The 111,688-nt window shown below is 65.9% G+C and carries 110 protein-coding genes and 1 riboswitch (2 of these 111 only partly in view); of the genes, 62 read left to right on the plus strand and 48 right to left on the minus strand.

What is annotated here, in order from left to right; genetic code table 11:
* Window positions 1-28, minus strand: partial view of a hypothetical protein gene (locus tag ACQR1E_RS11740; RefSeq protein WP_315738812.1) — the 5' end (the start) only. Its footprint begins 407 nt before the window's first position; only the first 28 of its 435 coding nucleotides appear in the window; its start codon is at window positions 26-28; its stop codon lies beyond the left edge, outside the window.
* A gap of 108 nt (window positions 29-136) precedes the next feature.
* Between ACQR1E_RS11740 and ACQR1E_RS11745 the strand changes: the two genes are divergently transcribed.
* A complete protein-coding gene (locus tag ACQR1E_RS11745) occupies window positions 137-667 on the plus strand; it encodes a hypothetical protein (RefSeq protein ID WP_434897062.1) in 531 nt (176 codons plus the stop codon).
* 89 nt (window positions 668-756) lie between these two features.
* On the plus strand, window positions 757-1,344 hold the full coding sequence (locus tag ACQR1E_RS11750; protein ID WP_434897063.1) for a YdcF family protein: 588 nt from the start codon (window positions 757-759) through the stop codon (window positions 1,342-1,344).
* 321 nt (window positions 1,345-1,665) lie between these two features.
* On the opposite strand, the gene ACQR1E_RS11755 is transcribed toward ACQR1E_RS11750, so the two are convergent.
* The 4 genes from ACQR1E_RS11755 to ACQR1E_RS11770 form a co-directional block, all read right to left on the minus strand.
* Window positions 1,666-2,583 (minus strand): ATP-grasp domain-containing protein, encoded by a 918-nt coding sequence (locus ACQR1E_RS11755; protein WP_434897064.1) that lies wholly within the window; start codon window positions 2,581-2,583, stop codon window positions 1,666-1,668.
* A 21-nt stretch (window positions 2,584-2,604) separates the two neighbouring features.
* Complete coding sequence (locus ACQR1E_RS11760; protein WP_434897065.1) at window positions 2,605-2,952, minus strand: hypothetical protein; 348 nt, start codon at window positions 2,950-2,952, stop codon at window positions 2,605-2,607.
* Window positions 2,953-3,296: 344 nt separating this feature from the next.
* Window positions 3,297-3,722 carry a universal stress protein gene (locus ACQR1E_RS11765; RefSeq protein ID WP_315712676.1) on the minus strand — a complete coding sequence of 142 codons (426 nt, stop codon included), beginning with the start codon at window positions 3,720-3,722 and terminating at the stop codon, window positions 3,297-3,299.
* Window positions 3,723-3,773: 51 nt separating this feature from the next.
* The gene (locus ACQR1E_RS11770) at window positions 3,774-4,316 is read right to left on the minus strand and encodes a SixA phosphatase family protein (protein ID WP_315753157.1); all 543 of its coding nucleotides are present in this window, start codon (window positions 4,314-4,316) and stop codon (window positions 3,774-3,776) included.
* Between the two features lie 105 nt (window positions 4,317-4,421).
* Here ACQR1E_RS11770 and ACQR1E_RS11775 point away from each other — a divergent pair, with 105 nt between their 5' ends.
* The 10 genes from ACQR1E_RS11775 to ACQR1E_RS11820 all read left to right on the plus strand — a co-directional run bounded on the left by ACQR1E_RS11775 (window position 4,422) and on the right by ACQR1E_RS11820 (window position 19,525).
* Window positions 4,422-5,849: an NAD(P)/FAD-dependent oxidoreductase gene (locus ACQR1E_RS11775; RefSeq protein WP_434897066.1), complete on the plus strand. Its 1,428-nt coding sequence runs from the start codon at window positions 4,422-4,424 to the stop codon at window positions 5,847-5,849.
* Window positions 5,850-5,946: 97 nt separating this feature from the next.
* Window positions 5,947-6,450 carry a peptide-methionine (R)-S-oxide reductase MsrB gene (gene msrB, locus ACQR1E_RS11780; RefSeq protein WP_434897067.1) on the plus strand — a complete coding sequence of 168 codons (504 nt, stop codon included), beginning with the start codon at window positions 5,947-5,949 and terminating at the stop codon, window positions 6,448-6,450.
* Between the two features lie 295 nt (window positions 6,451-6,745).
* On the plus strand, window positions 6,746-8,548 hold the full coding sequence (locus ACQR1E_RS11785) for a flagellar hook-basal body complex protein (protein WP_315712671.1): 1,803 nt from the start codon (window positions 6,746-6,748) through the stop codon (window positions 8,546-8,548).
* A gap of 44 nt (window positions 8,549-8,592) precedes the next feature.
* Window positions 8,593-10,455 (plus strand): flagellar hook-associated protein FlgK, encoded by a 1,863-nt coding sequence (gene flgK, locus ACQR1E_RS11790; protein WP_315712670.1) that lies wholly within the window; start codon window positions 8,593-8,595, stop codon window positions 10,453-10,455.
* 15 nt (window positions 10,456-10,470) lie between these two features.
* Entirely contained in the window at window positions 10,471-12,342 is a 1,872-nt protein-coding gene (locus ACQR1E_RS11795; protein WP_434897068.1) for a flagellar protein, read from the plus strand.
* 92 nt (window positions 12,343-12,434) lie between these two features.
* Window positions 12,435-13,241 carry a hypothetical protein gene (locus ACQR1E_RS11800; protein WP_316169648.1) on the plus strand — a complete coding sequence of 269 codons (807 nt, stop codon included), beginning with the start codon at window positions 12,435-12,437 and terminating at the stop codon, window positions 13,239-13,241.
* Between the two features lie 11 nt (window positions 13,242-13,252).
* Window positions 13,253-14,881 (plus strand): hypothetical protein, encoded by a 1,629-nt coding sequence (locus ACQR1E_RS11805; protein ID WP_434897069.1) that lies wholly within the window; start codon window positions 13,253-13,255, stop codon window positions 14,879-14,881.
* Window positions 14,882-14,933: 52 nt separating this feature from the next.
* Window positions 14,934-16,124, plus strand: coding sequence for an ATP-grasp domain-containing protein (locus ACQR1E_RS11810; RefSeq protein ID WP_434897137.1), 1,191 nt, complete (start codon window positions 14,934-14,936; stop codon window positions 16,122-16,124).
* A 68-nt stretch (window positions 16,125-16,192) separates the two neighbouring features.
* Window positions 16,193-17,629 (plus strand): pyridoxal phosphate-dependent decarboxylase family protein, encoded by a 1,437-nt coding sequence (locus ACQR1E_RS11815; RefSeq protein ID WP_434897138.1) that lies wholly within the window; start codon window positions 16,193-16,195, stop codon window positions 17,627-17,629.
* 345 nt (window positions 17,630-17,974) lie between these two features.
* Window positions 17,975-19,525 (plus strand): flagellin, encoded by a 1,551-nt coding sequence (locus ACQR1E_RS11820; RefSeq protein WP_315715995.1) that lies wholly within the window; start codon window positions 17,975-17,977, stop codon window positions 19,523-19,525.
* 182 nt (window positions 19,526-19,707) lie between these two features.
* Here the strand turns inward: ACQR1E_RS11820 and flbT are convergent, their stop codons facing one another.
* Window positions 19,708-20,133, minus strand: a complete 426-nt coding sequence (flbT, locus tag ACQR1E_RS11825) for a flagellar biosynthesis repressor FlbT (RefSeq protein WP_315715996.1) — start codon at window positions 20,131-20,133, stop codon at window positions 19,708-19,710.
* 389 nt (window positions 20,134-20,522) lie between these two features.
* Here flbT and ACQR1E_RS11830 point away from each other — a divergent pair, with 389 nt between their 5' ends.
* The 4 genes from ACQR1E_RS11830 to ACQR1E_RS11845 all read left to right on the plus strand — a co-directional run bounded on the left by ACQR1E_RS11830 (window position 20,523) and on the right by ACQR1E_RS11845 (window position 24,921).
* Window positions 20,523-22,070: a flagellin gene (locus ACQR1E_RS11830; protein ID WP_434897070.1), complete on the plus strand. Its 1,548-nt coding sequence runs from the start codon at window positions 20,523-20,525 to the stop codon at window positions 22,068-22,070.
* A 227-nt stretch (window positions 22,071-22,297) separates the two neighbouring features.
* Window positions 22,298-23,869, plus strand: a complete 1,572-nt coding sequence (locus ACQR1E_RS11835) for a flagellin (RefSeq protein WP_315715998.1) — start codon at window positions 22,298-22,300, stop codon at window positions 23,867-23,869.
* Window positions 23,870-24,240: 371 nt separating this feature from the next.
* The gene (flaF, locus tag ACQR1E_RS11840; protein ID WP_434897071.1) at window positions 24,241-24,606 is read left to right on the plus strand and encodes a flagellar biosynthesis regulator FlaF; all 366 of its coding nucleotides are present in this window, start codon (window positions 24,241-24,243) and stop codon (window positions 24,604-24,606) included.
* A gap of 156 nt (window positions 24,607-24,762) precedes the next feature.
* Window positions 24,763-24,921 carry a hypothetical protein gene (locus ACQR1E_RS11845; protein WP_315716000.1) on the plus strand — a complete coding sequence of 53 codons (159 nt, stop codon included), beginning with the start codon at window positions 24,763-24,765 and terminating at the stop codon, window positions 24,919-24,921.
* A 90-nt stretch (window positions 24,922-25,011) separates the two neighbouring features.
* On the opposite strand, the gene ACQR1E_RS11850 is transcribed toward ACQR1E_RS11845, so the two are convergent.
* The 4 genes from ACQR1E_RS11850 to ACQR1E_RS11865 form a co-directional block, all read right to left on the minus strand.
* Window positions 25,012-25,398, minus strand: a complete 387-nt coding sequence (locus ACQR1E_RS11850) for a hypothetical protein (protein ID WP_315716001.1) — start codon at window positions 25,396-25,398, stop codon at window positions 25,012-25,014.
* A gap of 206 nt (window positions 25,399-25,604) precedes the next feature.
* Window positions 25,605-26,090, minus strand: coding sequence for a hypothetical protein (locus ACQR1E_RS11855; protein ID WP_434897072.1), 486 nt, complete (start codon window positions 26,088-26,090; stop codon window positions 25,605-25,607).
* A gap of 56 nt (window positions 26,091-26,146) precedes the next feature.
* On the minus strand, window positions 26,147-26,533 hold the full coding sequence (gene flgJ, locus ACQR1E_RS11860) for a flagellar assembly peptidoglycan hydrolase FlgJ (protein ID WP_315716003.1): 387 nt from the start codon (window positions 26,531-26,533) through the stop codon (window positions 26,147-26,149).
* The gene (locus ACQR1E_RS11865; protein WP_315828149.1) at window positions 26,533-27,657 is read right to left on the minus strand and encodes a flagellar basal body P-ring protein FlgI; all 1,125 of its coding nucleotides are present in this window, start codon (window positions 27,655-27,657) and stop codon (window positions 26,533-26,535) included. Before ACQR1E_RS11865 ends, flgJ begins: the two co-directional genes overlap by 1 nt.
* Window positions 27,658-27,926: 269 nt before the next feature.
* Between ACQR1E_RS11865 and ACQR1E_RS11870 the strand changes: the two genes are divergently transcribed.
* Window positions 27,927-28,340, plus strand: coding sequence for a flagellar assembly protein FliX (locus ACQR1E_RS11870; RefSeq protein ID WP_315738785.1), 414 nt, complete (start codon window positions 27,927-27,929; stop codon window positions 28,338-28,340).
* Window positions 28,341-28,354: 14 nt separating this feature from the next.
* Here ACQR1E_RS11870 and ACQR1E_RS11875 read toward each other — a convergent pair whose 3' ends face one another.
* Window positions 28,355-28,729 (minus strand): winged helix-turn-helix transcriptional regulator, encoded by a 375-nt coding sequence (locus ACQR1E_RS11875; RefSeq protein WP_315716006.1) that lies wholly within the window; start codon window positions 28,727-28,729, stop codon window positions 28,355-28,357.
* Window positions 28,730-28,873: 144 nt separating this feature from the next.
* Here ACQR1E_RS11875 and ACQR1E_RS11880 point away from each other — a divergent pair, with 144 nt between their 5' ends.
* From ACQR1E_RS11880 to ACQR1E_RS11900, 5 genes are all read left to right on the plus strand, one after another.
* On the plus strand, window positions 28,874-29,485 hold the full coding sequence (locus ACQR1E_RS11880) for an NAD(P)-dependent oxidoreductase (RefSeq protein WP_434897073.1): 612 nt from the start codon (window positions 28,874-28,876) through the stop codon (window positions 29,483-29,485).
* A 228-nt stretch (window positions 29,486-29,713) separates the two neighbouring features.
* Window positions 29,714-30,079: an RNA polymerase-binding protein DksA gene (gene dksA / locus ACQR1E_RS11885; RefSeq protein WP_170323279.1), complete on the plus strand. Its 366-nt coding sequence runs from the start codon at window positions 29,714-29,716 to the stop codon at window positions 30,077-30,079.
* Between the two features lie 229 nt (window positions 30,080-30,308).
* Window positions 30,309-32,405 (plus strand): sensor histidine kinase, encoded by a 2,097-nt coding sequence (locus tag ACQR1E_RS11890; RefSeq protein WP_434897074.1) that lies wholly within the window; start codon window positions 30,309-30,311, stop codon window positions 32,403-32,405.
* Window positions 32,406-32,411: 6 nt separating this feature from the next.
* On the plus strand, window positions 32,412-32,588 hold the full coding sequence (locus ACQR1E_RS11895; protein WP_434897075.1) for a hypothetical protein: 177 nt from the start codon (window positions 32,412-32,414) through the stop codon (window positions 32,586-32,588).
* A gap of 142 nt (window positions 32,589-32,730) precedes the next feature.
* Complete coding sequence (locus ACQR1E_RS11900) at window positions 32,731-33,522, plus strand: 2-keto-4-pentenoate hydratase (protein WP_434862506.1); 792 nt, start codon at window positions 32,731-32,733, stop codon at window positions 33,520-33,522.
* A gap of 356 nt (window positions 33,523-33,878) precedes the next feature.
* On the opposite strand, the gene flgH is transcribed toward ACQR1E_RS11900, so the two are convergent.
* Genes flgH through flgF form a run of 4 tightly spaced genes read right to left on the minus strand, consistent with a single transcriptional unit; the run spans window position 33,879 to window position 37,326 of the window.
* Window positions 33,879-34,658, minus strand: coding sequence for a flagellar basal body L-ring protein FlgH (flgH, locus tag ACQR1E_RS11905; RefSeq protein WP_315716010.1), 780 nt, complete (start codon window positions 34,656-34,658; stop codon window positions 33,879-33,881).
* A gap of 5 nt (window positions 34,659-34,663) precedes the next feature.
* Entirely contained in the window at window positions 34,664-35,728 is a 1,065-nt protein-coding gene (gene flgA, locus ACQR1E_RS11910) for a flagellar basal body P-ring formation chaperone FlgA (RefSeq protein WP_434897076.1), read from the minus strand.
* A gap of 22 nt (window positions 35,729-35,750) precedes the next feature.
* Entirely contained in the window at window positions 35,751-36,539 is a 789-nt protein-coding gene (gene flgG / locus ACQR1E_RS11915; protein ID WP_315716012.1) for a flagellar basal-body rod protein FlgG, read from the minus strand.
* A 22-nt stretch (window positions 36,540-36,561) separates the two neighbouring features.
* On the minus strand, window positions 36,562-37,326 hold the full coding sequence (flgF, locus tag ACQR1E_RS11920; RefSeq protein WP_315753140.1) for a flagellar basal-body rod protein FlgF: 765 nt from the start codon (window positions 37,324-37,326) through the stop codon (window positions 36,562-36,564).
* 377 nt (window positions 37,327-37,703) lie between these two features.
* Between flgF and fliL the strand changes: the two genes are divergently transcribed.
* From fliL to ACQR1E_RS11945, 5 genes are all read left to right on the plus strand, one after another.
* Window positions 37,704-38,198: a flagellar basal body-associated protein FliL gene (gene fliL, locus ACQR1E_RS11925; protein WP_315716014.1), complete on the plus strand. Its 495-nt coding sequence runs from the start codon at window positions 37,704-37,706 to the stop codon at window positions 38,196-38,198.
* A gap of 20 nt (window positions 38,199-38,218) precedes the next feature.
* The gene (gene fliM / locus ACQR1E_RS11930) at window positions 38,219-39,421 is read left to right on the plus strand and encodes a flagellar motor switch protein FliM (protein WP_315716015.1); all 1,203 of its coding nucleotides are present in this window, start codon (window positions 38,219-38,221) and stop codon (window positions 39,419-39,421) included.
* Window positions 39,418-39,897: a DUF6468 domain-containing protein gene (locus ACQR1E_RS11935; RefSeq protein WP_315716016.1), complete on the plus strand. Its 480-nt coding sequence runs from the start codon at window positions 39,418-39,420 to the stop codon at window positions 39,895-39,897. Before fliM ends, ACQR1E_RS11935 begins: the two co-directional genes overlap by 4 nt.
* On the plus strand, window positions 39,894-40,664 hold the full coding sequence (locus tag ACQR1E_RS11940; protein ID WP_315716017.1) for a flagellar protein FlbB: 771 nt from the start codon (window positions 39,894-39,896) through the stop codon (window positions 40,662-40,664). The genes ACQR1E_RS11935 and ACQR1E_RS11940 overlap by 4 nt, the downstream gene beginning before the upstream one ends.
* A gap of 103 nt (window positions 40,665-40,767) precedes the next feature.
* Window positions 40,768-44,517, plus strand: a complete 3,750-nt coding sequence (locus ACQR1E_RS11945) for a tetratricopeptide repeat protein (protein ID WP_316167107.1) — start codon at window positions 40,768-40,770, stop codon at window positions 44,515-44,517.
* 145 nt (window positions 44,518-44,662) lie between these two features.
* Here ACQR1E_RS11945 and ACQR1E_RS11950 read toward each other — a convergent pair whose 3' ends face one another.
* Entirely contained in the window at window positions 44,663-45,070 is a 408-nt protein-coding gene (locus ACQR1E_RS11950) for a MerR family transcriptional regulator (RefSeq protein WP_315753137.1), read from the minus strand.
* A 66-nt stretch (window positions 45,071-45,136) separates the two neighbouring features.
* Here ACQR1E_RS11950 and ACQR1E_RS11955 point away from each other — a divergent pair, with 66 nt between their 5' ends.
* A complete protein-coding gene (locus ACQR1E_RS11955) occupies window positions 45,137-45,799 on the plus strand; it encodes a cation transporter (protein WP_434897077.1) in 663 nt (220 codons plus the stop codon).
* A 64-nt stretch (window positions 45,800-45,863) separates the two neighbouring features.
* On the opposite strand, the gene fliP is transcribed toward ACQR1E_RS11955, so the two are convergent.
* Both fliP and ACQR1E_RS11965 read right to left on the minus strand, forming a co-directional pair.
* Window positions 45,864-46,616: a flagellar type III secretion system pore protein FliP gene (gene fliP / locus ACQR1E_RS11960; RefSeq protein ID WP_434897078.1), complete on the minus strand. Its 753-nt coding sequence runs from the start codon at window positions 46,614-46,616 to the stop codon at window positions 45,864-45,866.
* Complete coding sequence (locus ACQR1E_RS11965; RefSeq protein WP_434897079.1) at window positions 46,613-47,680, minus strand: flagellar biosynthetic protein FliO; 1,068 nt, start codon at window positions 47,678-47,680, stop codon at window positions 46,613-46,615. Before ACQR1E_RS11965 ends, fliP begins: the two co-directional genes overlap by 4 nt.
* A gap of 356 nt (window positions 47,681-48,036) precedes the next feature.
* On the opposite strand from ACQR1E_RS11965, the gene flgB reads away from it, so the two are divergent.
* The 11 genes from flgB to ACQR1E_RS12020 all read left to right on the plus strand — a co-directional run bounded on the left by flgB (window position 48,037) and on the right by ACQR1E_RS12020 (window position 57,366).
* Window positions 48,037-48,444 (plus strand): flagellar basal body rod protein FlgB, encoded by a 408-nt coding sequence (gene flgB, locus ACQR1E_RS11970; RefSeq protein WP_315716022.1) that lies wholly within the window; start codon window positions 48,037-48,039, stop codon window positions 48,442-48,444.
* Window positions 48,445-48,473: 29 nt separating this feature from the next.
* Entirely contained in the window at window positions 48,474-48,899 is a 426-nt protein-coding gene (flgC, locus tag ACQR1E_RS11975) for a flagellar basal body rod protein FlgC (RefSeq protein WP_315716023.1), read from the plus strand.
* A gap of 16 nt (window positions 48,900-48,915) precedes the next feature.
* Complete coding sequence (gene fliE / locus ACQR1E_RS11980; protein ID WP_315716024.1) at window positions 48,916-49,272, plus strand: flagellar hook-basal body complex protein FliE; 357 nt, start codon at window positions 48,916-48,918, stop codon at window positions 49,270-49,272.
* A 126-nt stretch (window positions 49,273-49,398) separates the two neighbouring features.
* A complete protein-coding gene (gene fliQ, locus ACQR1E_RS11985) occupies window positions 49,399-49,662 on the plus strand; it encodes a flagellar biosynthesis protein FliQ (RefSeq protein WP_008965881.1) in 264 nt (87 codons plus the stop codon).
* Between the two features lie 233 nt (window positions 49,663-49,895).
* On the plus strand, window positions 49,896-50,663 hold the full coding sequence (gene fliR, locus ACQR1E_RS11990; RefSeq protein ID WP_315716025.1) for a flagellar biosynthetic protein FliR: 768 nt from the start codon (window positions 49,896-49,898) through the stop codon (window positions 50,661-50,663).
* A gap of 12 nt (window positions 50,664-50,675) precedes the next feature.
* A complete protein-coding gene (gene flhB / locus ACQR1E_RS11995; protein WP_315753133.1) occupies window positions 50,676-51,755 on the plus strand; it encodes a flagellar biosynthesis protein FlhB in 1,080 nt (359 codons plus the stop codon).
* Between the two features lie 155 nt (window positions 51,756-51,910).
* Window positions 51,911-54,478, plus strand: coding sequence for a cell cycle histidine kinase CckA (gene cckA / locus ACQR1E_RS12000; RefSeq protein ID WP_434862504.1), 2,568 nt, complete (start codon window positions 51,911-51,913; stop codon window positions 54,476-54,478).
* 167 nt (window positions 54,479-54,645) lie between these two features.
* Window positions 54,646-55,617 carry a Tim44 domain-containing protein gene (locus tag ACQR1E_RS12005; RefSeq protein WP_434897139.1) on the plus strand — a complete coding sequence of 324 codons (972 nt, stop codon included), beginning with the start codon at window positions 54,646-54,648 and terminating at the stop codon, window positions 55,615-55,617.
* Between the two features lie 218 nt (window positions 55,618-55,835).
* The gene (locus tag ACQR1E_RS12010) at window positions 55,836-56,540 is read left to right on the plus strand and encodes a glutathione S-transferase (protein WP_315753131.1); all 705 of its coding nucleotides are present in this window, start codon (window positions 55,836-55,838) and stop codon (window positions 56,538-56,540) included.
* Window positions 56,541-56,599: 59 nt separating this feature from the next.
* On the plus strand, window positions 56,600-56,926 hold the full coding sequence (locus tag ACQR1E_RS12015) for an ArsR/SmtB family transcription factor (protein ID WP_316167101.1): 327 nt from the start codon (window positions 56,600-56,602) through the stop codon (window positions 56,924-56,926).
* Window positions 56,926-57,366 (plus strand): SRPBCC family protein, encoded by a 441-nt coding sequence (locus ACQR1E_RS12020; protein WP_316187261.1) that lies wholly within the window; start codon window positions 56,926-56,928, stop codon window positions 57,364-57,366. Before ACQR1E_RS12015 ends, ACQR1E_RS12020 begins: the two co-directional genes overlap by 1 nt.
* Window positions 57,367-57,408: 42 nt before the next feature.
* On the opposite strand, the gene ACQR1E_RS12025 is transcribed toward ACQR1E_RS12020, so the two are convergent.
* From ACQR1E_RS12025 to ACQR1E_RS12040, 4 genes are all read right to left on the minus strand, one after another.
* Entirely contained in the window at window positions 57,409-57,633 is a 225-nt protein-coding gene (locus ACQR1E_RS12025; protein WP_315716033.1) for a hypothetical protein, read from the minus strand.
* A 163-nt stretch (window positions 57,634-57,796) separates the two neighbouring features.
* A complete protein-coding gene (locus ACQR1E_RS12030; RefSeq protein WP_315716034.1) occupies window positions 57,797-58,276 on the minus strand; it encodes a hypothetical protein in 480 nt (159 codons plus the stop codon).
* 143 nt (window positions 58,277-58,419) lie between these two features.
* Window positions 58,420-58,752: a hypothetical protein gene (locus ACQR1E_RS12035; protein WP_316187262.1), complete on the minus strand. Its 333-nt coding sequence runs from the start codon at window positions 58,750-58,752 to the stop codon at window positions 58,420-58,422.
* 103 nt (window positions 58,753-58,855) lie between these two features.
* The gene (locus tag ACQR1E_RS12040) at window positions 58,856-59,539 is read right to left on the minus strand and encodes an alpha/beta fold hydrolase (protein ID WP_315753127.1); all 684 of its coding nucleotides are present in this window, start codon (window positions 59,537-59,539) and stop codon (window positions 58,856-58,858) included.
* A gap of 116 nt (window positions 59,540-59,655) precedes the next feature.
* Between ACQR1E_RS12040 and ACQR1E_RS12045 the strand changes: the two genes are divergently transcribed.
* Complete coding sequence (locus ACQR1E_RS12045) at window positions 59,656-61,311, plus strand: fumarate hydratase (RefSeq protein WP_315828134.1); 1,656 nt, start codon at window positions 59,656-59,658, stop codon at window positions 61,309-61,311.
* A gap of 418 nt (window positions 61,312-61,729) precedes the next feature.
* Window positions 61,730-62,410: a DUF429 domain-containing protein gene (locus ACQR1E_RS12050; protein ID WP_316225723.1), complete on the plus strand. Its 681-nt coding sequence runs from the start codon at window positions 61,730-61,732 to the stop codon at window positions 62,408-62,410.
* A 1,191-nt stretch (window positions 62,411-63,601) separates the two neighbouring features.
* Here the strand turns inward: ACQR1E_RS12050 and ACQR1E_RS12055 are convergent.
* From ACQR1E_RS12055 to ACQR1E_RS12070, 4 genes are all read right to left on the minus strand, one after another.
* On the minus strand, window positions 63,602-63,898 hold the full coding sequence (locus ACQR1E_RS12055; protein ID WP_315753123.1) for a hypothetical protein: 297 nt from the start codon (window positions 63,896-63,898) through the stop codon (window positions 63,602-63,604).
* A 120-nt stretch (window positions 63,899-64,018) separates the two neighbouring features.
* Window positions 64,019-64,570, minus strand: a complete 552-nt coding sequence (locus ACQR1E_RS12060; protein WP_315753122.1) for a septation protein IspZ — start codon at window positions 64,568-64,570, stop codon at window positions 64,019-64,021.
* A gap of 25 nt (window positions 64,571-64,595) precedes the next feature.
* On the minus strand, window positions 64,596-65,180 hold the full coding sequence (locus ACQR1E_RS12065; protein ID WP_315828219.1) for a hypothetical protein: 585 nt from the start codon (window positions 65,178-65,180) through the stop codon (window positions 64,596-64,598).
* Between the two features lie 116 nt (window positions 65,181-65,296).
* Window positions 65,297-66,724, minus strand: coding sequence for a carotenoid oxygenase family protein (locus ACQR1E_RS12070; RefSeq protein WP_434897080.1), 1,428 nt, complete (start codon window positions 66,722-66,724; stop codon window positions 65,297-65,299).
* 136 nt (window positions 66,725-66,860) lie between these two features.
* On the opposite strand from ACQR1E_RS12070, the gene ACQR1E_RS12075 reads away from it, so the two are divergent.
* Together ACQR1E_RS12075 and ACQR1E_RS12080 are read left to right on the plus strand one after the other, a co-directional pair.
* Window positions 66,861-67,577 carry a TetR/AcrR family transcriptional regulator gene (locus ACQR1E_RS12075; RefSeq protein WP_315716048.1) on the plus strand — a complete coding sequence of 239 codons (717 nt, stop codon included), beginning with the start codon at window positions 66,861-66,863 and terminating at the stop codon, window positions 67,575-67,577.
* Between the two features lie 45 nt (window positions 67,578-67,622).
* Complete coding sequence (locus ACQR1E_RS12080) at window positions 67,623-67,928, plus strand: hypothetical protein (RefSeq protein ID WP_315716049.1); 306 nt, start codon at window positions 67,623-67,625, stop codon at window positions 67,926-67,928.
* On the opposite strand, the gene ACQR1E_RS12085 is transcribed toward ACQR1E_RS12080, so the two are convergent.
* Window positions 67,925-68,548 carry a hypothetical protein gene (locus ACQR1E_RS12085; RefSeq protein WP_434897081.1) on the minus strand — a complete coding sequence of 208 codons (624 nt, stop codon included), beginning with the start codon at window positions 68,546-68,548 and terminating at the stop codon, window positions 67,925-67,927. The two genes, ACQR1E_RS12080 and ACQR1E_RS12085, sit on opposite strands and share 4 nt — an antisense overlap.
* Window positions 68,549-68,694: 146 nt before the next feature.
* On the opposite strand from ACQR1E_RS12085, the gene ACQR1E_RS12090 reads away from it, so the two are divergent.
* On the plus strand, window positions 68,695-69,360 hold the full coding sequence (locus ACQR1E_RS12090) for an SET domain-containing protein (RefSeq protein ID WP_434842008.1): 666 nt from the start codon (window positions 68,695-68,697) through the stop codon (window positions 69,358-69,360).
* Between the two features lie 25 nt (window positions 69,361-69,385).
* Here ACQR1E_RS12090 and ACQR1E_RS12095 read toward each other — a convergent pair whose 3' ends face one another.
* From ACQR1E_RS12095 to ACQR1E_RS12105, 3 genes are all read right to left on the minus strand, one after another.
* On the minus strand, window positions 69,386-70,003 hold the full coding sequence (locus tag ACQR1E_RS12095) for a class I SAM-dependent methyltransferase (RefSeq protein WP_316194703.1): 618 nt from the start codon (window positions 70,001-70,003) through the stop codon (window positions 69,386-69,388).
* A 120-nt stretch (window positions 70,004-70,123) separates the two neighbouring features.
* Window positions 70,124-70,522 (minus strand): hypothetical protein, encoded by a 399-nt coding sequence (locus ACQR1E_RS12100; protein WP_316194704.1) that lies wholly within the window; start codon window positions 70,520-70,522, stop codon window positions 70,124-70,126.
* A gap of 27 nt (window positions 70,523-70,549) precedes the next feature.
* The gene (locus tag ACQR1E_RS12105) at window positions 70,550-70,774 is read right to left on the minus strand and encodes a hypothetical protein (protein ID WP_315716053.1); all 225 of its coding nucleotides are present in this window, start codon (window positions 70,772-70,774) and stop codon (window positions 70,550-70,552) included.
* Between the two features lie 100 nt (window positions 70,775-70,874).
* Between ACQR1E_RS12105 and ACQR1E_RS12110 the strand changes: the two genes are divergently transcribed.
* Together ACQR1E_RS12110 and ACQR1E_RS12115 are read left to right on the plus strand one after the other, a co-directional pair.
* Entirely contained in the window at window positions 70,875-71,693 is an 819-nt protein-coding gene (locus tag ACQR1E_RS12110; protein ID WP_315716054.1) for a helix-turn-helix domain-containing protein, read from the plus strand.
* 66 nt (window positions 71,694-71,759) lie between these two features.
* Complete coding sequence (locus tag ACQR1E_RS12115) at window positions 71,760-72,425, plus strand: DsbA family oxidoreductase (RefSeq protein WP_315716055.1); 666 nt, start codon at window positions 71,760-71,762, stop codon at window positions 72,423-72,425.
* Here ACQR1E_RS12115 and ACQR1E_RS12120 read toward each other — a convergent pair.
* The 3 genes from ACQR1E_RS12120 to ACQR1E_RS12130 form a co-directional block, all read right to left on the minus strand.
* Window positions 72,403-73,638, minus strand: a complete 1,236-nt coding sequence (locus tag ACQR1E_RS12120) for a GNAT family N-acetyltransferase (RefSeq protein WP_316194705.1) — start codon at window positions 73,636-73,638, stop codon at window positions 72,403-72,405. The genes ACQR1E_RS12115 and ACQR1E_RS12120 overlap by 23 nt on opposite strands.
* A 137-nt stretch (window positions 73,639-73,775) precedes the next feature.
* Window positions 73,776-74,822: an HD-GYP domain-containing protein gene (locus ACQR1E_RS12125; RefSeq protein ID WP_315716057.1), complete on the minus strand. Its 1,047-nt coding sequence runs from the start codon at window positions 74,820-74,822 to the stop codon at window positions 73,776-73,778.
* A 208-nt stretch (window positions 74,823-75,030) separates the two neighbouring features.
* On the minus strand, window positions 75,031-75,453 hold the full coding sequence (locus ACQR1E_RS12130; protein WP_315828226.1) for a hypothetical protein: 423 nt from the start codon (window positions 75,451-75,453) through the stop codon (window positions 75,031-75,033).
* Between the two features lie 222 nt (window positions 75,454-75,675).
* Between ACQR1E_RS12130 and ACQR1E_RS12135 the strand changes: the two genes are divergently transcribed.
* Together ACQR1E_RS12135 and ACQR1E_RS12140 are read left to right on the plus strand one after the other, a co-directional pair.
* Window positions 75,676-77,187, plus strand: coding sequence for a caspase family protein (locus ACQR1E_RS12135; protein WP_316194706.1), 1,512 nt, complete (start codon window positions 75,676-75,678; stop codon window positions 77,185-77,187).
* A gap of 228 nt (window positions 77,188-77,415) precedes the next feature.
* Window positions 77,416-79,440, plus strand: a complete 2,025-nt coding sequence (locus ACQR1E_RS12140) for a pyrroloquinoline quinone-dependent dehydrogenase (RefSeq protein WP_316171167.1) — start codon at window positions 77,416-77,418, stop codon at window positions 79,438-79,440.
* A gap of 15 nt (window positions 79,441-79,455) precedes the next feature.
* Here the strand turns inward: ACQR1E_RS12140 and ACQR1E_RS12145 are convergent, their stop codons facing one another.
* Together ACQR1E_RS12145 and ACQR1E_RS12150 are read right to left on the minus strand one after the other, a co-directional pair.
* The gene (locus ACQR1E_RS12145) at window positions 79,456-79,707 is read right to left on the minus strand and encodes a PilZ domain-containing protein (protein WP_315716061.1); all 252 of its coding nucleotides are present in this window, start codon (window positions 79,705-79,707) and stop codon (window positions 79,456-79,458) included.
* 144 nt (window positions 79,708-79,851) lie between these two features.
* Window positions 79,852-80,310, minus strand: a complete 459-nt coding sequence (locus tag ACQR1E_RS12150; protein WP_434897082.1) for a PaaI family thioesterase — start codon at window positions 80,308-80,310, stop codon at window positions 79,852-79,854.
* A gap of 260 nt (window positions 80,311-80,570) precedes the next feature.
* Here ACQR1E_RS12150 and ACQR1E_RS12155 point away from each other — a divergent pair, with 260 nt between their 5' ends.
* Both ACQR1E_RS12155 and ACQR1E_RS12160 read left to right on the plus strand, forming a co-directional pair.
* Window positions 80,571-80,867 (plus strand): hypothetical protein, encoded by a 297-nt coding sequence (locus ACQR1E_RS12155; protein ID WP_315716062.1) that lies wholly within the window; start codon window positions 80,571-80,573, stop codon window positions 80,865-80,867.
* Between the two features lie 120 nt (window positions 80,868-80,987).
* A complete protein-coding gene (locus ACQR1E_RS12160) occupies window positions 80,988-81,233 on the plus strand; it encodes a hypothetical protein (RefSeq protein WP_315716063.1) in 246 nt (81 codons plus the stop codon).
* Between the two features lie 338 nt (window positions 81,234-81,571).
* Here the strand turns inward: ACQR1E_RS12160 and ACQR1E_RS12165 are convergent, their stop codons facing one another.
* Both ACQR1E_RS12165 and ACQR1E_RS12170 read right to left on the minus strand, forming a co-directional pair.
* Complete coding sequence (locus ACQR1E_RS12165) at window positions 81,572-81,811, minus strand: DUF6894 family protein (RefSeq protein WP_012045383.1); 240 nt, start codon at window positions 81,809-81,811, stop codon at window positions 81,572-81,574.
* 1,227 nt (window positions 81,812-83,038) lie between these two features.
* On the minus strand, window positions 83,039-83,332 hold the full coding sequence (locus ACQR1E_RS12170; protein WP_315716194.1) for a hypothetical protein: 294 nt from the start codon (window positions 83,330-83,332) through the stop codon (window positions 83,039-83,041).
* Window positions 83,333-83,915: 583 nt separating this feature from the next.
* Here ACQR1E_RS12170 and recA point away from each other — a divergent pair.
* On the plus strand, window positions 83,916-85,010 hold the full coding sequence (recA, locus tag ACQR1E_RS12175; protein WP_315828231.1) for a recombinase RecA: 1,095 nt from the start codon (window positions 83,916-83,918) through the stop codon (window positions 85,008-85,010).
* Between the two features lie 110 nt (window positions 85,011-85,120).
* Window positions 85,121-86,386, plus strand: a complete 1,266-nt coding sequence (locus ACQR1E_RS12180; protein WP_434897083.1) for a DUF1835 domain-containing protein — start codon at window positions 85,121-85,123, stop codon at window positions 86,384-86,386.
* Here the strand turns inward: ACQR1E_RS12180 and gcvP are convergent.
* The 3 genes from gcvP to gcvT all read right to left on the minus strand — a co-directional run bounded on the left by gcvP (window position 86,365) and on the right by gcvT (window position 90,910).
* Window positions 86,365-89,238, minus strand: coding sequence for an aminomethyl-transferring glycine dehydrogenase (gcvP, locus tag ACQR1E_RS12185; protein WP_434897084.1), 2,874 nt, complete (start codon window positions 89,236-89,238; stop codon window positions 86,365-86,367). The genes ACQR1E_RS12180 and gcvP overlap by 22 nt on opposite strands.
* Before the next feature lie 148 nt (window positions 89,239-89,386).
* Window positions 89,387-89,752 carry a glycine cleavage system protein GcvH gene (gene gcvH / locus ACQR1E_RS12190; RefSeq protein WP_315716067.1) on the minus strand — a complete coding sequence of 122 codons (366 nt, stop codon included), beginning with the start codon at window positions 89,750-89,752 and terminating at the stop codon, window positions 89,387-89,389.
* A 9-nt stretch (window positions 89,753-89,761) separates the two neighbouring features.
* On the minus strand, window positions 89,762-90,910 hold the full coding sequence (gene gcvT / locus ACQR1E_RS12195) for a glycine cleavage system aminomethyltransferase GcvT (RefSeq protein ID WP_316202787.1): 1,149 nt from the start codon (window positions 90,908-90,910) through the stop codon (window positions 89,762-89,764).
* Between the two features lie 145 nt (window positions 90,911-91,055).
* A riboswitch (glycine riboswitch) is annotated at window positions 91,056-91,166 on the minus strand.
* 181 nt (window positions 91,167-91,347) lie between these two features.
* Here gcvT and alaS point away from each other — a divergent pair.
* The 5 genes from alaS (at window position 91,348) to ACQR1E_RS12220 (ending at window position 99,700) form a co-directional block, all read left to right on the plus strand.
* Window positions 91,348-94,059: an alanine--tRNA ligase gene (gene alaS, locus ACQR1E_RS12200; RefSeq protein ID WP_316188184.1), complete on the plus strand. Its 2,712-nt coding sequence runs from the start codon at window positions 91,348-91,350 to the stop codon at window positions 94,057-94,059.
* 2 nt (window positions 94,060-94,061) lie between these two features.
* Window positions 94,062-95,291: a cyclic nucleotide-gated ion channel gene (locus tag ACQR1E_RS12205; protein ID WP_315828235.1), complete on the plus strand. Its 1,230-nt coding sequence runs from the start codon at window positions 94,062-94,064 to the stop codon at window positions 95,289-95,291.
* A 521-nt stretch (window positions 95,292-95,812) separates the two neighbouring features.
* Window positions 95,813-95,944, plus strand: a complete 132-nt coding sequence (locus ACQR1E_RS12210; protein WP_316171163.1) for a hypothetical protein — start codon at window positions 95,813-95,815, stop codon at window positions 95,942-95,944.
* A 1,010-nt stretch (window positions 95,945-96,954) separates the two neighbouring features.
* A complete protein-coding gene (locus tag ACQR1E_RS12215; protein WP_315828237.1) occupies window positions 96,955-98,304 on the plus strand; it encodes a carbohydrate porin in 1,350 nt (449 codons plus the stop codon).
* 196 nt (window positions 98,305-98,500) lie between these two features.
* On the plus strand, window positions 98,501-99,700 hold the full coding sequence (locus ACQR1E_RS12220) for an adenylate/guanylate cyclase domain-containing protein (protein WP_315753104.1): 1,200 nt from the start codon (window positions 98,501-98,503) through the stop codon (window positions 99,698-99,700).
* 34 nt (window positions 99,701-99,734) lie between these two features.
* Here the strand turns inward: ACQR1E_RS12220 and ACQR1E_RS12225 are convergent, their stop codons facing one another.
* From ACQR1E_RS12225 to ACQR1E_RS12250, 6 genes are all read right to left on the minus strand, one after another.
* Window positions 99,735-100,127 carry a hypothetical protein gene (locus tag ACQR1E_RS12225; RefSeq protein ID WP_315716076.1) on the minus strand — a complete coding sequence of 131 codons (393 nt, stop codon included), beginning with the start codon at window positions 100,125-100,127 and terminating at the stop codon, window positions 99,735-99,737.
* Complete coding sequence (locus tag ACQR1E_RS12230) at window positions 100,112-100,429, minus strand: DUF3303 domain-containing protein (protein WP_315753102.1); 318 nt, start codon at window positions 100,427-100,429, stop codon at window positions 100,112-100,114. The genes ACQR1E_RS12225 and ACQR1E_RS12230 overlap by 16 nt, the downstream gene beginning before the upstream one ends.
* Before the next feature lie 90 nt (window positions 100,430-100,519).
* Complete coding sequence (locus tag ACQR1E_RS12235; protein WP_316187493.1) at window positions 100,520-102,184, minus strand: caspase family protein; 1,665 nt, start codon at window positions 102,182-102,184, stop codon at window positions 100,520-100,522.
* An 85-nt stretch (window positions 102,185-102,269) separates the two neighbouring features.
* Entirely contained in the window at window positions 102,270-103,688 is a 1,419-nt protein-coding gene (locus ACQR1E_RS12240; RefSeq protein ID WP_315753100.1) for a TolC family outer membrane protein, read from the minus strand.
* Window positions 103,689-103,936: 248 nt separating this feature from the next.
* Window positions 103,937-104,716 (minus strand): enoyl-CoA hydratase, encoded by a 780-nt coding sequence (locus tag ACQR1E_RS12245; protein WP_315716080.1) that lies wholly within the window; start codon window positions 104,714-104,716, stop codon window positions 103,937-103,939.
* Between the two features lie 83 nt (window positions 104,717-104,799).
* On the minus strand, window positions 104,800-105,189 hold the full coding sequence (locus ACQR1E_RS12250; RefSeq protein ID WP_315753098.1) for a hypothetical protein: 390 nt from the start codon (window positions 105,187-105,189) through the stop codon (window positions 104,800-104,802).
* Window positions 105,190-105,513: 324 nt separating this feature from the next.
* Between ACQR1E_RS12250 and ACQR1E_RS12255 the strand changes: the two genes are divergently transcribed.
* The gene (locus tag ACQR1E_RS12255; RefSeq protein WP_315716082.1) at window positions 105,514-106,059 is read left to right on the plus strand and encodes a sigma-70 family RNA polymerase sigma factor; all 546 of its coding nucleotides are present in this window, start codon (window positions 105,514-105,516) and stop codon (window positions 106,057-106,059) included.
* Window positions 106,060-106,061: 2 nt separating this feature from the next.
* On the plus strand, window positions 106,062-106,700 hold the full coding sequence (locus ACQR1E_RS12260) for a DUF1109 domain-containing protein (protein WP_316171160.1): 639 nt from the start codon (window positions 106,062-106,064) through the stop codon (window positions 106,698-106,700).
* Between the two features lie 12 nt (window positions 106,701-106,712).
* Here the strand turns inward: ACQR1E_RS12260 and ACQR1E_RS12265 are convergent, their stop codons facing one another.
* The gene (locus tag ACQR1E_RS12265) at window positions 106,713-107,822 is read right to left on the minus strand and encodes a DUF2336 domain-containing protein (protein ID WP_316167060.1); all 1,110 of its coding nucleotides are present in this window, start codon (window positions 107,820-107,822) and stop codon (window positions 106,713-106,715) included.
* Complete coding sequence (locus ACQR1E_RS12270) at window positions 107,819-108,982, minus strand: GGDEF domain-containing protein (protein ID WP_434897085.1); 1,164 nt, start codon at window positions 108,980-108,982, stop codon at window positions 107,819-107,821. Before ACQR1E_RS12270 ends, ACQR1E_RS12265 begins: the two co-directional genes overlap by 4 nt.
* Before the next feature lie 322 nt (window positions 108,983-109,304).
* On the opposite strand from ACQR1E_RS12270, the gene ACQR1E_RS12275 reads away from it, so the two are divergent.
* The 3 genes from ACQR1E_RS12275 to ACQR1E_RS12285 all read left to right on the plus strand — a co-directional run.
* Complete coding sequence (locus ACQR1E_RS12275; RefSeq protein ID WP_008961196.1) at window positions 109,305-109,874, plus strand: sigma-70 family RNA polymerase sigma factor; 570 nt, start codon at window positions 109,305-109,307, stop codon at window positions 109,872-109,874.
* Window positions 109,871-110,713: a hypothetical protein gene (locus ACQR1E_RS12280; RefSeq protein WP_315716086.1), complete on the plus strand. Its 843-nt coding sequence runs from the start codon at window positions 109,871-109,873 to the stop codon at window positions 110,711-110,713. Before ACQR1E_RS12275 ends, ACQR1E_RS12280 begins: the two co-directional genes overlap by 4 nt.
* Window positions 110,714-110,788: 75 nt before the next feature.
* On the plus strand, window positions 110,789-111,688 hold the 5' portion of the coding sequence (locus ACQR1E_RS12285) for a S8 family serine peptidase (protein WP_434897140.1). It continues 702 nt past the right edge of the window; only the first 900 of its 1,602 coding nucleotides appear in the window; the start codon lies at window positions 110,789-110,791; its stop codon lies beyond the right edge, outside the window.

The raw sequence follows: 111,688 nt of genomic DNA on the forward strand, positions 1-111,688 counted from the left end.
GGCGCGGAAAATAGATCGTTTCGCTCATGCTCCGTTTGTAGGATAAGGCGCGCGCCACACGCAACAGGACCGATCCATTTCCCAGGACATCACCACAGAAGGCCATGACGCGATCCGCTACGCCTACAAGGCGTCGTTGATCGGGGCCGCGCAGCAGTTCGAGCTCACGGGGCAGGGCCTGTCGTGGCGGTTCGCCGGCCGCACCGGCCTGTGGCCGTATGCCGACATCGCCGCGATCCGGCTGTCCTACCGGCCGGTGTCGATGCAGGCGAAGCGTTTTCGGGCCGACATCACCCATCGCGATGGCCGCAGGCTGAGCATCATCTCGACTTCCTGGCAGACGGCGGCGCTGATGGCGCCGCAGAGCGAGGCCTATCGTGCTTTCGTCCTCGGCCTGCATGCGCGGCTCACCTCGAGCGGCAGCAACGCGCGGCTGACCGCGGGCCTCGGCCGCTTCACCTACGGCGCGGCGCTCGCCGCGGTTGCGCTGTTCGCCGTGGCGATGGCCGGGCTTCTGGTGCGCGCGTTCGTCATCGCCGAATGGTCGGGCGCGTTGTTCCTGATCGGCTTCGCCGCGCTGTTCGCCTGGTATGTCGGCGGCTTCATCACCCGCAACAGGCCGCGCAGCTACACGTTCACGGAGATTCCGGCCGCGCTGCTGCCGTGATCACGCAACCTCATCACCGGTCACCGAATGTGATCATGCAGATTTCGCGCGCCATGCCAGACTGAGCGAGTCGCTTTCGGAGAGGACCGATGCAGGATCGCGCGCTGCGCAGACCGGATGACGCCGAGATCGCCGCGGTCAACGCGCGGCATTTCGCCGATACGCCGCTGCGGCCGGCCGATCTCCTGTTCGTGTTCGGGACCCGCGTCGACGAGGAGCTGCGTGCCGAGACGGCGGTGAAGCTGTGGCAGCAGGGCTACTTCCGCCACGCCATGGTCAGCGGCGGAATCACGCCGGGCGCTGATCTCTCGGAGTGTACGCTGATCAAGGCCGCCATGGTGAGGCGCGGCATTCCGGCCGAGCGCATCCTTGAAGAGCACCACGCCAAGAATACCGGCGAGAACGTCGCGCTCGCGCTGCCGGTGATCGACGCCGCGCTCGGCCTCGCCAATGTCGGCAGCGTGATCTGCCTCGGCAACAGCTGGACCGCGCGGCGCTACGCGATGACCCTGCAGCGATACTGGCCCGAGGTGGAGAAGATGCTGCTCACGGTCGACGGCTTCGGCATCCCGCGCCATCTCTGGCACACCCATCCCGAATTCCGCCGTCGCGTGCTCAGCGAATGGGACAAGATCGCGCCGTACAAGGCGAAGGGCTTCATCGCGGAGTGGCCGTGACGGGGGCATTGCCCGAAAAGGCTACGCGCACCCTCATTATCGTTGGCCTGGTCACGTCGGCCCGCGGTTCGCTCTGCTCTCCATGAGCGGCTGAATTCGCGGCGGACACTCACCCGTGCGGTCCTGCGCTTGGGCAGAGGCGGCCATCGACCAACAGACAATCAACGCCAACTCCATCGAGAATGACCCCAGAGGGAATAGAGGTCCAGACGACTTGCCGCCTACACTAAAGCCAAGGTCGATGCGGTCCTTCTCCATGCGGATCGAACGATGGACTAGCAATTAGTAAGAAATAAAGCAAAGTCGCCTGCGGAAGTGTTCTTATTGAAGTAGCAATTGGCAAAACCTGTTTCCTGTGTCTAGGCCGCCAAAAGTATCCAAGAACAAGAATTGCCCGGAAGGATTGATTTCCAAGAAGTATATTCGGCCATCCGGTGTTTCTCTCAAATCAACGGAGCCGCTATTCAATCCCAGGGTTCTTCTCAGAAGCGTAATCTGATTGCATAGTTCATTTGGTAAAGTCGTTTTGATTACCTGATAATCTTGATCGAGGCGCCAATCATAGTGAGCTTTGGGATTTCGAATCTTAATTTCCGCAGCGAAGATATCATCTTCTATGATCGTTACTCTAAATTCGCGGCCCCTGGCTAAGTACTCCTGGAAAATAACTGGAGCATATTGAAGTCGCCATAAATCGCTCATGTCTGCGTCCGTGAGCGGTCGGGTGTCTGTCATCATCAGCGTGGTTCCGCCGAACGTCTTGTAAATGACCTGATCATGTTTGGCTCGGAATGCGGTCGCCTCTTTCGGCGAATTTGTTATTAATGTGTTGGGAACGAGTAGCCCACATTCTTGCGCGACCTGAAGTTGATAAGGTTTGTAGCAAGCGATGATCTCTGCCTGTGGCGAGTTGTATATGGGGATTCTGCTTGCATGAATTGCTCCCCAAAGTGCCTCGCGGCTCTCGCGGGCAGCAAAGCGATACTCCTCAGTCTCTACAACATCCTTGGATGGTTGAGGGGGACTCGCCCGACGCCACCAAATGGAATGATAGTGACGCAACTGCTTGTCATTCAAAGAGATGAGGTTTTGTTCTGAACTATCATGCACAAGTGCAAATGAGCCCGGAAAGCTTCCAGTATCTAAAATGTCAGCTACGGCATTGTGCCGCTTTAATAAGGACTGGATTGCTACAGCGTGCAGGTCGTCCTCGAAAGACAGAATCAGAACTTTTTTCATTTTGCTAATCACGGGGGCCGCCTAGAGTGGAATATCGATTACGCCGCCGGTGCCACCATCATTATGAATATCGTCTGTAATGGTGGGCGTGTCGGGATCGCCATCGCTTTCTTGGTCTGAAGCGCAATCGTCGACCACACCATTGTGCATCGTCTCGGTCCCGACAAGAGTCGAGCCGCCCGTATGAAGAGTGCTAGTGGTATCGGTGCCAGTCACACTCTTCTTCAATTTGTCCAGATCAACTCCGAGACTTTTTGCCCATTTCTCCTCGAGCATTTGTTTTATCGCGATAGTCTCGCTCGGCTCCTGCAATTCGTGTGCTCTGCTAGGACGGGTAAGAGCAAACAAGACAAGGTGCTTTTCAGTCATTTTCCTCTCCGTGTCCTGAACGTGGACGAGAACTGACAGGATCGTCGGCGAACAATTTCATCATCAACGTGTGATCAAACTAGCCGAGAATATCATGATGTTGCAATTTAAGATAGAGTCGACGCGCGGGGTTCATGCTGTCGCCGAAATTCTGCGTAGCGCGGCTTCGTCCAATTTGGCTCATTGCGGCGTTTGCTGCGGCTTCACGAATACGATCGCTATCGGAGATAGAGCCGACATCGACGAAGGGCCACGACCACGCGCCTTTTCCCGGATTTCAGCCTTCGTCCTGAGGGACCCCCGGAGGCGGGCGTCTCGAACTCCGGATGCGATCCGCCCGCGCCTCACGGCCTCACCACCAGCACCGAGCACTTCGCATAGCGCACCACGTGCCCCGCGTTGCTGCCGAGGAAGTAGGTGCGCATCGCCGGGCGGTGCGAGGTCATCACGATCAGGTCGGCGTTGACCTTGGCCGCCTCCTCGAGGATCTCGTGATAGATGCCGCCCTGGCGTACCGTGTAACTGATGCGCTCGGCCGGGATGCCGGATTCGCGCGCCACGATCGACAGCGCTTCCTCGGCGGTCTCGCGCTGCTGCGCATCGAAATCGGCCGGGACGTATTCGGCGAGCATCACCGGCGTCATCGGCATCACGTTGAGCAGATGCACGGTGCCGCTCCAGGTCTGCGCCAGCGTGGCCGCGGTGGCGATGGCCGGCTTGGCGAGGTCGGTGTCAGCCAGATCGATCGGCACCAGAATCGAGTTGAACATCGAAGGTCCTCCTCTGTCCGCCGGCATTACGCGCCGGACCCGACCTGCCTGTCAATCGACCGAGCCGTGCTTGAGCAGCTTGGGCGTGACGAACCTCAGGAGATGGCCGCGGGTGAAGCTGATGTCGCCCCAATCGTCGGTGTCGAAATCGAGCACCGCGAGTCCCGCGGTCGGCATGTTGCGCATCAGCTCGTGGCGGGCCTCGGAATCGCCCTCGCCGGTCAGTGCCAGCGCCAGCTCGTGCATGCCGGGATTGTGCCCGACGAGCAGGAGCTGCTTCGGATCACGCGCTGCCGCGAGGCGGATGTGATGCAGCATCTGCATCGGCTCGGCGCCGTAGAGCTCGGGAACGGTCTCGACCTGCGGGGGCGGGACGCGGTCCTTCATCGCCGCAAGCGCGAGATCCCAGGTCTGCTGCGCCCGAACCGCGGTCGAGACCAGCACCAGCTCCGGCACCGGCGGGTGGCTGGCGATGAAATCGCCGATCATGGCGGCATCCTGGTGCCCGCGCTCGTCGAGACGGCGGTCCTGGTCGCGGCCGGTCGGCGCGTCAGTCTCGGTCTTGGCGTGGCGCAGCAGCATCAATCGGCGCATGGAATTCCGTCTCGAATCGTTCAGGCTGGGTCAGCCTGTACCACGTCTCTTTATCGCCATTAAAAGCGTCATGACGTCCGGCGCAGGGTTCGCTAAGAAAACGCCATGAACGAGACTTCCACAAGCATGAACGATGACGCGGATGCCGCAGGTGCACACGGCCGCACCAGGCTGAATTTCGACCTCGATGTCGACGTCTGCGTCGTCGGGGCGGGATTGGCCGGCTTGACGGTGGCGTTGTGCGCGGCCCGGCAGGGGGCGAGCGTCGCGGTGCTGGAAGGCCGCCAGGTCGGATGGAACGCATCCGGTCACATGATCGGCACGGTCATGCCCGGGTTCGACCTGCCGCTGCCGGATCTGATCGAGCGCGTCGGGCTCGCGCATGCCCGGGCGCTATGGGCGTTGTCCTGGTCCGGTGCCGAGTTCATCCGCGCCCAGGCCACCGCGGCGATGCCGGGCATCGGGCTCAGCGAAGGCGCGCTCGAAGTCTCCAATGTCGACGCCGGCGACGCCTTGATCCGCCGCCTCCAGATGCTGCATGAGGACTTCGACACCGAGGTCGAGGGCTGGCAGGTCGAGCGCGTCAGGACCGAGCTCAAGACCGACCGCTACTTCCATGGCGTCCATTACCCCAAGGCGTTCCAGCTCGACGGCCGCAGGTACGTTCACGCGCTGGCGCGGCTCGCGCACCGGGCCGGGGCAAGGATCTTCGAGGACACGCCGGTGGTCAGCATCGACGCGTCGGGCGTGCGCAAGCGCATCGTGACGCCGTCGGCGCGGATGCGCGCCTCGCACATCGTGCTCGCCGGCAACATCCATCTCGGCGCGCCGCTGCAGAAGCTGTCCGATACGCTGTTGCCGGTGTGGCGCTACGGCGGCGTCACCGCGCCGCTCGGCGAGCGGCTGGCTGATGCGATCGCCTTCCGGGGCTCGGTCAGCGACACCGACGGCATCGATCATTTCCGCGTCGTCGACGGCGACCGGCTGATGTGGGCGAGCCCGGAGACGACCTGGGACGCCCGGCCCAGCGGATTTGCCGCGGCGCTGCAGCGCCGGATCCGCACGGTGTTCCCGCAACTCGGCCGCGTCGAGATCGCCGAGACCTTCGGCGGCGTCACCGGCCAGACCGTGCACGGCATGCCGCAGATCGGCCAGCTCCGCAAAGGCCTGTGGGTTGCGAGCGGCTTCGGCCGGCAGGGGCTCAACACCTCGGCGATGGCCGGGCAGTTGATCGCGCAGGCGATCCTCGCCGGCGACGACCGCTGGAAGCTGTTCTCGCCGTTCGAATTGGTCTGGGCCGGCGGCGTCAGCGGCCGGGTCGCCGGCCATGTCGTCAATCTCTGGATCCGCGGCCGCGCCGCCGCGGCCGGGACGCTGGCGCGGCACCGCGAGCGCGTCCGCGCGCAGGAGCGTGTGCGCGAGATCAGGGCGGCCGAAGCGCGGCGCCGGGCGGCCGAACGGCCCGGCTCGCGGCTGCCGCTGCGGCCACAGCCGTCCGATTTGAACCGCCGTCCCGACGCCGGGGAGGGCTGACACCTCGCAAGAAAGTGAGCCGTCGCGCCCGCGCCCGACGTAACTTCGCGGGATCCCGTCCGTAGATCCGGTAACCCATCGCCGCACGGAGACGTCCATGATCGACCGCCGCATGATGTTCACCACCGCCGCCGGACTGTTCGGCTTCGCCGCCCTGCGCTGCCTCGGCGGTTCCGCGCCGGCCCGCGCCGCCGAGAAGTTCGAGATCGAGAAGACCGAGGCCGAGTGGCGCGCGCAATTGACGCCGCAGCAATACGAGATCCTGCGCGAGGAGGGCACCGAGCGGCCCTGGACCAGCCCGCTGCTGAAGGAGCATCGCAAGGGCACCTTCGCCTGCGCCGGCTGCGACCTGCCGCTGTTCTCCTCCGACACCAAGTTCGACAGCGGCACCGGCTGGCCGAGCTTCTTCAAGCCGCTCGACAATGCCGTGGCGACCCGCCAGGACAAGACCTACGGCATGGTCCGCACCGAGGTGCATTGCCGCCGCTGCGGCGGCCATCTCGGCCACGTGTTCGACGACGGCCCCAAGCCGACCGGCCTGCGCTACTGCATGGACGGGCTCTCGCTCACGTTCCACCCGGCAAATCCGTCGTCGACCTGACAGGAATTTGCGCCCGGATATTCCGGCTCGTCCGTTCAAGGCTCGATGGGGGTCTTCAGGACGCGCCGGTAGCCGTGACGAGCGGCCGCGCCGGAGCGCGATTTGGCGCGTCCGGCCCGGCAAGAACTGCCGGCTCGGCAATTGTTCACCAGTTTTGACGCCGGTTTTTTTACGTTGTTGTTTTACAACGCGCTGATTTCAAAGCATTTTCTCATCTGGCACAGCGATTGCGACAGCTCTCCACGAAACGCGGTGCGGGCCGACCCGCCACCGGCATCACAGTGGAGAGATTGGTATGGGTATCTTCGACGCGATGAACACTTCGGTGAGCGGTCTGTCCGCTCAATCATTCGCGCTGCAGAATATTTCCGGTAACATCGCGAACGCGTCGACCGTCGGCTACAAGGGCATCGGCACCAGCTTCGAAGACCTCATTCCCAACGCGACCAACCCGACGCGCCAGAACGCCGGCGGCGTCACCGCCTTCGCCAAGGCCACCATCACCACCCAGGGCACCGTCTCGACGTCCTCGGTCGCCACCAACATGGCGATCAACGGCGACGGCTTCTTCAACGTGCAGAAGGCCTCCTCGGTCGTCGACAACGTGCCGGTCTTCACCGGCGTCACCAACTACACCCGCCGCGGCGACTTCCAGCTCAACGCCAACGGCAACCTGATCAACGGCGCCGGCTATTACCTGATGGGCGTCGCGGTCGATCCGAAGACCGGCAACGCCACCGGCAACGTGCCGACCGTGCTGCAATTCGCCAACAATTTCGTGCCGGCGCAGGCGACCACCGCAATCCAGTACGCCGCCAACCTGCCGACGCAGCCGAAGACCGCCGCGAGCGGCAACGCTGCGACCGGCACGCTGGTCGCGGCCGGCGGCCTCAACTCGGCCGACCTCTCCAACGTGCCGCTGCCGGTCGGCACCAATTTCTACGCCGACTCCACCGTCACCGGCGCCACCGCCGTGAACAAGGTGCCGGCGCAGATCACGACCTCGACATTGTTGAGCGGCGCCAGCGGCGACTCGATCTCGAGCAATTTCACCACCGGCGACACCATCACCATGACAGGCAGCGCCGGCGACGTCGTCACCTTCACCTTCGTCGCCTCCGGCGCCTCGGGTACCCAGATCAATGTCGGCGACTCCGTCGGCACGCTGCTGGCGAAGATCGCGGCCGTCACCGGCGTGCAGCCGACCATCACCGCCGGCAAGATCACGCTGCATTCCGGCAGCGGCGAGGACTGGAACTTGAGCAGTGCCTCGCCGGGTTTCACCGCGCTCGGCCTCACGTCACCCGTGGCGCTGACGCGCACGGCGAGTCCCGGCACCGGCATCGTGATCGGCAACGATCTCACCAACTTCAACAACGAGACGATCTCGGGCGGCGCGGTCACGGCCTACAACTCGTCGGGCACGCCGGTGAACGTGCAGCTGCGCTGGGGCAAGGTCGACAGCTCGACGCTCGGCACGGGCCACAAGGACACCTGGAACCTGTTCTACCAGACCAACTCCAGCGCCACTGGCTCGACCGTGGCCTGGCAGAACGTCGGCACCAATTTCACGTTCGCCTCCGACGGCTCGCTGGTGTCGCCGACGACCTCCAACATCTCCATTCCCAACGTCGTGGTCGACGGCACCACGCTCGGCACCGTCAGCCTCAACATCTCCTCGGGCGCGCTGACGCAATATGCGAGCACGATCGGCTCGGCGACGATCAACCAGATCAATCAGAACGGCTTCGCCGCCGGCCAGCTGCAGTCGGTCGCCGTCAACAACAGCGGCGTCGTCACCGGCACCTTCTCCAACGGCCAGACCATCAACCTGGCGCAGGTCACGCTGTCGCATTTCAACGGCACCAACTACCTGAAGGCGCTCGACGGCGGCGCCTACGAGGCGACCGACCAGTCCGGCCAGGCCATCATCGGCGCGACCGGCAAGATCTCGGGCGGCTCGCTGGAAGGCTCCAACACCGACATCGCCGACGAGTTCACCAAGCTGATCGTGACCCAGCAGGCCTATTCGGCCAACACCAAGGTGATCACGACGGCCAATTCGATGGTGCAGGATCTTCTGAACGTGCTGCGCTGATCGCGCTGAGACGTGGCAGTTGAGTTGACATAAGGCTACCGAACATGGGTTTGAGTTCTGCCCTCGCCACCGCGATGTCCGGCCTGCGCTCGACGCAGGCCGCGCTCTCGATCATCTCATCGAACGTCGCCAACGCGAACACGCCCGGCTACGTCGCGCAGAACCCGAACCAGATCGAGGTCGCCAGCGGCGGCTTCGGCTCGACGGTGACGACGACGGGCGTCAACCGTCAGCTCGACTTGTTCGTCCAGAACCAGCTCCGCACCGAGACCTCGGGTGGGACCTATGCCAATCAGATGGCCAACATCCTGAGCCAGCTGCAGACCGTGTACGGTACGCCCGGCGGCAGCGGCACGCTCGAGACGGCGCTGAACAATTTCACCACGGCGCTGCAGTCGCTGTCGAACAATCCGAGCAACCAGTCGGCGCAGTCGGTGGCGCTGTCGGCGGCGCAGGGCGTGGCGCTGCAGCTCAACGCGACCACCAAGGGCATCCAGACCCTGCGCACCAATGTCGAGCAGGACATCGGCAATTCGGTCACGCAGGCCAACGCGGCGATCAAGCAGATCGCGACGCTCAACACGCAGCTGCAGGGCCTCGACAGCTCCGACCCGCTGGCGGCGACCCTGCAGGACCAGCGCGACAACGCGATCAACACGCTTGCCAAATATGTCGACATCCGCGTCGTGTCCGACCCGACCAACGGCACGAGCATATTCACCAATTCGGGCATCCAGCTGGTCGGCGCGGGCCTCAGCTCCGAGTTCACCTTCTCGTCGCCGGGGACGCTCGACGCCACCTCGCTCTACAACAGCGATCCGACCAAGACCGGCGTCGGGCAGCTCAACATCAAGCTGTCGAACGGCGTGTCGCTCGACGTCGTGTCGAACAATCTCCTGAACTCGGGTCAGATCGCGGCCGACCTCAAGCTGCGCGACCAGACCCTGGTGCAGGCGCAGACCCAGGTCGACCAGCTCGCGGCGACGATGGCCTCGGCGCTGTCCGACAAGACCACGGCGGGTACCGCGGTGGCGGGACCTCCGGCCGGCTTCGACGTCTCGACCAGCGGGCTGCTGGCGGGCAACACCATCAACCTGACCTACACGGATTCGAGCAACGTCCAGCGCCAGGTCAAGATCGTCAACGTCAACGATCCCGCGGCGCTGCCGCTGAAGAACGCCTCCGGCGCCAACCCGTCCTATGTCGGCGTCGACTTCTCGCTCGGCATGGCCTCGGTGGTGTCGCAGCTCAACAGCGCGCTCGGTGGCGCGCATCTGCAGTTTTCCAATCCCTCCGGCACCACGCTGCGGATCACCGATGACGGCACCAGCCAGGCGGCGGTCAAGGCGGCCTCGGCCACCACCACGGTGCAGACGCTCGCCAGCGGCAACGCCCAACTGCCGGTTTTCACTGACGGCGGCGCGCTCTACACCGGCGCAATCACCTCGACCGGCTCGCAGATGACGGGGCTCGCGGGAAGGCTCAACGTCAACCCGGCATTGCTGAACGATCCGACCAAGCTGTCGACCTACTCGACCTCGCCGCAGACCGCGGCCGGCGACGCGACGCGACCGGACTTCCTGTTCGCGCAGCTCACCTCGGCGACCTTCAGCTACTCGCCAACCACCGGCCTCGGCTCGGCGGCGCAGCCATTCCAGGGCACGGTGTCCGGCTATCTGCAGCAGTTCGTCAGCCAGCAGGGCAGTGCCTCGACGCTGGCGACCCAGCTCAGCCAGGGCCAGGCCGTCGTGGTCAGCACGCTGAAGGAGAAGTTCCAGGGCACGGCGGGGGTCAACATGGACAGCGAGATGTCCAACCTGATCCAGGTCCAGAACACCTATGCGGCCAACGCCCATATCATGTCGGTCGTGCAAAGCATGATGCAGAGCCTGCTCCAGGCATTTTAGTGAGGCGCGTGTAAGATGTCGATCAGCAGTGTCAACTACGGAAATTCTCTGCTCGGCCTGTCCGTGCGGAACATCTCGAACCAGCTCGCGGACCTTTCCACGCAGCTCTCGAGCGGCGTCAAGGCGAACAACTACGCCGGCATGGGCCCCGACGAGGGCTTCGCGATCGCGGCGCGGGCGCAGCTCTCGAACATCTCGGCCTTCACGCTGACGATGACCCACGTCAATACCGTGATCGGCGCGGTCAATACCTCGCTGCAGTCGCTGTCCAAGATTCATGACCAGGTCCAGAGTGGCGCCTCGGCGACGCCGCAGAACCTGACCAGCACCGGCCAGACCACGGGACAATTGACGGCGCTGTCCAACCTGTCGGCCATCACCGGCATCCTCAACACCCAGGTCGGCGATCGCTACATCTTCTCCGGCAGCGCCACCGACCGGCCGGCGATCGCATCGGCCGACGACATCCTGAACGGCACCACGACGCAGGCCGGCCTGAAGCAGGTCATCGCCGAGCGGCAGCAGGCCGATCTCGGGCTCAACGGTCTCGGGCGTCTGAACCTGTCGGCGTCGGCCACGATGCCGATCACGCTGGCGGAGGACGTCGCCGGCTCTCCGTTCGGCTTCAAGCTGAGCGGCGTCACCTCGTCGCTGACCAATGCCACGGTGACCGGACCGTCCGGCTCGCCCGCGGGCATCTCGGTCGATCTCACCGCCGGCAATCCGAATGCGGGCGACCAGATCAGCTTCACCTTCAAGCTGCCCGACGGCACCTCGGAATCGATCAAGCTGACGGCGTCCACCACGACGCCGGCGCCGACCAATACGTTCGCCATCGGCGCGACGCCGGCGGCCACCTCCGCCAATCTCAATGCGGCGCTCAACACGGCGCTGTCGACGCTGGCCAATACCTCGCTGACCGCCGCCTCGGCGGTCGTCGCCGGTGACAACTTCTTCAACACGGCGAGCGCCGTGTCGGGAACGGTGGTCAACAACAAGCTCGCAACGCCGGCGCCGATCACGGGAGCGACGCTGCTGTCGGGCGGGGCGGGCTCCGACTCGATCGCGACCAGCTTTGCGACCGGCGACACCATCACCGTCAACGGGCAGACGCTGACCTTCGTCGCCTCCGGCGCCAGCGGCAACAACCAGATCAATGTCGGCGACAGCGTGCAGACGCTGCTGTCGAAGATCGATACGCTCAGCGGCACGTCGACGCCGTCGACGGTCAGCGGCGGCGTGATCACCTTGCGCACCAACGACGCCGCCGGCTTCTCGGTGTCGAGCTCGAACGCGGGTGCGTTCGGGGCGCTCGGCTTCTCCGGCACCGTGACGGCGCCGACACCGCCGTTGCGCGTCTCCGGCTCGCCGCTGGGATCGGCGACCAGCCTCGTCAACGGTTCGGCCAACACCGTCGCCTGGTACACCGGCAACAGCGGTCCCGGCTCGGCGCGGTCGAGCGCGAGCATCCGGATCGACACGGCGCAGAGCATTCAGTTCGGCGTCCAGGGCAACGAGTTCGCGATCCGCAACCTCGTGCAGCAGACCGCGGTCTATGCCGCCGTCAACACGCCGCCAGCGGGAGCAAATGCTCCGCAGCAGATCGGTGCGCTCAGCCAGCGCATCGCCGCCAACCTGACGCCGCAGCTCGGCCAGCAGGCGATCTCGGATATCCAGACCGAGTTCGCCAACGCCCAGACCACGATGAAGGACGCCACGGCGCGCCAGACCCAGGCCAAGGCGGCGATGCAGGCCATGGTCGACCAGACCGAGGGCATCTCGCAGCAGGAGGTGGCGAGCCAGATCCTGCAGCTGCAGACCAACCTCCAGGCGTCCTACCAGACGACGGCGATGCTGGCCCAGCTGACGCTGGTGAAATATCTGTAGCGCCCCGGGGGCGGCGGTTAGGTTTTCGTTAACCACGTCTCTTTAGCTTTTGTTCAGATCTGGGGCGAGAGCCTCTTTGTCTGGAGGCGGACGTGAGTGACGGAACCGACGAGCGCATTCATCTGGTGGTCGCGACACCATGCTTCGGCGGCCAGGTGTCGAGCATCTATGCGAGCTCGATCTTCGCCCTGCAGCGCGAGTTGCGCGCCGCGTCCAACGTCGACCTCACCGTCCACATGCGCGACGGCGATGCGCTGATCACCCGTGCCAGGGCCAATCTCGTCACCCTGTTCCTCAACGATCCCTCGGCCACGCATCTGCTCTTCGTCGATGCCGACATCGGCTTCACGCCGAAGCAGGTGTTCCGGCTGATCGCGTCCGGCGGCGACATGGTCGCCGGCGTCTATCCGGTCAAGAAGGTCAACTGGAACAAGGCGCGCCGCGCCATCAATTCCAACCGCATGGACGTGCCGGCGGCATCGCTCGACTACGTGCTGGAGATCGACAATCCGGACCACGTTGCGGTGGTCAACGGCTTCACCCGCGTGCGCTATGCCGGCACCGGCTTCCTGATGGTCCGCCGCCGCGTCATCGAGACGATGATCGCGCATCCGGCCTACGCCCCGCTGCAGTTCTTCCGCGAGCATTCGCAGGATGCGCTGGCCGGCAGTCCGAACCGCTTCGCGCTGTTCGAATGCATGATCGACCCGGCGACCGGGACCTATCTCAGCGAGGATTTCGCGTTCTGCAAGCGATGGACCGATCTCGGCGGCGAGATCTGGGCCGATCTCGACAGCCGGCTCGATCACGTCGGTCCGTCCGTGTTTCACGGCAATGTCGCCTCGCAATTCGCGTCGGCGGTGGCGGTTCCCACCGCCGCCGCGGCCGACGCAGCCTGACGATCCGCGCGATGACCCCGGCGGTAACCCGGTCGCAGATATTCCAGTCATCCCGGATCGACCGGCGCGAGCAGGGCGCCGCGACCGGACTGCGCGATCTCTTTGCCTTGCTCGGCGATCTCCTGATCGATGGCGGCGATACCCGCCTGGCGCTCGATCGCCCCTGGGGCCGCAACGTCTATGGCTGCGGTCCGTCGCCCGAACCCGATGTGCTGTGCTTCGCATCGAGCACGGCTTCGCCGATTTCAGAACGCGCCTATGCGCGCGTCGAGCTGGCGCGCGAGCAGCTGATGCATGCGGCGATCTCGCTCGGCCTCGACGCCGCGCTCGACCGGCGCACCGAGGAGATGCGCTGCGAATTGCGCGGATATCTCGGCCTTGCCGACGAGATCGACATCGTCTTCTCGCCGTCCGGCACCGACTCGCAACTGCATGCGCTGGCGCTGGTGCGGGCGGTGCTGGGCGAGGCCGTCACGAGCATCGTCGTCGGCAGCGACCAGACCGGAAGCGGCACCGCCGCGAGCGCCCGGGGACACCATTTCAGCACGCGGACTGCGAACGGTCTGGCGGTGCGGACGAACACGCCGATCGAGGGGCTCTCGGGCGACGCCGTGTCGCTGCCGCTGCTCGACGGCGCATCGATGCAGCCGCGCGTTGATATCGATGCCGAGGTGCTCGACAGCGTCGAGGCGCTGGTGCGAAGGGGCCGTGGCGTCCTGCTGCAGGTCATGGATTCCTCCAAGCTCGGCTGGCGCGCGCCGGACATGGCCTGCCTGGACGAGGTGGCGCGGCGCTGGCCGGGGCGCGTGCAGGTTGTCGTCGATGCCTGCCAGATGCGGCTCGGCGCGGCGCGGCTGCGCGATCATCTCGAACGCGGCCATCTGGTGCTCGTCACGGGCTCGAAGTTCTTCGGCGGCCCCGCCTTCAGCGGCGCGCTGCTGGTGCCCGCGGCCGCATCGGCTGCGCTGCGCCGCGGACATCCGATCGCGCCCGGCCTGTTCGACTATGTCAATCGCAGCGATTGGCCGCTCGCCTGGACGGATCTGCGCGCGCGCACGGCGCCGCGCGCCAATATCGGCCAATGGCTGCGCTGGGAGGCCGCGCTGGAGGAGATCGCCGCGTATCACGCCGTGCCCGAGACGTTCCGCCGGATGGCGATCCGGCAGCTCGGCGAGGCCATCGAAAGCCTGCTGATGCTGTCGCCGGTGCTGCGTCCGATCGCCGCCCGCGCGCCTGCGCCGGATGGGAGCGATGGCGAGTTCGGCTTTCCCACCATCTTCCCGTTCGCGCTCCAGCGTGACGGCGGCCCGCTCGGCCTCGGTGAGACGCAGGCGGTGTATCGCGCGCTGCAGCGCGATCTCGGCAGCCGCTTCACTGGACGCGCAGCCGAGATTGCCGCGCGCCAGTGCCTGATCGGCCAGCCGGTGCGGATCGAACGCGCGGGCGAGGCGCAGTCGGCCGCGCTGCGGCTGTGCATCGGCGCGCGCCAGGTGACAGACGCATGGTGCGACGACGTCACCGCGGCCCGGGTCAATCTCGAATCCGACATCGACCGCGTCGCCGACATCGTTGCCAAAACAGAGCTGCTCGTATCGGATCTGAGCAGCCAGGATCTCAGGGACATCTGCAATGCCGACTGATTTGCTCGCGCTGGCCGACGCCACCGACGCAGGATGTGCCGACCGGATCGGCATGGCCAAGCTCGCCAAGGCCGCCTTCGACGGCCAGGACCTGAAACCGATGTGGGCCGCCTTGCTCGCCAAGCTGCTCGACGGCCGCGCGGAGCCGGGCGAGGGGCTCGATCTCGCGCTGATCGCGCAGCTCATCGGCGAGAAATCGTCCGGGCTCGCGATCCAGCACGACGTTCTGCAGTCGCAGCAGCTCTACCGCGTTGCCTGCAACAGCGCGACGCCGCGGCTGCGCGTGCTCGCGCTCGCGGCGGCCACCGACATGGGCAGCAACACGCCGATCGAATTCCTGCTCGAGGACACCGACTTCGAGCTGCTGCTGCTCTATGTCGTTCCGGGCGCGGACCTGCTGGCGCCTTTGCCCGCTCATGACGTCGCCATCGTCATCGCGTCCGATTCCGAGGATTGTCAGCACGCGCTGCGCGAGATCGATGCCGTCGCGGCGCGCTGGCCGCGTCCGCTGCTGAATCCGCCGGAGCGGATCTGGCATCTCGATCGCGACAAGCTGCATGCGCGGCTCGCCGGCATCGACGGGCTCACCATTCCGGCGACCATTCCCGTCGACCGCGAGCGCCTGATCGGGATCGCCGACGAGCGCGAATGGATCACGGACGTCGACCACTCGCTCGCCTTCCCGGTCATCGTGCGGCCGCGCGGCTCGCATGCCGGCGTCGGCCTGGAGAAGGTCGACGAGCCGCTCGAGCTGTCGCTCTATCTCGACGAGCGCAGCGAGCAGGAGTTCTTCGTCTCGCGCTTCGTCGACTATGCCAGCGAGGACGGTCAGTTCCGCAAGTACCGCATCGTGTTCGTCGACGGCACGGCCTACGCCTGCCACATGGCGATCGCGCGACGCTGGGACATCTGGTACCTCAACGCCAACATGGCCGGCAGCGAGAGCAAGCGCCTCGAAGAGGCGACCTTCATGCAGACCTTCGACATCGGCTTCGGCCGCCGTCATCGCAGCGTGCTCGATGCGATCGCCGCGCGCGTCGGTCTCGACTATTTCATCATCGACTGCGCCGAGACCAGGGACGGCACGCTGCTGGTGTTCGAGGCCGACAATACGGCCGTCGTCCACAACATGGATTCGCCGGAGGTCTTCCCCTACAAGCCGCCGCAGATGCAGAAGATCTTCGCGGCCTTCGCGGCCATGATCGAGAAGCGCGCCACGTCGCGGGCGGAGCAGGCGGCGTGACCGTCGGGCTGCGCATCGATCCTGCGTCGCGGACGGCGGAGACGCTCGATCCGCAACATTGGGACGAGATGCGCGCGCTCGGTCATCGCATGCTCGATGACATGATCGACTATGTCGCCGATATCCGCGACCGGCCGGTGTGGCAGCCGATGTCGCCGGCGACACGGCAGAGCTTCCGCAGCGCGCTGCCGCATGCGCCGACCGATCTCGTCGAGGTCTATCGCGATTTCAGCGAGCTCGTCGTTCCCTACGCGACCGGCAACGTGCATCCTGGATTCATGGGCTGGGTGCATGGCGGCGGCACCGTGGTCGGCATGCTCGCCGAGATGCTGGCTGCCGGATTGAACGCCAATCTCGGCGGCCGCGACCACGCGCCGATCGAGGTCGAGCGGCAGGTCGTCGACTGGACGCGCCAGTTGTTCGGCTTTCCGGCAAGCGCCAGCGGCATCTTCGTCACCGGCACCTCGATGGCCAACCTGATGGCGGTGCTGGTCGCTCGCCGCAACGCGCTCGGCGCGTCGGTTCGCTCGGCGGGTCTCGGTGAGGAGGGGCGGCGCTTGCGCGCCTACACGTCGAAGGCGGCGCATGGCTGCATCGCCAAGGCGATGGACATCTGCGGACTGGGCAGCGACGCGCTCGGCTGCATCGCGGTGGATGCCGCACATCGCATCGACGTCGGCGAGCTGCGGACCGCGATCGCGCGCGATCGCGCCGCGGGACTGCATCCGTTTCTCGTCGTCGCCTCGGCGGGCACCGTCGATATCGGCGCCATCGACGACCTCGCTGATATTTCCGAGCTCTGCCGTGCCGAGGGGCTCTGGTTTCACGTCGACGGCGCCTTCGGTGCGCTTGCGATGCTGTCAGCGGAGCTCGCACCGAAGCTCGCCGGCATCGAACAGGCGGATTCGATTGCGCTGGATTTTCACAAATGGGGGCAGGTGCCCTACGATGCGGGCTTCCTGCTGGTGCGCGATGGCACCAAGCATCGCGACGCCTTCGCCTCGCCGGCCGCCTATCTGCGCCGGGAAACCCGTGGTCTCGCGGCGGGCGCCGAGTGGCCCTGCGATCTCGGTCCTGATCTGTCGCGCGGCTTCCGGGCGCTGAAGACATGGTTCACGCTGAGGACGTTCGGCGCGGATGCGCTCGGCGCCGTGATCGCGCGAAGCTGCGAGCTCGCGCGCCATCTGGAGGCGCGGGTGCGCGCCGAGCCCGAGCTCGAGCTGTTGGCGCCGGTCAATCTCAACATCGTCTGCTTCCGTTATCGTGCCGACGATGCCGATGCGCTCAACGGCGAGATCGTCGCCGACATCCACGAATCCGGCCTCGCCGCGCCGTCGACCACGATGCTCGACGGACGGCTGGCGATCCGTGCCGCGATCGTCAATCATCGTACCGGGACGAGCGACATCGACCGGCTGATTGCGGCGGTCCTCATGTTCGGCCGCCAGCGCGCGGCCGGTCTCACGCCGTTGATCGAGGTCGATGCGCCGCCGCTGGCGCTCTGAGCGCAAACCGCATCTCGGCGTCGTCCGCTGGTCGATGACGACCGCCGGCAGAATGTCGCGGCGCGTCGAAACCTTTCCAAAGGTGGTTGACGCGTTGTGAACGACGGGCGCGTTTGTTGAATCAACGAGCCTTTTCAAAGGGCGTTCTTGCGCGATGACGCGGCAATGAGCCGCGCCGATGAGCCTGTTCCGCTGATTGAGGCGGCTGCGCACCACAACCCTTCAGCGTTTGTTAGCCACTGCCATTCACCGTGACGCCCGTCGTCCGGGGTCGTTCAAATCGACCTGGGCTGCACCCTGATCTCGAAGGGATCGGGGTTTATTTCACACCAGAAGGGTATGAAAATGTCAGGTATCGTCCTCTCGGCGTCGGTGCGCCAGAATTTGCTGTCGCTCCAGTCGACAGCTCAGCTCCTCGCCACCACCCAGAACAATCTCTCCACGGGCAAGAAGGTCAACTCGGCGCTCGACAATCCGACCAACTTCTTCACCGCCCAGGGTCTCGACAACCGCGCTTCCGACATCTCCAATCTGCTCGACGGCATCGGCAACGGCGTGCAGGTGCTGCAGGCCGCCAACACCGGCATCACCTCGCTGCAGAAGCTCGTCGACAGCGCCAAGTCGATCGCCAACCAGGTTCTGCAGAGCGCGGTGGGCTACTCCACCAAGTCGAGCGTGACCTCGGCGGCTCTGACCGGTGCGACCGCCACCGACCTGCTCGGCTCCAGCTCGACGGCTGTGACCGGCTCGGTCGTGAACAACGACAATACCTCGAGCGCGGTGGCGATCACCGGTTCGACCAAGCTGTCGGGCACGGCGGGCACCGCGTCGAACAACCTCGCCTCCGGCATCACCTCGGGTGAGACGCTGGTCGTCAACGGCACCACCTTCACCTTCATCACCGGCACGTCCTCGACGGGCACCAACATCGGCATCGGCGACAGCGTCAGCAACCTGCTGTCGGCGATCCAGACCCAGACCGGCGTGACCGCGTCGATCACCGCGGGTGCGATCACCCTGACGCCGCCGGCGGCGGGATTGACGCTCTCGGGCAGCACCGGCACCTTGGGCAAGCTCGGGCTGACTGCCGTCGGCGACGGCTTGTCAGGTCAGACCTTGACGGTCGGCGCCACAGGAGGTGGCACGGCGACAAGCATCACGTTCGGTCTAGGGACAGGACAGGTCAAGTCGCTGAACGATCTCAACGCGAAGCTCGCAGCCAACAACCTGCAGGCATCGATCGATTCGTCGACCGGCAAGATCACCCTCAGCACGACCAACGACGCGGCGTCCGCCACGATCGGCGCGATCGGCGGTACGTCGGCTGCATCCAGCCAGGCCTTCAACGGTCTGACGGCGGCGGCTCCGGTGGCGGATGTGACCGCGCAGACGCAGCGCGCGAGCCTGGTCTCGCAGTACAACAACGTGCTGGCGCAGATCAATACGACCGCGAGCGATGCGTCGTTCAACGGTGTCAACCTGCTGAACGGCGATACGCTGAAGCTGACCTTCAACGAAAACGGCAAGTCGACGCTGTCGATCACCGGCGTGACCTTCAACTCCGCGGGGCTCGGGCTGACGACCCTGACCTCGGGCACCGACTTCCTCGACAACAACTCGGCGAACAAGGTCATCGGCGTGCTCACCACCGCCAGCTCCACGCTGCGCAACGAGGCCTCGACGCTGGGTTCGAACCTGTCGGTGGTGCAGGTTCGTCAGGACTTCAACAAGAACCTGATCAACGTGCTGCAGACCGGCTCGTCGAATCTGACGCTGGCCGACACCAACGAGGAAGCGGCCAACAGCCAGGCGCTGTCGACCCGCCAGTCGATCGCGGTGTCCGCGCTGTCGCTCGCCAACCAGTCGCAGGCGAGCGTGCTGCAGCTGCTGCGCTGATCCGCAAGCATCGCATCTCGACAACGAAGGCGGCGGGGGAAACCCCGCCGCTTTTCATTGGAGGGGACGAGGAGGGGGGCCGACGGTGCGGATGGCGTATTGCGACGAGCCCGTCAGGACAAAAAAGCCGGCCCGCCATGGGCGGGGCCGGGCCTTCGATATACGATGTGTTCGGCGGAGGCTCAGGCCGCCGAGCTCACCGGCTTGTCCTGCTGTTCAGCTTCGGCCTGCTCGATCAGCTTCTTCTCGTAGGCGACGAGCTTCTTGGCTTCCTTCAGCGCCTGGTAGAGATCGCCGTTGAGGATATGGCCGTTGATCGCCTCGATGATCGGCCAGGCGCTCGGCACCGTCGTGATGATGTCGCGCAGCAGGTTGAAATAGGTGCCGTGATCCGCGTCTGCGCCCGGCGAGATGTACATCAGCTGGACCGCAAGATAGACGAGCTTGGCCGGCGTGTCGGCCGTCTCCGGCGTCAGGATGTCCTTCTCGCGCAGGATCGGAATGTTCTCGCCGTCGATCAAGAGGCGCGCGCGCTGGTCGGTGTTGGTGATCACGCAGGAGCCGATGATGATGCGCTCATGCGGCTTCAGTTCGACTTTTAGGGCCATTCTCGTTCTCCGTTGCCGCGGCGGCGCGGCGCCCAACCTGCTGCGTCGAGGCCGGTGACCAGTCCGGCTGCCAGTCTAAATCGCGCGGGGAGTCTGCGCGCTCGATCGGTCGGCGCGCAGCAATCCTTTCCGATCATGGTTAACGGACGGTAAACGGCCGCGCACGCCCGGCGAATATGCGGTGTTTTCAAGGTGATCCGCGGCAGAAATCACCTCCGCGCGGCCGTGCCGTTGCCGCGCATCGGGGACCGCGAGCGGTCGTGACTTCACTGTTTGTTAGCCGCTCGCATTTACCTTAACGCCCGTCGCCCGGTGGTGCAGTCACCGACGGGCTTCGCCTTGATCCTGAATGGATCGGGCAGTTTGTTTCACACCAGAAGGGTATGAAAATGTCAGGTATTGTTCTCTCGGCGTCGGTGCGTCAGAATCTGCTCTCGCTTCAGTCGACGGCTCAGCTCCTCGCCACCACCCAGAACAACCTCTCCACGGGCAAGAAGGTCAACTCGGCGCTCGACAATCCGACCAACTTCTTCACCGCCCAGGGTCTCGACAACCGCGCTTCCGACATCTCCAATCTGCTCGACGGCATCGGCAACGGCGTGCAGGTGCTGCAGGCCGCGAACACCGGCATCACCTCGCTGCAGAAGCTCGTCGATAGCGCCAAGTCGATCGCCAACCAGGTGCTGCAGAGCTCCGTGGGCTATTCCACCAAGTCAAGCGTCACCTCGGCGGCTCTGACCGGCGCGACCGCCACTGACCTGCTCGGTTCCAGCTCGACGGCTGTGACCGGCTCGGTTGTGAACAACGACAACACCTCGAGCGCGGTGGCGATCACCGGCTCGACCAAGCTGTCGGGCACGGCGGGCACCGCGTCGAACAACCTCGCCACCGGCATCACCTCGGGTGAGACGCTGGTCGTCAACGGCACCACCTTCACCTTCGTCACCGGCACGTCCTCGACGGGCACCAGCATCGGCATCGGCGACAGCGTCAGCAACCTGCTGTCGGCGATCCAGACCCAGACCGGCGTCACCGCGTCGATCACGGCGGGTGCGATCACCTTGACGCCGCCGGCGGCGGGATTGACGCTCTCGGGCAGCACCGGCACCTTGGGCAAGCTCGGGCTGACTGCTGTCGGCGACGGCTTGTCAGGTCAGACCTTGACGATCGGCGCGACAGGGGGAGGCACGGCGACGAGTGTCACGTTCGGTCTAGGGACAGGGCAGGTCAAGTCGCTGAACGATCTCAACACCAAGCTCGCGGCCAACAACCTGCAAGCCTCGATCGATACCACCGGCAAGATCTCGATCACCACGACCAACGACGCGGCTTCGGCCACGATCGGTGCGATCGGCGGTACGTCGGCTGCATCCAGCCAGGCCTTCAACGGTCTGACCGCGGCGGCTCCGGTGGCGGATGCGACCGCGCAGACGCAGCGCGCGAGCTTGGTCTCGCAGTACAACAACGTGCTGGCGCAGATCAACACCACCGCGGCCGACGCCTCGTTCAACGGTGTCAACCTGCTGAACGGCGATACGCTGAAGCTGACCTTCAACGAGAACGGCAAGTCAACGCTCTCGATCACCGGTGTGACCTTCAACACTGGCGGTCTTGGCCTGTCGAACCTCACCTCGGGCACCGACTTCCTCGACAACAACTCGGCGAACAAGGTGATCACCCTGTTGAACTCGGCGAGCTCGACGCTGCGGTCGGAAGCCTCCACGCTGGGTTCGAACCTGTCGGTGGTGCAGATCCGTCAGGACTTCAACAAGAACCTGATCAACGTGCTGCAGACCGGCTCGTCGAACCTGACGCTGGCCGACACCAACGAGGAAGCGGCCAACAGCCAGGCGCTGTCGACCCGTCAGTCGATCGCGGTGTCCGCGCTGTCGCTCGCCAACCAGTCGCAGGCGAGCGTGCTGCAGCTGCTGCGCTGATCCACAAGCATCGCATCTCGACGACCAAGGCGGCGGGGGAAACCCCGCCGCTTTTTTTCGCCTGGTTTGGCCGTCCGGCCCGTATCAATACTGGTCTGAAACCGGACACGAGTGGAGCCAAGGATCGCAACCAGTCGTTAAGCAAGAAATTTAAAGTGCCATTAACCATGTTTTAAAAGTGGGTGGACTAGAACCCCCTGGTGAATAACTAGGAAGGTTTCACACACATGTCCGGTATCGTTCTCTCGGCTTCGGTTCGCCAAAACCTGCTGGCGCTGCAAAACACCGCATCGCTGCTGGCCACGACTCAAAACAACCTGGCCACCGGCAACAAGGTCAACACGGCGCTCGATAACCCCACCGAATTCTTCACCTCGCAATCGCTCAACAACCGCGCGAGCGACATTGCGAATCTGCTCGACAGCATCGGCAACGGTGTCCAGGTTCTCCAGGCTGCGAATACCGGTCTCACCTCACTTCAGAAGCTTGTCGACAGCGCCAAATCGATCGCAAGCCAAGTGCTTCAGGCGCCGACGGGATACACCACCAAGTCGAGCGTGACCTCCGCGGTCATCTCAGGGGCGACGGCGAACAACCTGCTCGGCAGCTCCTCAAACAATTTCGTGACCGGCAGCACGGTCAACAACGACAACCTCAGCTCGGCCGTTGCGATCACCGGATCCACCAGGCTGTCGGGTACGGCGAGCTCGACCTCGAACGACCTGGCGAGCAGCGTCACCACCGGCGATACGCTCGTGGTCAACGGTGTCGTGTTCACCTTCGTGGCCGGCTCGGTCTCGGCCGGTACCAATATCGGCGTCGGCGACACCGTCAGCAACCTCCTGGCTGCCATCGATTCGGTGACCGGAGCCACCGCAACGCCGTCCACGGTGGCAGCGGGCAAGATCCAGCTGGCGACAGGCACGGCGCAGGATCTGACAGTATCGGGCACGGCCCTGGCCAAGCTCGGATTGACCGCCGGCACGACCACACGAAATCCGCCAGCCTTGACAGGACAGACGTTGACAATTGCCTCGACAGGGGGCGGCGTCGCGACGAACATAACGTTCGGCACAGGTGCTTCGCAGATCTCGACGCTGGCACAGCTCAATACGGCGCTCGCGGCCAACAACCTGCAGGCCAGCCTGAGCACGACGGGCCAGCTTACGATCCTCACCACCAACGAAGCGGCATCGTCGACGATCGGCGCGGTCGCCGGCTCTTCGACCGCGGCCAGCATGGCCTTCAACGGCGTGACGGCCTCGACCCCGGTGGCCGACACCAACTCTCAGACGACGCGTGCCGGCCTGATCGCGCAGTACAACAACGTCCTGGCGCAGATCAACACCACGGCGCAAGACGCCTCGTTCAACGGCATCAACCTGCTCAACGGCGACACGCTCAAGTTGGTGTTCAACGAGACCGGACGGTCCACGCTGAACATCACCGGCGTGACCTTCAACAGCACCGGTCTCGGCCTGTCGGCGCTGGTGGTCGGAAGCGACTTCCTCGACAGCAACTCGGCCAACAAGGTGCTCACGACCTTGAACAGTGCATCGACCGCGATCCGCTCTGAAGCGTCGTCGCTCGGTTCGAACCTCTCGATCGTGCAGATCCGTCAGGACTTCAACAAGAACCTGATCAACGTGCTGCAGACCGGCTCGTCGAACTTGACCTTGGCCGACACCAACGAAGAGGCTGCCAACAGCCAGGCGCTGTCGACCCGTCAGTCGATCGCGGTCTCCGCGCTCGCGCTGGCCAATCAGTCGCAGGCGAGCGTGCTGCAGCTCCTGCGCTGACGCGCGAACGTACCGGAATAACATCTCATCGAAGCGGCGGGCCATGCCCGCCGCTTCTGCGTTAGGCTATGCCGAGCGTGCCGGCACTGGTCTTCGTTCGATGTCGGGGCAGTGAGTCAGCTCTGTGAGAACGCCGTTGTTCGTGTAGTTCGCGCCGCCCGGGCGGGATGAACAACGTACGAGCTTCGTCCGGACATTTTGAATCACCGCGTTCGCAAGAAATTAAGAGGTGCACCAAACAAAGCGATTTGTGGTGCTCCGTGACGCTACGAAACAAATTCCGCTAACGGCCGCTAACCATATTTTAAAGGCACACAAAGTACAAAACCTGAGCAGTTTGGTCGTGTCCCTGCGTCAGTCCGGAGTAGTTGATGTCATATGCCGCTCAAGCCTATGCCCGCACGTCGCAGACGACGGCATCACCACGGGAGATCGAAGCTCAGGCTCTTTTGAAAGCGGCACGGCAGCTGCAGGAAGTCCAGGCCAATTGGAACGGCCCTGATCGCAACATGTACAAGGCTCTGCTCTTCAATCGTCGCTTGTGGACGATCTTCATGAGCGCGATGGAGGCGGACGACAATCCGAATCCGCTCGACATCCGCCAGAACATCGCAAATATCGGCGTGTTCGTGATGAAGCAGACGATCGAGATGCAGATGGACCCGGATCCGGCGAAGCTCAAGTCGCTGATCGAAATCAACTGCCACATCGCCGCGGGGTTGTCCGGGCGGAGCTGACCGTCGGGGGCAGGGCGGGAGGCGCGTCGTCGTGACCGATATCGCCAGCATCCTGTCTGCGTCCTACAAGTCGAACCTGCGCAGTACGGCGCGAAGCAACAGCAGATACGTGGCCGTCTATCCGACGCTCTATATCGGGCGGCTGGAGCGGAAGACATGCCAACGGGAAGTCGTTCCCGGTCTCATGCGTTCAGGATCGGCGATTCGAAGTTCACGCCGGCCGGCAACGGCAAGGCCCAGATCAAGAACGTGGTCACCGACGCCGCCTCGGGCCAGACCTATCTCGACACCGCCTACGCGATACGGAGCCGTTGATCCGGCAAAGCTGCGCGGCTCGATACGGCAACGCCGCCCGGTGGGGCGGCGTGCGGGCGGCGGAATGAAGCGGCCCGGTTCCGCGGGGGCTCAGGCAGTGCGATCGGTCGCCACGACGCGCGGCACGTCCGCCCTCTGCATATCCTTCTGCAGGTCGAGCGTGTTGAAGTAGGCCCGGCGGCGCAGCACGGCCTCATCTGGATATTGGGTCACGACCTGGTCGGTCTTGCGGTTGACCACCTGGAACACCAGAGCGGCAGCGGCGCGATCGTAATAGGCTTGGCGTGACACGGACAGATCGTTTGCGATGTTGACCGGGATGTCGTTGCGCACGGGGACGCCGGGCTCGGCCGCGGTCACGGTCTGGCTGGGAGGAAGGTCCGTCGGAACAGCGCTCACCACCGCCTGGCTCGACGGCGGAATTATCGGAACGGACGCAGGCGTCCCTACCGGTCTTACGCTGAAATCGGAACTCATGGCAGCCTCCTCATGGCCATCGAGTCAATTCCCAACCCATCCCGCTTGCAACTATGCCGATGACCAATCAACGTTATGTTAGGAAATAGGATGAACACCGCGTTGTGATTCGCGCCGGCCTTTTAAGCTTATCCGAGCGTTAAACGGCGGCGGCCGCGCGGCCCTCGAGGCGGCGCGGCGATGCAGATGGGGGCTGGCGGTAAGGCTCAGAGCGTCCGGCTGACGGCGAGCGGGGTGAGGTGCCGTGCGCCCGGGGCGGCGCGGCGGCCGCCGGCGGTATAGGTGCTGGGGATGTTCTTGCGCTGAACCTCGGCATTGACGCCGCGCACGATCTTTTCCGAGATCGCGTGCGCCGTCGCCAGCACGGTCAGGTTCACCTGCAGCATGGCGCGAAAGGTGTCGTGGTGACGATGCAGGGTGGCGAGCAGCTCCGGCGCGGTCTGCTTCATGAAATTCTGGCTCTCTTTGAGGCGGCCCACGGTCGTGACGTAGTGGCGGGACAGCTCGGTCTTCTTGGGGCCGAACGCCATGCCTTCGCGCAGCTTGCCGGCGCGGACCAGTTCGGTCTCCTGCTCGATGACCGCGATCAGCTCGCTCATGACGCTCACCATCTCGTCGGCGAGCGCGCGTGCCTCTGCGGCGCTGGTGGCGGCCGTGTAGGTCGTCTTCTTCGCTTGTCCCTGTGCGGTCATTTCATAACTCCCTTCGGCGTGAGCGTTTGCCGCCCACGCGCTCGTCACGCGAACATCTACGCTTTGCCGTTGGCGCCGGAGCTGCTGCCGGCCTGTTGCAGGATGAGAGTGCGGAAGACGTCGTTTGAGATGCCGACGCCGCCGGCCTTGGCGAAGTTCTTGGAATATTGCTCCGTCAGCATCGAGCGCCAGACGCCGGTGCCCGGCGTGTCGCCGAACGGACCTTCGCCCTTCACGCCGCTGGTCATCTGCGAGAACATGCTGTTGAGGAACATGGCTTCGAAGTCGGTTGCAGTCGCCTTGGCCCTGGCCTGTGCCTTGGGCGAGACCTTGGTCAGAGCCGCCGCGAGATCGAGATCGGTGCGCGGCGCGGTGACGGCCGCGGCCGTCGGCATGCTGAGAGCGACGCGGCCATGATAGGAGTCGATGAAGGACGTCGCCATCACATCACCTCGATGTCGGCTTCGATCGCGCCGGCCGCCTTGATGGCCTGCAGGATGCTGATCAGGTCGCGGGGGCCGATGCCGAGGCCGTTGAGGCCGTCGACCAGTTGCTGCAATGACACGCCGTCCCTGACGACCGCGAACTTCTTGCCTTCCTCGGTGACGCCGACGCTGGTGCGCGGCGTGACCACGGTGCGGCCGCGCGACAGCGGATTGGGCTGGCTGACCTGCGGACTTTCGGAGATCGTGACGGTGAGGTTGCCCTGGGCCACGGCGACGGTCGCCACACGCACGTCGCGACCCATCACGATGATGCCGGAGCGCTCGTCGATGACGATCTTGGCGGCGAGATCCGGGTCGACCTGCAACTGCTCGATCTCGGTCAGCAAGGCGACGACGTTGCCCTTGAACTCCGGCGGGATGCTCAGCTGTACCGTCGACGGATCGATCGGCTCGGCAGTCTTGACGCCGAGGAAGTCATTGACCGCGGCCGCGATGCGCTTGGCGGTCGTGAAGTCGGCGTTGCGCAGCGCAAGCCGCACGTTCGGCAGCCGGTTCAGCGCGAACTCGATCTCGCGCTCGATGATGGCGCCGTTGGCGATGCGGCCGACCGTCGGGACGCCGCGCACGATCTTGGCGGCCTCGCCCTCGGCCTGGAAACCGGAGATCGCGAGCGAGCCCTGCGCCACCGCATAGACGTTGCCGTCGGCGCCGAGCAGCGGGGTGACGAGCAGGGTGCCGCCCTGCAGGTTCTTGGCGTCGCCGAGCGCGGAGACCGTCACGTCCATGCGCGTGCCTTGCGTGGCGAATGGCGGCAGGTTTCCGGTGACCATGACAGCGGCGACGTTGCCGGTGCGGATGGTGGCGCCGCGGATGTTGACGCCCATGCGCTCGAGCATCGCCTGCAGCGACTGCTTGGTGAACGGAATGTTGTTCAGCGTATCGCCGGTGCCGTTGAGGCCGACCACGAGGCCGTAGCCGATCAGCTGGTTCTGGCGCACGCCCTCGATATTGGCGAGATCCTTGATCCGCGAGGTCGCATTCGCAGACATGACGGTAGATGCCAGCGCCAGCACCGCGGCGCAGGCGACCTGAAACAGGCGCGTAGTTCGGACGCGTCGCATCCTATGCTCCCCTCGAACTCTTCAAGTGATCACTCGGCCACTCCCATGACCGCATGATCGGCATTAACTATGCGAGGGCCGTGCCACAGCGATGCTCCGGGCTAACTCATTGAAAGAGTGTGAAATCGACTCGAAGCTTTGTCGCGGTCCAGGGTTACTCCGGGGGAACGAAGCTGCCGCCCCGGCAGAATTTGCCGGGCCGTTTACGCACCGTTAACCACGGCGGAGCCAATCTCCCGCTCGACACGCGAAGCTTGCGGGAGCCATCGATGCGCATCTACGGACCGAACGGCACGACCCTGGGCTCGTCGACCAGCTCCACGCGGAAGACCTCGTCCAGCGGCTTCAAGCTGCCTGACGTCGGCACCACGCAGGACACGCGCGCGACCCTCGCGCCGAAGCAGACGGCGAACATCGATGCGCTGCTGGCGCTGCAGGGCATCGAGGAGGAGCCGGCGGAGCGCCGCAAGCGCTCGGTCCAGCGCGGCAAGCGCGCGCTCGACGTGCTCGATGATCTCAAGCTGACGCTGCTGTCCGGCAAGCTCGACACTGCGATGGCGCTGCGGCTTCGCGATGCCGCGGCCGACCTGAAGCAGACCTCGGGCGACCCGGGACTGGATGCGATCCTCTCCGAGATCGAACTGCGCGTCGAGGTCGAGCTCGCCAAGGCCGGGCGGAGCTGAGACGCTTCGCGCGTTCAAGCCGCCTTCGACGGCTGTTGCGCGTCGTAGCGCCGCTGCGCGGCGGTGACCTCCTTGAGATGACGCTCGGCCCAGTCGCGCAGCGGATCGACCGCGGCGGCGAGCGTCAGCCCGAGCGGCGTGATCGAATATTCGACGGTGACCGGGACGGTCGCGATCGCGCGCCGCCGCACCAGGCCGTCGCGCTCCAGGCTCTTCAGCACCTGGGACAGCATCTTCTGCGAAATCCCTTCGATCGACCGCCGCAACTGATTGAAGCGCAAGGGTTCGTTGCGCAGCAGGATCAGGATCAGCACGGCCCATTTGTCGCCGACGCGGTCCAGGATCTGTCGCGTTGGGCAGTCGGCCGAATAGACGTTCGCGGCTCTCATCGGTTACTCCGGCGTGACCAGGTGATCTTAAAGTGCGCTCTTAACACCAGCATTCGTTCCGCTATCTAGTCACTATCGGATACCGAGGCGACTTCGTCCAGACCTCGGATCCGACCTCGTGATCTCGAACATAGGAGTTTCCCCATGAAGATCGCCGTCGCCGGCGCCTCCGGCCGTGCCGGGTCCCGCATCACCGCCGAGCTGGCCAGCCGCGGCCACCAGGTCACCGGCATTGCCCGCAACCCGGACAAGATCGAGAAGCACGCCAACGTCACGGCGGTGCGGGGGGACGCCAACGACCGCGCCGCGCTGGCGAAACTCTGGGCCAGCCATGACGTCGCGATCAGCGCGATCCATTTCTCGGCCAGCGATGTCGAGACCCTGATCGGGGCGGCCAAGGACTCCGGCGTATCGCGTTACCTCGTGGTCGGCGGCGCCGGCTCGCTCGAGGTCGCGCCGGGTGTGCGGCTGGTGACGACGCCCGGCTTTCCGGCCGCCTACAAGGCCGAAGCGGAGAAGGGCGCCGCGTTCCTCGACCGCCTGCGCCAGGAGAAGGAGCTCGATTGGACCTTCCTGTCGCCCTCTGCGATGATCGATTTCGGCCCCCGGACGGGCAAGTTCCGGCTCGGAACGGATCAGCTGCTGGTCGATGCCGACGGCAAGAGCTTCGTCACCTTCGAGGACTTCGCGGTCGCGATGGCCGACGAAATCGAGCGTCCAGCCCACCGGCGGGCCCGTTTCACGGTCGGTTACTGAGGCCGTCCACGGCGTCCCGCCGGCTGGGGCCGAATTTGCCTGTGCAACGGCCCGAACGGCGGGGCGCCCGTGCCGATGGAAATATTGTCTGTCACATGAGGCCGCTATATAACGCGGCCGCGAACGGGCGTATTCCGTCCGCCGGTGCCGAAACCGGCGCCAGCACGTACAGATGGGCTGACCTTGGAAAAGTTGAAGAACTACAAACCTTCCGAAAAAGAGCCTTTCATGAACGAACGCCAGCGCGACTATTTCCGCGCCAAGCTGCTGGCATGGAAGGAGGAGATCCTGCGCGAATCGAAGCTCACCCTGCAGGCTCTGCAGGAGGAGAACGTGAACCATCCGGACCTCGCCGACCGCGCGTCGTCGGAGACCGATCGGGCGATCGAGCTTCGCGCCCGTGACCGCCAGCGCAAGCTGATCTCCAAGATCGACGCGGCGCTCCAGCGCATCGAGGACAACACCTACGGTTATTGCGAGGAGACCGGCGAGCCGATTTCGCTGAAGCGGCTCGAGGCCCGTCCCATTGCGACGCTGTCGGTGGAGGCGCAGGAACGCCACGAGAAGCGTGAAAAGGTCTATCGCGACGAGTAGGTCGCGACATTGACCTGAACGAGCGGGGATTGCGGCCGCTTGCCTGGTGCGGCCGCAGCGTCTGTTGCTGAGACGGCGCCGGTGTGCGCGAGGTCGACTCGTCACCTGAGCGGTCTGCGGGCCGGCAATGCCGGCACGACCGCGAGCGCTGTTGGTTTTCCAAGCGTCCGGAACTTTTTCGCGTCTGCTGAATTATCGGCCGTTCCATCTCGGAACGCCGCGGGGAATCATGGGCGAGCCGGACATAGCCAGGGGCGCGCTGGCAACGATGCAGCGTTCCTATGGCGCCTTGAGCATCAAGGGGCGCCTCCTTCTTCTGGCCGGCATTCTGTTCCTGCCCTGCGTCGGGCTGATCGCCTATGTCATCGTATCGATGGCGCAATCCGCCGACGCCTCGATCCGGCGCGGCCTGTCCTATGCCGCGCAGACGATCTCCGGTGCCGTCGACGCCGAATTGCGGCGCTACATCGCGCTCGCCGAGGTGCTGGGCAAGTCTCCGGATCTCAGTGCCGCCGATCTCAGCAACTTCGAGGCGGAGGCGCGCCGCGTCGGTGCGGTCAGCGGCGAAGGCTGGATCATCGTGTCGGACGCGAGCGGCCGCATCCTGCTCAACACCGGGGCGACGCCGGGCAAGCCGCTCGGCGAGCGCGCGCCCGAAGGCTGGGGCTCGCAGGAGCGCGCTTTTCAGTCCGGAAGGCCGTCGATCTCCGACATCTTCACCGGTCCCAATTCCGGCGCGTGGGTGGCGACCGTCGATGTCCCCGTCTTCAAGGACGGCAAGCCGTTCCGCTGCCTTTCGATTGCCATGCCAGCCGCGAACTACACCCGGCTGCTGGCCCAGCAGCAGCTGCCGGCCGACTGGCTGGTCGGCATCATGGACGGCCAGGGCCGCTACATTTCGCGCATCCCGAAGAACGCCACCTCGACCGGGCAGCCGGCGTCGGCCGGATGGCGGGCGACTGCCAAGGCTGAGGGGATCGCGGAGTTTCCGTCGATCGAGGGCGATCGGATCATCAACGCCAATGCGCGTCCCCAACTGAGCGACTGGACTGTCGGGGTCGGCATCAAGCAGGCGGCTTTCGCCCAGGCGATCTCCTCGACGGTGCAGACCGCAACCATCGTGGCGACGACGATCTGTGCCCTGGCGCTGCTGCTGGCGGCCGGCATCGGACGAAGCATCGCCCGGCCGCTCGAAAGCATCGCCGTCAAGCGCGCCATCCCCGGCGAGGCCGCGCCCTCCGATCCCCCGGAGGTCCGGGCGCTCAACGCCCGACTAGCTGCGGCCGAAAAGGCGCAGGCGGAGAGTGCACGCGTCATCCAGGAGAATTTCGGGATGCTCGCCCAAGCCAGGGACGATGCGTCGCGCACGGCCGGGCAGCTCAAACTCGCCGCGAAATACGGACGGCTTGGCACCTTTACCTGGGACGGCAGATCCGGCGCCAGCCACTGGTCCGATGAGATCGAAGAGCTCTATGGGCTTGCGCCGGGCACGTTCCACGGGACCTATGACGCCTGGCTGGCGCTGGTGCATCCCGAGGACCAGGCGCGTGCCGACCGGGACAACAAGCAGGCGCTGACAACCGGGGAGCTCGATTCGGAATGGCGGGTGCCGCTGCCCGACGGCTCGATCCGCTGGATCGAGGCGCGCGCCCGCATGTTGGGCGGCGAGGGCGGCGGCGATCCGTACATGATCGGCGTCAACATCGACGTCACGGCCGCGAAGGAAGCCGACCGCAAGCGCGAGCTGCTCGTGCATGAGCTGGCCCATCGCGTCAAGAACAGCCTTGCCGTGGTGCAATCGCTGGCGCATCAGCTGCTGCCGCGGCACGACGCCAAGGTCCGCGATTTCACGTCACGCCTGCATGCGCTGGCGACGGCGCACACGAGCCTTGCCGAGAACGACTGGCAGGGCGCCGATCTCGCCGCCCTCATCAGGAGTCAGGTCGCGCCGTTCGCCAGCACACCGGATCAACTCGCCACCAGCGGCCCCGCCATCCTGGTTCCGGTCGAGCTGACGACGCAGCTGGCTCTCGTCATCCACGAGATGGCCTGCAACGCCAGCAAATATGGCGCGCTCACCACGCCCGACGGCCACGTCGATGTCAGCTGGTCGTTGGCGCAGGACGCGCTGCATGTTCGCTGGCAGGAAAGCGGTGGCCCGCCGGCAACGGAGCCGCCAGTGGTCGGCTTCGGCAGCCGGCTGCTGACCCGCACGGTCAGGCATCTGCAGCGGACGTTTGCCGAGAGCGGGCTGACCTGCCAGTTCGAGCTGCCCTGGCTCAAGACGCCTGGCGAGAGTTCGGTGGCCGCAACGGAGGCGAGCTGAGCGCCGGTGCGCGAAACGCTGCGCGGCTGGTCCCGACATGGCCTCGCCCGAAGTCCAAGCGAGGCGGGCGTCGACAAGGCGCGGCGTCTGCGCGGCTGGAGTTCGCGCTCCAACGAGGACGCGATCGTCGCCGCTGCGGAAAGTCTGCTCGAACTCGGCATCGTGAAACGTGAAATCGGTTGAACGAGCCGCTTGCGCTGCGGCCGCGCCGTCTCAAATTGTTGATGAAGCTGAGATGGGAGCCCAAAACTCGTTTATAAACAATCCGTTCACCATAGATCCTGCGATGCCGGTTCGGACCGCGGGCCAAGGGAGTTGAAGGGCCATGGGAGCAGACGAGATACTTTCCGCTGCGCGACTGATCGTAGATGCCCGCAAGCAACGGGCGCCCTTGGGGGCTCTGCCGCCTCAGCTTCAGCCGAAGGATGAAGCTGCCGGCTATGAGATCCAGCGCGAAGTCCATTGGCTGCTCGCCGAACAGGCCGATGACTTCGCCGGCTACAAGATCGGCTGCACCAGCAAGGTGATGCAGGACTATCTTGGCATTCCGCATCCCTGTTCCGGCGGAGTGTTCGCGTCCGGTATTCACCAGACAGGTGTCGAACTGCGCACGGCCGACTTCGTCCGCGTGGGCGTCGAATGCGAGATCGCCGTGCGGCTCAAGCACGACCTGCTGCCGTTGGACGCGCCGTTCACCATGGATCGTGTCGTCGAGGCGATCGGCGACTGTCACGCGGCGATCGAGATCGTCGACGACCGTTATGTGCAATGGCAGACGCTGGGCGCGCCGACGCTCGTCGCCGACGATTTCTTTGCTGCCGGCTGTGTCCTCGGCCCGGCGCTCCCACGCGCTGCCGTAGCGGACTTGGCCGCGGTGCAGGGCCGTGCCATCGTCAACGGCACCTTGGTCGGCGAGGGCACTGGCGCGGATGTGCTGGGACATCCTGTCCATGCGCTGGCCTGGCTTGCCAATCATCTCGCCGCCAGTGGTGACGGGCTCGAGGCCGGGCAGCTCGTCCTGACCGGCAGCCTGGTCAAGACGATCTGGCTCAAGGCCGGCGACCGGGTAAGGATGGAGCTGGACGGCCTCGGTGTGGTCGAGGCGACGTTCGGGTGAGCCGAGGTAGGGCCGGAACGTCTTGAGCTGGGGTCCGTCAGCTCGGGTGTGACAGCTAAAACGAACGCGGCCTCCGGCAGGGGAGCTACCGGAGGCCGCGTATACATCACCCGCCGCGCCTAGGTTCGCATTGGGCAATGTGGGAGCTCGTTTTCAGAGAAGGGCGGCGGCTGCGGGGGTCATGCGCCGTGACCCATATCGCGCTCGGCCATCCCTTGTCCGCCCCTCCCGCGGGGAGGGATTTCGGTCGTGTGTCCTGGTCCTCGTTTCGATTTGCGCCTTGCGAGGTCATAGCATGGGCGGCTTCCCGAGCGACCGGGCGGCGCTCCGCCCGGTCATTGATGCTGAGGTTTGCCTCAGAACGGCAGCAGGATATCCATCACCTGCTGGCCGTAGCGCGGCTGCTGGACGTCGGAGATCTGGCCGCGGCCGCCGTAGGAGATGCGGGCCTGGGCGATCTTGGTGGAGTCGATGGTGTTGTCGCTCTGGATGTCCTCGGGCCGCACGATGCCGGCCACGATCAGCTCGCGGATCTCGTAGTTGACCCGGATCTCCTGCTTGCCTTCGACGACGAGGTTGCCGTTCGGCAGCACCTGCGTCACGACCGCGGCGACGCTGGTGGTCAAGGACTCCGACCGCTGGATCGTGCCCTTGCCGTCCGAGGACGAGGTGCCGTCGGCAGTCAGGATGCGGCCGGGCAGCACCTTCTGCGCCTGCACGCCGAGCGTCTTCGCGCCGATGAAGTCGGTGATGCCCGAATCCTCCTTGTTGGTGCGGCTACGCTGGGTCTCGTTGGCGAAATTGGCCTTGTCGGAGATGCTGACCGTGACGGTCAGGAGGTCGCCGACCTGACGGGCGCGCTGGTCCTTGAAGAAGGCGCGCGAGCCGTTGCGCCACAGCGAGTTCGGCGCGTAGGACACGGTTTCAGGCTTCGGCATCGGCATCTGCACCGGCTTGTAGCCCGGCTGCGTGGTCGGATTGTCGATCTCCGTCAGCTTCGGCCGCTCGCCAATCTGGCTGAGACGGTCGATCGAGGAGCATCCGCCGGCGATCGACAGCACCGCGAAGGAAACCGAGATCAGCGCGACCCGGCGCAGGCTCGAGACGCCCCGATCATCAAACTTGAACTTCGACATGAAACTTACTCGGCTTTCGGGGTGGCGGAGGTGGGAAGGCGGCTGGCGACGGCGACGGGTGCGGCGATGTCGGCTTCGGAGGTCTGCGCCGGCTTGGCGACGGCGATGTCGACGGAGACCTGCCCGCGACCCGAAACGCGACCGGTCACGGTGCGCTTGGACTGCAGATTGAGCACGCTGACGACGTCGCCTTCGGTGCCCGACTCCAGCGCCTTGCCGCGCGTGGTGAGATAGATGCCGGCGGTCTGGAAGATCAGCGTGACCGCCTGGTCGCGCTGCACGAGGTCGGGCTTGGCGAGGTCAGTGGTCTTCAGCGCCTGGCCCGCGCGCGCCGGGCGGCGCATCTGCATGCCCACTGCGAGCTCGCGCGTGGCGGGGTCGCCGCCGCCGAGCTCGGCGCGCGGCCGCCGCTCGGTCTGCAGGTCGCCTGAGCGGATCATCTCGTTGCGGTCGATGTTGCGAGTCAGCACCACGGCCTCGACGGTTTCGATCGCCGTGCCGGTGTAGCGCAGCTTGGTCGGGCTCGCGCCATTGGCATGGCCGAGCTCCAAGGTGATGTCGAAGCGGCCGCTGCGCGGGTCGAACCGGACGCTGGTCGGCGCCAGCGTGCCCGACGTCGAGGCCTCGAATTTGAGGTCCTGCACCGGCTGGTCGAAGCTGATGCTGAGGTTGGCGGCATCGCCAAGTCCGTTGCGGTGATCGAGCGCCTGGGCCACCGTCGTGCTGATCTCCTTGGCGTCGACGGCTCGCGCCAGCCGCGTGACCTCGACCTCCTTGATGTCGCGGACCTCGACGCCGATCACCTGGTGGGTGCGCAGGGTCGCGATCACCTGCGCGGCCGGCAGCACGCCGGTCGTGCCGAGGTCGGGCGCGCGGTAGACGGCGATGTTGGCCGCGACGCCCGCATTATCGATCAGGTCGCCGACGCGAACGATGTCGCCGGTGACGTTCACGGTGGAGCGCAGCACGGGCGCCTTGATCTGGTCGTCGGCCTCGCCGGCCAGCGCCGATAGCGCAGTCGAGGCGAGCAGGGCGGCCGCAAGCAGGAAGGGACGGACGGTACGGGTCATGACGGTGATCTCCCTTCGAACCTCAGCGGAACAGCGCAGTGGTCGACTGCAGCATCTGGTCCGCGGCCGAGATGACCTTGGCGTTCATCTCGTAGGCGCGCTGCGCGGCGATCAGCTCGCTCATCTCGCTGACGACGTCGACATTGGCCTGCTCCAGGCTGCCCTGGGTGATGCTGCCGAGACCGTCCTGGTTGGCGACGCCGTCCTGCGGCGGCCCGGAGGAGGGGGTGTCGGTGAACTGGTTGTTGCCGACCGGCTGCAGGCCGGCCTTGTTGATGAAGCGGGTGACCTGGAGCTGGCCGATGATGTTCGAGGTGGTCGAGCCCGGCAGCGTCACCGAGACCTGGCCCTGCGCGTTGACGGTGATGCCCGAGGCGTTCTGCGGGATCGTGATGGTCGGCTGCACCGGGTTGCCCTGGGCGGTAACGATGCGGCCCTGATTGTCCATCTGGAAGGTGCCGTCGCGGGTGTACTGGAAGGTGCCGTCGGGCATCAGCACCTTGAAGAAGCCCTCGCCCGAGATCGCGAGGTCGAGATCGTTGCCGGTCTGCGACAGCGTGCCCTGCGTCATCGAGCGCGGCGTGCCGACGGTCTTGACGCCGCCGCCGATGTCGATGCCGACGGGCAGGATCGTGCCCTGGTCCGACGACTGCGCACCGACGCGGCGCATGTGCTCGTAGATCAGGTCCTGGAACGCCACCGTCTGCTTCTTGAAGCCGGTGGTGCGCAGGTTGGCGATGTTGTTGGAGATCACCTGAACGTTGAGTTCCTGTGCCGCCATTCCGGTCGCAGCGGTGTGAAGCGCCTGCATGTCACGTCTCCTTCAAGATCTGTCAGGCCGGAACGTCGGCGAGTTTCTCGATCGCGTTCTTGCGCAGGTCGCTCTGGACCTGGAGCATGTTGGCGACCTGGGTGTAGGCGCGCATCACTTCGACCATCTTGCTCATCTCGCCGACCGCGCTGACGTTCGACTTCTCGATGTAGCCCTGCTGCACGGTCGACTTGGTGTCCTGCTGCGGGATGGCGCCGCCGGCGGCGGCGTAGAGGTTGTTGCCCTGCTTCTGCGCGGCCTGCGGATCGGCGAAGTTGACAATGCGCAGCTTGCCGCGGATCGAGTCGGTGCGGTTGACGCCCTCGACCACCGTCACGGTGCCGTCGGGCGAGATGTTGATGTCGTGGTCGGTCGGCTGAAACACGATCGGACCGCCGGTGCCGAGCACGAGGTCACCGGCGGCGGTGACGAGCTGGCCGAGATTGTTCATGTGCAGATTGCCGTCGCGGGTGTAGCGCTCGCCGGCCGCGGTCTGCACCGTCAGGAAGCCGTCGCCCGTGACGGCGACGTCGAGCGCGTTGCCGGTGCGCTGCATCGAGCCCTGCGAGAAGTCGCGATAGGTGCCGCGGTCCTGGACATAGGACACCCTGCGGGCGGCGCCCGGAAAATTGTCTTCATGCGCGCCGGAGGAGAGATACTCCTCGAACAGCTGCTGATCGGCCTTGAAGCCGTTGGTGTTGACGTTGGCGACGTTGTTGGCAACGACGTCGAGTTGCCGCTCCAGCACCATCTGTCGCGACAATCCGATGAGAAGCGCGTTCTCCACCGGTCGATCTCCCCTCTTAACGAATCCCGTTCGCGGCACCTCTCCCAAGGCGGTCTCGACCGGGTCTTCAACGAACCGTTCAGCTCTCCCAAGCCGGCGGGTTCGCAAGGGGTACAGCGAAAGCCGTGCCACTATGAAAATCGTATTCTTATCAATGAATTAGAGTTTCGATGGCGTCCGAAACGCCCGGCAATAACGTCTCGCTAACCATAATTGCCCGGCAAGATTTTCCCACCGCCTCGGCAAAAGAAAGCTTCCGTTAACCATTGTTACCGTAGCGTTCACTCAACAAAGCGCAGATGCGCTGGGAGCGTTGGTTTCGCGTCATTAAGCTTTCTGGCGGCATCGGCTCGATTTTCCGGAAGGATCCGAAAGCTATGGCCGAGAACGACGCCGGAGCAGGCGAAGGCGAGGAGCAAGCAGGCTCGCCGAAGAGCAAGCTCAAGCTGATCATCATGGTCGTCGGCGCGCTGGCGCTGCTCGGCGTCGGTGGTGCGGCCTATTTCTTCTTCTTCAGCCACAAGAACGACGAGCATCACGCCGAGGCGGCGCCGCCGCCGAAGCCGCCGGCCTTCGTCGAGGTGCCGGACCTTCTCGTCAACCTGGTCGGCAATCCCGGTGACCGCGTCCAATATCTGAAAGTGAAGATCGTGCTCGAGGTGAAGGAGGAGAAGCAGGTCGAGTCGATCAAGCCGACGCTGCCGCGCGTCACCGACATCTTCCAGACGTACTTGCGCGAGCTCCGGCCGAGCGACCTCAACGGCTCGGCGGGCCTGTTCCGGCTCAAGGAGGAGCTCACCAAGCGGGTCAACGTCGCGCTGGCGCCCAACCAGGTCAACGCGGTGTTGTTCAAGGAAATCGTGGTCCAGTAAGGCAAAGAAGCTCAACGATCATGGCGGGCAACGATCAAGTCGACCAGGATGCGATAGCCGCGCAATGGGAAGCCTCGCTCGACTCGGAGGATCCCACAGAGGCCGCGGAAGCCGCAGCAGCCAATGAACTCACCGAATCGATGGCCCTGCAATGGGCCGCGATGGTCGAGGACGGCAGCCGCGATTTCGGCGCCACCAAGAACGGCGGCGAGCGGGTGCTGTCGCAGGAGGAGATCGACAATCTCCTCGGCTTCACCGCCGGCGAGGTCAGTCTCGACGACCATTCCGGCATTCGCGCGATCATCGATTCGGCGATGGTCTCCTACGAGCGTCTGCCGATGCTCGAAATCGTCTTCGACCGCCTGGTGCGGCTGATGACGACGTCCTTGCGCAACTTCACCTCCGACAACGTCGAGGTCTCGCTCGATCGCATCACCTCGGTGCGCTTCGGCGACTACATGAACTCGATCCCGCTGCCCGCCGTGCTCAGCGTGTTCAAGGCGGAGGAGTGGGAGAATTTCGGGCTCGCCACCGTCGACTCGACCCTGATCTATTCGATCATCGACGTGCTGCTCGGCGGCCGCCGCGGCAACACCCAGCTCCGCGTCGAGGGTCGCCCCTACACGACGATCGAGACCAACCTGGTCAAGCGCCTGATCGAGGTGGTGCTGAGCGATGCCGAGCAGGCGTTCCGGCCGCTGTCGCCGGTGCGCTTTACCATCGACCGGCTCGAGACCAATCCGCGTTTCGCCGCGATCAGCCGGCCCGCCAATGCCGCGATCCTGGTGAAGCTGCGGATCGACATGGAAGACCGCGGCGGCAACATCGAGCTGCTGCTGCCCTACGCGACGATCGAGCCGATCCGGCCGGTGCTGTTGCAGATGTTCATGGGTGAGAAGTTCGGCCGCGATCCCGTCTGGGAAGGCCACTTCGCCACCGAGATCGCCAAGGCCGAGATCGCCGTCGACGCCGTGCTCTACGAGGCCGACGTGCCGCTGAAGCAGCTCATGAAGCTGAAGGTCGGCGACACCCTGCCGCTCGACATCCGTCCCGATGCGCTGGTCGCGGTCCGCTGCGGCAGCACCATGCTGACGGAAGGACGGATGGGCCGGGTCGGCGACCGCGTCGCGATCCGTGTCACCAAGAATTTGCGCAAGCCGAATACGACGCTTGCGATGTTCGAAGGCGCAGAAGGCCAGAACAAGTTGATGGAGGCCCAATGAACCACTCCCTCGGATTGATCATCGAAAGCCTGGTGGCGGTCTTATTGGTGCTGACCATCGGCTATTGCATGCTGCTGAATTCCAGGCTTAAGCGGCTGAAGGCGGACGAGCATTCGCTCAAGGCCGTGATCGCGGAGCTGATCACCGCGACCGAGATCGCCGAGCGGGCGATCGGCGGCCTCAAGCTCGCGGTGCGCGACGTCAACGACAATCTCGGCAATCAGCTCGCCGCCGCGACGCAGATGTCCGACCAGTTGCGCAAGCAGCTCGCCGAGAGCGACGGCGTGGTGCGCCGGCTGTCGCGCATCGCCAGCGCCGCGCGACCCATCACCTCGCCTGAAGCCGCGCCGGAGCCGGCGCCTGCGCCTGTGCCGGCGATCACGACCGAGCCGGTGCGCGTCTCCGGTGCCAAGGCGGTTGCCGCCGCGGCCCAGGCATTCTCCGAACGTCGAAGGACTGGTGGCCTTGCCGCATGAATGCGTTTCGTAACATCCGCGTCATTCCCGTCGTCCTGATCGCGGTGGCCTGCCTTGCGGTCCTGAAGGTGGCCGGTCTCGTGATCGATGGCGGCTACGTTTTCGACTATGACCCTCACCCGACCAAGCGGTCCTGGGCCCAGGAGAACCTGGGCTATCCGGGCCGCGAGGACAACGACATCGTCACCGGCTCCACGCACGGCGCGCCGAAGGAGAAGAAGGAGGAGGCGCCCAAGCCCGCCGCTCCCGACACCAAGCCCGAGGGCGTGGTGATCAAGCCCGAGGAGAACCAGCAGCAGGTGTCGCCGGCGGAGAAGGCGATCCTCGAGCGGCTGCAGTCGCGTCGCCAGGAGCTCGACGCGCGCGCGCGCGAGATCGACATCCGCGAGAGCCTGTTGCGCGCCGCCGAGCAGCGCATCCAGTCCAAGACCGAGGAGATGAAGGCGATCGAGGGCCGCATTTCCGGCGCGCAGGCCGCCAAGACCGAGGCCGACAACGCCCGCTTCAAGAGCATCGTCACGATGTACGAGGGCATGAAGCCGAAGGATGCCGCCAAGGTGTTCGACCGGCTCGAGATGTCGGTGCTGATCGAGATCGCCTCGCAGATCGCCCCGCGCAAGATGTCGGACATTCTCGGTCTGATGACGCCGGAGGCCGCCGAGCGGCTCACCGTCGAGCTCGCGCGCCGGGCCGGCGCCGACAGGCCCGAGACCAGCGCCGAGCTGCCGAAGATCGAGGGCAAGATCGTGCCTGTGAAGAGCAATTGAGCCGCATGTTTAATGCGCCCTTAAACGCCGGCACCTAGATTTCCGGCGTGGCGGGGCAGGCGTATCCGTCAAGTTGCGGATGTCGAACCGGAAGCTTGTGACCATGGCGCGCACGACTCCCATTGGATTGCGGTCGAAGGCCCGCGCACGGGCGCGCGCCGGCCTTGCCCTGCTGTCGGCCATCGTCATCGGTCTGGTGCTGTCCACGGTCGCGGCAGGCGCTGCGCCGGTGCCGGGCGAGGCGAGCCTGTCGGCTCAGGACGGCTATGCGCGGCTGGTGCTGAAATTCGCCGAGGACGTCAGCGCCGACGTCACCACCGCCGGCTCGATTCTGCTGATCAGGTTCGATCGCGCCGCCACCGTGCCGATCGACCGCTGGGTGGATGCGGCGCCCGACTATATCTCATCGGCCCGCGGCGACCCCGACGGCTCGGCGCTGCGGTTGTCGCTGTCGCGCAAGGTCCGCGTCAACACCATGACCGCGGGCGAACGCGTCTTCATCGACCTGTTGCCCGACAGCTGGACCGGCCCGCCGCCGCCGCTGCCGGCCGAGGTCGTGCGCGAGCTCGCCGAGCGCGCGCGCGCCGCCGAGAAGGCGCTGCGGCTGCAGCGCGCCGAGGCGGAATCGAAGAAGCGGCCGCCGATCCGCGTCCGCGCGCTGGTGCAGCCGACCTTCGTGCGCTTCGTGTTCGAGATCCCCGACGGTGTCGGCATCTCCTCGGTGCTCAACGACCAGAAGCTGTCGCTGTTCTTCACCGCGCCGCTGTCCTTCGATCTCGCCGACGCCAAGCTCGTCGCGCCGCCGAACGTCGCCGCGATCAACCAGCGCATCGACGGCAGCAGGACCGTCGTCGAGCTCGGCCTGGTCGGCGAGGTCGACGTTCGCGCCTTCCGCGAGGAGAAGAACTACAACATCGACGTCGCCTATCAGCAGCCGGACAAGAAGGTTTCCGCAGTCTCCTCGGACACGCTGCCGGGCGCCAAGGCGGCCGCGGCCGACAAACCCAACGGCAGCAAACCCAATGGCGACAAGCCCAAGCAGGCTGCGCAGCCCGAGATCGTGCCGCCGACCTCCGACACCATCGCCAAGGAGATGAAGGCGGAGACCAAGCCGGCGCCTGCGGTCGCGGCGCCGGCCACCGAGCCCGCAGCCCAGCCGGCGCCGTCGGCAGCGGCTGTTGCCGCGCCCGCCGCCGCGAAGGCCGAAGCCGCGCCCGAGGCCGCCAAGCCTGAAGCTGCTGCGCCCGAAGCCGTCAAATCCGAAGCCGCCAAATCCGAACCAGCGAAGCCCGAGGCGATGAAGCCGGAGGCCGGCAAAGCCGAAGCCGCCAAGCCCGTCGAGACCAAGTCTGCCGAAACCAAGCCTGCCGAAACCAAGCCGGCCGAGAAGGCAGCCAATGGAGCCGCCACCCTGGAGGCCCTGCGCGACAGTGAGGGCCTGCGGCTCACCTTCGGCTTCGGCCAGGTCACGCCGGCGGCGCTGTTCCGCCGCGGCGATACGGTATGGATGGTGTTCGATTCGACCAAGCCCGTCGACGTCGAGCCCATCCGCGCCAAGGGCGGCGCCATCATCGGCGAGGTCAACAGGATGTCGCTCGATAACGGGCAGGCCATCCGGATCCGGCTCAACCGCCCGCAGATGCATTCGCTCGGCAGCGATGACGGCGGGCGCAGCTGGATGCTGTCTTTCGCCGACAAGGGCCAGGCCAATCAGCAGCCGCTGATGGTGATGCGCAACGTCACCGATCCCGCGCTTGCCAATGTGATGGTGCCGCTCGCCAATCCCGGAGCCGGCATGCTGCACCGGGTGACCGACCCGGATGCCGGCGACACGCTGCTGGTCGTGACGGCGCCGCCGCCGATCCGCGGCTTCATCAAGCGCCAGGATTTCGTCGATCTGTCGCTGCTCGATTCCATCCACGGCATCGCGGTTCGTCCGAATTCGGATGACGTCGCCGTCGAGATCGCGCCCGACAAGGTGATCCTGGGCCGGCCGGGCGGGCTGACGCTGTCGTCGATCGGCTTCTCGCCGGAGCGGGCGCCGACCGCTGTCAGGCCGATGTTCGACATCGACGAATGGCAGCAGAACCAGACCCAGCCGTTCGTGCCGCGCGAGGATCTCCTGATCAAGGCCGCGGCCAACGCCGAGCCGGAGCGGCGGGCGCAGGCGCGGCTGGCGCTGGCGCGCTTCTACATGGCGCGAGCGATGTACCCGGAGGCGCGCGGTGTCACCAATCTGATGATCTCCGACGCCGACCCGCGCACCGACGAGACCGCCATGCTGATGATCCATGCGGTGGCGAGCATCCTGATGGGCCGGCCGGACCAGGGGCTCAAGGATCTCGCCACGCCGTCGATCGGGAACAATTTCGACTCCCAGATGTGGAAGGGCCTCGCCTTCGCCCGGCAGGGCAAGTTCGCGGACGCGCGCGAGAAGCTGAAGAACGTCGAGTTCGCCATCGCCTCGCTGCCGCTCGATCTGCAGCGCGTCGTGATCGCTGACGCGATGAAGTCGGCGCTCGAGATCAAGGATTTCGCTGGCGCCGCGAAGCGGCGCGCCGAGCTCGACGTGATCGGCGTGCCCGCGGACATGAAGCCCGACATCGCCGTGCTGCGCGGCCGACTCGCCGAGGCGATGGCGCAGGAGAAGGACGCGCTCGACGACTATCGCTTCGCCGTCAATTCCGACGACCGCATGGCGGCCGCGGAGGCCAAGCTGCTCGAGATCAAGCTTCTGCAGAAGCGCGGCGAGATCAAGCCGCCCGACGCGTTGAAGGAGCTGGAGACCTTGCAGGCGATCTGGCGCGGCGACGCCATCGAGGTGCAGACGTTGCAGATGATGGCGCAGCTCTACGAGGAGGCCGGGCGCTACGCGGACTCGCTCGAGGCCGCGCGCCAGGCCACCCGCCTGATGCCCAACTCCGACTTGGCGCGGCAGGCCCAGGATGCAGCCTCCCGCCTGTTCTCGCAGTTGTTCCTGAGCGGCAAGGCCGACGAGCTTCCGCCGGTCGATGCGCTCAGCATCTTCTACGGGTTTCGCGAGCTGACTCCGATCGGCCGCCGCGGCGACGAGATGATCCGCAAGCTCGCCGACCGCCTGGTCGGCATCGATCTGCTCGACCAGGCCGCCGAGCTTTTGCAATACCAAGTCGACCACCGCCTCGAAGGTGCGGCGCGCGCCCAGGTCGCCGCGCGTCTCGCCATGGTCTACCTCACCAACCGCAAGCCGGACCGCGCCATCGAGGCGCTGCGCACCACCCGCATCGCCGATCTCGCGGGCGAGCTGCGCCAGCAGCGGCTGCTCTTGGAGGCGCGCGCCAACAGTGACATCGGTCGTTACGACCTCGGGCTGGACATCATCAGCAACATCGGCGGCCGCGAGGCGATCCGGCTGCGCTCCGACATCTACTGGGCGTCGCGGCGCTGGCGCGAGGCGTCCGAGCAGATCGAGCTCTACTACGGCGATCGCTGGCGCGATTTCCGCCCGCTCAATCCGGCGGAGCGCGGCGACATCCTGCGCGCCGTGGTCGGCTATGCGCTCGCCGACGACGCCATCGGCCTCGCCCGCTTCCGCGAGAAATATGCGCCGCTGATGACCGGCGAGGCGGACAAGATCGCGTTCGACGTCGCCAGCAAGCCGGCGAGCGGCTCCAGCGCCGAATTCGCGCAGATCGCGAAGATGGCCGCGAGCGTCGACACGCTCGACGGCTTCCTCCGCGACATGCGCGCGCGTTTCCCGGATGCCACCGGCAAAGGACCGGACGGCGGCAAGGACGCCGCGAAGGCCCCGTCGGAAGCGACCGGCGCCTTGCCGCGCATCCAGGGCGTCAAGCAGGCGATCGCCGGCCGTTGATTTCGGCGCCACACGCAGTGCCGGAGAGCCACCAGATGAGCCGACCAGGCTGAAGCCGAGCTCATCGCGATGCTGTCCGCAATCCGCCCGACGCGCGTCCAGACGAAAGGTCGAGACTGCCTTGCGACGCCATTGTCTTGTTCGCTCAGTCAGAGCGACGCGGCGCAAGCGCTTCGATGATGCGGCAGTCGGCAACGGTGCCGTGCTTGCAGCGCCCGATGACATCGGCAAGCTCGTCGCGCAGCGCCACGAGGTCCGCGATCTTGCGTTCGATCTCTGCCAGGTGTTGGCCGGCGATGACGTCGACCGCGTCGCACGAGCGGTCTCGCTGATCGGCGAGGTCCAGCAGGTCACGGACCTGGTCGATGGAGAAGCCCAAGTCGCGGGCACGCCGGATGAAGCTCAGTCGCCCCAGTTGGTCGTTGTCATAGGCTCGGTAATTGCCCTCGGTTCTCGCCGGAAGAGGTAGCAGACCGATCCGCTCATAATAGCGGATCGTTTCGACTTTGGTGCCGGTCCGCTTCGCGAGGTCGCCGATGGTCAGTCGTGACATGGCTTGACCCTATAGTGGCTACAGGGTCCATATAGGACGTCGCATCATCTTGTAAGAGGCGACGATATGCCTGGTTGTCATGACGACTGCTGTTCCTCTTCCCCTCCGAGGGAACTGGACAGCCCCCGCTGGCGTCGTGCGCTCTGGATTGCGCTGGCTATCAACGGAGCCATGTTTTTGACGGAGATCGCAGCAGGCGTGGCGGCCGGGTCGGCCTCGCTGCAGGCGGACGCGATCGACTTCCTCGGTGATACGGCCAACTATGCGATCAGCCTCGGAGTGGCGGGACTGGCGCTGAGCTGGCGAGCGCGCGCCGCCCTTCTGAAGGGCTGGTCGCTCGTCCTGCTTGGCGTCCTTGTCCTTGCCTCCACTGTCTGGCACGCAATGACCGGCACCCTCCCGGAGGCGAAGGCGATGGGGATCGTCGGCATGCTCGCCCTTGTCGCCAATGCGGGCGTGGCCCTCATGCTCTACCGCTTCCGGATCGGCGACGCGAATATGAGGTCGGTCTGGATCTGCTCCCGGAACGATGCGATCGGCAACGTCGCCGTACTCGCGGCCGCAGCCGGTGTGTTCGGCACCGGCACGGCATGGCCGGATCTCATTGTGGCGGCGATCATGGCCGCGCTTGGTTCGAGCGGTGGCTGGCACATCATACAGCGAGCTCGCATCGAGTTGTGCGGCTCTCCCACATCGCGCCCCGTCGCGAGCCCAATCCGGGCGAACTGATCGAGGGCACGTGTCAATGGAAAGTCACGACCGACTGGCTTTCGCTCACACCGAGAGGTGAAACCTACCCGCCGTAGCTCTGCACCAGGCTGCCGGCCACCAGCGACCAGCCGTCGACCAGCACGAAGAAGATCAGCTTGAACGGCAGCGACACCACGACCGGCGGCAGCATCATCATGCCCATCGACATCAAGACCGACGCGACCACGAGGTCGATGATCAGGAAGGGCAGGAACAGCAGGAAACCGATCTCGAAGGCGCGCTTGAGCTCGGAGATCATGAAAGCCGGCACCAGGATGCGCAGCGACAGGTCGTCGGGCGTCGCCGGCGGCGGCTCGCCGGAGAGGTCCATGAACAGCTTCAGGTCCTTCTCGCGCACGTTCTTCTGCATGAAGCCGCGCAGCGGCACCGAGGCGCGCTGCAGCGCGTCCTCGACGCCGATCTGGTTCTCCACCAGGGGCCGGATGCCGTCATCATAGGATTTCTGCAGCACCGGGCCCATCACGAACGCCGTGAGGAACATCGCGAGCGCGATGATGACCGAGTTGGGCGGCGCGGTCGCTGTGCCCATCGCCGTGCGCAGCAGCGACAGCACGACGACGATGCGCGTGAACGACGTCATCATGATCAGGATCGACGGCGCGATCGACAACACCGTGAGCAGCGCGATCAGTTGGACCGCGCGTTCGGTGACGCCGCCACCGCCGGCGCCGAGATTGATGCTGATGTCCTGCGCAGCAGCACGTCCCGCCAGTAAACCGCCGGCAGTCAGAACAGCGGTGAAGACAACTCTACGCGGGGGAAGCAGCGATCTCACTGAGACGACTTCGGACGTCCGAGCAGCGAGGCCATCTCGTCCTCCAGATTCTCGAAGCTGGTCTTGACCGGCGCGGCCTGCGCCGCAGGCGGCTCGTTGCGCGCGGCCGCCCGGAGCGCCGGGGGACCCGAGGCCGGAGCAGCCGACGGATCGGCTGATGGACGCCGCAGCGCGGCCTCGAGCCGTTGCGCCATCTCGGCCAGATTGGCTTCGGCGCTCGAATCGGCCGCTGCGGGCGGCGGGGCAGCCGGGGGCGGGGGCGGCGGCATCTGGGCCACCGGCGGCAGCGGCGGCGCCGCCGCGCGCTCGACGCGCTCGGCTGCGCGCTCAGCGCTCCGCACCGGCGGCAGCCGGGGCCCCTCGGAAGGGCGCTGCGCCTCGGCCTGACGCTGCGGCTCGGCGGGGCGCAACGGGCGCGGCATCACTGGTTCACCGCGGGCCACCCGCTCGGGGCGCGGCTCCAGGCGGGCTTCGTCTCCGCCGCGCGGTTCTCCACGGACGTCCGCCCGGAGGTCCTGGCGGGGGTCGGGACGGCGCGGAGGAAGCGGTGGTTCCGGCGGAAATGCCGGTGCTGGCTCACGCCGCTCTGCGGCAGTCGGCGCCGTGCGGCGAACCTCATCGATGAACGACGGCCGAATCGGGCGCTGCGGCGACTCCGGCATCTGCAACTCGGCATGCTCGGCGGCCTCGGTCTTCGGCTCGTTGTCGGCCCAGGATGGCGCATCCGGCAGCGGCGCGATGCGAGCCGCCGGCGGCTCGGCACTGATGCCCGGCCGCTGTGGCAATTGCTCGCGCGCCGGCATGGCCCGCACGATATTGGATTCGACCACGATGTCGGTCGGCCCGCCGATCATCAGAAGATGCTCTATGTTATCACGGCGCACGAGCACGAGACGGCGGCGGCCATCGACGGCGGCGGCATCGATCACGGCAAGCCGGGGCATGCGGCCGCGATTCGGGTTGGTCCCGAGACGATTGCCCGCGAATCGACGGACCAGCCAAGCGGCGAGGCCGATCAGCGCCAGCACCGCCACGAATGCAAAAAAGAACGTCAGTGCCTGCATCTCTGTCCCCGGCAAATACCGCGTCCTTTCGAAGTCTTTCGTCTGTCCAACGCATCGCCGGCAGCGAACGGAGCTTCAGAACCGGAACCAACCTGTTAACGCATGACGGCAGGAACTGCCGCTCCGCCTCTTAATAACCCATGAATCGGCCGGGCCAAAACGACTTCTTGGCGAGCCGCGCCGTCCCGGAATGATGCATCGGTCGGCTGGGACCCCGGCACTTTCCTAAGAATTCGTCAAGACACCGGGATAGTCCCGGTGGGCATCGCACCCTTTCTTAACTCCCTGTTAACCATATGCACGGCAATTTCTACCTACCCAAACCGTCCGGTAGTCGGACACAACCGAGCAGCGCCATGTCCATCAACGATCTCCCCGTGTTGTCGGCGTTGCGGACCAAGATGCAATGGCATCAGGAGCGCCAGCGCGTGCTGTCCGAGAACGTGTCCAATTCGGATACGCCAAACTTCAAGCCGAAGGATCTGGTTGAGCCGAAGTTCGATTCAACCGGCCAGGCGGTCGGCGGCTTTGCGCCGCTGTCGCTGACCCGGACCAGCACCGCGCACATCGCCCCGTCGTCGGGCGAGAGCGCGAGCTTCGACCAGAACCGCAAGGTCGGATTTCAGACGAGGCCCGCCGGCAACGCGGTGAGCCTCGAAGAGGAGATGCTGAAGGTCTCCGCCAACCAGATGGACTACGCCGCGGCGACCTCGTTGTACGGCAAGAGCCTGCATCTGTTGAAGACGGCGATCGGCAAGGGCTGAGCTCGGGTTAAGGACAGAGACCGACAAGCATGGCAAACGACTCCAGCGATTTCCTCCGCTCGATGAGCATCGCGACCTCCGGCCTGCGTGCGCAGGCGGGACGTATGCGCGTCATTTCCGAGAACATCGCCAATGCCGATTCGACCGCTGCCAAGGCGGGCGGCGATCCGTATCGCCGCAAGGTCCCGACATTCACCTCGGCACTCGATCGTGCGCTCGACGCCAAGGTGGTGGCACTCGGCAAGGTGGTGCCCGATCAATCGTCGTTCCGCGTCAAATACGACCCCAGTAACCCGGCCGCGGACGCGTCCGGCAATGTCAAGTACCCCAACGTCAATCCGCTCATCGAGATGACCGACATGCGTGATGCGCAGCGGTCCTACGAGGCGAATTTGAACATCATCGGCGCCACGCGCCGCATGATCCAGCGCACGCTCGACATTCTGAAGACCTAGGACAGGAACGAAAGTCATGGCCTCCCCAATCTCCGCAGCGAATGCCTACGCGAATTCCGCGCGCGTGCTCGACACCGGCGGCTCGAGCGGTGCCTTCGGCAGCCTTGGGCGCGTGCGCGACGTGCTCGGTAGCGGCAACGGCGCCGACAAGGGTGGTCCGTCATTCAGCGCGGTGCTGAAGGACGCGATCGGCAGCGTGATGGAGGCCGGACGCAAGTCCGACAGTCAGGCGGTCGCGATGGCCGCGGGCAAGGCAAACGTCATGGATGTCGTCACGGCGGTCGCCGAGACCGACGTCGCGGTGTCGACGCTGGTGTCGGTGCGCGACCGCGTGATCCAGGCCTATGAAGACGTGATGAAGATGACGATCTAGGCGCAGCTCGTGACGCTTCAGGCCGCCACGTGCCTGATGCGCCCAGGGGATTTGCCGTCTGCCGCGACTGCGCGCGATGAGGCGGGTGCCGGACCGGAGCCGATCGACAGTGAGGAACGACAGGACATGACGGGAGCTGAAACGCTCGATGTGGCGCGCGATGCGATCTGGACCATCGTGCTGGTGTCGTCGCCGCTGATGGTGGTCGGCCTCGTGGTTGGCGTGGTCGTCTCGCTGTTCCAGGCGCTGACGCAGATCCAGGAGCAGACGCTGGTGTTCGTGCCGAAGATCATCGCGATCTTCGTGACGCTGCTGCTGGCGCTGCCGTTCATGGCCGATGCGCTGCATTCGCACATGATGCGGATCTCGTCGCGAATCATCGGCGGATGAGGCAATGTCCGGGGCGGCAGGGCAGGCCTGCGTGAGGGCGCTGCGAGCGGTCGTAAGGAGCAGTGCGGGGGGCGCTGCTGCTTTCAGGCGCGCGCGGGCAGCCTTTCGGGCAAGCTCTTCGCAGGCTGCCTCTTCGCAGGTTGCCTCGTCGGAGGCTGTCTCTTCGGAGGCTGTCTCTTCAAAGACCGTCGTGCCGCACCAGCATGCGGTCGAAAGGGCCGTGACGGCGGACGATGCGCATCGATATATCCTTCCTTCCGGCGCTGGCCGCCGTGTTCATGCTGGCCTTCGCGCGCGTCGGCGCCATGGTGATGCTGTTGCCGGGCCTCGGCGAGGTCAACATCCCCGTCCGCATCAAGCTCGCGACCGCGCTGCTGCTCACGATGATCGTGCTGCCGCTGCATCGTCAGGCCTATCAGGTCGACCTGCAGGCGTTGTCGCCGCTCTTGGTGATGATGGTGCACGAGATCGTGATCGGCATCGTGCTCGGCGCGACGGCGCGGGTGACGCTGTCGGCGCTGCAGGTCGCGGGCTCCGTGATCGCGCAGCAGATGGGACTCGGCTTCGTCACCGCGGTGGATCCGACGCAGGGACAGCAGGGCGTCCTGATCGGCAACTTCCTCACCATGCTCGGCGTGACCCTGCTGTTCTCGACCGACAGCCATCATCTGGTGATCGCCGCACTCAGCGACAGCTACAAGATCTTCGCGCCGGGCGAATTGATCCCGAGCGGCGACGTCGCCTCGCTGGCGACCAAGGCGTTTGCCGCGGCGTTCAAGATCGGTCTGCAATTATCGGCGCCGTTCCTGGTGTTCGGCCTGGTCTTCAACATCGGGCTCGGCGTCTTGGCGCGGCTGATGCCGCAGATGCAGGTCTATTTCGTCGGCGCGCCGCTCTCGATCCTGATCGGCTTCCTGATCTTCGCGCTGGTCCTGACCGCGATGATGGGAACGTTTCTCGGCTATTTCGAAGGCGTCATGCACGAGATGATGCCGCGGTGAGGGGGCCGATCGATGTCCGATGAGGCCGATTCCGAAGACAAAACAGAAGACCCGACGCAAAAACGGCTGGACCAGGCGCTCGAACGCGGCGACGTCGTCAAGAGCCAGGAGCTCAACACCTGGTTCGTGATCGCCTCCGCGACCTTGGTGATGTCGACCTTCTCGGGCTCGATCGGCACCGCGGTGCTGGTGCCGATGCGCAACCTGATCGCCAATTCCTGGATGATCCACACCGACGGCGCCGGCCTGCTGGCGCTGGCGCGCAGCCTGTCGTTCGCCGTGATCGCGGCGATCGGCGTGCCGATCCTGATGGTGATGCTGGCGGCGATCGCCGGCAACATGATGCAGCATCGCCTGGTCTGGTCCGGCGAGCCGATGAAGCCGAGCCTGAGCAAGATCTCGCCCTTGGCCGGCGCCAAGCGCCTGTTCGGCAAGCAGGCTGCGGCCAATTTCGCCAAGGGCCTCTTCAAGCTCGTGCTGCTTGGCACGGTCATGGTCATGATCCTGTGGCCGGAGCGGCTGCGCCTCGAATCGCTGCTGCATATGGACGTCAGCGAGCTGCTCGGCGTCACGATCTCGCTGACGACGCATCTGATGGGCTCGGTGGTCGCGCTGCTCGCCCTGGTCGCGATCGGCGACTACCTGTTCCAGTATCGGCAATGGTACGAGCGCCAGAAGATGTCGGTGCAGGAGATGAAGGAGGAGTTCAAGCAGTCGGAAGGCGACCCGCACGTCAAGGGACGCATCCGGCAGATCCGCCAGCAGCGCATGAAGAAGCGCATGATGGCCGCGGTTCCCAAGGCCTCCGTGATCATCACCAACCCGACCCACTACTCGGTCGCGCTGTCCTACGAGCGCGGCATGTCGGCGCCGGTCTGCGTCGCCAAGGGCGTCGACAACATCGCCTTCAAGATCCGGGAGGTGGCCAAGGCGCACGACATCCCGATCGTCGAGAACGTGCCGCTGGCGCGCGCGCTCTATGCCACCGTCGAGATCGACGAGGAGATCCCGGTGGAACATTATCATGCCGTCGCTGAGATCATCGGCTACGTGATGGGGCTGCGGCGCAACCTCTCGGGGCGCCCGCGATGACAACCGATTCGGTCCATGGACGGACCGCAAAATACGGATAAATCATGGAATATCGGCTTGACGGGCTTGCGCTTGACCCGTCGATTCAGGCAGGTGGAAGGGGGAGCCGCGCGAACGGGCTGGGGCTCCCAGCCGACAGGTCGCGTCCCCGAGCCATGAGCGCCGATTCCGACAACGATGGGTTACAGGATCAGGTGAGCCTGCCGGAGCGGCCGCGCCGCAGCGGCAGCATTCTGCTGATCCTGCTGGTGGCGTTCGGCCTCGTCGCGGTCGCGATCGCGCTGATGACGATCGGCCGCGCCCAGGCGCAGCCCTATATTCTCGGCCTGCTGTCGCTGCTCGCCACCGTCGGCCTGTTCAATCTGTTCGCGTTCGCCGCCGGCATCGTCCGCTTCGCCGACAAGTCGACCGACGATCCGGTGTTGGGCGCGATCGCCGATCACGCCTTCGATGGCCTCGCAGTGACCGATCCGCGCGGCCATGTCGTCTACGCCAACGCCGCCTATCTCAACATGACGGGAGCGGCGACCGCGCAGGAGGCGCGTCCCGTCGAGCGTGTCTTCATCGGCAATCCCGATGTCTCCGAAGCGGTGTTCCGCCTGCTCAAGGCGGCGCGCGAGGGCAAGCGGCAGCAGGAAGAGGTACGCATCACCGCGGCCGAAGGCGCGCAGGGGCGCTGGCTTCGCATGCGCGTTCGCCCGCTCGGCCAGACCAAGCGCCACGCCCGCTACGCGGTGTGGTCGATCGCCGACATCACGCGGGATCGCGAGCGCCAGGAGGACGTGTTTCAGGAGCTGCAGCATGCGATCGAATATCTCGACCATGCGCCGTGCGGCTTCTTCTCGGTCAATCCGGAAGGCAGCCTCGTCTACGTCAATGCCACGCTCGCCAACTGGCTCGACTACGATCTCGCCGAGATCGGCTCGGGCGGCCTGAAGCTCGCCGACGTCGTCTCCGGCGACGGCGCGTCGCTGCTGACCTCGATCGTGGCGGTGCCCGGCGAGGTCCGCACCGAGGTGTTCGACATCGACCTGAAGATGCGCGGCGGCAAGACCATGCCGGCGCGGCTCTACCACAAGCTCGCCTTCGGCGCCGACGGCAAGCCGGGCGCCTCGCGCACCCTGGTCATCAGCCGCGCCCGCGACGAGCGCTCCGATCCGGAGCGCGCCGCCGAGGTGCGCTTCATGCGCTTCTTCGACCATACGCCGATGGCAATCGCCACCGTCGACCGCGGCGGCGCCGTGGTCAGGGCCAATGCGCGCTACGCCAAGCTGGCGCAGAGCGTCAGCGGCGACGTGGCCGCGGCGAAATCGATCTTCCGCACCGTCAGCCAGCGCGACCGGCACCTCCTGATCGCCGCGATCAACCAGGCCTCGGAAGGGCAGGCGGACATTCCGCCGGTCGAGGTGATGCTGGAGGGCGCAAAGGAGCGCTTCGGCCAGTTCTTCGTCACCGCCGTCGACGAGGACGAGCGCGAGACCGAGGCCGCAATCGTCTATCTGCTCGAGACCACCGAGCGCCGCGCGCTGGAGAACCAGATCAACCAGTCGCAGAAGATGGAGATGGTCGGCCAGCTCGCCGGCGGCATCGCCCACGACTTCAACAACGTGCTCTCGGCCATCATGATGGCCAACGACTTCCTGCTGAACGCGCACAAGCCGACCGACCCGTCGTTCCAGGACATCATGCAGATCAAGCAGAACGCGACCCGCGCCGCGACGCTGGTGCGGCAGCTGCTCGCGTTCTCGCGCCGCCAGACCCTGCGGCCGCAGGTGCTCGATCTCGGTGACGCACTGTCCGACCTGACGATGCTGTTGCGCCGGCTGATCGGCGAGAAGGTCAAGCTCGACCTGGTTCACGGCCGCGACCTGTGGCCGGTCAAGGTCGACGTCTCGCAGTTCGAGCAGGTGGTCGTGAATCTCGCGGTCAACGCCCGCGATGCGATGCCCGATGGCGGCAAGCTGTCGGTGCGCACCGCCAACGTCTCGGCCGACGAGGTCGCGCAGGCCGCCTACAAGGGCATGCCGGTGGCCGACTACGTCCGCATCGAGATCAGTGACACCGGAACCGGCATTCCGGCCGAGATCCGCGAGAAGATCTTCGAGCCGTTCTTCTCGACCAAGGAGGTCGGCAAGGGCACCGGTCTGGGACTGTCGACCGTCTACGGCATCATCAAGCAGACCGGCGGCTTCATCTACGTCGACAGCGAGGTCGGCAAGGGGACTTCGTTCCAGATCTTCCTGCCGCGGCACATCGTCGTGCCGGAGGTCCAGGCCGAGCCGCACGCGGCCAACGGGGCCGCCAAGGAGCCGGCCGTCGCGGAAGCGTCGAAGCCGCGCGCGGACCTGACCGGGCAGGGCACCATCCTGCTGGTCGAGGACGAGGAGGGCCTGCGGGCGCTGAACGCGCGCGGCCTGCGCTCGCGCGGCTACAGCGTCATCGAGGCGTCGAACGGCGTCGAGGCGATGGAGGCGCTGGACGAGTGCGACGGCGTGCTCGATCTCGTGGTGTCCGACGTCGTGATGCCGGAGATGGACGGGCCGACGCTGCTCAAAGCGATGCGCGAGCGCAATCCGGAGATCAAGATCATCTTCGTCTCGGGCTATGCCGAGGATGCGTTCGAGAAGAGCCTGCCGGAGAACCAGCAGTTCGCGTTCCTGCCGAAGCCCTTCACGCTCAGCCAGCTCGTGGCGGCGGTCAAGGAAACCATGGCGCCGCAATAGGTTACCGGAGTTCCTTGGCAAATTCCTTGGCAAGCCGGCCGGGCGCGTTCATCCCGCGACCCCGCGCCGCAGCCGCGCGGCCTCGTGCCGCCTTCCCTTTTCGCGGGTTGTGCCCATCTTACAGGCATCCCCATTCCGGGGAGTTATGGGAAACACAGATGAGCTTCATGCAGCGCAAAAGCGGCCTCCTCAAGGCGATGGCCGTGGCCCTTTCACTGGCGCTGCCGACGGTGCTCGCCGTCTCGGCGGCCGACGCCCGGATCGGCGGCGGCTCCAGCTCGGGCTCCCGCGGCACGCGTACCTTCTCCGCGCCGCCTCCGACCGCCACCGCGCCGGGATCGGCGTCGCAGTTCAACCGCACCATCACCCAGCCGGGCCAGCCCGGCGGCTTCAACACGGCTGCGCCCTCCCGCGGCGGGCTGTTCGGCGGTCGCGCCGGTGGCCTCCTGGGCGGCCTCGCTGCCGGCTTCCTCGGCGCCGGCCTGTTCGGCATGCTGTTCGGCGGCGGGCTGTTCTCCGGGCTGGGCGGCTTCGCTTCGATCATCGGCCTGATCCTCCAGGTCCTGCTGGTGGTGTTCCTGGTGCGCATGGGGATGGCCTGGTGGCAGCGCCGCAACCAGCCGGCCTATGCCGCCGGCCCGGCGCCGACGCCCACCGACGGCCAGCCGAGCTTGCGCTCGGGCCTCAGCGGCCTTGGTGGTTTCGGTGGCTTCGGCGGTGGCAGCAACACGCCGCCGCTGCAGATCCTGCCGGCCGACTACGAGGCGTTCGAGCGGCTGCTCGGCGAGATCCAGTCCGCCTGGTCGAACGAGGATGTCGGCCGCCTGCGGCTGCTGTCGACGCCCGAGATGGCCTCGTATTTCGAGCGCGATCTCGAGCAGAACCAGGCCCGCGGTGTGGTCAACAAGGTCAGTGCCGTGAAGCTGCTGCAGGGTGACCTCGCCGAAGCCTGGCGCGAGAATGGCGCCGACTATGCCACGGTCGCGATGCGCTTCACCTCGGCCGACAAGACCATCGAGCGCGCCTCGGGCCGCGTGGTCGAGGGCTCCGACCAGCCGCAGGAGGTCACGGAGATCTGGACCTTCCTGCGCCACGCCGGCGCCGATTGGCAGCTGTCGGGAATCCAGCAGGTCAGCTGAGCCTGACTTGAGATCCTCATCAGGCGCCGCGGAGCAATCCGCGGCGCTTTTGCTTGTCAACAATTCCCCCCCCCGCGCGAGCCCGATGGCGGCTGTTCCCGGTCGATCTGACGAGCACCGGCGGTGGCAGGCTGCTATACTGCTTCGCGGCGAACGAACACCGCGTCCGTTACGTCGTCCGAGCCGAACGTGTGGGCGCATCACTGCGAGGATGGCCGATGCGTTACGAGCTCTACTACTGGCCCATGATCCAGGGCCGCGGCGAATATGTGCGTCTCGCGCTGGAGGAGGCGGGCGCCGCCTATCGCGACGTCGCGCGCGAGGACGGCATCGCTACGATGACGGCGATGATGGAGGCGGTCAGCGACACGCCGCCCTTCGCGCCGCCGTTCCTGAGAGCGGGCCGCCGCGTCATCGGCCAGACTGCCAACATCCTGCTGTTTCTCGGCAGCCGCCATGGGCTCGCGCCGAAGGCCGAAGCCGGCCAGCTCTGGGTGCATCAGCTGCAGCTCACCGTGACCGACTTCGTGGTCGAGATCCATGACACGCATCATCCGCTGGGGCCGACGCTGTACTACGAGGACCAGCGCGCGCCGGCCAGGAAGCGCACCGCCGAGTTCTGGAGCGAGCGGGTGCCGAAATTCCTCGGCTATTTCGAGCAGCTCCTATCGAAAAGCGGTGGCGCCTACGTCACCGGGCGCCGGCTCACTTATGTGGACCTGTCGCTGTTCCAGATCGTCGCCGGCCTGCGCTACGCGTTCCCGAAGCGCATGATGGCGTTCGAGCGCAACATCCCGAGCCTCATCGCGCTGCATGACCGCGTCGCCAGCAGGCCCAACATATCAGCCTATCTCGGCAGCGAGCGCCGCATCGCCTTCAACGAGGACGGCATCTTCCGCCACTACAAGGCGCTGGATGCGTGAGGCGAGGCTCCGCGGCGCCACCCGTTGACAATGTATAAGCGTTTGCTTATACATTCCTTATGACCGTCGAAGCCCAGTTGACATCCGTCATGAAGACGCTTGCCGACCCGACGCGGCGGGCCGTGTTCGAGCGCATCGCGCGCGAGGGGGAGGTGGCGGCCACCGGCCTGGTGCAGGGCTCGCGGGTATCGCAGCCGGCGATCTCACAGCATCTCAAGGCGCTGCGCGACGCCGGGCTGGTCAGCGAACGGCGCGACGGCCGCCACAACTACTACAGCGTCGCGCCAAAAGGGCTGGCGCCGCTGGTCGACTGGCTCGGTCACTACCGCGCATTCTGGCATGAGCGCATTGCCGGCCTCGAGGCACTGTTGAAGGAGACCGAGTGATGGGTGAGGCGCATGCGATCGTGGTGGAGAAGCATCTGCCCCATTCGCCCGACAAGATCTGGCGCACGCTGACCACGAGCGACCTGATCGCGAAATGGTTGATGCCGAACGACTTCGTCGCGGCCACCGGTCATCGCTTCACCTTCCGCACCGAGCCGGTGGGCGACTGGGATGGCGTCGTTCATTGCGAGGTGCTCGCCTGTGAGCCGCCGCATCTGCTGAGCTATTCCTGGAAGGGCGGTTCGGACTCCAATCCGGCCCACGGCTTACGGCTCGACAGCGTCGTGACCTGGACGTTGACGCCGGCCGAGGGCGGCACGCATCTGCGGATGGTCCATGACGGCTTCGTCTTCCCGGGCAACAAGTTTCAGTTCGACATCATGGGACAGGGGTGGAGTCGTATCGGCGATGCCATCACACGTATAGCGGCGGATGCCTGAGGCGCCGCCGCTATACGAAGTTGGCCTGAGGGTGTGGGATCGTCAGGCGAGAATGTCGACGCGGGTGCCCTGGCCGGGCGGCAGCGGCGGACGCGAGGCCTGCTTCTCCGCGGCCGCCTCGTCGCCGGTCTTGGCGGGATTGACGGCCTGGCTCTGCTGCGTCTGGTTCCGCGCCTGCGTGTCTTGGGTCTGCGGCTTGGTCGTCTCGGTCGAGATCGGCGGCGGTGAAGGCGGCGGCGATGACGACGAAACGCTCGAAACGGACATGGTCCAGCTCCTCGCTTGGTGTTGCGACAAGCGTGGCCATCGCTCACGAAAACTTCGTCAATCAGATCGTTCGAATTGTCTGCAACTGTCGGTGGCGCGGCGAATAGTGAACGGGTCGCTGCCGCCGGCGCAGAAACCGCAAGGCTGTTGCGTCACCCCCGGCCTATTGGTCCTTGCTGCGGCTGATCGTGATCGAGGACTCGGTCTTGGTTCGGGCGCAGCGCATGTCGAGCCGGCGGTAGCGGCTGGCGACGTCGTCGCCGCGGAAGATCCCGAGCCGGCGGTAACAGCGTGTGACGCCGCGCTGCATGTCGTCCTTCGGCAAGGTGAACACGATCGCCGCCGCGCTCGCCATCAGCTCGATGAAGGCCGGCGTCGGCTTGCGCTCGGATTTTCCGAACAATTGATTGCTGACGTTCTTCGATGAGCAGCCGAGCGTGATCTCGCGCGCCTTGGGATGGGCGAGATAGACGGTGCCCGCCGCGGTCTGTCCGATCCGGACGCCGTCGATGCCGTTCTTCAATTCCTTGGCGAGGTCGTCACAGCGATCCGCTTGCGCGGCCTGCGGCAGCAGCGCGCTGCTCAACGCAACGAGAAAAACAAAACCGGCCAAGCGGCCAAATGAGCAAAGCGATGACTGCATTCCAAATACCCCCGCGCCATTGAAGCCTGCGCGCGGAGGTCATGCAAGCGCGATGCGCCGCGGCCGCACAAGATCGTCGGCCGACGTGACCGCGTGTTGACGGGCCGCGGTCACCTGCCGGCGGCAGCGGCGCGATCGCTTCGTCAGAACCAGCAGCGGCCCGGATGCGACAGCGATACGCCCGCGGCGCGGCGCTCGCAGTCGTTGCCGTAGGTCTGGAAGTTGCAGCCGCACACCGGCATGTAGATGCGATTGCAGAACGTCGGCTTTCGGCGGCAGACACCCATCATGTCGAACCGGCCACACTGGCCGGCCGGGAATTCGCAATAAAGACCGGCATTGCAAGGGATGCCGGCAAATCCGCCGCACGCACGACCGGGACCGACCGCGCCGGCGCTGCCGGGGGCCAAGGTGGTCAGGGCAAAGGTGATCAGGGCAAGAGCAATTGTGATGGCAACGAAGAGACCTCGTTTCATGACGCCTCCAGGAGGAAAATGAATACGTCAACAATCTAAGGTTACATAATTCGGCGACGGATCGCAATTGATCTCGCCGTACGACATTGCGCCGGTCGCGGCGTCATGTTGCGGCGACCTCGCGGGCCGTCTCGATCAGCAGGTCGAACGTCTCGTCGGGTGCGTGCTGCACGACATCGTGCCCGCACGCAAATGCGTGCACGCGCCACGCGGGATCGTTGCGCAGCCGCTCATATTGCGCGGTGAACGGCGTCGCGCTCCATCCGCTGGCGTAGACGAAGGTGCGCTGCAGAGCCGCCGGCGCCGGACTGTGGAGCTTCAGGGCCTGGATGAAGGTCCCGAGCGGATGCGGCCGGCGGCGCGGATCGGAGCCTTCGCGCGGCAGCGCCGTCAGCCCGTCATGCCCGGCACGTTCGATCACGAACCGGCGATACGCATCACCGGCGAGATCCCACCATGACTGGCCGTTCTCGGGTGCGAAGGCATCGAGATAGATCAGTGCGGCGAGCCTTTCCGGCACGCGGTCGGCGACGCCGGTCGCGACCATGCCGCCATAGCTGTGCGCGCACAGGATGACCTCGGACAGGTCCTCGATCGTCAGCAGATCAATGACGTCAGCGATGTGGGTGTCGAGATTGACGGCATGGGCGGCGCGGGCCGGTGTCTGCTCCAATCCACTCAAGGTCACCGCATAGGCGTCATGGCCGGCCTGCTGGAGCCTGGCCGAGAGCGCAGCGTACATCCAGCCGCCGTGCCAACCTCCTGGAATCAGGACAAAACTTGCCATGATCGTACCCCTCTGCCGCTGTGCCGAGACATGTCTTGCAAGGCTTCCGACGGGTAGCGTATCAGACCTGTCAAGACCGCTTTGGGCGGCCATCTTTAGAACCCCACGAGCTCGCCATGAACGCGCCGACCGCCTTCCCCGACCAGTCCAAGCCCGTCCCGCCCTACAAGCACACGCCGCTGTTTCCGCTCGGGCCGGACACCACGCCCTACAAGAAGATCACCACCGACGGCGTGCGGGTCGAGAAGGTCTTGGGCCGCGACATGCTGGTGGTGTCGCGGGAGGCGCTGCGGACCTTGTCGGAAGCCGCGTTCGGCGAGATCAACCACTTTCTGCGTCCCGGCCATCTGAAGCAGCTGCGCAGCATCCTGGAGGATCCGGAGGCCAGCCCCAACGACAAGTTCGTCGCGCTCGACTTCCTGAAGAACGCCAACATCTCCGCCGGCGGCGTGCTGCCGATGTGCCAGGATACCGGCACCGCGATCATCATGGGCAAGAAGGGCTGCAACGTCATCACCGATGGCGACGACGAGGCGGCGCTGTCGCAAGGCGCGCGTGACGCTTATCTGCGCCGCAACCTGCGCTACTCGCAGGTCGCTCCGCTGTCGATGTACGAGGAGAAGAACACCGCCAACAACATGCCGGCGCAGACCGAGATCTATGCCGAGGGCGAGGACGCCTACAAGTTCATGTTCATGGCCAAGGGTGGCGGCTCGGCCAACAAGAGTTTTCTGTTCCAGGCGACGCCCTCGGTGCTCACCAAGGACCGGCTGCTGGCGTTCCTGAAGGAGAAGATCCTGACGCTGGGCACCGCGGCGTGCCCGCCTTATCACCTCGCCATCGTGATCGGCGGCACCTCGGCCGAGCTGTGCATGAAGACGGTGAAGCTGGCGTCTGCGCGTTATCTCGACGCGCTGCCGACCCAGGGCTCCCCGGATGGCAATGCCTTCCGCGACCTGGAGATGGAGCAGGAAATCCACAAGATGACGCAGTCGCTCGGCGTCGGCGCGCAGTTCGGCGGCAAGTATTTCTGCCATGACGTCCGCGTCATCCGCATGCCGCGCCACGGCGCGTCGTTGCCGATCGGTCTCGGCGTGTCGTGCTCGGCCGACCGCCAGGTGCTCGGCAAGATCACCAGGGACGGCGTCTATCTCGAGGAGCTCGAGCATCATCCGGCGCAGTATCTGCCGGAGGTCGAGCAGGCGCTTGGCGGCGAGGTCGTGAAGATCGACTTGAACCAGCCGATGAAGGACATCCTCGCCACTCTGTCGAAGAACCCGATCAAGACGAGGCTGTCGCTGACCGGCACCATGATCGTCGCGCGCGACGCGGCGCATGCCAAGCTGCGCGAGCGCCTCGATCGCGGCGAGCCCCTGCCGGACTACTTCAAGAACCATCCGGTCTACTACGCCGGCCCCGCCAAGACCCCCGAAGGCTACGCCTCCGGCGCGTTCGGTCCGACCACCGCGGGCCGCATGGATTCCTTCGTCGACCAGTTTCAGGCGGCCGGCGGCTCGATGGTGATGGTCGCCAAGGGCAACCGCGCGCCGGCGGTGCGCGAGGCCTGCAAGAAGCACGGTGGCTTCTATCTCGGCTCGATCGGCGGCGCCGCGGCCAACCTCGCCGAGCACTGCATCAAGAAGGTCGAGGTCGTCGAATATCCCGAGCTCGGCATGGAAGCCATCTGGCGCATCGAAGTGGTGGACTTCCCGGCCTTCATCATCATCGACGACAAGGGCAACGACTTCTTCAAGGAGCTGAACCTCGGCTGAGGTGAGCCGGGCGTGATGTTTGTTGCGGCGGCCGGGAGCGATCCCGGCCGTTGGCGTATGGGGGAGGCCCATCTCGCCTGAGCGCGTAGAGTGGCAACCGAATTCGCACGCCGACGGTGCGCTCCCCTCCCCCTTGCGGGGAGGGGTTGGGGGTGGGGTCCACGAGTCGCGCTCTATCTGATGGGCGAGGAAACGCAGCGCGATGCGACCTCGCTCTCTCGATAGTTTGGTGGTTGATGTGTGTGCGCGCCCATAGCGTTCAGCGCCCGGAGACCCCCACCCCCGACCCCTCCCCGCAAGGGGGAAGGGAGCTCACTGCTGTTGTGGGGCCAGCTCGGCTCCGACTACCGTGGGGCTCAGCGTGCGTTCGTGGCAAGAGGAGCACGATGCTGAACGAAGCAACTGGTAGTCTGATGTAATGCACGCCAACCGCATCATCGGTCTCGACGGCTTCTCCCGCGGCTGGGTCGCGGTGTCGATTGCAGGCGACCGGCGCGACATCGCCTTTCCCGCCGACGTTTCGACGGCACTATCGGCTCCTTTTACCCGCGCCGCGATCGACATCCCGATCGGCATGACCGACGACGGCGAGCGCACCTGTGACCGGCTCGCGCGCGACAAGCTCGCGCCGCATCGCTCCCGCGTCTTCACCGGCGCGCGACGCTGGCTGTGGCAGGACTACACCGATCCAGACGAGGCGAACATCGAGGCGTCGCGGCGCGGGCAGACGCGCGCCTCGCGTCAGCTCTGGCATCTCGGCCGCAAGATCATGGAGGTCGACGCCTTCGTCCGTGCGCATCGCGACCGCGACATCCGCGAGGCCCATCCCGAACTGGTGTTCCTGCGCCTCCACGGCGCGCCGTTGCCGTCGAAGAAGACGGAACATGGCGCCAGGCTGCGGCGCGACTTGTTAGTTTCTGCAGGCTTCGCCGCCATCGACGACTGGATGACCCGCGCCCGCATCGGTACCGGTGCCAAGCCCGACGACGTCCTCGACGCCTGCGCGGTCGCGCTGGCCGCTCGCGACTGCGCGGGCTGCGTACCGGAAGAAGCTGCGCCGCGCGACGCGCATGGCGTGCCGATGCAGGTCTGGTTTTGAGGGGCGGCCCGGCCAAGTTTTTCCCACATCTGCTTCAGCGCGGAGGGCTGGCGTACATGGGGTAAGCGATCAACGGACGGGTTTCCGCTTATCCCTGCATAGGGCTAGGCCGTCGAGTTTCGCGGCGGTACCGGAAAGTAGTACCGAAAGAAGTAAGAGATATCTCATTGTAGTTCCAATGAAGCAGGTTGGACTATGATTACCCAATTCCTAGCTCGAATGTGAGTTAGGTGATCCAATCAGATTCCGATCGCGACCGCAACGATGACTGCTTGAGCCATTGCGGCAGCCGTAGCGATGGATATAGGAAGTCCCCGCCTCACGGTTGATGGCTTCGATGCCTGCCAGGGGGCGAAATACAAACAAGTGCGCGCACTGTCCCGCTGGCCGGACCTCAATGAGGGGGCGCGGCTTCCGTGACGGGCCATCGGCCAATGTTCGATCCGATTCCAAGGAGCAGATTCTAAAAAAAATAAATCACTTGTTATTTTTCCGAAATCGTGATTTTATCTCGCCATCCCGCCTCACTGCGGAGGGGCGTTGCGCGCGATCGTCACGACACGCGAGGCGGGGAGGCGATGGCCGCGATGGAGCCGCAGCGTGTCTTCGGATACGCGGACGAACGGCTTGGCGCGGACGCGAAGTCGCAGCGTCCTGACACCCCGAAGCTGGTGTCACGTTCGTGCGGTGCTGAGCGCATCGCGCGGATCATGGTGGCCAACAAGCCGGCGCACCAGGGAGACTGCGTATAAGCGTGAAGCCATCGCGCAGGGAAGGCCGGGCGTTTCCGGCTGCACCTGTGGTACCTGCCGCCTGCATTTCTTTCGCAGGCGGGCCGCAGGCGTCAGCCGACGCCTGGCCTTCCCTGCGCCCTCTGCATTTTGAAGAGGGACATGCCGATGCATCCCTCGGGCGTTATCAGCCGCGAGGCTGCGTCCGCTTGTCCGGGCTGTTTGAGATGTGAAGCGGGACTGCTGCGATTAAAAAATCGGTGTCGTCCCGGGCAAGCCACGAGCGCGCGACAGCGCGATCGCGGCGCCGACCCGGGACCCATACGCCGCGGCCGTCGTGACGGGCGAAAAGCCAATTGCCAGCGTGCCTCGAACCACTCCCTGGGGGTATGGGTCCCCGCTTTCGCGGGGACGACAGCGGAGAGTGTCGATGCGACGCATCCACGCAAAAGAATAGCGCTCAGCCCCGCGCGCCGGTGAACGGGAAGCTGCCCATGAAGCCGATGCCCATCTCGCCGGAGATGGTGTCGCCGGCGACCTTGCCCTTGAAATCCAGCGTCAGCGGCATCGGGCTGGTGATGGAGACCTTCCAGGCGACGTCGTCGCCGTTGACGGTGCCGTCGAAGATCTCGGCGGAATCGCCTTCCGCGGCCTGGGTCCCCGTCAGCGTCGCGCCCGAGCTCTTCAGGCTCAGGGTCGCGCTGCGCTCGCCCATGGGCGTGTTCAAGGTCAGATTCCAGTTGCCGTCCACAGCCATCGATCGTTCTCCTGGCATTGCGATTTTGCGGACCTCGAGGCAACGACCTCGAGGATGCGTTCGGCCGCCCCTATAGCGCATCTTTGCGCGTAAGCCCATTGCGGCGATCGGATGCAGCGATCAGGCCCGCGCCGCCCTGAGGCGGTTGGCGACCACGAAGCGGAAGGCCATGAACTGCAGCGCGAAGGCCGCGACCTTGGCGCCGCCCGCGACCACGGTGATGTAGAGCACCCACAGCTTGATGTCGCCGGTCATGGCGACCGCGATCGTGCCGAGACCGAGCGCGAACATCAGCGCCGCCCAGGCATAGCCGGCGATGGTGACGTATTCCGGAATGGTCTCCGACACGATCGGCGGCACGTAGCGCAGCATCCAGCCGCGCTTGAGCATGATCAGCCCGATGGCGAAATGGCCGATCGCGGGCTTGGCGAACATGAAGCGGGGGTCATTGGTCAGCAGCGTCACGCCGCCGAGCACGATGACGAGGCCGACGCTGGCATAGGCCATGAAGCTGAGGTTCACGCCCCTGATGCGCGCCCAGACCACCTGCACCACGGCGACGGCGACCGCGGCGGCGGTGGCCAGCACGACATCATCGGTTGCGATGTACAGGATGAAGAACACCGCGGCCGACAGGAAGTCGGCAATCAGCTTGGCAAACACGATTTTCACGCACGTCTCCTGGAGCAGACCCCGGTCACGAATCTTGGCCGGACATTGCGGCGGCAGTCTGCGCTGCCACGTCCTTTGTTCGGCGGTAGTCAGGATACCAGCGCGTGAAATAAAGTGCACTATTGCGGGCGGCAAAGGCGATGGCGAGGCCGGTCCAATAGGGCAGGCCCGGCACGTAGAGCGTCATCAGGTTGCCGACGATCATCAGCAGCGCCGACACGGTCCAGGCGCCGGTGATGACGTAATTGGCGCGCAGGAAGCCCGGAATCGCCGCGGTTTCCGGCGGTACGGCCTCGAGCGCATATTGCAGCGTGAACGGCGCGCGCAGCAGCATCGAGCCGAGCGACAGTGCGAAAATGCCGCAGTCGACCGCAAGACGCACCGCGGATGCGCTGAGGGTCGGATCGATGAGGCCGAGGTAGGCGGCTACGCTTGCGAACACGATCGCCGAGCCCAGGCCGAGAATCTTGATCGAGCGTCCCTTGACGACGTCGACCGCGACAACGACCAGGCACATCGCCGTGGCCACGGCCAAGCTGAGCGTGGCCGAGACCACCATCATCAGCGCCGCGTAGACGCCGTAGGGCGCAAGGATGAGGAAGATCGTCATAGAACTCGCCGGCCAATCTTTACACTGCCAAGATTAGTAGGATCCCGGCGGAACCGGGTCAAGCAAATCTTGACAATGTCAAAATTTTGTGAAGCAACATATTTAGCTAAGCTTTATCAATGACTTGCTTCGTTTGCGCCGACCCAATTGCCGTGGAAGCCATCGGGCACGCGGTGGCCGAGATGAACCAGGGCCACCGGACCGCCGCCGATGTCGGTGGCGTTGAACACGGCGAGGTCGCTGGTGTTGGAGCCGGCACGCCAGACCACGGTCAGCAGCCAGCCGTCGCCCTCGGCGGCATCGCGGCTGCGCGGCACGAATACCGGCTCGGACAGGGTGTCGCCGGCGGGCAGCAGATGCGTCGCGTGGCGCGTGCCGGCGCCGTCGACATGGACGAGGCCGGACAGCGCCCCGAACAGCGGGCCGTCCGGATTGGCGCAGGCGTACCAGCCATGGCCGTTCTTGAGCCCGGCGCGGCGGTCGTCGATGCGGGGGAATTCACCGGTGAGGTCGTCGAGATAGCTCTGGGTGAAACGGTCGGTGTTGCCGGCGAGATCGAAGCTCCAGCGGCACAGCCGCGCGACCGACTTGGCCGGATCGGTCGGACGTCCGTCGGGATGCGGAAACAGCGGCGCTTCCTCGAACTGCATGACGTCGGCAATGATCCGGCTGCCGTCCTCCCAGGCATTCATGATGTGGAAGACGTAGCAGGCGTCACCGCGAAACCAGACGATGTCCTTGATGTCGCCGCTGCGCTTCATCACACCGACATAGGCGCCCTTGTCGGGCTCCCAGGCATAAGGCGGCTTGCCGGACATTGCGCGCTCGATGCTGCCGGTGAGCGGCAGGATTGGAAACAGCACGTGATTGGCCGTGACGATGAAGTCGTGCACCATGCTGGCATAGGGCGCCTCGAAACGATTGAGACGCGTCAGCTTGCCGGCCGCATCGACCGTGCCGTAGGACAGCGCCGGCGTCAGCGGACCGGCGGCGTTGTAGCCGAAGAACAGCAATTCGCCGGTGACCGGATCGGTCTTCGGATGCGCGGTGAAGGCGCCGCGCAGGCGGCCGCCGAAATCGTGATAGCCGCGGGTGGCGAGCGTGCCGGGCTCGATCTCGGTCGGCAGATGCGCCTCTTCGAGCGCGAGCAGGCGGCCGGCATGGGCGATGATGTTGGTGTTGGCAACGCCGCCATCGGTGACCTCGGCTGGCGCGTCCGGCAGCCTGCGGCCGAAGCCGCCGAACAGCGCGCGCCCCGCGCGGCGCTCGGCCTCGAATTTCGGGGTGCGGATCCAGCGGTTGCGATAGGACGCGCGGCCGTTCTCCAGATGGAACGCGTGCAGCATGCCGTCGCCGACGAACCAGTGCGAACCCGGCGAGTCGAATTGCGGATTGGGGCCGTTGCGATAGAGCGTGCCGTTCAGCTCACGTGGCAGTTCGCCGGTGACGTTCAGGAACGGCGCGTCGCATTCGAACGGGATCGGCGCGATGTTGTCGCGCGGTGTGGGGCGCTGGCGGGCTGTGTCGTGCAACGGTCCGTTCATCGACTGTCCATTCATGGCGCTTCCTTCCCCTTGCATCCGGCTTTATCTTTACGATGTAAAGATAAGGCTACCGGCCGAGCGCCTGCAGGTCAAGGCTAATCTTTACGCTGTCAAAATTGCTTGTATAAGGAGAGGCATGACGAAGATCGAACAGGCAAGACTGAGCAGGCACCGGACGGCTACGGCGGTGGCCCGGACGCGGTCGCGCCGCGCGGTGAGCGCGGGCGAGCCGGCGGCGCCCTATCATCACGGCGCGCTGCGCGATGCGCTACTCGAAGCGGCCGAGCGCGTGCTGGAGCGCGACGGGCTGGCCGGACTCACCTTGCGCGCGGTGGCGCGCGAGGCCGGCGTGTCGCATGCGGCGCCGACGCATCATTTCGGCGATCTCACCGGGCTGGTCAGCGAGCTCGCGGCGATCGGCTTCACGCGGTTCAATGCGGCGATGAAAGCGGCCGGCGAGCAGCCCGGCACGCCGATCGAGCGGGCGATGGCGCGGGCCCGCGCGTATGTCGCCTACGCACAGGCCAATCCCGGCATGTACGGACTGATGTTCCGCACCGAGCGTCTGGATTATTCGCGCCCTTCGCTGCACGAGGCCGCGGAAGCCTCGTTTGCCGGACTCGCGGGGTCGGTCGCCGCGCGCAGCGAAGGCCCGGTCGGTGACGAGGAATTGTCGCTCGATCAGTCGGCGGCGATCGCCCGCGCCTGGTCGCTGGTGCATGGCTACACGATGCTGCTGCTCGACGGCCGCCTTGCCGACATTCTGCGCCGTTCGCCGCCGGGCACCACGGCCGAATCGCTGCTGGAGGCGATGCTCCGGGCCACCGTGCCGAAGCTGCCGCCGGGCGCGTAGTTCGACACACCGGAAACCGGGTAGGGGATCGTGCGTTGGCAACGCATGGCACGAACCCCACGCGCTCCCTGGAGCAAGGCCAATCCGCGCAAGCGCGCCGGCAAGGCCTCCGCCCGTCTCACCCCGGCCGAAAAGGCGGCGGCCAAGGCCCGCGCCCGTCGGGCCGGGCGGCGCTATCCCAACCTGGTCGACAATATGCGCGTCGCGGCCAGGAAGGCGGCAAAGACCAAGACCAGTGGCCGCAAGCGGGCGGCGAAATCGAAGACCGGGAAGGGCGCATCGAAGACGGCGAGCAGGCGCACATCCGCCGTGCGCAAGACCGCAAAGTCCGGACGGAAGTCGGCGCGCTAATTGGGCGGCAACGCCAGATCGACGGCCCGGCCGCGCGCGCCGACGATCTTCACCCTGTCCTTGCCGCAGGCAAAGCCTCGCGCCGTCTGGTCAGCCGCCTGCCGCGCCAGTTCGTTGGCATTGGAGTTGGCGGCAGCGTCGACATAGGCGACGTGGCACACCGGTCCGGGCGGCAGCCGGGTCACCACCAGCATCGGCTTGTCCTTCGGCCCCTTGCTGCCTTGATCGTCGTTGTCGGCGATCTGCCAGCGCTGGATGATCGCGAACGGCTTGCCGTCAGCCAGCCTCCATTCGACAGCGTTGCCGGCGGAGTTGAACGGTCCGAACCAGGTCTGAGCAGCCGGCTCCTTGGCGGCCGCGCGGACATTGCGCCCCACAGACACGGTCTGGCGAAGATCGCCTTCGTTGACGAGCAGGATCAGGCCGTCCTTGCCAGGGCAGGTCTGAGTCGAGCTGTCATCCTCCTGCTTGCCGCCGATGGTGCGGCAGTCCTTGGCGGCGGCCGATGTATAGGCGCTGGCGATGGTCTCTGCAGCCGCCTGTCCGATCCACGCCGTGCAGAGCATCAATGCGACACCGATTCGTCGCGCCACGACGCGATGTGGGAGGAATTCGGACATGCGAGGGCCCCTGATGACCGGAATTCGTCCCTGCCCAGGACGCTGCAAACTGGGGACGGCGCGAAACGGCGGCGGGAAACACCTGACATCGTCGCGAATTTATCCTAGAACGGCGGCCTCGCGAGGTCCATGTCTTCTCATCACTCATGCCTGTCATTCCGCAATCCAAACCCTATCGCATCGGCCGCTCCAAGACGGGGCTTGGTCTGTTCGCCACCCAGCCGATCAAGAAGGGTACCAAGATCATCCGCTATTTCGGTCCGCTTTTGGATTCGAAGAAGGCGGACGAGGACGCGATCGAGAACAAATATCTGTTCGAGCTCGACAAGCGCTGGACCATCGACGGCTCGATCCGAGAGAACGTCGCCCGCTACATCAATCATTCCTGCAAGCCGAACGCCGAGTCCGACGTCAAGCCGCGCAAGAAGAAGATCTTCATCCGGGCGATCAAGAACATCGAGCCCGGCGAGGAGATCAACTACGACTACGGCACGGACTACTTCAAAGCCTATCTGAAGCCGATCGGCTGCAAATGCGACGCCTGCGAGAAGAAGCGGGCCAAGAAGAAGGCCGAGGCGCGCGCCGAGCGGACGCGGGTGAAGGCGAAGGACGTGCGCAAGGCCGAGAAGAAGGCGAAGAAAAAGGCCGAGAAGCTCGTCAAGGACAAGGCCAAGCAGCGGCCCAAGGCCAGAGCCCAATCGGGCGAGGCGGCTCGCGGCAAAGCCAAGACCCGGCGGCCGGCTGCCGGCAATCGTGGCAGGACCAAATCCACCCCGGCGAAGACGCAGACCAGCCGCGCCAAGGCGGCCTGATCCGATCGGCTCGTGTCCGGATCTCTCAGGACGGCTTCCCGAAGGCCAGCGTCGTCCAGGTGACGCCGGCCGCCCGGTTCTCCGCGCCGAGCGACTCGCCATGCCGGTTGAGCTGGAGCGTCAGCCCGAGCTGCCGCGCGGGCTCGACGATCGTCTCGGCCGCGATCTCGAACATCCGGCGGCCCGGCGGCACCGGACCATGCCGCAACGTCATGATCAGCAGTCCGCCGGGAGCAATCCGCGCCGCGATGTTGGGAAGCGCGCGTCGCCGCTGTGCCTCATCGAGATGCATCAGGACGGCGGTCAGCATGACGAGGTCGAACTGCTCGCCACGAGCGGCCAGTGCGGCGAGCTCCGGAAGGCTGTCGTCGATCCAGGTGATCGCCGGCGAGGCATGCAGTTGCATGGCGCCGACGCGCAGTGCTTCGGTCGGCTCGACGGCCACCACCTGATGTCCAAGGCCCGCGAACCAGGCGGCGTCGCGGCCCGTGCCCGCGCCGATGTCGAGCACGCGCGCGGGCGCGTTGGGCAGCAGATGAAGCACGGCGGCATGGACCTGTTCCGACGGGATGCTCTCGTAGCGCAGGAAGAGATCCTCGGCCTCGGTGGCGTAGCCTTCCGTTCCGATCACCTGAGGCTGCATCGCTACGATCTCCCGTCGATCTCCGATTATGCAGAAGATGCGTTCGCCGCGCATGTCCAAATATCGGATTGGCCGTGAGCGCCGGGCCGCTCGATCATGAAGCCCGGCGCTCACCACCGGTCAGGCCGTGACCGCGGCGGTGCTCCGGCGCAAGCCCATATACTGCAATTCGGCGAATAGGCCGGTGCCCAGCGCCTGCACTGCGACGAAGATCTCGCCGAGCACGTTCGGTGCGACCAGGCCCGAAAACAGCAGTGCGATGCTGCCGACCGTCCACGCCGCATTGCCGGCGATGACCAGGACGATCAGCGGCCTCGGCGCCACCGGCCGCGAGCCCAGCCAGCCGACGAAGCTCGCGTAGACGACCAGGAACAGGCCGGTCTCGCGCAGCAGCGCGTCGGGCAGTTGCAGCAGCGCCGCCAGCGGCGAGGCGCCGAAGGTGAGCGCGAGCCCGGCAACGCCGCTGAAGGCGGCATCGGCGAGCAGAGCGCGGCGGAGCAGGGCGGACGAGGTGATCATGTCGGGTCTCCTTCGGTTGGGGGCGGTTCAACGGAACCAGGCCAGGAGCTGACGGCGCAGGCGCGCCGGGCGCAGCGAGCGCGCTGCTCTCGTCTCGATCGCGTACACCTGTGCAAAGACGAGGCTGCCCGTGACGTACAGCAGCGGCTCCGGCATATTGAGCGAGCGCGCCAACAGCGATGTCGCGAGACCCGCCAGCCATTGGCTGGCGGCGGTGAAGGGAAGGGTCTCGAGATTGCGCTGCCTGCTCATCGTCATCTCCTGTGGTGAGGACGATGACCTGCGCCGGGAGGCATTTCGATTACCTGGCAGGTCATGGAGGTGCTGACGTCAGCGTGTTAGGTCTTGGCTCATGAATGCACAGCTTGCTTCGGCGCGCGCCGACCGCGCCAGACCCGTTCATGTCGGCGAGCACCTGCGGCAATGGCGGCAGCGGCGGCATCTGTCCCAGCTCGATCTCGCGCTCGATGCCGAGATCTCGGCGCGCCATCTGAGCTTCGTGGAAACCGGCCGCGCCGCGCCGTCGCGCGACATGGTCCTCAAACTGGCGGAGCGACTGGACGTGCCCCTGCGCGAACGCAACGTTCTGCTGGTGGCGGCTGGCTACGCGCCCGCCTTCCAGCAGCGCCCGCTGGATGATCCGGCGCTCAAGCAAGCGCGCGAGGCGATGAACCTCGTGCTCAAGGCCCACGAGCCCAACCCTGCGCTCGCGATCGACCGGCACTGGAACCTGGTCGCGGCGAACCGGATGATCGCGCCGCTGCTGTCAGGTGTCTCCGAGCGGCTGCTTGCGCCGCCCCTGAATGTGCTGCGCGTGGCGCTGCATCCGGAGGGGTTGGCGGCGCGGACGGTGAACCTTGCCGAATGGGCCGGCCATCTGCTGGAGAGACTGCACCGGCAATGCGAGGCAACCGCCGATGCCGGCTTGCTCAAGCTTTATGAGGAGCTGAAGTCCTATCCGATCCCCGCGCGATCGGCGCCGCTCGCGGCCGACAGCGTCGCGATCCCGTTGCGGCTTCGGGTCGGCGATGATGTGCTGAGCTTCTTCTCGACGACGATGGTGTTCGGCACGCCGGTCGATATCACGCTGTCGGAGCTGGCGTTGGAGACCTTCTTTCCGGCCGATGAGCTCACCGCGCTCAGGCTGAAGGAGATGGTTACCTCGCCGTGACCCCGCTTGTGTTGGCCGTGCGCGGGTTTATCTTGGGCGCAGCCATGGGAACCCGGAGGCACGCGCATGAGCACCTTGAAGCCGCTGATCATCGATGTCGTCTCCGATGTCGTCTGTCCCTGGTGCTACATCGGCAAGAAGCGCATCGAGGAGGCGCTGAAGCTCGTGCCTGACGTGCCGGTCGAGGTGAACTTTCGGCCGTTCTTCCTCAATCCCTGGGTGCCGCGCGAGGGCATCAGCCGCGAGCAGTACCTCACGACCAAGTTCGGATCGGTTGAAGCCTACAAGGGCATCGCAGGCCGCGTGGTCGCGGCCGCGGAGCAGGAGGGGCTGAGCTATCATCCCGATCGTGTCGCCCGTCAGCCCAACACGATCGATTGTCATCGCCTGATCCGCTGGGCCGGCGAGATCGGCAAGGCGCCCGAGATGAAGCAGCGGCTGATGGAGTTGTATTTCCGCGACGGCGGCGATCTGACCGATGTCGAGGTGCTGGTACAGGCCGCAGCGGAGTGCGGGCTCGATGCCGAGGTGGTCCGCAAGATGCTGGCGACCGACGAGGATGTGGCGCTGGTCTCGGCCCAGGCGCAGGAGGCCGCAGAGAAGGGCATCTCCGGAGTGCCGACCTACGTCTTCGCGCAGAAATACGCCGTCTCCGGCGCGCAGGATCCGCAGATGCTGGCGCGCGCCATCCGGCAGGTGTCGGCGGAGGTCAACGCCGAGGCGGCTGAGTAGTCGGCCGGCGCTTTCGGACGGCGCGGACCGCGTGCACGGCGCGGCGTGCCACGGCGAGGCCTTCGCGTCGCGCAGTCAATGCGCCGTGAATAAGCTCGACGACCAGATCGCGCGTATAGAGCGGGATAATCACGTCGCCGATGGCAAGGCGTTCGCGCCAGATCGGGTTGATCATGGGATGGTCGGGACCGGCGGTGGAGTCGGCGGCGTTGATCTTCGGATCCGCGCAAAGGTGCCGCGTCAGGTCGAGCGTCAGCTGGACACCGGGCGAGTATTTCGCGAAGCGCTCGTCGACGCCGAGCTTGAAGAAAAAGGCGCGATCCTGATGCCGCAATACGACGCCTGCGGCGACGGTGGTGTCGCCCGCGATGAGGCTGATGATCTCGCAGGCCTCGTGCTGTGCCAGCGCCGGTGCAGCGCGTCGGATGAACGCCGCGTCGCCGTCGTGCTGGATCAGCGCAGTGCCGCGACGCCCCTTCCAACCGCTCGCCTCCAACACCAGAAAAGTCTCCAGCGCAGTGGAAACGTCGCCGGGAGAGCGCGCGACCTCGAAGCGGACGTCGCCATGCTCGGCCAGCCGATGACGCAGGCGGCGCAACTCCTTCAGCTTTTTGGCGCCGAGCGCATCATGCAGCACCGTGTCGGCGTCCCCGCTCGCATCGAGCAGGGCCCGGTCATAGGATTGCAGCACGCGCGGGCGCAGATCCACGCGACGAAGCGCCGCCTCGAACGCCTGCATCACGGAGCCTGCCAGCGACATGTCTCGCAGCAGCAGGGCGCGCGCGCCTGTTCGTCGCGCAGCGTCGAGCAGTTGCGCCGCAGCCCGCTCCGCGCTCCTTCTGTCGAGCAGCGGCGTGCACAGCGTGCCGTAGGGATGGCCGCTGGCGAGCGCGGGCAGGGGAAGCCTGCAGGCATGCCATAGAGAGGTCGTGGGCATCAGGCCGATGAGACGCGAGGGCTGATCGTCATCCCATGCGCACAGCGCCGATGTTCCGGTGCGGCCGCGTGCCGTGGCGTTCACCGCGCGTTCCCAGCCGGGCAGGTAATAGCCGTTCGGCTCCCGCGCATGCTCCGCCAGATCCTGCCACGCCTGCGGTGAAACGGTATCGAGCGGCACCAGGTCAGCGGCGCGCACGCGTTCGAGCGGACCGGCCTGCTGGTTCCTTGCCGTCGATGAAGCAGTCGCAATCGCGCGATCGATGATCTCGGCCACGTCCCGATGGTCCCCTCGCGGCGCGGACAACCCACACCGCGGGCGACACTAGCGCAAAGCTGACAAGAGACACTTGCCGTTGGCAGACAATTCGAATCGATGCGTTAACGGCCGGTTCAGCACGTCGCCTGATGCGATCAGCGGATCAGCGCCACCTCGCGGAAGGCGCCGATCAGCGGCTTCTCGAGCTTGCCCTCCATCCCCCGGAGGATCTCGTAGGCCTTCTCGCGCGTCATCATCGGCTTGTAGCTGCGGTATTCGATCAGCGCCGAGAAGATGTCGGAGATGGTGAGGATGCGCGTCAGGTCCGGGATGCTGTCGGCCATCAGCCCATCGGGATAGCCGCTGCCGTCGAGAAATTCGTGATGGTTGCGCACCGCCTTCAGCACTTCGTCGGTGATCGCTGCGTTGTCCTTCAGTGCATCGTAACCGGCCACCGGATGGGTTTCCACCAGCGTACGTTCCTTGACGTCGAGCCGGCCCGGCTTGTCGAGAATGGTGAGCGGGATCTTGGCCTTGCCGATGTCGTGGAACATCGCGGCCATGTAGAGACGCTCCAGATCCGAACTGTGGACGCCGAGGCTCAAGCCGAAATCCACGGTGATGCCGGTCACGAGCAGGCAGTGTTGATAGGTGCCTTCGTGATGGCGGCGAACGGTGGCAAGCCAATCGGACAGACCGTTTTCCGCTATACAGTCGGCGATCCGCTTGCCCGCCCGCCGGGTCTCCTCGACGTCGATCGCTGCACCGCCCAGCACGGCTGCAAACATCGAGGCGATGCAGGACGCGCCGGCAAATGCGGCCTGTCGGTCGTCGACCGCGATGCTCTTGGCCGCAGAACCGGGACGCACATCGAGCAGCTTTCCGAGCAACTGATTGCGGCTCGGCGTGCTCGACAATACACTTGTCGCACCGAGCGCATAGGCCTGGACCGTTGACAGACGGGATTTGTTGTTGGTCAGGAAGATCCGCCGCGGAATACGCGAGAGCCGCTCCGAGATCTCCTTCAATGCGGTGATGTTGTCGACGTGGCGCAGATCGGCGGCCACGACGATCGCGTCGATGTCGCCGCCTTTGAAGTCGGCATCACCGATCAGTTCAGATGTGAGCGAGCAGCGTTCGGCCAGCATGCCGCGAAGCATAGCGAGCTTGGCCGTGTCATCGCCGACGAGGTGAACGTTCATGGAAAACCAGGTCCAGGGTCATTCCGCGTTTAGGCCCCGATGTTCCGCAGGAATTGTTAAATTTGAGCCATTCGTTCGCTGTGCGGTTGCGGATTTGCGTTAGCTAAGAACTAACAATCTGCGACCGGTGCGGTAGCCCGTTCCTGTACGCCCACCGACAGGGCGAGTTCCAGCCGACGTGGCCGATCCAGCTTGTCTTCGGAGGGAATTACTTCGTCGGCAGGACGGCTTTGTAATCTTCAGAAACACAGTCGTCGCCGGTCGCCGCGCGCCGCCGGTCGATGATCTCGTTGTGCCTGATCAAGAGCCGATAGGTCTGGCGCCGGAGCGCGGTCCCACTGGCGGATATGATCTGAGCCCGCACGCAGGCGGTCCATGTATCGCCGGCATCGGCATGTCGGGCGGATGTTGCCTCGACATCACGTGGCAGCGTCGTTGCGACGAAGATCATGTCGAGATTCTTGCGCACGAGAAGCGCGACATCTGGCGCGGCTTCGGGCTGCGGCGGCTCGGGCGCCTTGGCCCGCATGAAGGCCGGCAGGCGCGCATTGCTGTCGGCGGCGCAGCCGATCAGGAGCAGGGCCGAGAGCAGCCCCGAGAGCAGCCCCACGCGTGACGCAATCCGCCGCATGCCGCATCGTCCCCCATTGCGGCGCGCACGCTAGCGAGAGATCGCGGCATTGCTGCGGGAGACTCGTGCCGCAACGATGTCCGGTCGCGGCCGGCGGCGGTCATGCGCGCGCGAACGGCGCCGGCCGTCCGGCATCGTGCTCACCGGATTGTGCTCGTCGGGATGAACCGGGCCGCGAACCGGCTCGACCAACAGGCACGCCATGAGCAGATTGGAGATCCCATGTTTCGGCACGCTCTCAGGGCTGCATTGCTCGCCGGCGGCCTGTTTGCCGGCCTTGCTCCCGCATTGGCTGAAAGCAGCAGGCTGGCGCTGGTGATCGGGCAGTCGGCCTATCGTTCGGTGACGCCGCTGCCGAATCCCGCCAGCGATGCCAAGGCAATGGCGAAGATGCTGGGTGAAGCGGGGTTCGACGTGACGACCGCCGCCGATCTGTCGCAGCGGGACCTCAACAGGGAGGTCGGCGACTTCGCCGCCAAGATCGCGGCCAAGGGACCCGACACGGTGGCGCTGGTGTTCTATGCCGGCCACGGACTGCAGATCGATGGCGAGAACTATCTCGTACCCGTGGACGTCGATCCGCGACGTGAAGCCGACATTCCGCTGCAGGCCGTGCGTCTCAACGATCTCCTGAACACGCTCAATTCGGTGCCGAGCCGGATGCGAATCCTGCTGCTCGACGCCTGCCGCAACAATCCGTTTCCCGCCATCAGCCAGAACGCGGGCCGTGGCCTCGCGCTGGTCGACACAAAGACGGGAGCGCCGGGCACCTTCCTGTCCTACTCGACCTCGCCCGGCGCGGAAGCCGAGGATGGCACCGGCGCCAACAGCCCCTATACCACCGCACTGCTGCAGGCGGCGCGGGAGCCGGACCTTCCCATCGAGCAGGCGTTCAAGCGCGTGCGCGTTGCGGTGAACAAGGTCACCGAGGGCCGGCAGACGCCGTGGGATTCGTCGTCCTTGACGGAGGATTTTCGCTTCGTCGGGTCGGCGGATGGGGGCGCTGCCAATGCCGGCCCGCGGCCGGTCGTCGCCAAGCGCAGCGTCGACGAATGGAAGCGCAGCCTGGAGGGCAAGCCGATCGAGGCCGCCAACGAAATCATCGTCGGCGACGGCAGCGTCGAGGCGTATGAGGCCTTCGTGACGCTCTACACCGCGCCGCCCTATGGCCCGCAGGCGCGCGAATGGCTCGACCTCCACAACAGGATGGCAGCCTGGAACGAGGCGGTGCTGATCAATACGGTGGCGTCCTATCAGGGCTTTCTCGACCGCTATCCGAACAGCGACCTGACCCCGACCGCGCGCAAGCTGATCGAGCGCCTGCGCAACCGGCCCGTGGTGACGCCGGTGGTGGCGGCCGCCAATGCAGCGATCCCGGCCGCCACTTCGGCAACCCTGCCGGTCGTGCCGGCCGTTGCCGCGGCAGGCCCGACCTGCCCATGCTCGCAGACGCCTCCGCCGGCTCGGAAGTCTGAGACGCCGAAGCGGGTCGAAGAGAAGCCGGCGAGGAAGCGCGACGAGGACCCTCCCAAGCGCGCCGGCCGCACGCCCCGACGCGACCCTGACGACGATGTCGTCGTCTACGCGCCACCGCCTCCGCCGCGCGCGTATTATGGACCGCCGGTGCGCGTGGCGCCGCCGGTCAGCATCGGGATCGGCATCGGCGGCGGCTATGGCGGTGGCTATGGGCGGGCACCTCAGAACTATCCGACACGGCGCGGCTATGGCTACTGAAGCTGGCTGACGTCTGCGCATCGATGTGGCCGCCCGCAAGGGCGGCCACTGATGTTTGGCGGGGGACGTTCGTTCGGGTCATCCTCTCGGTTCTGCCATTCGTCATCGCTCCTCACCACTCGTCCCGCGGATGCCGCCGCCCGTCCCATCCTGCTCGATCCGCCCGCGAAGGCTGCTTTCATCGTCCCGGTGCGTCGCTTCGGATGCAGTCTGCGGGAGGGAAGGGTCATGTCATTGCGTCGAGCAGGTGTTTGCGCGGTCCTCGTCGGGAGCCAGTTGACGGTCGTGCCGGCCCTTGGCTGGCAGCACTGGGGCGGCGATGCCGGTGGAACGCGGTTCTCGCCGCTGGCGCAGATCACGCCTTCCAATGTCGATCGGCTGGTGCCTGCCTGGGACTATCACACCGGGGATCTGCAGAGCCGGCCGCCCGCGGCAGCCTTGCGGACCAAGTTCGAGGCGACGCCGATCCTGGTCGAGGACAGCCTGGTGTTCTGCACGCCGTTCAATGAGGTGGTCGCGCTCGATCCCGGCACCGGCGTGCAGCGCTGGCGTTTCGATCCCAAGGTCGGTGACGGGCGGCGCCCGGCCAATCGCTATGCCTGCCGCGGCGTTGCCCATTGGGTGGACGAGCGGGCGCCGGCCGGCGCGGCATGCCGCAGCAGGCTGTTCATGGGCACGGTCGATGCTCGCCTGATCGCCCTCGACGCGCAAACGGGACAGCCCTGCGCCGGCTTTGGATCGGACGGCGAAGCGCGGATCGACATTTCCAAGGATCTGCTATGGCCGGGCGAGTTCCAGATCACCTCGGCGCCGGTGGTGGGCGGGGGTGTCGTGGTGGTCGGCTCATCGATCGGCGACAATGTGCGGGTCGATGCGCCCAAAGGCACGGTCCGCGGTTTCGATGCGCGCACCGGCGCGCTGCGTTGGAGTTTCGATCCGTTGATCCATGACGGCATCGCGGCGGGACATGCGAACGTCTGGGCGCCGATGTCGGTCGACGAGACGCGCGGCCTCGTCTTCCTTCCGACCTCGTCGCCCAGTCCGGATTTCTTCGGCGGTGCGCGTCCGGGTGACAACCGGCATGCCGATTCCGTGGTCGCTTTGCGGATTGAAAGCGGCGAACTGGCCTGGTCGTTTCAGACCACGCACCACGACGTCTGGGATTACGATCTGCCGGCGCAGCCGACGTTGGCCCGAATCGATGCCGGGCAGGGGGCGCGTGACGTCGTCATACAGCCGACCAAGCAGGGCTTCGTGTTCGTGCTCGACCGCGACACCGGCGCGCCGGTCTGGCCGGTGGAGGAGCGCGCAGTGCCGCAAGGCGCCGCCGAGGGTGAGGTTCTATCACCGACGCAGCCATTCCCGACCCATGTGCCGCCGCTGCTCGATCAGCGCTTCGCAGCGGATGATATTTTCAGGGCCGTGCCGCGCGTCCTGGATTCCTCCTGCGACGATCAGCTCGCGCCATTGCGCAATGAGGGTTTGTACACGCCGCCCACGATCCAGGGCACGTTGCTGTTTCCGATGACCGGCGGCGGCGTGAACTGGGGCGGGGCGGCGTTCGATCCCGTCCATCAGATCCTCTACGCCAATGTCAGCCGTGCCATCCACATCGTCCGGCTGATCCCGCGTGCGGAAGCTGACGGGATGACGCCGCCGCGTGGTGTCGATGTCGGGCTGCAGCGCGGGTCGCCGTTCGCGGTGACGCGGGTGGTCGCCATGTCCAAGCTCGGCCTGTTGTGCAACCGGCCGCCATGGGGCGAAATGGTCGCGGTCGATCTCAAGGCCGGCAAGATCCTGTGGCGCTCGACCGTCGGCACCACCGAGGATCGCGCACCGCTCGGGCTGGCGTTCAAATGGGGCACGCCGCTCGTCAACGGCGTCGTGGTCACAGCCGGCGGCCTCGTCTTCACCGGCGCAATGGACGCCTATCTGCGCGCCTTTGATGCTGTCTCAGGTCAGGAGCTCTGGCAGGGCCGGTTGCCCGCGCCGGGCGTCGCCAATCCGATGACCTATGAATGGAAGGGCGAGCAATTCGTGGTGACCGCAGCCGGCGGCCATTCGGAGGCGGGAACGTCGCTCGGCGACAGCGTCGTGGCGTTTCGGCTGGCGCGCGATGGCGAAGGGCTCTCGCTGTGGTCACGGACGATTGATCGTCCGGGCGGACGGTTCGCCGCCGGCGCCCTGCTCGCGGCTGGGGTGCTGGCCGGCCTGTTGGTGGCGTTGTGGCGATGGCGCCTGCGGCGCGTCTAGCCCGCCGGGCCGCTATCAGTCGAATGCCACGCCGATCCGCTTGTCGTGGCTCCAGACTGCGTGGCAGCGCCGCGTGAATTTGTCGGCTGGGATCACCAGCGTGAAGGCTTCGGGCAGACCGACCGGACTGACCACCTCGACCCTGGCGCCGGTGTCGGACATGTTGCGGACCATGCAATCGACCGCGCCGCCGCCGTCGAATGCCAGCCTGCCCTGCTTCAGCACCCGATGCCTCGGTGCAATGCGCTTGTCACTCGTCTCGCTCATGGCCTGTATTCCGGTGCCGGACGGCGTCACCTTTCGCGTCAAAAGCACCTAAAATAAATCAGGCTCGCGTTTCGATCAGATGAATCCGGCGTGCGAAGCCCGGGCCCTCGCCTTCACGTTTCGTTAACCCGGCCAGGCCGCGGATCAGAGCATCGCGAAGGCGCTCGACACCATGGCCACTGGCTTGCCATCGCCGGCGCTGGTCAGTGTGACCCGGCCGAAGCTCATGGTGCGGCCCATCCGCACCACGCGCGCATCGGCCATCACGTCGGCGGAGGCAATGGCGCGCATGAAATGCGTGGTCTGGTCGACAGTGGTCATCGGCCGGTAGCCGCCGCTGGCGGTGACCATCCCGATCACCATCGCGGTATCGGCAAAAGCCATCAGCGCCTGGCCGCAGACGACGCCATTGTCGCGGCAGAGCCGCGGCGAGAACGGCATGCGCAGGATGGCGCCGGCTTCGCCCTGCGGAGACGGCGCGATGTCCTCGACGATCAAGCCAAGATCCTTGATCCAGGGCGCGAACACGTCATCGAGGATGCGCCTCGCGTCGTCGGTGGTGAAGTTCAGGGTCTCGCTCGGCACGCGCGGAGGTCCTTCCATGATCGTGTCATCGACGTGTCTTGGCATCGACTTGCCTCGCCGCGATCGGCGGAGCCGCCGGAATGTTGCCGCAGAGCGGCGGCTTGAAAAGGCCGGAGTTGGAAAACTATGATGATGGCACGCCGTGGAACAGACGGCAGGTGCGCGCAGACGATGCGGCCGTGAACATCCCGACCTGCGCTCCACCGTTCCGGCACAGTGCCGCGGGCTTGGCGCATGGCGAAGCGATGGTATAAGGCGCCTATACCGGGGAGTAACCAATGAAGAAGCTGATCGTGACGATGGCGGTCGCCGTGCTGGCCGGCTGGGCGGTTCCCGCAATGGCGCAGATGCCCAACATCAACCTTCTCGCCGACGGTCCCTCCAAGTCGCCCGAGGAGAAAGAGGCCGAAGCGGCGCGGGAGCAGGCCTACAGGGACACCATGCGCAAGATTCCGGACGCCAAGACGAGCACCGATCCCTGGGGCAACGTCCGGGCGGCGGAGCAGCCCAAGGCGGCGCCTGCCATGAAGACCACCGCGGCCAAGAAGCCGAAGGCTGTCGGCAGCACCAACTGAGATTTATCGCGCTCGGGTCGGGCGGGCTCTGACCCTCCCGGGCCCGCTTGCCGATTGCGGACTCGGATTCTTCGCGGCCCCGTCTATATTGATGGTGTGGCAGCGCGTTGGAGTTCGTCGATGGGGATGCGCCCCCGGGACATTGCCAGCCGGATGGCGGCCCGGCGCCAGAAGGGCGCCCCGCAGGCTCGCGACGGCTACGTTCGCGACACGTTCACGCTGCCGCGCGAGCAAGCGCGCGCCAAGGCCCGCGACTATCTGACCCGCTATCCCAAGGCCGGCTACATGAGCGCCGTCGAAAGCTGGCGCGAGCTTCCCGACGGGGCCATCGAGTTCACGATGCGGCGGCTTCCCAGCGCCGATTGAACGATTGCCGCGAGCGCCTCATTCCTTTTCGCCGAGAAGCTTGCGTGTATCGCGATTGATGAAATGAAGCCGCGTGCAGGCCTTGCAGACCACGGTTTCATAGGAGCACGTGGGATCGCCTGGCTTCGGCTCTTCCAGCCAATGCTGCACGTTCATCCCCGTTCGCGGACATTTGAAGATCAGATTACCCATACAAATTTAAATGTCTGCCAAGATGCAGACAGGCATTTTGATCTCGATCAAGTTCGGCTGCCGAAATGACGCGCAGCAACCTCGCTGGCAACAATCTTAGATTGTGTCTTTCACCTGCGGCGATCCACAAGAGGTGTGGCGAGCCGTCAGGCCTGATCCAGCGACTCGGCGACGATCCGGATGCGGAAGACCGGCTGCCTTGCCTCGTCGAGCAGCTCCATCTGCCATTCGGAGTTTTCGGCGAGCTTGCGCGAGATGCTGCTGGCCATGTCGGCACAGACGGTGGTCATCTCTTTCCAGGCTGCGTTGCGGTCGGCGCACTCGGTCCCATACTCGGACGCGCCTGAGAAGTGGCCGTTGCGGATACGAAAGAAATAGAGCGGCATTGCCAAAACCGGTGAGCCCTGACCGCCCCAGGCCGCTGGGTTTGATGTACGCACCACAAATGGAAGCGCAAAACCCACTCGGATCAATTCCGGTAAAATACGGTCGGTCGCGCTGTTCGCTTCCGTTAGGCTGATTGCCATGGGTGATGTGCGGCGCAACCGGACGAATTGCGCGCCAACGAATGAGCCTCGGACCGCTGCGGTCCGAGGCTCGGCGTCAACGTCGTAGCTTCCCAGCGAGGGCAGTTCGGCAGTGACATAATTAAACTAGTGCGAAATCTGTAGGCGTGCCTTGCGTCAGATCAAGGTTGCAATCTCGATCGGCCGCCGTGGGACGCGCACCTAGCTATGGTCGAAGATCCGTTCCGGCACGACTGTCAGTCGGTAGGCGATCTGCGTCGCGCCGTCGACCATCTCCAAGAGTTCATCGCAGGCCGGACAACGCCTCTCTCCCGCCGCGTCTTGCTGCGAGTGAAGCTCGATCCTTTGAAGGCCGGCCCTGCAGGACGGGCACGTCACGTCATTTGTTGTCATCGCCAATATGAAGCGCAACGCACGCGATCCGTTCCCCGACATCACGACAATGACGGAGGGAGATGCATCCCGAGCGGAGCTATCAACGTCGAAAGCCCCGGACGTCGTCCGGGGCTTTCTTTCGGCGCGGATGGTTTCAGGGCCGTGCGCTTACGTGTGACGGAGCCTGCAAGTGCGGGAGCTGGCAGGCTGCAAGGGATCGGTCGACGGCACACCAAAGGCGATACACTAGACGATGTGCGGCGACCATCATCGCAACGAACAAACAAATCCGGGGCTGATCAAAAATCTGCTCAGACGTACGACAACCACGATTCTATAACGCAACCCAAAGTTTATGACAATGGTTTGTGGCCTGAAGATGTCGTGAGCGCCGGCGCGCGTGATGCGGATCACGCGGGTTTTGTCCGGGCCATTCCTCGGGCCATCCTTGGGCAGGGTCCGACACGGGGGCGTCCGAGGTTCGTCGCTTCATCTGTCGTCCGTCATATGGTGGCCGTCGAGTGCTTGCACGCCACGTGATGCGGAACCTGATGGCCGGCCGCCGCTTGCGCGCGGCTGCGCGTCTGCATCGAAATCGTGCGCCTGCACGCACGACGAGCCGAACAAAAGCAGAAGAGGCGATGGAACTTCGTTCCTCTCAGGAGAACCACGGAATGTGCGATCTACGCACGCGTGTAGGAGTTGGTAGTTTCAAGGAAAAGACCTGACGAGCACGATCGGTCCAACGATTGCGGCGTTGAAGTCGGCGAGGTCTTCGCTGGGAATCCAGTACTCGCGATGCTTGCGGCCGCCGGCCTCGCGCACCTCGTAGGTGTCGATGAAGCCTCGCAGGATCGCAAAGCGCAGCACGTGGCCGGCGCCGCTCGCCGGCACGTTCCAGTCCCGTGCGATCTTCACGGCATAGTCCTCCGTCAGCACCGGGTAGAAGATCGGCTGCTCCGGAAGGCGCGGCGGAAACGCACGCATGCCCGACGCCTCGATCAAGGCAAGCTCCTTTGGGCCGACAGGGCGCCACAGCGTGAGGGTCTGTTCGTTGTTGGATCCGGTCATGCTGGTTCCGAAAATTGGAAGCAGTCTGCGAGGCTCACAGAGAAGGACCAGCAGGATGATGGGACACGGCCGAGACGACAATAACAATTTATAGTTGGGTCGGCGTCTGCCGCTGGTGCGGGAGATGAGGTTGGAGCGCTCGGACAGTTTGGTTTTAATCCGCGTGATCGCCGGTCGGCGGCTGCGCCGCTCGCGCGCATGGCTTCCGCCTCCAGCTGGAATCGGGATCCCTTCGCAGTCGCCGTCATCCAGCATCCCGCATGCCGTACTTCGCTTCCGGGCGCGCTGATCGGGCAGCGCTCCCTCGCTGGTGCTCGGTGCACCGCGCGCCGGCCCTCGGCCTTCGAGCGGCAGGCGTGTCTCCCGCGGGTTGTCAGGGGTTTGTGAAAGAGAGGTGTGAATGTCGAGAAGAACATATTGCGAACAAAGAACGGATGGAGTACATTCACCTCAAGATTGCTGGCCGACCTCGTTAACCGTTTGTCCATCCCGCGAATCCCCGCCATAAGGAGCGCCAATGTCCGCCACCGCCCTGCGTATCGTCGAAGGTTCCTCCATGGATAAGAGTAAGGCGCTCTCCGCTGCGCTGTCCCAGATCGAGCGTCAGTTCGGCAAGGGCTCGGTGATGAAGCTGGGCAAGAACGACCGTTCGATGGATGTCGATACGGTGTCCAGCGGCTCGCTTGGGCTCGACATCGCGCTCGGCATCGGCGGTCTGCCGAAGGGCCGCATCGTCGAGATCTACGGGCCGGAATCCTCGGGCAAGACCACGCTGGCGCTGCACACGGTGGCGGAAGCGCAGAAGAAGGGCGGCATCTGCGCCTTCATCGATGCCGAGCATGCGCTCGATCCGGTGTATGCGCGCAAGCTCGGCGTGAACATCGACGAGCTTCTGATTTCGCAGCCGGATACGGGTGAGCAGGCGCTGGAGATCTGCGACACCCTGGTGCGTTCTGGTGCGGTCGACGTGCTGGTGGTCGACTCCGTGGCGGCGCTGGTGCCGAAGGCCGAACTCGAAGGCGAGATGGGCGAGTCGCTGCCGGGCCTGCAGGCCCGCCTGATGAGCCAGGCTCTGCGCAAGCTGACGGCCTCGATCAACAAGTCCAACACGATGGTGATCTTCATCAACCAGATCCGCATGAAGATCGGTGTGATGTACGGCTCGCCGGAGACCACCACCGGCGGCAATGCGCTGAAGTTCTATGCTTCGGTCCGCCTCGACATCCGCCGCATCGGCGCGATCAAGGAGCGCGACGAGGTGATCGGCAATTCCACCCGTGTGAAGGTGGTGAAGAACAAGCTGGCGCCGCCGTTCAAGCAGGTCGAGTTCGACATCATGTATGGCGAGGGCGTCTCCAAGATGGGCGAGATCCTCGATCTCGGCGTCAAGGCCGGCATCGTCGAGAAGTCCGGCGCCTGGTTCTCCTACGATAGCCAGCGTCTCGGGCAGGGACGTGAGAATTCGAAATCGTTCCTCAAGGCCAATCCGGACATGACCGCCAAGATCGAAGCCGCGATCCGCCAGAACTCCGGCCTGATCGCCGAGCAGATCCTGGCCGGCAACGCCGAGCGCGACGCCGACGCCGACGGCGAGGAGCCGGCGGAGGAGTAGAGGTAAGACGGCAGCGGGTGCCGTGGACGTTGCGTTGCCGACGCTCCGGCGCCCGTTTGCAGATGTGTGGTGTTCTGCCGAAATCTGCGGTTGCTGCATGATCGAATGCAGTGAGCCTGAATTCCGAGCGCCGGATACGATCTTCAGCGCGAATAGTCGAAAGCGCGTGCGCGGGCGAGCGGACCGGATCCGCGCGGCGGCACCGACATTTCCGACGCCAGTCCTGGGCGCCGGGAGCCGATCGCGAGCGTGTTGATAGCGTCTTGAGCCAATCAGGTCGTGCCGGAGCCAACAGCATGACGCGTTTGATTCTAGCGGCCGATGATCCCAGCGCCGGAGCGCTTCGGAGAGGCGGCTTTGCCGACCTGGTGGTGCCAATTCTCCATCGTTTCGTATGGGGACCGTTGCCATCAGATGCCGAGTTATCGGCTTATCTCGTCCAGCGCGCCGCGCGACCGAAGCGCGGGCATTGGTTGGATTTCGCCTCGCGTGGCGACTTCATGGCGGTCGGCGGGCGGAGTCAGAGTTTTCTCGAACTTGTCGACCGTTGCGATAGCGTCGAGCTGTGGATGGGGACCCGTCCGAACGACCAGTTGGTGCTGATCTGGCTCTTGGACTATCTGCGCCATCACGCGGAGATCGCGACGAAGATCGTATTGCGGCATGTCGATGTCCCGCTATCCGATGCCCCGGCCGGGCGACTCGCCGGTCGGGCCATTGCCGGCGTAGAGCTTGCGCGTGAGCATCTCGATTTGGGCCATCTGGCATGGCAGGCGTTTCGGGCGCCGACGCCGCAAGCCTGGTTCGATCTGTTGAAGCAGGATCTCAGTGCACTGCCGCAGCTTCGCCGCTGCGTGCAGGAGATGCTCGATGAGCTTCCTGGTGTTGCGACGGGCCTGGGAGCATCGGAGCTGAGAATCCTCGAATTGCTGTCAGCCGGCTATCAGCACCCATTCGACCTGTTGCCGCATCATCGGGATCGCTTTCAACGCCGCGTCTATGACTATTGGGAGGGAGGCGCGTTGCTCGACGGTCTGGCACTGGCGCCGGCGCCGGCAATTTCGGGCCTCGCCGAACGGCCGTTCTCGGTCGAGATGCACGACAGCCGTGAACGCCTCGAGCGCTACAAGGCGAGCACGCTGTCGCTGACGCCGCTCGGCAAGGCGATCCTGGCCGGCGAGGAGGATTTCAGCAGCCATAATCCGATCCGGCGCTGGTGGGGCGGCACCGAATTGATCAACGCCAATCTCTGGCGTTGGCATGCGGTGCTCATCGCTCCGGATCCCGGCACGCCTCACGTCATTGATTGTCGCGAGCCGTGGCGCCCGATCCACTGGAACATGCGTGAGGAGGCTTACTCCGCCGCCTGGGCGTAGTCCGCCACCGGCGGGCATGAGCACACCAGATTGCGGTCGCCGTAGACGTTGTCGACGCGGCCGACCGGACACCAGTACTTGTCGGTGCGCGAGGTGCCCGCGGGGAAGCAGCCCTCGCTGCGCCGGTAGGCCCTGTTCCAATCGTCGTCGGCGATGTCGTGCACCGTGTGCGGCGCGTGGCGCAGCGGCGAGGCCTCGATTCCGAAGCGGCCCTGTTCGACCTCGGCGATCTCCTTCCGGATCGCGATCATGGCGTCGCAGAAGCGGTCGAGCTCCGCCTTGGACTCCGATTCCGTCGGCTCGATCATCAAGGTGCCCGCCACCGGGAAGCTCATGGTCGGCGCGTGGAAGCCGTAGTCGATCAGCCGCTTGGCGATGTCGTCGACGGTGACGCCGCTGCTCTGCTTGAGCGGCCGCGGGTCGATGATGCATTCATGCGCGACGCGGCCGCGCTCGTTGCGGTAGAGCACCGGAAAATGCGCATCGAGCCGCGCCGCGACGTAGTTGGCGTTGAGGATCGCAATCTCGGTGGCGCGGGTCAGGCCGTCGCCGCCCATCAGCAGCATGTAGATGTAGGAGATGGTCAGGATCGAGGCCGAGCCGTAGGGGGCGGCCGAGACCGGCCCGATCGGATGCGCGCTCGCGCCGTCGGTCGCAGGGTGACCGGGCAGGAAGGGCGCCAGATGCGCCTTCACGCCGATCGGGCCCATGCCCGGGCCGCCGCCGCCATGCGGAATGCAGAAGGTCTTGTGCAGGTTGAAATGGCTGACATCGGCGCCGTAATCGCCGGGTCTGGCGAGGCCGACCTGCGCATTGAGGTTGGCGCCGTCGAGATAGACCTGTCCGCCGTGGGCATGGACGATGTCGCAGATGTCGCGGATGTGCTCCTCGAACACGCCATGCGTCGAGGGATAGGTGATCATGATGGCGGCGAGCTTGGCGCTATGCGCTTCCGCCTTGGCCTTGAGATCGGCGAGATCGACATTGCCGCCTGCATCGCAGCCGACCACGACCACCTCCATGCCGGCCATGTGCGCCGAGGCCGGGTTGGTGCCGTGGGCGGAGGAAGGAATCAGGCAGATGGTGCGATGGCCCTCGCCGCGGGCGGCGTAGTAGCCGCGGATCGCCAGGAGGCCGGCATATTCGCCCTGCGCGCCCGAGTTCGGCTGCAGCGACACCGCGTCATAGCCGGAGATCCGGCACAACCAGTCGGTCAGATCGGCGAACATCGTATGATAGCCGGCGGCCTGCGCGCGCGGCACGAACGGGTGCAGGCTGGCGAATTCCGGCCACGTCAGTGGAATCATCTCGGTCGTCGCGTTCAGCTTCATCGTGCAGGAGCCGAGCGGAATCATCGCGCGATCGAGCGCGAGGTCGCGGTCCGCGAGCTTGCGCAGATAGCGCAGCATCTCGGTCTCGGAGCGATGCGCGTGGAACACCGGATGGGTCAGGAACGGCCGCTGCCGCTTGAGCTCGGCCGGCAGAGCCTCGCGCGCTTCCGCCTCGATCGTCGTGTAGGAGAGCTCGCCGCCGAAAGCGCGCCAGACGGCTTCGACGACATCGGCCGTCGTGGTCTCATCGAGCGCGATCCGCAGCCTGCTGCCGTCGCGCCCGAGATTGATCCGCTCGCCTTCCGCGCGGGCGATGATCGACTCGGACTTGGCGCCGGCCTCGACGGTGACCGTGTCGAAGAAGGCCTCGCTTTCCGGCGCAAAGCCGAGCTTGCGCAGCCCTGCAGCCAGCACCGCGGTCCGCCGATGCGCGGTGCGGGCGATCGCCTTCAGCCCGTCGGGGCCATGATAGACCGCGTACATCGCGGCAATCACCGCCAGCAGCACCTGCGCCGTGCAGATGTTCGAGGTCGCCTTCTCGCGGCGGATGTGCTGCTCGCGGGTCTGCAGCGCCAGCCGATAGGCGGGAGCCCCGCGTGAATCGACGGAGAGGCCGACGATGCGGCCGGGCAGCGACCGCTTCAGCGCATCGCGCACCGCCATGTAGGCCGCATGCGGTCCGCCATAGCCCATCGGCACGCCGAAGCGCTGCGCCGAGCCGATCGCGATGTCGGCGCCGAGTTCCCCCGGCGAGGCAATCACGGTCACCGCCAGCAGGTCGGCGGCGAGGATCGCGAGCGCGCCCTTGTCATGCAGCTTGGCAATCGCGGCGCGCGGATCGCGCAGCGCGCCCGTCGTGTCCGGATATTGCAGCAGGCCGCCGAACACCTCGGTGCCGTCCAGATCCTCGGCGGGGTCGCCGACGATCAGCTGCCAGCCGAGCGGCTCCGCGCGGGTGCGCAGCACCGCCAGCGTCTGCGGATGCACGTTCCGATCGACGAAGAACGCCTTGGTCTTCGCCCGCGCCGAACGCTCGGCCAGAGCCATCGCTTCCGCCGCCGCCGTGGCCTCGTCGAGCAGCGAGGCGTTGGCGACGTCGAGCCCGGTGAGATCGCAGATCATGGTCTGGAAGTTGAATAGCGCCTCCAGCCGGCCCTGGCTGATCTCCGGCTGATAGGGAGTGTAGGCCGTGTACCAAGCCGGGTTCTCCAGGATGTTGCGCTGGATCACCGCCGGCATGAGCGTGCCGGAATATCCCTGGCCGATCAGCGAGGTGAAGACCTGATTCCGCGCCGCCAGTGCTCGCATGTGTGACAACGCTTCGGGCTCGCTCAGCGCCGGCTCCAGGGTGAGCAGCGCCGTCTGCCGGATCGTGCCGGGCAGCGTCTGCGCCATCAGTTCCGACACGCTCTTGGCGCCCACGGTCTCCAGCATCGCCGCGACGTCGCGCGGCGAGGGGCCGATATGGCGGCGGGCGAAGCTGGTGGCGGCATCATCGAGCGGCTTGAGCGGCGTGGTCATGAGCAAATCCTCTATGCCTCGTCATGCCCCGCGACGGCGGGGCATCCAGTAAACATCGATGGTGAGATCAGGCGGAGAGAGCGCGGCGTACTGGATCGCCCCGTCGAGCCGGGCGATGACAGTGGTGAGTGTCGCCGCACCGCACGTCTCACGCCGTATGCGCCTTGTAGGCGGCCTCATCCATCAGGCCGCCGAGTTCGCCCCGGTCGGCGATCTTGAGCTTGAAGAACCAGGCCTTGCCGCCGGCGTCGGTGTTGACGAGCGCAGGTTCGTCGACGATCGCCTGGTTGACCTCGACCACCTCGCCGGTGATCGGCGCGTAGACGTCGGAGGCGGCCTTGACCGATTCGACCACAGCGGCGGCTTCCGACTTCTTCAGCGCGCGGCCGACCTGCGGCAGCTCCACGAACACGACGTCGCCGAGCTGGGCCTGCGCATAGTCGGTGATGCCAATGGTGGCTGTGTCGCCATCGATGCTGAGCCATTCATGGTCGGAGGTGTAGAGCGTGGTCATGGACGTCCTTCAGCGCTTGTAGGTGTTGGGAACGAAGGGCATGGCGGCGACGCGCAGCGGCAGGCGTTGGCCGCGCACATCGGCGAACAATGGGGTGTCGAGCGCAGAGAGAGTGGTCGGCACGTAACCCATCGCGACCGGAGCATTCAGCGTCGGGCCGAAGCCACCAGAGGTGACCTGGCCGACCGGCTCGGCTGAATCGGCCGACGCGAACAGCGCAGCTCCCTCGCGCACCGGCGCGCGGCCCTCGGGCCTCAAGCCGACGCGGCGGCGTGTCGCACCGCCATCGAACTGGGCAAGGATCTTGTCAGCGCCGGGGAAGCCGCCAGCGCGCGCGCCACCGCTGCGGCGGACCTTCTGCACCGACCACTCCAGCGCGGCCTCGACCGGGGTCGTCGCCGTGTCGATGTCGTGGCCATAGAGACAGAGCCCGGCCTCGAGCCGCAGGCTGTCGCGGGCGCCCAGTCCGATCGGCAGCACGTCCTTGTCCGACAGCAGCGCTTCGGCGAGCTGCTCGGCCTTGGCGGCGGGAACGGAGATCTCGTAGCCGTCCTCGCCGGTGTAGCCGGAGCGCGAGACGTAGCAGGCGAGCCCGTCGACCGTGCGCGGGCCGGAATCCATGAAACGCATGCCCTCGGCATCAGCGCAGAATTTCGCCAGCACGCTCGCGGCCTTCGGCCCCTGCAACGCCAGGAGTGCCCGGTCGGTCAGCGGCTGCACCTCGCAGACGTCGGACAGCCCGTCGCGCAGCAGCTCGATGTCAGCGTCCTTGCAGGCGGCGTTGACCACCAGCACCAGGTGCTCGCCGAAATTCGCCACCATCAGGTCATCGAGAATGCCGCCCTCGGCATTGGTGAACTGGGCATAGCGCTGCCGGCCCGGGGGAATGCCGATGACGTCCTGAGGCACCAGCCGCTCGAGCGCGGCTGCGGCGTCGGCGACTTTGCCGGATTTCGGCACCAGCGCGACCTGGCCCATGTGAGACACGTCGAACAGCCCGGCCGCGCTGCGGGTATGGAGGTGTTCCTTGAGCACGCCGGGCGCATACTGCACCGGCATCTCATAGCCCGCGAAGGGCACCATCTTGCCGCCAAGGCTGACATGCAGCGCATGGAGCGGCGTTCGCTTCAAAAAAGGGGGGGCAGCCGGTTCAGCCATCGATCAGGGATCCTCGCGCGGTTCCTCGGGACCAGTCCCGAAAAACGCCACCGAAGCCCCATCTGTCGCTGTGCCTGAGAGTATTATCCCGTCGGCGGACGCGTCCCGGTCAAAACCGGACAAGCGTCTCTTTCCAGATGCAGTTGCAGTCGCGAGGGTCCTTTTGCCTGAGAGTTTCCGGGGCGGTTGCTCCTTCGGCGCCGACCCTTGACGTTCAACCAGAACCTCAAAGGCCAGTCTCTCCCGACGCGACTGTCGTCTATGTCCGGGACCAAACACCAGCCCGCGCAAGCTGTCAACGCGTCACGGCGGCTTTCAACCAGCTTTAGGAGCCGTGCAGCAAGCCCATGATGTTTCTGCACAGTTTCTGGACACGCGAAGTCGCCTTGTCTAAAAGCATTGCCGCCGAATTCCCGGACTTCTTCGATTGGATTGCTATGAGCGGCGTCAACGAGATCAGGTCGACCTTCCTCAATTTCTTCGCTGCGAACGGCCACGAGATCGTGCCGTCCTCGCCGCTCGTGCCGCGCAACGACCCGACCCTGATGTTCACGAACGCCGGCATGGTGCAGTTCAAGAACGTCTTCACCGGCGTCGAGAAGCGGCCGTACCACCGCGCCACGACGTCGCAGAAATGCGTGCGCGCCGGCGGCAAGCACAACGATCTGGACAATGTCGGCTACACCGCCCGGCATCACACCTTCTTCGAGATGCTCGGCAACTTCTCCTTCGGCGACTATTTCAAGGAGAACGCCATCGAGCTCGCCTGGAAGCTGGTCACCAAGGAGTTCGGCCTCCCGAAGGACAAGCTGACCGCGACCGTCTACATCGATGACGACGAAGCGTTCGGCCTCTGGAAGAAGATCGCCGGCCTGCCGGAATCGCGCATCATCCGGATCGCCGGCTCGGACAATTTCTGGCAGATGGGCGACACCGGCCCGTGCGGCCCGTGCTCGGAGATCTTCTACGACCACGGCGACAAGATCTGGGGCGGCCCGCCCGGCTCGCCGGAGGCCGATGGCGATCGCTTCATCGAGATCTGGAACCTCGTGTTCATGCAATACGAGCAGCTCGAGGGCGGGGTCCGCAATCCGCTGCCGAAGCCGTCGATCGACACCGGCGCCGGCCTGGAGCGCGTCGCCGCGGTGCTGCAGGGCAAGCACGACAATTACGACATCGACCTGTTCGTCGCCCTGATCCGCGCCATCGCCGACCTCACCAATGCCGACCCGCAGGGCCCGCAGAAGGCGTCGCTCCGCGTCATCGCCGACCATTTGCGCGCCTCGTCGTTCCTGATCTCGGACGGCGTGCTGCCCTCGAACGAGGGCCGCGGCTATGTGCTGCGCCGGATCATGCGCCGCGCGATGCGCCACGCCCAACTGCTCGGCGCCCGCGAGCCGCTGATGCACAAGCTCGTCGGCACGCTTTCGCGTGAGATGGGCCAGGCCTATCCGGAGCTGATCCGCGCCGAGGCGCTGATCAAGGAGACGCTGCGGCTCGAAGAGACCCGCTTCCGCAAGACGCTGGAGCGCGGGCTGGCCATCCTCGACGAGAAGTCGGCCTCGCTCTCGAAGGGCGACATGTTCGACGGCGACGTCGCCTTCACCCTGTACGACACCTACGGCTTCCCGCTCGATCTCACCCAGGACGCGCTGAAGTCGCGCGGCATCAGCGTCGACCAGGCTTCCTTCACCGACGCCATGGACCGCCAGCGTGCCAAGGCGCGCGCCGCCTGGGCCGGCTCCGGCGAGGCTGCGACCGAGACCGTCTGGTTCCCGCTGCGCGAGAAGCTCGGCGCCACCGAGTTCCTCGGCTATGAGACCGAGACCGCCGAAGGCGCGGTCACCGCGCTGGTCAAGAACGGCGCCGAGGTCGACAGCCTCAAGGCCGGCGAGAGCGGCGTCATCGTCCTGAACCAGACCCCGTTCTACGGCGAGTCCGGCGGCCAGGTCGGCGACACCGGCCTCATGACCGGCGACGGCGTCCGCGTGCGCATCACCGACACCCAGAAGAAGGCCGGCGACTTGTTCGCGCACATCGGCACCGTGGAGCAGGGCACGCTCAAGCTCGGCGCGGCGCTGCAGCTCGACGTCGACCACACCAGGCGCTCGGCGATCCGCGCCAACCACTCGGCGACCCACATCCTGCACGAGGCGCTGCGCCAGGTGCTCGGCGACCACATCGCCCAGCGCGGCTCGCTGGTCTCTCCGGACCGCCTGCGCTTCGACTTCGTCCATCCGAAGCCGATCACCCCGGATGAGCTCGCCCGCGTCGAGGACATCGCCAACGACGTCGTGCTCGAGAATGCCGAGGTCACGACCCGCCTGATGGGGCTCGACGATGCCCGCGAGGCCGGCGCCCGCGCGCTGTTCGGCGAGAAATATGGCGACGAGGTCCGCGTCGTCTCGATGGGCAACGCCGCGCGTGATCACGGCAATAACGCCATGGGCTGGTCGGTCGAGCTGTGCGGCGGCACCCATGTCAGGCGCACCGGCGACATCGGCCTGATCGCGGTCACCTCGGAGAGTGCGGTGGCGTCCGGTGTCCGCCGCATCGAGGCGCTGACGGCGCGCGGCGCCCGTGCGCATGCCAACCACAACCTCTCGCTCGCCAAGGCGGCGGCGGCCGAGCTGCGCACCACGGTCGAGGACGTGCCGGCGCGCATCACCGCGCTGATGGAGGAGCGCAAGAAGCTCGAGCGCGAGCTGTCGGACGCGCGCAAGAAGCTCGCGATGGGTGGCGGGGTCAGCGGTGTCATGTCAGCAGGGGAAGCTGCCGATAGCATGGAGGGGCGAGGCCGCACAGGTCCGACTCTGATCGGAGACATCAAGTTTTTCCGGCGCGTGGTCACCGGCATCGAGATGAAGGATCTGAAATCGCTGGCCGACGACGCCAAGAAGCAGCTCGGCTCCGGCGTGGTCGCGCTTGTCGCGACCTCGGAGGACGGCAAGGCCGGGGTCGTGGTCGGCGTCACCGCCGATCTCACTTCGCGTTTCAATGCGGTCGACCTCGTGCGGGCTGCGTCCGAGGCGCTCGGCGGCAAGGGCGGTGGCGGCCGTCCCGACATGGCCCAGGCCGGCGGTCCCGACGGCTCCAAGGCGGAGGCTGCGCTGGCCGCGATCGAGAGCGCGATCAGCAAGGCAGGCTGACCGTGCCGACGCTCGGGCCGGGCGAGAGCGTTCGCGATCCCGATCTGCGCGACCGGCTGTACGAGCTGCTCGAGCACGACCATCTGCCGAGCACGCACGGCTCGCGCGTCGTCCAGTTCATCGTGCTCGTCATCACGCTCGACGTGCTGGCGGTGGTGCTGGCCTCCGACCCGGACATCGCGGCCGCCATTGGCGGATTGCTGCGAGCGATCAAGGTCTGTTCGCTGATCGTGTTTGCCGCGGAGTATGTCGCTCGGCTCTGGAGCGTGGCGGGGCACATGCCGCGGCGCCAGTCGCCGCACCGGGAGCGGCTCGCCTACGCCTTGTCAGCGCTCGGCCTGATCGATCTCCTGTCCTTCGTGCCGGCCGCGATTGCGCTCGTGCTCGGCGACCGCAGCCTGGAAGCGGTGTGCATCGTGCTGCCGTTCCTCAAGCTGGTGCGCTATTCGCCGGCGCTGCGCTCGCTGCTGTCGGCGGTGCAGGCCGAGCGGCGCATCCTGATCGGCTGCCTCGTCATCCTGGCCGGCGCGGTGCTGCTGTTCGCCTCGCTGCTCTATGCGGTCGAGCGCGACGTCCAGCCCGACAAGTTCGGCACCATCCCGCACGCGATGTGGTGGGCGATCGTGACGCTCGGCACCGTCGGCTATGGCGATGTCGTGCCGGTGACGCCGCTCGGCCGCATCATCACGGTGTTCGCGATCATCTGGGGCTTCGCCATGATCGCGCTGCCGGTCGCGATCATCTCCACCGCGTTCGCCGAGGAGATCAAGCGGCGCGACTTCGTCGTCACTTGGGGCATGCTGGCGCGGGTGCCGCTGTTCTCGCATCTTTCGGCGTCCGAAATCGCCGACATCATGCGGCTGCTGCGCGCGCGCACGATCGAATCCGGCGAGGTGCTGGTGCGGCGCGGCGATGCCGCCTCCTCGATGTATTTCATCACTGCCGGCGAGGTCGAGATCGAGCTGCCGACGCAATGCGTCAAGCTCGCCGACGGCACGTTCTTCGGCGAGATCGCGCTGCTGCACCGGACCAAGCGCTCGGGCACCGTGACGGCGACGCGCAAGACCCGGCTGCTGGTGCTCGACGCGCAGGATTTCCATGCGCTGATCGCGCGGATGCCGGCGCTCGCCGCGCATGTCCGGACCATCGCCAAGGCGCGCATGGCCGATTCCGGCGACCTCGCCCTTGCCGAGCTGTCGCAGGCCGAGCACGACGACCAGACGGACGAGTAGGGGCTGCGCGCGGATTCCGTACGTCGTTGGCGACGGCAGGCGCGCGTCTCATTCCATCTTCCAACGAGTCAAACAGCCGGGCGCGCGCGCACCATCCCGCGGCGCGATTGCACCCAGGAGATGCGGAAGACGTCCGCCCTCGAGAGTGATGAGGGCGCAGGGAATGCCGGGTGAGGGCCTCACCCATGGCCCGCCTGCGGAAAAAAATGCAGGCGGCAGGTACCACAGGCAAAGCCGGTTCATCCGGCATTCCCTGCGCGGCGGTTTTAACGCTTATACGCGATCTCCTCGGTGCACCGGGCTTGTTGGCCACCGTGCGCGACGACGCGCTTCTCGCTCGCCGCCGCGGGGACACCAGCTTCGGGGTGTCAGGACCACGCGACTTCACGTCCGCGAGCGCATCAATCGTCCGCGCATGAAGCGCGCTGATGCCCTCACGTCCACCGCATTGCCGGCCCAACGTTTCGTGACGACGCGTACGCCCCTCATCCGGACCGGAACGTGGAGAGAATAGACATGATTTGCTGATTTTCGGAAGTGATTTATTTTTGCGCGAAGCCCTTGAAACGGGCGATGGCGTTGAAGCTGCTGATGAAATGCGCCGTTCCGGCGAAGGCCGATTTGGGGTGGCCGAGACCAATTTCGTTGCATGAACGGCCGGGACGCTGCTCGTCGGGCAAATCAACGACGACAGGTCACGACCGAATTTGGCCCGATCGCTCCGACTCGCCCGGCGCAGCACGTCACCCGGAGACCAAGGGCGCTTCTGGCCCGTCTCGGGCCTTTCGGTCCGCGGCGGAAGTTTACGCTATCAGGGTGCAACTGGAAGTAAGCTGGCAGTGACGCCACAAGGCAGTTTTTTTCTCCGAAGCTGGCTGACCCTCGGCTGACGCGTAACTGGTGTTTACACACTTAAACTGCACAACTGCCGATGCAATTCTGATGGGCTGGATGTCATGGGGATCGATGCCTTGAGAACGGCAATTGCATTGCTGCTTGTTGCCGCTGCGCTGTTAGTATCAGCACGGGCTGCGAACGACAGATTGCGTCAAGTGGTCTCTAACCTCAAAGCCTGCGTCCGCACGTATGCACCGACGGCCAAAGCCGCTGGGGTTGAGACAGCAGACGATGCCGTCAATTTCCTGATCGAGACATGCAGCCCACAGCCTAGTCATCTTGCGCCAGAGAACGTGGGCGCGATCCCTCCTGGTCTGCTTCGGGACGCCGTTCGCGATGAGTGGAATGCCCTCGTTCAAGATGCGCAGCCTCGCTAGGAAGTTGCCTCGGCCCGAGAGCTCTCGAACTCGCAGCTCCTCTCCAATGACGCGCGGAGACATCGTGCTTCCAGGCGAGCCGCTCGTGAGCGTAGCGACATACGGACGGCTTCACGTGGTCGGACCTGAACAGCAGATATTCCGCAGTGCGGCATGTGACGCTCATGTCACAGTTACGGTTATACCGACTCCCAAATATAATATGACTATTCAAAGGCGCCTCGGCGCTTGCTAGGATTGCCATCCAATCTTAGGTTGACGAAATCGCCCCTCGAATGGGCGGCGGCCGGGGATTGAGCCGTGGGGAAGCGCGTGCCGGGACGGAGGCTCTGGGCCGGGCGCGACAGAACAACATCCAGAGCCTGGGGACGCTGCGAGGAGCAGGAAAAATGAGTGGGTTTGCGACGACCGCGCGCATGTGCGGCGTAGGGGTTGCTTTGTCTTGTTTGTTGGGTGGCGGTGGTGCGGTCGCGGCCGATCTGCCGATGAAGGCGCCGCCGATTCCCTATGCGGGTGTCGATGATTTCTGGACGCGGCCGTATCTGTTCGGCGATCTCGGCCGGACCAGGCTGAAGGAGCAGGGCATCTCGCTCGCGCTCACGCTCGGCGACGAAGCCGTCACCAATCTGTCGGGTGGCTCGCGCAACACCGCGGCCAATGCCGGGCAATTGTGGTTCGAGGCCAAGTTCGACATGGCCAAGCTCGCCGGCATCCAGGGCGGCATGATCGGCGTGACGCTGGTCGATCGCTTCGGCAAGAATCTCAACAGCGAGGCCGGCATTCCGGCGCTGCAGCTGACCAACGAGGTGTTCGGCCGCGGCAACATCCTGCGCCTCACCGAGTTCTACTATCAGCAGAAGCTGTTCGACGACCGCCTCGTGCTCAAGGGCGGCCGGCTGCCGGTCGGCTCCGACTTCTTCTTCGGCCAGTGCGAGTTCATCAACCTGACCTTCTGCGGCGGCCAGCCGGGCAACATCCAGGGCGGCTACATCTACAACTGGCCGGTGAGCCAGTGGGCCGGCGTCGTGCACTACAACTTCACCAAGGAATGGAAGCTGTCGGTCGGCGTCTACGACGCCAATCCGAACTATCTGACGACGTCGGACGCGGGCGTCTATCTCGCGCCGGGCATTCCGCGCTCGAATCCGGCCGCAGGCGTCTTGGTGCCGGTCGAGGTGGTGTATGAACCGAGCGGTCCGCTCAACGGCACCTGGCGCGTCGGCGGCTGGTATGACAGCGCCTCGACCATCGACGGCGGTCTGCCCGGCATCACCGGCGTGTATGCCGGCGGCCCCGGCGTCGGCGATCAGAACCTCAGCAGCCAGCGCGGCCGCTACGGCTTCTACGAATCGATCCTGCAGCGGTTGACGGTCGAGGGTCCCAAGGCGCAGGGCTGGTACACCTTCCTCAACACCAGCGTCGCCGATCACCGCACCGCGTATCAGGACTACCAGATCTCCTGGGGCGTCAAGCACACCGGCACCTTCTCGTTCCGTCCCGACGACGAGGTCGGCTTCGCGGTCGGCACCACGCATGTCAACTCGGCGGCGCTGACGCCGAATGCGGGCGGCAACGAGGTGCCGATCGAGGCCTGGTATGGCTGGCAGGCGACCGGCTGGATGAACCTGAAGTTCGACGCCCAGTATGTCATCAATCCGGGCGGGCGGGGCTTCAATGGCGCCGGTGTCAAAACCGGCAATGCGGTGGTTCTCGGCCTGCGGACGGTGGTGCACTTCTGATCCTGTGATGTGAGCCGATGGGGCGGGTGTGCAGCATCCGCCCCATCGCGCGAGGCGCGCCCGGCTCACCGATCCGATGAGGAGCTGGCGTATCCTGCCCATCCGGGTGGGCCGCGATGCGATGACGTCGATTGACTCTTTCGCATTGCGGCACGACATCTCCTGGACCGCGACGCCGAGCCGCCAGGAGATCGCCATGACCGCAACAGACGTCCATCTCGCCCCTGGCCAGCGCCTGGGCGACGAGGTCGTGGACTGGCTTACCAACGGCACCCGCGACGAGCGCTTCATCGACAACATCTTCGCGCAGATGTGCATCCGGCTGCAGCGCGCCGGCATTCCGCTCAAGCGCGCCTCGCTGCACGTTCAGATCAACCATCCGCAATGGCTCGGCGCCCGGATGCTGTGGAGCGACGGCATGCAAGGGGCCGAGATCGCCCGCATCGACTACGACGTCCGCGAGCGGTCCGAATTCATCGGCAGCCCCGGCGCCGAAATCTACGGCGGTGCCGAGGAGATTCGCGAAGATCTGGCGCGCGATCCCAGGCTCGGCCGTCAGCATGCGATCTATGACGAGATGCGGGCGCAGGGCCTGACCGACTACGTCGCCTGGCCGATGTATCACACGCTCGGCAAGCGGCATTTCGTGACGTTCGCGACCGATCGCCACGGTGGCTTCGACCAGGCCGACATCGACGCGCTGCAGCGGCTGCTGCCGGTGCTGGCGCTGGTGAGCGAGATTCGCATCAAGAACCGCCTGGCGCGGACGTTGCTGGAGACCTATGTCGGGCCGCATGCGGCCGAGATGGTCCTGGCGGGAGCGACGCGGCGCGGCAGCGGCACGACGGTGCGCGCGGCGATCATGATCTGCGACCTCAGAGACTTCACCAGGATCTCCGACAACTGGCCGCGCGACGATGTCATCGATCTGCTCAACGGCTATTTCGACGCGATGGTGGAACCGATCACGCAGCACGGCGGCGAGATCCTGAAGTTCATCGGCGACGGCCTGCTCGCGATCTTTCCGCTCACCGAGCCCGCAGCCTGTGCCAACCTGCTGCATGCCGTGACTGGCGCCAGGCAGGCGATGGCGGAGCTGAACGCACGCAACGCCGAGAGCGGCCGGGCGCCGCTCCGCTACGGCATCGGCATCCATGTCGGTGACGTGATGTACGGCAACATCGGCTCGCAGACACGTCTGGATTTCACGGTGATCGGACCCGCGGTCAACATGGCCTCGCGCATGGAGGCGCTGACCAAGCAGGTCGGCCGTCCCGTGCTGATGTCGCGTGCGTTTGCCGAGCTCGTCGAGGGCCCGTTCGCGCTGGAGCGCGTCGGCGAATTTCCGGTACGCGGCTTCAGCGACCCGATCGAGCTGTTTTCGTTCGAGGGGTAGCGAATTCGGGCAGGGCCGTGTCGATCGACTGAGCCTAGCCCAGCCGGGGCGGGTGCCAGAAAACAACATCCGGCGCGAACAAGACGATTGCGATGGCGATGGGCCCTCCGGCAACCAAGATCATGATGATCGCCCGCGACGACAGTCTTTGGGCATGCGGAAGGAAGGTCAGTGCGCGGATCGCTGCTCCGGTCAAGAAGCCTGCTCTCGCAATCGGCAGCAGCGGAATGGCGAGCAGATCGTTGAGTGTACAGGTGCTGTGACAACGATCCGACGCTGGCGACCACCAATGCCGTATCCCGTCGAACGCAGTCAGCAGCACGACGATCAGCGTCGCCACGAGCAACGCCCGCCACGACGGCATTAGAACAGCGATCGCGTAGGAGACGATGCATGCGGCGAGCACCTGCGTCAGGATGTCGAGCATCGTCCGCCCGCGAGTGGATTCTCATCCAAAAAGGGCGCCACCACCTCGCGCGTCTCCGCGCTTGTCACCACCGGCACGATCTCGAAGGTCATGCCGGTGTCGCGGGCGTTGGCGAGAACCCAATGCTGCAGCAGGCGGGCGTCGTCGCATTCCATCAGCTGGAAGCAGCGGTCGAAGTTCGGCTCGATCCAGCTGCCGAGATATTTGAGCCCTTCGGGAAACGTGATGCCGGGATCGCGCACGCGGCGGTAGACCGGAATCGGATCGCGGTCCTTGAAACGTTCGATCACCATGAACAGCATGCGCGCCTCCGGTTGCCGCCCATTGTGGGCGAGTTCGCGCGCCTGTTCCAGATCGCCCCGGTTGTCTCGTCTCCGGACGCGGCCGTCCGCTCAGCGCCGCCCGGCCATCATCCGGCCGATGCAATTGTTGAACGACATCGTGTTGCCGCCGGCGCCGTTGCGGCCGTATTCCCAATGGCCGGTGGCGGGATTGCAGCGGCCGCCGATCTCGATCGCGCAGCGCTGGCTGATGCTGGTGCAGCGGCCGCCGCCGCTGACGCGCTTCGGCTCCGGCTCGGAGCGCGCCGCCACCGCCGGCTCCTTCTTGCGCGCCGGCTCGTCGCGCCTGAGCGCCTCGTCCGGCTTCTTCGCGACCGGCTCGTCCTTGCGCCTCACGCAATCGCCATCCCCGTCGCGCGCCTGACCGGCGGGGCAGGCGATAGCGACGCAAGCATCGCCGTCGGCGCGCCGGCCTTTGGGGCAGAGCACCGGGCAGACACGGGCCGTCTTCGCCTTGACGGCGTCGAGCGCGTCGAGGCTGGCGAGCTTGGTATCGAACCGGGTGCCAGCCTGCTTGTTGAAGCGCTCCAGCGCCCGGCGCGCGTTGAGATCCCAGGTGCCGTCGCTGTCGGAGGTGCTGCAGCCGACGCGCCGCAGTTCGCTGGCAAGCTCGCGTGCCGGGTCCGGCGGCGCGACCTTGTCCGCGGGCGGCGGCAACGCCGCGACCATCGCGGGCTTGGCTGGCTCGGACGCCGCGGGCGGCTTGTCCGCACGTTGCCCTGACGCTTCGGGCGGGCTGCGCGTGACGTCGGTCGTGGCGGGCGCGGCGACGTTGGCTGCCGCCGGCGCGAGCTTGGCGCGCTGCGCCCTGGCGAGCGCGGCGTAGAATCCGCTTGGATACTTCTCGATGAAGGCATCGAACGCCGCCTCGCTGCCGATGCGCTCGGCGAGCTCGTAGTCGCGCCGCATCGCCGCGTCGGAATCGGCCGCCGCGCTCGGAGCTTGCACGACCGGCACCAGCGCCACGTCGTTGCCGCCGAGCGATCCGTAGACATAGGGCTCCTGGCGATAGCCGGTCGCCTTCAGCACGTCGTCGCGGACGAAGCCGAACGCGCGGCGCAGATCGAGGCCGGGCTTTGGCAGATGCGCCACCAGCGCCGTTGCGAACGGGCTGTTGCTGGCGTCGCCGTCGGCGGCGGTCGACCCGGCCTTGGCCGAGAATGCGATCATCGTGTTCGGGCTCGACGGCTCGACCTTGGCGAGGCCGCGTCCGATGCTGCGCGAGGCGACGCTGCGCTTCATCGTCTTGGCGAACGGATTGTCGCGGCAGGCGTCGAGCACGACGAGGCGCAACTGCTTGGCCGGCTCGATCGCGAACAGCACGCGCTCGAGCGCGATCGCCTCGTCGAGAACGTCGCTGTCCGCCTCCAGCGCGGCATCGGTCGGGATCAGATAGTTGGTGCCGTCGAGCTCGATGCCGTGGCCGGCGTAGTAGATCACCGCGACCTCGGCCTCGCGCGCCCGCGCCCCGAACTCGCGCAAGGCCCGGCGCATCTCCTGCACGCCGAGATCGAGCCTGACGTCGACGCGCTCGAAGCCGGCGTTGCGGAACATGTCGCCGACGAGCTTCGCATCGTTGGCCGGGTTCGATAGCCTGGCGACAGTCTTGTAGGCGGAGTTGCCGATGATCAGCGCGACGCGCTTGTCCGCCAGCGCGGCGGTGCTGCCTGAACTGATGAGAACGAGAACAAGCAACAGGTAACGCAATGCCGTCATGACAGCCCCGGAGTCGGTCGTGCGTCAGACTATCCGGCAATATCGGCAAAGCAAGGTCGTCGGCCTTGAGCGATGACCGCTCGCACTACTGTCCGGAGGGCGTGCGCAGGCCGTGCCAGGCGTCGCGCACCTGGTGGTAGTGCACCTCGGGCAGATAGTCCGGCGTATTCAGATTGAGGTTCTTGACGTCGAGCCGGCCGATCGCGCTGAGCAGCGTATAGGAGGCGATGACGCGGTCGCGCTGCGCGCCGATCAGCCGTGCCTTGGCCTGGATCAGATCGGCCTGCGAGTTGAGCACGTCGACCGTGGTGCGCTGGCCGCCCTGGGCCTCGCGCGACACGCCTTGCAGCGCGATGGTGGCGGCCTTCACCTCGGCCTCGGAGGCGCTGACGGCGACCTTGGCACCCTCGTTGGCAACCCAGGCGCTGACCACCGCAGTTCGCGCCTGGTTGCGGACCTGGTCGAGCACGAGGCGGCTCTGCGCCGCGAGCTCCTTGCTCTGGCGGGTCTGCGACGCCGCCGTGCCGCCGTCATAGATCGGCGCGGTGATGCTGCCGACGATCGATGCCTGGTCGGTGCCGAAGGTACCCAGCGTCTGATCCGAATCGCGGCTGCGGCTGACACCGCCCTGCAGGGTCACGCTCGGCAGCAGCGCGCCCTCGGCGACCTTGATCGAGGTCGAGGCCACGTCGACGTCGAAGCTCGCCGCGGCCACGGCCGGATTTTCCTTGTTGCCGAGCGCGATCGCGTCCTCGCGGCTCCGCGGCAGCAGGCGATCGATCGGGTCGGCCGCGCGAAGCTGGCCCGGCGCCATGCCGATGACCTGGGCATAGGTCGCCTGGCTGATGGCGAGGTTGACCTCGGCGGCGTTGAGATCGGACAGCCCGCGCGACAGCCGCGCCTCGGCCTGCGAGGCGTCGGTCGGTGTGACGTCGCCGGCATTGAGACGGCGCTGCGTGACCGAGAGCGTCTCGCGCAGGAAGGCGACGTTGGAGCGCTGTGCCTCGACCAGCGACTGGTTGGCGAGCACGTTGGTGTAGGCGGTGACGGCGTCGAGCAGCACGCCCTGGCCGACATTGCGCAGCGCCTCGCGGCCCGACTGCACCTGCAGCTCGGCCATGCGGACGCTGTTGGCGGTCCGGAAGCCGTTGAACAGCGTCTGCGTAACGGTGACGCCGATGGTCCAGGGCTTCAATGTCGCGGTCTGGATCGTGTTGTTGGGCAGCAGATTGCGCACCGCCTGCAGGCCGGCGCCGAGGCTCGCGATCAGTTGCGGACGATAGCCGGCAAGCGCCTGCGGCACGTTCTCGTCGGTGGCGCGCTGGCGCGCGCGCTCCGCATTCAGCGCCGGATTGGTCTGATAGGCTTTCGCGAGCGCGGCGGCGAGATCCTCGGCGCGCGCAGGCGAGCACACGACGACAAGGCTGCCCGCGAGGGTCAGGCCGAGGCCGATCCTTCGCACACGCATCTTGCCGACGCCAAATTCTTTGGCTCGACCCACCATCCGACTCCGCCGCGTCTCACTGTCTTAACCAGTTGTTTACCTGTTTAGGGCGGATGGCGGCCACATACAAACCGCCGATGTGGAATCCGGCGGGCTTTTCCATGGTTTGTTGTGGCGTGCTCGCCACAGGCCGTTTGTCGCAGTGCTGCGGCCCGGCGCGCGGATACGCGCTTGGTAAGCGGGTGAGGTGCACCCGTCGACATGAGAGGCAGATCGATTCGTTCAGCTGCGAGTGACCCGCAGCAATCTCACCGGTTCTTGTTCACCGGCTTGCGCTTCTCGATGAACGCAGCCATGCCCTCGGCGCGGTCTTCCAGCGCGAAGGTGGCGTGGAACAGGTTGCGCTCGACATTCATGCCTTCGGACAGCGGGGTCTCGAAGGCGCGGTTGACGGCCTCCTTGGCCATCGCCGCTGCCGGGCGCGACATCGATGCGATCTTCTCGGCCGCAGCCATCACCTCATCCATCAGCCTGTCGGCCGGCACGATGCGGCTGACGAGGCCGGAGCGTTCGGCCTCGGCCGCATCCATCATGCGGCCGGTGAGGCAGAGGTCCATCGCCTTGGCCTTGCCGATCGCGCGCGTCAGGCGCTGGGTGCCGCCGATGCCCGGGATGGTGCCGAGCGTGATCTCGGGCTGGCCGAATTTCGCGGTGTCGGCAGCGATGATGAAGTCGCACATCATCGCGAGCTCGCAGCCGCCGCCGAGCGCGTAGCCGGCGACCGCCGCAATCGTCGGCTTGCGGCAGCGCGCGACGCGGTCGCCGCCGATCGCGGTGAAGTCGCTCGAGAACATGTCGATGAAGCTCTTGGGCTGCATCTCCTTGATGTCGGCGCCCGCGGCGAACGCCTTCTCGCTGCCGGTGATCACGATGCAGCCGATGGCGTCGTCGGCCTCGAGGTCATCCACGGCGGCGGCGATCTCGCGGAAGACGCCGAACGACAGCGCGTTGAGCATCTTCGGTCGGTTCAGGGTGATGATTCCGACCGCGCCTTTGCCTTCGACGATGATGTGCTCGTAAACGCTCATGATCCCACCCCGCAAATCAAAACAGCGGGCAATGTGCCCGCTGGATCGATGCGCATCAAGTAGGTGCGGCGCCGCGCGGCGCCTCAGATCATGAACATCCGTGCCGCCGAGCCCAGGGTGAGCAGGGTGCCGCAGGCGATGAATATCTTGCCGATGATCGAGGCCTTGTCCCAGCCGGAGCTGTCGTCATTGCTGACCGTGACCATGTTCACGGTGACGTCCGAGGCCGCTGGCGCATCGCTCGGCGCGGCGTCGGCCGATTCCGCCGCGGGTGCGGCCTGAGCCTGGGCTTCGACCGGCATCGGCGCCGGGAATCCGTCCTGCTTCGCCGCCGGAGCGCTCTCGGAGCCCACCGGCAAGAACGGACTGTAGCTCTGCTGTTCGGCCGCGCGGGCGAATCCAGTGCCAACGAGGCCCAGAACGAACGCGGCGGCAATGATCAATGCTGAACGTCCACTGGCTTGGATCGTCATCGTCGGCTCTCTCCCCATCCCGCCAGCCCAGGCCGGAGTGAGACCCCGACAGATGTCGAGAACGGGGCAGAAAATGGGTATCTTCCTGCCGCTCACGGCAAAAGCTGGGCGGCGCCGCACTTTGCGGCGCGGCCCATTAAACCTGATCATGCACCTTTCGATTCGGTGCTATGGAGCGGTTCCAAGACTTGCCCGGTGGCGTGCTCTCGTTGTGGCGCAACTCGGATGGTTCCGAGGCCAATGTCCGCATCACGAATTAGTGATCAGGATGTCGCGAGAGTAACAAGCTGACGATTCGGGCGAATTGCTGGGGGTGGAGCGGAGTTGCGCGAGCGTGACGACGAGTGGACGGGCTGGATGCGCCAGGCCGTCGCCGGTGACGACGAGGCCTATCATCGCCTGCTGAGGGCGATCACGCCGGTGTTGCGCGCAGCATCACGGCGCGGGCTGGCGCGCGCCGGTCAGCCCCCCGACCAGGCCGAGGACATCGTGCAGGAAATTCTGTTGGCGGTTCATCTCAAGCGGCACACCTGGGACGTCGACGCGCCGTTCGCGCCCTGGCTGTTCGCGATCGCGCGCAACAAGCTGATCGACATGCTGCGCCGGCGCGGCCGGCGGGTGTTCGTCGACATCGACGATTTCTCGGAGACGCTGGCCGACGAGCCGCCGGCGCCCACCGTCTCGGCCGGCGAGGTCGAGGCGCAGCTGAAGACCCTGCCGCAGCGTCAGCGCGACGTGCTGCAGTCGATCGCAGTCGAGGCTGCCTCGATCAAGCAGACCGCGGAGAAGTTTTCCATGAGCGAGGGCGCGGTGCGGGTGGCGCTGCACCGGGCACTCGCAAGCCTCACGGCCAAGCTACGGGATACCTGACCATGGACACCGATCAGCTCATCCGCACCCTCGCGGCCGACAATGCGCAGCGCGCGCAGCCGGTCGGCATCGTGCTGGCGCTGGCCCTGATGGCGGCAACGCCGGTCTCGACCGCGATGCTGCTCATCGGCCTCGGCGTCCGGCCGGACGTCTGGCTCGCGGTGCGCAATCCGTTCTTCGACCTGAAGTTCGTCGTCACCACGGCGCTGGCGATCCCGGCGCTGATCATCAGCCTGCATCTGTCGCGCCCCGAAGCTTCGCTGCAGGGCTGGAGCTGGCTCCTGATCGCGCCGATCATCGTCCTCGTCGGCGGCATGGCGGCCGAGATGATGCTGCCGCAGCGCACGCCGATGATGGCGCGGCTGGTCGGCCACAATTCGATGGTGTGCATGAGCGCCATTCCCGTGCTGTCGCTGCCGCTGCTGGCCGCCGCGCTGTTCGGTCTGCGCCATGGCGCGCCGTCGCGTCCGGCGATGACGGGCGCGATCGCCGGGCTGGTCTCGGCGGGCATGGCGGCGACGCTCTATGCCGCGCATTGCACCGACGATTCGCCGCTGTTCGTGGCCACCTGGTACACGGTGGCCGCGCTGATCGTGGCCGGGCTCGGGGCGCTCATCGGCGCGAGGGTGCTGCGCTATTAGCCCAGGAGGCGACTACACCTGCATCGGCGTTGCGGCGTCCTGCACGCGGTGGAAGCGCAGCACCTGCTGCGCGGTGGACCGCCGGAGCCGCTCATAGGTGGCCTTGCAGGCGTCGAGATCGGTCGTCGCGGTGGTGGCGAGCCCATCGCGCATCAGGATGATCGACTTCACCGTTGGCCATGACAGGCCTGCGACCTTGGCGAGGATCATGACGCCCTCGGCGCGGCTTTCGATCATGATGCTCTCGGCGACCGCGACCGGCACGTTGGCCATGGCTGCCACGGCGGCATTGGCCTCGTCGAACTTGCGCTGCTCGGTGAACTGCACGACGAGACGATCGTCGAGCCGGCCCTCGGCATGCAGTGAGCGCACCAGCGCGTGCGCGATCTCGGTCTGGCTGGTCAGCGCCACCGCGCTCGATCGCGCCCGCCGGCCTGCCGTCCGCACCGCCGAGGAGACCTCCTGCGCGAGCTTCGGGTTTGCTGCCTCGAGCCGCGCGCGGACCGTGGCCGACGCCTTGGCGACCAGCTTCAGATAGAGGTGGCGCGGCAGATTGGGCCGCATGGCGAGGCACGCGGCGAGGTTTTCGTCCAGCGCGGCGCGATCGGCCAGCGTGTCGAGGCTGGCCTCCGAGACGTCGGCGCCGGGATTGCTGACGGTGCTGTGAACGACCTCGTCGTTGCCGCGCCTGAGCAGGATGTCGGTGACGGCGCGGCTGAGCACGCGCCGGAGCGAGATCGCGAGCAGATGCGCCTGGCTCTTGGTCTCGGCTGTGCGGATCAGCGCGGCCTCGTCGAGCCGTTCGGACTTCGACAGCACCGGGCCTGCGACATCGATGGCGTCGTCATCGGCCAGCCGGTAGAGCGTTCGCGGCGGCGCCGACGCCAGCGGCGCCAGCCGCCGCGCGAGCAGCGCGCGGGCCGAGATCTCGATGTGCTCGATCAGGCATTCGAATACGTCGTCGAACAGCGCGACCTGATCATCGGCGAAGTCCGTCGCGCCGTCGACGAACAGGTCCGTCACCTTGCGCAGGGTCTCGACCCGCCGGGCGACGGTGCCGTGCGCGAGCGTGTCCTCGAGCTCATCGAGCAGGCTTTCGTTCGGGGCGGGTTTCGGGGTCATGCCGGGACGGCGCAGGCGCTGGTGACGCGATTGCGGCCCTGCGCCTTCGAGTCGTAGAGCGCACGATCGGCCCGGGCGAGCAGCGAATCGGCGGTCTCGTCGCCACGCGGGGTGGCTACGCCGGCCGAGAACGTGACCTGCAGGCCGGTCGAAAACGCACTCCAGTCGAGGCCGGCGATGATCTGGCGCAATCGTTCGGCGAGCCGCGCCGCGGCGTCGGCCGGTGCGCCCGGCAGCACCAGCAGGAATTCCTCGCCGCCGTAGCGGCCGAAGCGGTCGCTACCGCGAATGTTGGCGAAGATGGTGATGGCGAAGGTGCGCAGCACGTCGTCGCCGGTCGGATGACCATGCGTGTCGTTGATGCGCTTGAACCAGTCGAGATCGATCAGCACGACCGAGCAGGGCTGGCCGCCCTGCCGCGCCTGCGCCATCTCCTCGTCCAGCACATCCATGATCGAGCGCCGGTTCAGCGCGCCGGTGAGCTCGTCGATCTCGGCCAGCTCCTCGATGCGGCGATAGGCTTCCTTGAGCTTCTGTCCGCGCTGGTACAGCGTCTCGCGCAGCGCGCTGGAGAAGATGCCGAGGAACATGCAGCCGGCGATGGTGAGGAGGAAGACCAGGAGCGTCGCGAGCCGCTCGAGGCCGCTGTCGTGCGGCATGCCGAGCGGCTTGTCGGTGAGCAGGAACAATCCCGCCAGCCCGATCGCGAGGAACGTCCAGCAGATCGCGCTCTGGCGCGGCGTCGCCCGCAGCGAGGCAAAGGCGACGACGATGTACAGCGTGCACAGGAAGAGGATGCTGACTTCGGGCGCGATGTAGCAGAACGCGACCGTGATCATCATGCTGGCGAGCGATTGCGGCACCACGAGGTAGTGGTCGCGGAAACGGTCGTTGAAGCCGCTCTCCGACAGGGCGGTCCACAGCGCGACGGTCAGAATGCCGGTCGCTGCGTAGGCTGGCGCGATCGTGACCGGGACGGTTCCCGCCTCGGCGTAGATCAGCAGGATGACGGCGTCGATCAGGTAGCATCCGGCGACCAGCGCCAGCATCTGCCGGCGCCGCCCGGCACGACGCGCACGCAGGTCGCTGGCCGGAGACGGTTGCGCGTCCCCGGCCTCAGCGACATCAGGACTGGGAATAGGCGGTGCCGTCGTGCCCATGTGCTCGCGATTCTTCGTCGTTGGCTTAAAATCTACGTGGGAAAGCATTTAACTTTGGTATCTATGGGCATGGACGAAGAGGCCGCCGGCGTCGTGCTGCGACGGGGAATCTACGGCTTTCAGGGCGTGCAGTTGGCGGGAACGGGCGGAACATGGTAGGCGGGAACCCGCTGGTCACGATCGACCTGGGCGCTGCAGCGAAATCTGCAAGTCTGTGCGCCAACTCACATTTCGGGACGTATCTTTCCGGTATTTTGAAGATTTTTGCGGTTGTGTTCGAACCGCGACGTCAATCCTCCAGACCAATCTTGCGAGACGGCCATTGAGCGTGACAGCAGCGGCGTCAGATGAAACCCTGATTGCCCGGATCGCTCAAGGCGACCGGCTCGCCATGCAGGTGCTGTACGGACGGCACCATGTCAGGGTGTACCGTTTCGGGCTCCGGCTCGTGCGGGACGAGCAGGTCGCGGAAGACCTCATCAGCGAGGTCTTTCTCGACGTGTGGCGTCAGGCCGGCAAGTTCGAAGGCCGTTCTGCCGTCTCCACCTGGCTCCTGGCGATCACGCGGTTCAAGGCCCTGTCGGCCCTTCGGCGCCGGAAGGACGTTGAGCTGGAAGACGAGGCCGCGAACGCGATCGAGGATACCTCCGACGATCCGGAGGTCGCGGTCCAGAAGAAGAATACCGGCGAAGCATTGCGCAAGTGCCTGACGGCGCTTTCGCCTGATCACCGGGAGATCGTCGATCTCGTCTACTACCACGAGAAGTCCGTGGAGGAGGTGGCCGAGATCGTCGGAATTCCGGAAAACACCGTCAAGACGCGCCTGTTCTATGCGCGCAAGAAATTGGCCGAACTCCTGAAAGCGGCCGGCATTGAGAGAGGCTGGCCATGATGGCTTTGAGCAAGATGCTGGAGCAAGAGCCCGGAGAGATCGAACTCCTGCTGCCGTGGTACGCCGCCGGCACGCTGAGCGCGCGCGACATGCGCCGGGTCGAGGAGGCTCTTGCCAACGATGCCGATCTCGCCAGGCAGTATGCGGAGATCCAGAAGGAGTATGCCGAGACCATCGCGCTGAACGAAAGCCTCGGCGCGCCGTCGATGCGTGCGATGCAGAAGCTGTTCGCGGCGATCGAGGCGGATCCGGTGCAGAAGCCTGCCGCGCCGCGCGGCTTCAGCGCGCGGCTGATGGATTTCTTCGACAGCCTGTCGCCGCGGACCCTGGCGTGGACCGTCAGCCTCGGCGCGCTGCTGGTGCTGGCGCAGGCCGGCGTGATCGGCGCCGTGCTGATGCGCTCGCAGACTGCGACCTATCAGACCGCCTCGGTCCAGGACAAGACCGCGGCGCCCGAGCCCGCGAGCAGGCCGATGGCCGCGCCGCCGCCGCCGAGCGCCGCTGCGCCGGCCCCGGCGGAGCGGGCGCCCGAGAGCATGACGCGTTCGCGGATGGCCGAAGCACCGGCCCCGGCCGCACCGCTGATCCGCGGCCTTGGACCGCAGGTCGCCGGATCGACCGCGCCCGCCTATGCGCTGGTGCGGTTCGCGCCGGATGCGCGCATGGCCGACATCTCGGCGCTGCTCGACAGCTACCAGGCCTCGATCGTCGAGGGCGCCAAGGGCGGCCTGTTCAAGCTGCAACTCGGCGACCGGCCGTTGTCGAAGGCCGAGGCCGACAGCCTGATCGGCCGTCTGGCGCGCGAGAAGATCGTCAGCCTCGCGGTGGCCGCGCAATAGGCCCGCGCCGTCCGAACGTCATTCGGAGGCTCCATGTCGTCTACTTCGCCGCTCCAGTTCGCCAGATCGGTCGTGATGCTGATTGTCGTCGCAATGCCTGCTTTCGCAGGTGGCGACCTCAGTGCCCATGCCCAGGCGATGATGCGTTCGCCCAACATCAACATCCCGAGCCGGGTGCCGAGCATCAACCCGGGCACCGCGATGCGTGCGCCGCCGCCGACGGCGATGACCGTGCGCCCGACCTTGCCCAATGCGCGATTTGCACCGAACCTGCAGACCTCCTGCGACCCGGCGGATCGCAGCGCCTCGGGTGAATGTCTCGACCGCCGGCCGGTGACGGCGGACGGGCAGGGCCGGCGGTCCCAAGGAAGATTGGACAAAGGCAGGTCCGCCAAGGTGACGCAGCGGGGCGAGCCGAAAGCTGCGGCCGCGGTCGACCCGCGGACCATCGCCAACGAGATCGTCGCCGAAATCGATGACGGGCTCTCGGCCGATCAGGCCGACGCGCTGGCGCGCCGCCATGGCCTGCAGCGCATCAGCTCGCAGCGCTTTCCGCTGATCGGCGCCACCATCGGTCTGTTCCGGATCACCGATCGCCGCTCGGTGCAGGCGGTCAGCCGTGCGCTCGCGGCAGATGCCAGGGTGCGTTCGGTGCAGCCGAACTACCGCTACACGCTGCAGCAGCAGAACGCACCGCCCGCCGAGGGCGATCCCGCGCAATACGCGCTGGCGAAGCTGCGGCTGCCCGAAGCGCACAGGCTGGCCCAGGGCTCCAACGTCACCATCGCAGTGATCGATTCCGCGGTCGATCTCAAGCACCCGGAATTCGCCGACGCGTCGTTCGACGCGTTCGACGCACTCGGCGGTGACGAGGGGCCGCATGTGCACGGCACGGGCATCGCCGGCGTGATCGTGTCGCACAAGCGGTTGATGGGCAGCGCGCCCTATGCACGCATCATCGCCATCCGCGCCTTC

Source organism: Bradyrhizobium sp. HKCCYLRH1030, assembly GCF_051168395.1.
Taxonomy (GTDB): Bacteria; Pseudomonadota; Alphaproteobacteria; order Rhizobiales; family Xanthobacteraceae; genus Bradyrhizobium.

Coding starts and splice junctions, on each gene's coding strand:
- ACQR1E_RS12265 (WP_316167060.1), bottom strand. CDS start 107,822: ATGACCCCGAAACCCGCCCCGAACGAAAGCCTGCTCGATGAGCTCGAG.
- ACQR1E_RS11810 (WP_434897137.1), top strand. CDS start 14,934: ATGGCCAAGCTCGCCAAGGCCGCCTTCGACGGCCAGGACCTGAAACCG.
- ACQR1E_RS11850 (WP_315716001.1), bottom strand. CDS start 25,398: ATGAGTTCCGATTTCAGCGTAAGACCGGTAGGGACGCCTGCGTCCGTT.
- dksA (WP_170323279.1), top strand. CDS start 29,714: ATGAACGAACGCCAGCGCGACTATTTCCGCGCCAAGCTGCTGGCATGG.
- ACQR1E_RS12115 (WP_315716055.1), top strand. CDS start 71,760: ATGAGCACCTTGAAGCCGCTGATCATCGATGTCGTCTCCGATGTCGTC.
- ACQR1E_RS12020 (WP_316187261.1), top strand. CDS start 56,926: ATGGGTGAGGCGCATGCGATCGTGGTGGAGAAGCATCTGCCCCATTCG.
- ACQR1E_RS12130 (WP_315828226.1), bottom strand. CDS start 75,453: ATGCGGCGGATTGCGTCACGCGTGGGGCTGCTCTCGGGGCTGCTCTCG.
- ACQR1E_RS12140 (WP_316171167.1), top strand. CDS start 77,416: ATGTCATTGCGTCGAGCAGGTGTTTGCGCGGTCCTCGTCGGGAGCCAG.
- alaS (WP_316188184.1), top strand. CDS start 91,348: ATGAGCGGCGTCAACGAGATCAGGTCGACCTTCCTCAATTTCTTCGCT.
- ACQR1E_RS11935 (WP_315716016.1), top strand. CDS start 39,418: ATGAACCACTCCCTCGGATTGATCATCGAAAGCCTGGTGGCGGTCTTA.
- ACQR1E_RS12030 (WP_315716034.1), bottom strand. CDS start 58,276: ATGCAGTCATCGCTTTGCTCATTTGGCCGCTTGGCCGGTTTTGTTTTT.
- msrB (WP_434897067.1), top strand. CDS start 5,947: ATGATCGACCGCCGCATGATGTTCACCACCGCCGCCGGACTGTTCGGC.
- ACQR1E_RS12040 (WP_315753127.1), bottom strand. CDS start 59,539: ATGGCAAGTTTTGTCCTGATTCCAGGAGGTTGGCACGGCGGCTGGATG.
- fliL (WP_315716014.1), top strand. CDS start 37,704: ATGGCCGAGAACGACGCCGGAGCAGGCGAAGGCGAGGAGCAAGCAGGC.
- ACQR1E_RS12085 (WP_434897081.1), bottom strand. CDS start 68,548: ATGTCCGAATTCCTCCCACATCGCGTCGTGGCGCGACGAATCGGTGTC.
- ACQR1E_RS12025 (WP_315716033.1), bottom strand. CDS start 57,633: ATGTCCGTTTCGAGCGTTTCGTCGTCATCGCCGCCGCCTTCACCGCCG.
- ACQR1E_RS11770 (WP_315753157.1), bottom strand. CDS start 4,316: ATGCGCCGATTGATGCTGCTGCGCCACGCCAAGACCGAGACTGACGCG.
- ACQR1E_RS12280 (WP_315716086.1), top strand. CDS start 109,871: ATGATGGCTTTGAGCAAGATGCTGGAGCAAGAGCCCGGAGAGATCGAA.
- ACQR1E_RS11805 (WP_434897069.1), top strand. CDS start 13,253: ATGACCCCGGCGGTAACCCGGTCGCAGATATTCCAGTCATCCCGGATC.
- gcvT (WP_316202787.1), bottom strand. CDS start 90,910: ATGGCTGAACCGGCTGCCCCCCCTTTTTTGAAGCGAACGCCGCTCCAT.
- ACQR1E_RS11835 (WP_315715998.1), top strand. CDS start 22,298: ATGTCCGGTATCGTTCTCTCGGCTTCGGTTCGCCAAAACCTGCTGGCG.
- ACQR1E_RS11815 (WP_434897138.1), top strand. CDS start 16,193: ATGCGCGCGCTCGGTCATCGCATGCTCGATGACATGATCGACTATGTC.
- ACQR1E_RS12045 (WP_315828134.1), top strand. CDS start 59,656: ATGAACGCGCCGACCGCCTTCCCCGACCAGTCCAAGCCCGTCCCGCCC.
- ACQR1E_RS12270 (WP_434897085.1), bottom strand. CDS start 108,982: ATGGGCACGACGGCACCGCCTATTCCCAGTCCTGATGTCGCTGAGGCC.
- ACQR1E_RS11940 (WP_315716017.1), top strand. CDS start 39,894: ATGAATGCGTTTCGTAACATCCGCGTCATTCCCGTCGTCCTGATCGCG.
- ACQR1E_RS12070 (WP_434897080.1), bottom strand. CDS start 66,724: ATGAACGGACCGTTGCACGACACAGCCCGCCAGCGCCCCACACCGCGC.
- ACQR1E_RS12055 (WP_315753123.1), bottom strand. CDS start 63,898: ATGGCTGTGGACGGCAACTGGAATCTGACCTTGAACACGCCCATGGGC.
- fliR (WP_315716025.1), top strand. CDS start 49,896: ATGCGCATCGATATATCCTTCCTTCCGGCGCTGGCCGCCGTGTTCATG.
- ACQR1E_RS12090 (WP_434842008.1), top strand. CDS start 68,695: ATGCCTGTCATTCCGCAATCCAAACCCTATCGCATCGGCCGCTCCAAG.
- ACQR1E_RS11750 (WP_434897063.1), top strand. CDS start 757: ATGCAGGATCGCGCGCTGCGCAGACCGGATGACGCCGAGATCGCCGCG.
- ACQR1E_RS12240 (WP_315753100.1), bottom strand. CDS start 103,688: ATGGTGGGTCGAGCCAAAGAATTTGGCGTCGGCAAGATGCGTGTGCGA.
- fliM (WP_315716015.1), top strand. CDS start 38,219: ATGGCGGGCAACGATCAAGTCGACCAGGATGCGATAGCCGCGCAATGG.
- ACQR1E_RS11765 (WP_315712676.1), bottom strand. CDS start 3,722: ATGTTCAACTCGATTCTGGTGCCGATCGATCTGGCTGACACCGACCTC.
- ACQR1E_RS11855 (WP_434897072.1), bottom strand. CDS start 26,090: ATGACCGCACAGGGACAAGCGAAGAAGACGACCTACACGGCCGCCACC.
- ACQR1E_RS12100 (WP_316194704.1), bottom strand. CDS start 70,522: ATGATCACCTCGTCCGCCCTGCTCCGCCGCGCTCTGCTCGCCGATGCC.
- ACQR1E_RS11880 (WP_434897073.1), top strand. CDS start 28,874: ATGAAGATCGCCGTCGCCGGCGCCTCCGGCCGTGCCGGGTCCCGCATC.
- ACQR1E_RS11875 (WP_315716006.1), bottom strand. CDS start 28,729: ATGAGAGCCGCGAACGTCTATTCGGCCGACTGCCCAACGCGACAGATC.
- ACQR1E_RS11945 (WP_316167107.1), top strand. CDS start 40,768: ATGGCGCGCACGACTCCCATTGGATTGCGGTCGAAGGCCCGCGCACGG.
- ACQR1E_RS11845 (WP_315716000.1), top strand. CDS start 24,763: ATGCCAACGGGAAGTCGTTCCCGGTCTCATGCGTTCAGGATCGGCGAT.
- cckA (WP_434862504.1), top strand. CDS start 51,911: ATGAGCGCCGATTCCGACAACGATGGGTTACAGGATCAGGTGAGCCTG.
- flgJ (WP_315716003.1), bottom strand. CDS start 26,533: ATGGCGACGTCCTTCATCGACTCCTATCATGGCCGCGTCGCTCTCAGC.
- ACQR1E_RS12245 (WP_315716080.1), bottom strand. CDS start 104,716: ATGAGCGTTTACGAGCACATCATCGTCGAAGGCAAAGGCGCGGTCGGA.
- ACQR1E_RS11865 (WP_315828149.1), bottom strand. CDS start 27,657: ATGCGACGCGTCCGAACTACGCGCCTGTTTCAGGTCGCCTGCGCCGCG.
- ACQR1E_RS12260 (WP_316171160.1), top strand. CDS start 106,062: ATGGACACCGATCAGCTCATCCGCACCCTCGCGGCCGACAATGCGCAG.
- ACQR1E_RS12015 (WP_316167101.1), top strand. CDS start 56,600: ATGACCGTCGAAGCCCAGTTGACATCCGTCATGAAGACGCTTGCCGAC.
- ACQR1E_RS12005 (WP_434897139.1), top strand. CDS start 54,646: ATGCAGCGCAAAAGCGGCCTCCTCAAGGCGATGGCCGTGGCCCTTTCA.
- ACQR1E_RS11755 (WP_434897064.1), bottom strand. CDS start 2,583: ATGAAAAAAGTTCTGATTCTGTCTTTCGAGGACGACCTGCACGCTGTA.
- ACQR1E_RS12035 (WP_316187262.1), bottom strand. CDS start 58,752: ATGAAACGAGGTCTCTTCGTTGCCATCACAATTGCTCTTGCCCTGATC.
- ACQR1E_RS12105 (WP_315716053.1), bottom strand. CDS start 70,774: ATGAGCAGGCAGCGCAATCTCGAGACCCTTCCCTTCACCGCCGCCAGC.
- recA (WP_315828231.1), top strand. CDS start 83,916: ATGTCCGCCACCGCCCTGCGTATCGTCGAAGGTTCCTCCATGGATAAG.
- ACQR1E_RS11775 (WP_434897066.1), top strand. CDS start 4,422: ATGAACGAGACTTCCACAAGCATGAACGATGACGCGGATGCCGCAGGT.
- flgG (WP_315716012.1), bottom strand. CDS start 36,539: ATGCAGGCGCTTCACACCGCTGCGACCGGAATGGCGGCACAGGAACTC.
- fliE (WP_315716024.1), top strand. CDS start 48,916: ATGGCCTCCCCAATCTCCGCAGCGAATGCCTACGCGAATTCCGCGCGC.
- flgC (WP_315716023.1), top strand. CDS start 48,474: ATGGCAAACGACTCCAGCGATTTCCTCCGCTCGATGAGCATCGCGACC.
- ACQR1E_RS12165 (WP_012045383.1), bottom strand. CDS start 81,811: ATGCCGCTCTATTTCTTTCGTATCCGCAACGGCCACTTCTCAGGCGCG.
- ACQR1E_RS12220 (WP_315753104.1), top strand. CDS start 98,501: ATGACCGCAACAGACGTCCATCTCGCCCCTGGCCAGCGCCTGGGCGAC.
- flgB (WP_315716022.1), top strand. CDS start 48,037: ATGTCCATCAACGATCTCCCCGTGTTGTCGGCGTTGCGGACCAAGATG.
- gcvP (WP_434897084.1), bottom strand. CDS start 89,238: ATGACCACGCCGCTCAAGCCGCTCGATGATGCCGCCACCAGCTTCGCC.
- ACQR1E_RS12215 (WP_315828237.1), top strand. CDS start 96,955: ATGAGTGGGTTTGCGACGACCGCGCGCATGTGCGGCGTAGGGGTTGCT.
- ACQR1E_RS11890 (WP_434897074.1), top strand. CDS start 30,309: ATGGGCGAGCCGGACATAGCCAGGGGCGCGCTGGCAACGATGCAGCGT.
- flhB (WP_315753133.1), top strand. CDS start 50,676: ATGTCCGATGAGGCCGATTCCGAAGACAAAACAGAAGACCCGACGCAA.
- flgK (WP_315712670.1), top strand. CDS start 8,593: ATGGGTTTGAGTTCTGCCCTCGCCACCGCGATGTCCGGCCTGCGCTCG.
- flgA (WP_434897076.1), bottom strand. CDS start 35,728: ATGACCCGTACCGTCCGTCCCTTCCTGCTTGCGGCCGCCCTGCTCGCC.
- ACQR1E_RS11870 (WP_315738785.1), top strand. CDS start 27,927: ATGCGCATCTACGGACCGAACGGCACGACCCTGGGCTCGTCGACCAGC.
- ACQR1E_RS12225 (WP_315716076.1), bottom strand. CDS start 100,127: ATGCTCGACATCCTGACGCAGGTGCTCGCCGCATGCATCGTCTCCTAC.
- gcvH (WP_315716067.1), bottom strand. CDS start 89,752: ATGACCACGCTCTACACCTCCGACCATGAATGGCTCAGCATCGATGGC.
- ACQR1E_RS11760 (WP_434897065.1), bottom strand. CDS start 2,952: ATGACTGAAAAGCACCTTGTCTTGTTTGCTCTTACCCGTCCTAGCAGA.
- ACQR1E_RS11820 (WP_315715995.1), top strand. CDS start 17,975: ATGTCAGGTATCGTCCTCTCGGCGTCGGTGCGCCAGAATTTGCTGTCG.
- ACQR1E_RS11955 (WP_434897077.1), top strand. CDS start 45,137: ATGCCTGGTTGTCATGACGACTGCTGTTCCTCTTCCCCTCCGAGGGAA.
- ACQR1E_RS11950 (WP_315753137.1), bottom strand. CDS start 45,070: ATGTCACGACTGACCATCGGCGACCTCGCGAAGCGGACCGGCACCAAA.
- ACQR1E_RS12065 (WP_315828219.1), bottom strand. CDS start 65,180: ATGACGATCTTCCTCATCCTTGCGCCCTACGGCGTCTACGCGGCGCTG.
- ACQR1E_RS11785 (WP_315712671.1), top strand. CDS start 6,746: ATGGGTATCTTCGACGCGATGAACACTTCGGTGAGCGGTCTGTCCGCT.
- flbT (WP_315715996.1), bottom strand. CDS start 20,133: ATGGCCCTAAAAGTCGAACTGAAGCCGCATGAGCGCATCATCATCGGC.
- ACQR1E_RS11795 (WP_434897068.1), top strand. CDS start 10,471: ATGTCGATCAGCAGTGTCAACTACGGAAATTCTCTGCTCGGCCTGTCC.
- ACQR1E_RS12160 (WP_315716063.1), top strand. CDS start 80,988: ATGGGGATGCGCCCCCGGGACATTGCCAGCCGGATGGCGGCCCGGCGC.
- ACQR1E_RS11900 (WP_434862506.1), top strand. CDS start 32,731: ATGGGAGCAGACGAGATACTTTCCGCTGCGCGACTGATCGTAGATGCC.
- ACQR1E_RS12110 (WP_315716054.1), top strand. CDS start 70,875: ATGAATGCACAGCTTGCTTCGGCGCGCGCCGACCGCGCCAGACCCGTT.
- ACQR1E_RS12075 (WP_315716048.1), top strand. CDS start 66,861: ATGACGAAGATCGAACAGGCAAGACTGAGCAGGCACCGGACGGCTACG.
- ACQR1E_RS11965 (WP_434897079.1), bottom strand. CDS start 47,680: ATGCAGGCACTGACGTTCTTTTTTGCATTCGTGGCGGTGCTGGCGCTG.
- ACQR1E_RS12095 (WP_316194703.1), bottom strand. CDS start 70,003: ATGCAGCCTCAGGTGATCGGAACGGAAGGCTACGCCACCGAGGCCGAG.
- ACQR1E_RS12145 (WP_315716061.1), bottom strand. CDS start 79,707: ATGAGCGAGACGAGTGACAAGCGCATTGCACCGAGGCATCGGGTGCTG.
- ACQR1E_RS12135 (WP_316194706.1), top strand. CDS start 75,676: ATGTTTCGGCACGCTCTCAGGGCTGCATTGCTCGCCGGCGGCCTGTTT.
- fliQ (WP_008965881.1), top strand. CDS start 49,399: ATGACGGGAGCTGAAACGCTCGATGTGGCGCGCGATGCGATCTGGACC.
- ACQR1E_RS12125 (WP_315716057.1), bottom strand. CDS start 74,822: ATGAACGTTCACCTCGTCGGCGATGACACGGCCAAGCTCGCTATGCTT.
- ACQR1E_RS12230 (WP_315753102.1), bottom strand. CDS start 100,429: ATGCTGTTCATGGTGATCGAACGTTTCAAGGACCGCGATCCGATTCCG.
- ACQR1E_RS12080 (WP_315716049.1), top strand. CDS start 67,623: ATGGCACGAACCCCACGCGCTCCCTGGAGCAAGGCCAATCCGCGCAAG.
- flaF (WP_434897071.1), top strand. CDS start 24,241: ATGTCATATGCCGCTCAAGCCTATGCCCGCACGTCGCAGACGACGGCA.
- ACQR1E_RS12155 (WP_315716062.1), top strand. CDS start 80,571: ATGAAGAAGCTGATCGTGACGATGGCGGTCGCCGTGCTGGCCGGCTGG.
- flgH (WP_315716010.1), bottom strand. CDS start 34,658: ATGTCGAAGTTCAAGTTTGATGATCGGGGCGTCTCGAGCCTGCGCCGG.
- ACQR1E_RS12250 (WP_315753098.1), bottom strand. CDS start 105,189: ATGACGATCCAAGCCAGTGGACGTTCAGCATTGATCATTGCCGCCGCG.
- ACQR1E_RS12150 (WP_434897082.1), bottom strand. CDS start 80,310: ATGGAAGGACCTCCGCGCGTGCCGAGCGAGACCCTGAACTTCACCACC.
- ACQR1E_RS12050 (WP_316225723.1), top strand. CDS start 61,730: ATGCACGCCAACCGCATCATCGGTCTCGACGGCTTCTCCCGCGGCTGG.
- ACQR1E_RS11830 (WP_434897070.1), top strand. CDS start 20,523: ATGTCAGGTATTGTTCTCTCGGCGTCGGTGCGTCAGAATCTGCTCTCG.
- ACQR1E_RS12235 (WP_316187493.1), bottom strand. CDS start 102,184: ATGACGGCATTGCGTTACCTGTTGCTTGTTCTCGTTCTCATCAGTTCA.
- ACQR1E_RS12010 (WP_315753131.1), top strand. CDS start 55,836: ATGCGTTACGAGCTCTACTACTGGCCCATGATCCAGGGCCGCGGCGAA.